Source organism: Croceitalea dokdonensis DOKDO 023, assembly GCF_001306415.1.
Taxonomy (GTDB): domain Bacteria; phylum Bacteroidota; class Bacteroidia; order Flavobacteriales; family Flavobacteriaceae; genus Croceitalea; species Croceitalea dokdonensis.
On record NZ_LDJX01000002.1, the window covers coordinates 1 to 115343 of the forward strand.

General features: G+C 42.1%; 106 protein-coding genes and 2 riboswitches (1 of these 108 running past the window's edge). Of the genes, 26 read left to right on the forward strand and 80 right to left on the reverse strand.

Annotation, left to right across the window (positions count from 1 at the left end; genetic code table 11):
* Positions 1 to 26: 26 nt before the first annotated feature.
* From I595_RS03505 to I595_RS03575, 15 genes are all read right to left on the reverse strand, one after another.
* A complete protein-coding gene (locus tag I595_RS03505; RefSeq protein ID WP_245628218.1) occupies positions 27 to 248 on the reverse strand; it encodes a GIY-YIG nuclease family protein in 222 nt (73 codons plus the stop codon).
* 103 nt (positions 249 to 351) lie between these two features.
* A complete protein-coding gene (locus I595_RS03510; RefSeq protein WP_054558039.1) occupies positions 352 to 804 on the reverse strand; it encodes a GatB/YqeY domain-containing protein in 453 nt (150 codons plus the stop codon).
* Between the two features lie 95 nt (positions 805 to 899).
* The gene (ftsZ, locus tag I595_RS03515; RefSeq protein WP_054558040.1) at positions 900 to 2843 is read right to left on the reverse strand and encodes a cell division protein FtsZ; all 1944 of its coding nucleotides are present in this window, start codon (positions 2841 to 2843) and stop codon (positions 900 to 902) included.
* Positions 2844 to 2867: 24 nt separating this feature from the next.
* On the reverse strand, positions 2868 to 4217 hold the full coding sequence (ftsA, locus tag I595_RS03520; protein ID WP_054558041.1) for a cell division protein FtsA: 1350 nt from the start codon (positions 4215 to 4217) through the stop codon (positions 2868 to 2870).
* 3 nt (positions 4218 to 4220) lie between these two features.
* On the reverse strand, positions 4221 to 4940 hold the full coding sequence (locus I595_RS03525) for a cell division protein FtsQ/DivIB (protein WP_054558042.1): 720 nt from the start codon (positions 4938 to 4940) through the stop codon (positions 4221 to 4223).
* Positions 4930 to 6282 (reverse strand): UDP-N-acetylmuramate--L-alanine ligase, encoded by a 1353-nt coding sequence (gene murC, locus I595_RS03530; protein ID WP_054558043.1) that lies wholly within the window; start codon positions 6280 to 6282, stop codon positions 4930 to 4932. Before murC ends, I595_RS03525 begins: the two co-directional genes overlap by 11 nt.
* A gap of 25 nt (positions 6283 to 6307) precedes the next feature.
* Entirely contained in the window at positions 6308 to 7414 is a 1107-nt protein-coding gene (gene murG, locus I595_RS03535; RefSeq protein WP_054558044.1) for an undecaprenyldiphospho-muramoylpentapeptide beta-N-acetylglucosaminyltransferase, read from the reverse strand.
* A complete protein-coding gene (locus I595_RS03540) occupies positions 7401 to 8603 on the reverse strand; it encodes an FtsW/RodA/SpoVE family cell cycle protein (RefSeq protein ID WP_054558045.1) in 1203 nt (400 codons plus the stop codon). Before I595_RS03540 ends, murG begins: the two co-directional genes overlap by 14 nt.
* A 3-nt stretch (positions 8604 to 8606) precedes the next feature.
* Positions 8607 to 10007, reverse strand: coding sequence for a UDP-N-acetylmuramoyl-L-alanine--D-glutamate ligase (murD, locus tag I595_RS03545; protein WP_083467486.1), 1401 nt, complete (start codon positions 10005 to 10007; stop codon positions 8607 to 8609).
* A gap of 44 nt (positions 10008 to 10051) precedes the next feature.
* Entirely contained in the window at positions 10052 to 11272 is a 1221-nt protein-coding gene (gene mraY / locus I595_RS03550) for a phospho-N-acetylmuramoyl-pentapeptide-transferase (RefSeq protein WP_054558046.1), read from the reverse strand.
* A gap of 114 nt (positions 11273 to 11386) precedes the next feature.
* Positions 11387 to 12841 (reverse strand): UDP-N-acetylmuramoyl-L-alanyl-D-glutamate--2,6-diaminopimelate ligase, encoded by a 1455-nt coding sequence (locus tag I595_RS03555; protein WP_054558047.1) that lies wholly within the window; start codon positions 12839 to 12841, stop codon positions 11387 to 11389.
* Positions 12838 to 14847, reverse strand: coding sequence for a penicillin-binding protein (locus I595_RS03560; protein ID WP_054558048.1), 2010 nt, complete (start codon positions 14845 to 14847; stop codon positions 12838 to 12840). The genes I595_RS03555 and I595_RS03560 overlap by 4 nt, the downstream gene beginning before the upstream one ends.
* Positions 14847 to 15164, reverse strand: coding sequence for an FtsL-like putative cell division protein (locus I595_RS03565; protein ID WP_054558646.1), 318 nt, complete (start codon positions 15162 to 15164; stop codon positions 14847 to 14849). The genes I595_RS03560 and I595_RS03565 overlap by 1 nt, the downstream gene beginning before the upstream one ends.
* A 73-nt stretch (positions 15165 to 15237) precedes the next feature.
* Complete coding sequence (rsmH, locus tag I595_RS03570) at positions 15238 to 16140, reverse strand: 16S rRNA (cytosine(1402)-N(4))-methyltransferase RsmH (protein WP_054558049.1); 903 nt, start codon at positions 16138 to 16140, stop codon at positions 15238 to 15240.
* Complete coding sequence (locus I595_RS03575) at positions 16133 to 16618, reverse strand: division/cell wall cluster transcriptional repressor MraZ (protein WP_054558050.1); 486 nt, start codon at positions 16616 to 16618, stop codon at positions 16133 to 16135. Before I595_RS03575 ends, rsmH begins: the two co-directional genes overlap by 8 nt.
* A gap of 264 nt (positions 16619 to 16882) precedes the next feature.
* Here I595_RS03575 and I595_RS03580 point away from each other — a divergent pair, with 264 nt between their 5' ends.
* Positions 16883 to 17647 carry an alpha/beta fold hydrolase gene (locus tag I595_RS03580; protein ID WP_054558647.1) on the forward strand — a complete coding sequence of 255 codons (765 nt, stop codon included), beginning with the start codon at positions 16883 to 16885 and terminating at the stop codon, positions 17645 to 17647.
* A gap of 296 nt (positions 17648 to 17943) precedes the next feature.
* Positions 17944 to 18561, forward strand: a complete 618-nt coding sequence (gene yihA, locus I595_RS03590) for a ribosome biogenesis GTP-binding protein YihA/YsxC (RefSeq protein WP_054558052.1) — start codon at positions 17944 to 17946, stop codon at positions 18559 to 18561.
* Positions 18562 to 18616: 55 nt separating this feature from the next.
* Here the strand turns inward: yihA and I595_RS03595 are convergent, their stop codons facing one another.
* A complete protein-coding gene (locus I595_RS03595) occupies positions 18617 to 18991 on the reverse strand; it encodes a hypothetical protein (protein ID WP_054558053.1) in 375 nt (124 codons plus the stop codon).
* A 706-nt stretch (positions 18992 to 19697) separates the two neighbouring features.
* Between I595_RS03595 and I595_RS17500 the strand changes: the two genes are divergently transcribed.
* From I595_RS17500 to I595_RS03615, 3 genes are read left to right on the forward strand one after another with little or no spacing between them, the layout of a single operon-like run.
* Positions 19698 to 19853, forward strand: a complete 156-nt coding sequence (locus I595_RS17500) for a hypothetical protein (RefSeq protein WP_172675906.1) — start codon at positions 19698 to 19700, stop codon at positions 19851 to 19853.
* Positions 19854 to 19884: 31 nt separating this feature from the next.
* The gene (locus I595_RS03610; RefSeq protein WP_054558056.1) at positions 19885 to 20343 is read left to right on the forward strand and encodes a hypothetical protein; all 459 of its coding nucleotides are present in this window, start codon (positions 19885 to 19887) and stop codon (positions 20341 to 20343) included.
* On the forward strand, positions 20340 to 20945 hold the full coding sequence (locus I595_RS03615) for a DUF1287 domain-containing protein (RefSeq protein WP_054558057.1): 606 nt from the start codon (positions 20340 to 20342) through the stop codon (positions 20943 to 20945). The genes I595_RS03610 and I595_RS03615 overlap by 4 nt, the downstream gene beginning before the upstream one ends.
* A gap of 90 nt (positions 20946 to 21035) precedes the next feature.
* Here I595_RS03615 and gldC read toward each other — a convergent pair whose 3' ends face one another.
* Together gldC and gldB are read right to left on the reverse strand one after the other, a co-directional pair.
* Positions 21036 to 21371 carry a gliding motility protein GldC gene (gldC, locus tag I595_RS03620; RefSeq protein ID WP_054558058.1) on the reverse strand — a complete coding sequence of 112 codons (336 nt, stop codon included), beginning with the start codon at positions 21369 to 21371 and terminating at the stop codon, positions 21036 to 21038.
* Positions 21371 to 22345 (reverse strand): gliding motility lipoprotein GldB, encoded by a 975-nt coding sequence (gene gldB / locus I595_RS03625; RefSeq protein WP_083467487.1) that lies wholly within the window; start codon positions 22343 to 22345, stop codon positions 21371 to 21373. Before gldB ends, gldC begins: the two co-directional genes overlap by 1 nt.
* Positions 22346 to 22516: 171 nt before the next feature.
* Between gldB and nadE the strand changes: the two genes are divergently transcribed.
* Both nadE and I595_RS03635 read left to right on the forward strand, forming a co-directional pair.
* A complete protein-coding gene (gene nadE / locus I595_RS03630; protein ID WP_054558649.1) occupies positions 22517 to 23314 on the forward strand; it encodes an NAD(+) synthase in 798 nt (265 codons plus the stop codon).
* A 163-nt stretch (positions 23315 to 23477) separates the two neighbouring features.
* Entirely contained in the window at positions 23478 to 24107 is a 630-nt protein-coding gene (locus tag I595_RS03635; protein ID WP_054558059.1) for a response regulator, read from the forward strand.
* A 48-nt stretch (positions 24108 to 24155) separates the two neighbouring features.
* On the opposite strand, the gene dnaG is transcribed toward I595_RS03635, so the two are convergent.
* Positions 24156 to 26126 (reverse strand): DNA primase, encoded by a 1971-nt coding sequence (dnaG, locus tag I595_RS03640; RefSeq protein ID WP_054558060.1) that lies wholly within the window; start codon positions 26124 to 26126, stop codon positions 24156 to 24158.
* 135 nt (positions 26127 to 26261) lie between these two features.
* Between dnaG and I595_RS03645 the strand changes: the two genes are divergently transcribed.
* Entirely contained in the window at positions 26262 to 26513 is a 252-nt protein-coding gene (locus I595_RS03645; RefSeq protein WP_054558061.1) for a zinc-ribbon domain-containing protein, read from the forward strand.
* A 3-nt stretch (positions 26514 to 26516) separates the two neighbouring features.
* On the opposite strand, the gene I595_RS03650 is transcribed toward I595_RS03645, so the two are convergent.
* The 12 genes from I595_RS03650 to rsgA form a co-directional block, all read right to left on the reverse strand.
* Complete coding sequence (locus tag I595_RS03650; RefSeq protein WP_054558062.1) at positions 26517 to 27599, reverse strand: coiled-coil domain-containing protein; 1083 nt, start codon at positions 27597 to 27599, stop codon at positions 26517 to 26519.
* Between the two features lie 105 nt (positions 27600 to 27704).
* Complete coding sequence (locus I595_RS03655; protein WP_054558063.1) at positions 27705 to 28436, reverse strand: hypothetical protein; 732 nt, start codon at positions 28434 to 28436, stop codon at positions 27705 to 27707.
* An 11-nt stretch (positions 28437 to 28447) separates the two neighbouring features.
* The gene (locus I595_RS03660) at positions 28448 to 29017 is read right to left on the reverse strand and encodes an RNA polymerase sigma factor (protein WP_054558064.1); all 570 of its coding nucleotides are present in this window, start codon (positions 29015 to 29017) and stop codon (positions 28448 to 28450) included.
* 183 nt (positions 29018 to 29200) lie between these two features.
* Positions 29201 to 30178, reverse strand: a complete 978-nt coding sequence (locus tag I595_RS03665) for a polyprenyl synthetase family protein (protein ID WP_054558650.1) — start codon at positions 30176 to 30178, stop codon at positions 29201 to 29203.
* Between the two features lie 180 nt (positions 30179 to 30358).
* A complete protein-coding gene (gene rlmN, locus I595_RS03670) occupies positions 30359 to 31399 on the reverse strand; it encodes a dual-specificity RNA methyltransferase RlmN (RefSeq protein WP_054558065.1) in 1041 nt (346 codons plus the stop codon).
* Between the two features lie 69 nt (positions 31400 to 31468).
* Complete coding sequence (queA, locus tag I595_RS03675) at positions 31469 to 32518, reverse strand: tRNA preQ1(34) S-adenosylmethionine ribosyltransferase-isomerase QueA (protein WP_054558066.1); 1050 nt, start codon at positions 32516 to 32518, stop codon at positions 31469 to 31471.
* A gap of 76 nt (positions 32519 to 32594) precedes the next feature.
* Positions 32595 to 33833 carry a 3-phosphoshikimate 1-carboxyvinyltransferase gene (locus tag I595_RS03680; protein ID WP_054558067.1) on the reverse strand — a complete coding sequence of 413 codons (1239 nt, stop codon included), beginning with the start codon at positions 33831 to 33833 and terminating at the stop codon, positions 32595 to 32597.
* Between the two features lie 42 nt (positions 33834 to 33875).
* On the reverse strand, positions 33876 to 34202 hold the full coding sequence (locus I595_RS03685) for a nucleotide pyrophosphohydrolase (RefSeq protein ID WP_054558068.1): 327 nt from the start codon (positions 34200 to 34202) through the stop codon (positions 33876 to 33878).
* A complete protein-coding gene (locus tag I595_RS03690) occupies positions 34168 to 36144 on the reverse strand; it encodes a DUF3857 domain-containing protein (RefSeq protein ID WP_083467488.1) in 1977 nt (658 codons plus the stop codon). The genes I595_RS03685 and I595_RS03690 overlap by 35 nt, the downstream gene beginning before the upstream one ends.
* Positions 36145 to 36146: 2 nt before the next feature.
* Positions 36147 to 38045: a DUF3857 domain-containing protein gene (locus I595_RS03695; protein ID WP_054558070.1), complete on the reverse strand. Its 1899-nt coding sequence runs from the start codon at positions 38043 to 38045 to the stop codon at positions 36147 to 36149.
* A 79-nt stretch (positions 38046 to 38124) separates the two neighbouring features.
* Positions 38125 to 38577: a D-aminoacyl-tRNA deacylase gene (gene dtd / locus I595_RS03700; RefSeq protein WP_054558071.1), complete on the reverse strand. Its 453-nt coding sequence runs from the start codon at positions 38575 to 38577 to the stop codon at positions 38125 to 38127.
* The gene (rsgA, locus tag I595_RS03705; protein ID WP_054558072.1) at positions 38574 to 39530 is read right to left on the reverse strand and encodes a ribosome small subunit-dependent GTPase A; all 957 of its coding nucleotides are present in this window, start codon (positions 39528 to 39530) and stop codon (positions 38574 to 38576) included. Before rsgA ends, dtd begins: the two co-directional genes overlap by 4 nt.
* A gap of 88 nt (positions 39531 to 39618) precedes the next feature.
* Between rsgA and I595_RS03710 the strand changes: the two genes are divergently transcribed.
* Entirely contained in the window at positions 39619 to 40059 is a 441-nt protein-coding gene (locus I595_RS03710; RefSeq protein WP_054558073.1) for a hypothetical protein, read from the forward strand.
* Positions 40060 to 40141: 82 nt separating this feature from the next.
* On the opposite strand, the gene I595_RS03715 is transcribed toward I595_RS03710, so the two are convergent.
* From I595_RS03715 to I595_RS03735, 5 genes are all read right to left on the reverse strand, one after another.
* Positions 40142 to 40816 (reverse strand): head GIN domain-containing protein, encoded by a 675-nt coding sequence (locus I595_RS03715; protein WP_054558074.1) that lies wholly within the window; start codon positions 40814 to 40816, stop codon positions 40142 to 40144.
* A 110-nt stretch (positions 40817 to 40926) separates the two neighbouring features.
* Positions 40927 to 42009, reverse strand: a complete 1083-nt coding sequence (locus tag I595_RS03720) for a bifunctional 3-deoxy-7-phosphoheptulonate synthase/chorismate mutase type II (protein WP_054558075.1) — start codon at positions 42007 to 42009, stop codon at positions 40927 to 40929.
* 203 nt (positions 42010 to 42212) lie between these two features.
* On the reverse strand, positions 42213 to 43079 hold the full coding sequence (locus I595_RS03725) for a prephenate dehydrogenase (protein WP_054558076.1): 867 nt from the start codon (positions 43077 to 43079) through the stop codon (positions 42213 to 42215).
* Positions 43080 to 43125: 46 nt separating this feature from the next.
* Positions 43126 to 44274: a pyridoxal phosphate-dependent aminotransferase gene (locus tag I595_RS03730; RefSeq protein ID WP_054558077.1), complete on the reverse strand. Its 1149-nt coding sequence runs from the start codon at positions 44272 to 44274 to the stop codon at positions 43126 to 43128.
* Complete coding sequence (locus I595_RS03735; protein ID WP_054558078.1) at positions 44271 to 45098, reverse strand: prephenate dehydratase; 828 nt, start codon at positions 45096 to 45098, stop codon at positions 44271 to 44273. The genes I595_RS03730 and I595_RS03735 overlap by 4 nt, the downstream gene beginning before the upstream one ends.
* A 353-nt stretch (positions 45099 to 45451) precedes the next feature.
* On the opposite strand from I595_RS03735, the gene gldA reads away from it, so the two are divergent.
* Positions 45452 to 46345: a gliding motility-associated ABC transporter ATP-binding subunit GldA gene (gene gldA, locus I595_RS03740; protein WP_054558079.1), complete on the forward strand. Its 894-nt coding sequence runs from the start codon at positions 45452 to 45454 to the stop codon at positions 46343 to 46345.
* Positions 46346 to 46867: 522 nt separating this feature from the next.
* Here the strand turns inward: gldA and I595_RS03745 are convergent.
* The 5 genes from I595_RS03745 to I595_RS03765 are packed head-to-tail and all read right to left on the reverse strand — an operon-like array spanning position 46868 to position 51048.
* Complete coding sequence (locus tag I595_RS03745; protein ID WP_054558080.1) at positions 46868 to 47527, reverse strand: metal-dependent hydrolase; 660 nt, start codon at positions 47525 to 47527, stop codon at positions 46868 to 46870.
* 2 nt (positions 47528 to 47529) lie between these two features.
* A complete protein-coding gene (locus tag I595_RS03750; protein ID WP_054558081.1) occupies positions 47530 to 47997 on the reverse strand; it encodes a hypothetical protein in 468 nt (155 codons plus the stop codon).
* Positions 47998 to 48030: 33 nt separating this feature from the next.
* Positions 48031 to 49101: a serine hydrolase domain-containing protein gene (locus tag I595_RS03755; RefSeq protein WP_054558082.1), complete on the reverse strand. Its 1071-nt coding sequence runs from the start codon at positions 49099 to 49101 to the stop codon at positions 48031 to 48033.
* A 16-nt stretch (positions 49102 to 49117) separates the two neighbouring features.
* A complete protein-coding gene (locus tag I595_RS03760; protein ID WP_245628220.1) occupies positions 49118 to 49936 on the reverse strand; it encodes a head GIN domain-containing protein in 819 nt (272 codons plus the stop codon).
* Between the two features lie 11 nt (positions 49937 to 49947).
* Positions 49948 to 51048, reverse strand: a complete 1101-nt coding sequence (locus I595_RS03765) for an acyloxyacyl hydrolase (protein ID WP_054558083.1) — start codon at positions 51046 to 51048, stop codon at positions 49948 to 49950.
* Between the two features lie 109 nt (positions 51049 to 51157).
* Here I595_RS03765 and I595_RS03770 point away from each other — a divergent pair, with 109 nt between their 5' ends.
* On the forward strand, positions 51158 to 52528 hold the full coding sequence (locus I595_RS03770; protein WP_054558084.1) for a DUF6055 domain-containing protein: 1371 nt from the start codon (positions 51158 to 51160) through the stop codon (positions 52526 to 52528).
* Positions 52529 to 52539: 11 nt separating this feature from the next.
* On the opposite strand, the gene metF is transcribed toward I595_RS03770, so the two are convergent.
* From metF to metK, 19 genes are all read right to left on the reverse strand, one after another.
* Complete coding sequence (gene metF, locus I595_RS03775; protein WP_054558085.1) at positions 52540 to 53493, reverse strand: methylenetetrahydrofolate reductase [NAD(P)H]; 954 nt, start codon at positions 53491 to 53493, stop codon at positions 52540 to 52542.
* A 341-nt stretch (positions 53494 to 53834) separates the two neighbouring features.
* On the reverse strand, positions 53835 to 56960 hold the full coding sequence (locus I595_RS03780) for a vitamin B12 dependent-methionine synthase activation domain-containing protein (RefSeq protein WP_054558086.1): 3126 nt from the start codon (positions 56958 to 56960) through the stop codon (positions 53835 to 53837).
* Positions 56960 to 57316: a four helix bundle protein gene (locus tag I595_RS03785; protein WP_054558087.1), complete on the reverse strand. Its 357-nt coding sequence runs from the start codon at positions 57314 to 57316 to the stop codon at positions 56960 to 56962. The genes I595_RS03780 and I595_RS03785 overlap by 1 nt, the downstream gene beginning before the upstream one ends.
* 24 nt (positions 57317 to 57340) lie before the next feature.
* The gene (locus I595_RS03790; RefSeq protein WP_054558088.1) at positions 57341 to 58342 is read right to left on the reverse strand and encodes a homocysteine S-methyltransferase family protein; all 1002 of its coding nucleotides are present in this window, start codon (positions 58340 to 58342) and stop codon (positions 57341 to 57343) included.
* Positions 58343 to 58414: 72 nt separating this feature from the next.
* Positions 58415 to 58562: riboswitch (SAM riboswitch) on the reverse strand.
* A 189-nt stretch (positions 58563 to 58751) separates the two neighbouring features.
* A complete protein-coding gene (locus I595_RS03795) occupies positions 58752 to 59813 on the reverse strand; it encodes an NAD(P)/FAD-dependent oxidoreductase (protein ID WP_054558089.1) in 1062 nt (353 codons plus the stop codon).
* 10 nt (positions 59814 to 59823) lie between these two features.
* Positions 59824 to 60402 (reverse strand): precorrin-2 dehydrogenase/sirohydrochlorin ferrochelatase family protein, encoded by a 579-nt coding sequence (locus I595_RS03800; protein WP_054558090.1) that lies wholly within the window; start codon positions 60400 to 60402, stop codon positions 59824 to 59826.
* Positions 60402 to 61169 carry a uroporphyrinogen-III C-methyltransferase gene (gene cobA, locus I595_RS03805; RefSeq protein ID WP_054558091.1) on the reverse strand — a complete coding sequence of 256 codons (768 nt, stop codon included), beginning with the start codon at positions 61167 to 61169 and terminating at the stop codon, positions 60402 to 60404. Before cobA ends, I595_RS03800 begins: the two co-directional genes overlap by 1 nt.
* On the reverse strand, positions 61162 to 63252 hold the full coding sequence (locus tag I595_RS03810; RefSeq protein ID WP_054558092.1) for a HEPN domain-containing protein: 2091 nt from the start codon (positions 63250 to 63252) through the stop codon (positions 61162 to 61164). The genes cobA and I595_RS03810 overlap by 8 nt, the downstream gene beginning before the upstream one ends.
* A 78-nt stretch (positions 63253 to 63330) precedes the next feature.
* The gene (locus I595_RS03815; RefSeq protein ID WP_054558093.1) at positions 63331 to 64578 is read right to left on the reverse strand and encodes a sulfate adenylyltransferase subunit 1; all 1248 of its coding nucleotides are present in this window, start codon (positions 64576 to 64578) and stop codon (positions 63331 to 63333) included.
* A 76-nt stretch (positions 64579 to 64654) separates the two neighbouring features.
* Positions 64655 to 65590: a sulfate adenylyltransferase subunit CysD gene (gene cysD, locus I595_RS03820; protein WP_054558652.1), complete on the reverse strand. Its 936-nt coding sequence runs from the start codon at positions 65588 to 65590 to the stop codon at positions 64655 to 64657.
* Between the two features lie 96 nt (positions 65591 to 65686).
* Positions 65687 to 66304, reverse strand: a complete 618-nt coding sequence (locus I595_RS03825) for a phosphoadenosine phosphosulfate reductase domain-containing protein (protein WP_054558094.1) — start codon at positions 66302 to 66304, stop codon at positions 65687 to 65689.
* A 6-nt stretch (positions 66305 to 66310) separates the two neighbouring features.
* Positions 66311 to 66574 (reverse strand): DUF2061 domain-containing protein, encoded by a 264-nt coding sequence (locus I595_RS03830; protein ID WP_054558095.1) that lies wholly within the window; start codon positions 66572 to 66574, stop codon positions 66311 to 66313.
* 159 nt (positions 66575 to 66733) lie between these two features.
* Positions 66734 to 67144, reverse strand: a complete 411-nt coding sequence (locus I595_RS03835; protein ID WP_054558096.1) for an RrF2 family transcriptional regulator — start codon at positions 67142 to 67144, stop codon at positions 66734 to 66736.
* A gap of 43 nt (positions 67145 to 67187) precedes the next feature.
* Complete coding sequence (locus I595_RS03840; RefSeq protein ID WP_054558097.1) at positions 67188 to 68363, reverse strand: trans-sulfuration enzyme family protein; 1176 nt, start codon at positions 68361 to 68363, stop codon at positions 67188 to 67190.
* Between the two features lie 115 nt (positions 68364 to 68478).
* Positions 68479 to 71865, reverse strand: coding sequence for a bifunctional aspartate kinase/homoserine dehydrogenase I (thrA, locus tag I595_RS03845; RefSeq protein WP_054558098.1), 3387 nt, complete (start codon positions 71863 to 71865; stop codon positions 68479 to 68481).
* A 134-nt stretch (positions 71866 to 71999) separates the two neighbouring features.
* Positions 72000 to 73292, reverse strand: a complete 1293-nt coding sequence (locus I595_RS03850) for an O-acetylhomoserine aminocarboxypropyltransferase/cysteine synthase family protein (protein ID WP_054558099.1) — start codon at positions 73290 to 73292, stop codon at positions 72000 to 72002.
* Positions 73293 to 73410: 118 nt separating this feature from the next.
* Positions 73411 to 73553: riboswitch (SAM riboswitch) on the reverse strand.
* A gap of 191 nt (positions 73554 to 73744) precedes the next feature.
* A complete protein-coding gene (locus tag I595_RS03855) occupies positions 73745 to 74101 on the reverse strand; it encodes a hypothetical protein (protein ID WP_054558100.1) in 357 nt (118 codons plus the stop codon).
* A gap of 115 nt (positions 74102 to 74216) precedes the next feature.
* The gene (locus tag I595_RS03860) at positions 74217 to 76151 is read right to left on the reverse strand and encodes a CocE/NonD family hydrolase (protein WP_172675907.1); all 1935 of its coding nucleotides are present in this window, start codon (positions 76149 to 76151) and stop codon (positions 74217 to 74219) included.
* A 361-nt stretch (positions 76152 to 76512) separates the two neighbouring features.
* Positions 76513 to 77766 carry a methionine adenosyltransferase gene (metK, locus tag I595_RS03865; RefSeq protein WP_054558654.1) on the reverse strand — a complete coding sequence of 418 codons (1254 nt, stop codon included), beginning with the start codon at positions 77764 to 77766 and terminating at the stop codon, positions 76513 to 76515.
* A 289-nt stretch (positions 77767 to 78055) separates the two neighbouring features.
* Between metK and I595_RS03870 the strand changes: the two genes are divergently transcribed.
* Complete coding sequence (locus I595_RS03870; RefSeq protein ID WP_054558101.1) at positions 78056 to 78670, forward strand: deoxynucleoside kinase; 615 nt, start codon at positions 78056 to 78058, stop codon at positions 78668 to 78670.
* 1 nt (position 78671) lies between these two features.
* Here I595_RS03870 and I595_RS03875 read toward each other — a convergent pair whose 3' ends face one another.
* The 6 genes from I595_RS03875 to I595_RS03900 all read right to left on the reverse strand — a co-directional run bounded on the left by I595_RS03875 (position 78672) and on the right by I595_RS03900 (position 87245).
* Positions 78672 to 79676, reverse strand: a complete 1005-nt coding sequence (locus tag I595_RS03875) for an App1 family protein (RefSeq protein ID WP_054558102.1) — start codon at positions 79674 to 79676, stop codon at positions 78672 to 78674.
* Positions 79677 to 79800: 124 nt separating this feature from the next.
* Positions 79801 to 80163 carry an SdpI family protein gene (locus tag I595_RS03880; protein WP_054558103.1) on the reverse strand — a complete coding sequence of 121 codons (363 nt, stop codon included), beginning with the start codon at positions 80161 to 80163 and terminating at the stop codon, positions 79801 to 79803.
* Positions 80164 to 80522: 359 nt separating this feature from the next.
* Complete coding sequence (locus I595_RS03885; RefSeq protein ID WP_054558104.1) at positions 80523 to 82904, reverse strand: sodium-translocating pyrophosphatase; 2382 nt, start codon at positions 82902 to 82904, stop codon at positions 80523 to 80525.
* Positions 82905 to 83022: 118 nt separating this feature from the next.
* The gene (locus I595_RS03890; RefSeq protein ID WP_054558105.1) at positions 83023 to 83550 is read right to left on the reverse strand and encodes an inorganic diphosphatase; all 528 of its coding nucleotides are present in this window, start codon (positions 83548 to 83550) and stop codon (positions 83023 to 83025) included.
* 97 nt (positions 83551 to 83647) lie between these two features.
* Positions 83648 to 86146, reverse strand: a complete 2499-nt coding sequence (locus I595_RS03895) for a DUF5686 family protein (protein WP_054558106.1) — start codon at positions 86144 to 86146, stop codon at positions 83648 to 83650.
* Between the two features lie 118 nt (positions 86147 to 86264).
* Entirely contained in the window at positions 86265 to 87245 is a 981-nt protein-coding gene (locus I595_RS03900; protein WP_054558107.1) for a pyruvate dehydrogenase complex E1 component subunit beta, read from the reverse strand.
* Positions 87246 to 87418: 173 nt separating this feature from the next.
* Here I595_RS03900 and I595_RS03905 point away from each other — a divergent pair, with 173 nt between their 5' ends.
* The 3 genes from I595_RS03905 (at position 87419) to I595_RS03915 (ending at position 89879) form a co-directional block, all read left to right on the forward strand.
* The gene (locus I595_RS03905) at positions 87419 to 88165 is read left to right on the forward strand and encodes an electron transfer flavoprotein subunit beta/FixA family protein (protein ID WP_054558108.1); all 747 of its coding nucleotides are present in this window, start codon (positions 87419 to 87421) and stop codon (positions 88163 to 88165) included.
* A gap of 30 nt (positions 88166 to 88195) precedes the next feature.
* Positions 88196 to 89164, forward strand: coding sequence for an electron transfer flavoprotein subunit alpha/FixB family protein (locus I595_RS03910; protein WP_054558109.1), 969 nt, complete (start codon positions 88196 to 88198; stop codon positions 89162 to 89164).
* 85 nt (positions 89165 to 89249) lie between these two features.
* Positions 89250 to 89879, forward strand: a complete 630-nt coding sequence (locus I595_RS03915) for a bifunctional nuclease family protein (protein WP_054558110.1) — start codon at positions 89250 to 89252, stop codon at positions 89877 to 89879.
* On the opposite strand, the gene I595_RS17620 is transcribed toward I595_RS03915, so the two are convergent.
* Positions 89876 to 90025 carry a hypothetical protein gene (locus I595_RS17620; protein WP_245628246.1) on the reverse strand — a complete coding sequence of 50 codons (150 nt, stop codon included), beginning with the start codon at positions 90023 to 90025 and terminating at the stop codon, positions 89876 to 89878. The two genes, I595_RS03915 and I595_RS17620, sit on opposite strands and share 4 nt — an antisense overlap.
* Between I595_RS17620 and I595_RS03920 the strand changes: the two genes are divergently transcribed.
* Complete coding sequence (locus I595_RS03920; RefSeq protein WP_417926336.1) at positions 90003 to 91340, forward strand: NupC/NupG family nucleoside CNT transporter; 1338 nt, start codon at positions 90003 to 90005, stop codon at positions 91338 to 91340. The genes I595_RS17620 and I595_RS03920 overlap by 23 nt on opposite strands.
* A gap of 141 nt (positions 91341 to 91481) precedes the next feature.
* On the forward strand, positions 91482 to 92306 hold the full coding sequence (locus tag I595_RS03925; RefSeq protein ID WP_054558112.1) for a thymidylate synthase: 825 nt from the start codon (positions 91482 to 91484) through the stop codon (positions 92304 to 92306).
* 110 nt (positions 92307 to 92416) lie between these two features.
* On the opposite strand, the gene I595_RS03930 is transcribed toward I595_RS03925, so the two are convergent.
* A complete protein-coding gene (locus tag I595_RS03930; protein WP_245628221.1) occupies positions 92417 to 94159 on the reverse strand; it encodes a hypothetical protein in 1743 nt (580 codons plus the stop codon).
* A gap of 224 nt (positions 94160 to 94383) precedes the next feature.
* On the opposite strand from I595_RS03930, the gene I595_RS03935 reads away from it, so the two are divergent.
* The 5 genes from I595_RS03935 (at position 94384) to I595_RS03955 (ending at position 99071) form a co-directional block, all read left to right on the forward strand.
* Positions 94384 to 95088, forward strand: a complete 705-nt coding sequence (locus I595_RS03935) for a response regulator transcription factor (RefSeq protein ID WP_054558113.1) — start codon at positions 94384 to 94386, stop codon at positions 95086 to 95088.
* Complete coding sequence (locus I595_RS03940; protein WP_054558114.1) at positions 95085 to 96578, forward strand: sensor histidine kinase; 1494 nt, start codon at positions 95085 to 95087, stop codon at positions 96576 to 96578. The genes I595_RS03935 and I595_RS03940 overlap by 4 nt, the downstream gene beginning before the upstream one ends.
* 66 nt (positions 96579 to 96644) lie before the next feature.
* Positions 96645 to 97805, forward strand: a complete 1161-nt coding sequence (gene egtB, locus I595_RS03945; RefSeq protein WP_054558115.1) for an ergothioneine biosynthesis protein EgtB — start codon at positions 96645 to 96647, stop codon at positions 97803 to 97805.
* A gap of 14 nt (positions 97806 to 97819) precedes the next feature.
* Positions 97820 to 98788, forward strand: a complete 969-nt coding sequence (locus I595_RS03950) for an L-histidine N(alpha)-methyltransferase (protein ID WP_054558656.1) — start codon at positions 97820 to 97822, stop codon at positions 98786 to 98788.
* 1 nt (position 98789) lies between these two features.
* Positions 98790 to 99071: a DUF427 domain-containing protein gene (locus tag I595_RS03955; protein WP_054558116.1), complete on the forward strand. Its 282-nt coding sequence runs from the start codon at positions 98790 to 98792 to the stop codon at positions 99069 to 99071.
* 25 nt (positions 99072 to 99096) lie between these two features.
* Here the strand turns inward: I595_RS03955 and I595_RS03960 are convergent, their stop codons facing one another.
* Positions 99097 to 99393, reverse strand: a complete 297-nt coding sequence (locus I595_RS03960; protein WP_054558117.1) for an isoamylase early set domain-containing protein — start codon at positions 99391 to 99393, stop codon at positions 99097 to 99099.
* 159 nt (positions 99394 to 99552) lie between these two features.
* Positions 99553 to 100632 (reverse strand): aminotransferase class V-fold PLP-dependent enzyme, encoded by a 1080-nt coding sequence (locus tag I595_RS03965; protein ID WP_054558118.1) that lies wholly within the window; start codon positions 100630 to 100632, stop codon positions 99553 to 99555.
* A 58-nt stretch (positions 100633 to 100690) separates the two neighbouring features.
* On the opposite strand from I595_RS03965, the gene I595_RS03970 reads away from it, so the two are divergent.
* Entirely contained in the window at positions 100691 to 101089 is a 399-nt protein-coding gene (locus I595_RS03970; RefSeq protein ID WP_054558119.1) for a 2TM domain-containing protein, read from the forward strand.
* Positions 101090 to 101100: 11 nt separating this feature from the next.
* Positions 101101 to 101595 carry a dihydrofolate reductase gene (locus I595_RS03975; protein WP_054558120.1) on the forward strand — a complete coding sequence of 165 codons (495 nt, stop codon included), beginning with the start codon at positions 101101 to 101103 and terminating at the stop codon, positions 101593 to 101595.
* Between the two features lie 173 nt (positions 101596 to 101768).
* Here I595_RS03975 and I595_RS03980 read toward each other — a convergent pair whose 3' ends face one another.
* The 10 genes from I595_RS03980 to I595_RS04030 form a co-directional block, all read right to left on the reverse strand.
* Positions 101769 to 103742 (reverse strand): thiol-activated cytolysin family protein, encoded by a 1974-nt coding sequence (locus I595_RS03980; protein WP_083467490.1) that lies wholly within the window; start codon positions 103740 to 103742, stop codon positions 101769 to 101771.
* Between the two features lie 223 nt (positions 103743 to 103965).
* The gene (locus I595_RS03990; protein WP_172675908.1) at positions 103966 to 105747 is read right to left on the reverse strand and encodes a tetratricopeptide repeat protein; all 1782 of its coding nucleotides are present in this window, start codon (positions 105745 to 105747) and stop codon (positions 103966 to 103968) included.
* A gap of 205 nt (positions 105748 to 105952) precedes the next feature.
* Positions 105953 to 106729, reverse strand: coding sequence for a glutamate racemase (murI, locus tag I595_RS03995; protein WP_054558124.1), 777 nt, complete (start codon positions 106727 to 106729; stop codon positions 105953 to 105955).
* 84 nt (positions 106730 to 106813) lie between these two features.
* A complete protein-coding gene (locus I595_RS04000) occupies positions 106814 to 107323 on the reverse strand; it encodes an OmpH/Skp family outer membrane protein (protein ID WP_054558125.1) in 510 nt (169 codons plus the stop codon).
* A gap of 28 nt (positions 107324 to 107351) precedes the next feature.
* Positions 107352 to 108185, reverse strand: coding sequence for an OmpH/Skp family outer membrane protein (locus tag I595_RS04005; RefSeq protein WP_054558657.1), 834 nt, complete (start codon positions 108183 to 108185; stop codon positions 107352 to 107354).
* 98 nt (positions 108186 to 108283) lie between these two features.
* On the reverse strand, positions 108284 to 110980 hold the full coding sequence (locus I595_RS04010) for a BamA/OMP85 family outer membrane protein (RefSeq protein WP_157449637.1): 2697 nt from the start codon (positions 110978 to 110980) through the stop codon (positions 108284 to 108286).
* Complete coding sequence (locus tag I595_RS04015) at positions 110916 to 111656, reverse strand: isoprenyl transferase (RefSeq protein WP_054558126.1); 741 nt, start codon at positions 111654 to 111656, stop codon at positions 110916 to 110918. The genes I595_RS04010 and I595_RS04015 overlap by 65 nt, the downstream gene beginning before the upstream one ends.
* Positions 111657 to 111658: 2 nt before the next feature.
* Positions 111659 to 112342: a type IX secretion system protein PorG gene (porG, locus tag I595_RS04020; protein WP_054558127.1), complete on the reverse strand. Its 684-nt coding sequence runs from the start codon at positions 112340 to 112342 to the stop codon at positions 111659 to 111661.
* A gap of 233 nt (positions 112343 to 112575) precedes the next feature.
* Positions 112576 to 113457: an NAD kinase gene (locus tag I595_RS04025; RefSeq protein WP_054558128.1), complete on the reverse strand. Its 882-nt coding sequence runs from the start codon at positions 113455 to 113457 to the stop codon at positions 112576 to 112578.
* 3 nt (positions 113458 to 113460) lie between these two features.
* Positions 113461 to 114117 carry a CBS domain-containing protein gene (locus tag I595_RS04030; protein ID WP_054558129.1) on the reverse strand — a complete coding sequence of 219 codons (657 nt, stop codon included), beginning with the start codon at positions 114115 to 114117 and terminating at the stop codon, positions 113461 to 113463.
* Positions 114118 to 114204: 87 nt separating this feature from the next.
* Between I595_RS04030 and I595_RS04035 the strand changes: the two genes are divergently transcribed.
* A complete protein-coding gene (locus I595_RS04035; protein WP_054558130.1) occupies positions 114205 to 114921 on the forward strand; it encodes a pyridoxine 5'-phosphate synthase in 717 nt (238 codons plus the stop codon).
* On the forward strand, positions 114918 to 115343 hold the 5' portion of the coding sequence (locus I595_RS04040; protein WP_054558131.1) for an alpha/beta fold hydrolase. 345 nt of this gene lie beyond the right edge of the window; the window shows 426 of its 771 coding nt (coding positions 1–426); the start codon lies at positions 114918 to 114920; its stop codon lies beyond the right edge, outside the window. Before I595_RS04035 ends, I595_RS04040 begins: the two co-directional genes overlap by 4 nt.

The following is a 115343-nucleotide window of genomic DNA, read 5'->3' on the forward strand; positions in this document are numbered from 1 at the left end:
GCCGTTATTGTATTAATTCCTTTAATTTATCCCTTCCTATTCCAGATTTGTAATATTTTTCCCTTTTCCTTGCTTTTTCTAAGCCTCCAACCTATTCTTGATACACCAAAAACCCACGGCCGATAGCCTTTGGTTGATTTGGTCTTCCCTTCATTATGCCATTTTAAACGTTGTGCTACGTCCTTGGAAATCCCCTTATATATTCGACCGTCAACCGTACTTTTTAGTGCATAAAAATAATAAATCATATCCCTTCTGTGCTCCCTGCCTGCCGGCAGTCAGGTATCCAGCTGAGCTACGTGGTGGAATTCCACTAATTCTTATCAGAATTTTCTAAATCCCCGCTCCTTCCTATTGAGAAAGCTTTGCCTTTACAATAGTGGATATGGTCTTACCATCTGCCTGGCCAGCCAATTCTTTGGAGACCATTCCCATAACTTTTCCCATATCCTGCATTCCCGACGCACCAATACTTTCAATTGTTTGTACGACTACTTTTTCAATTTCCTCTTCCGTTAACTGTTCAGGTAAAAACTTTTCGATAATCGCAACTTGAGCCAATTCTGGGGCTGCCAAATCCTCACGACCCTGCTCGGAAAAAATGGCGGCACTGTCTTTGCGTTGCTTTACCAATTTCTGCACCAGTTTCACCTCATCTTCCTCAGAAAGTCCATCTCCTCCACCTTTGTCTGTCTGAGCCAATAAAATGGCAGACTTTATGGCTCTTAACGATTCTAGTGCCACGGTGTCCTTGGCTTTCATAGCAGCTTTCATTTCTGTCATTACCTTTTCCTGCAAACTCATTTGTGCACTGTTTTGGCTTGCGAATATAAAAAATTAACCTGAAAGCAAACACTCACTTTCAGGTTAAAACAACGTACCTCTGGGTCTTTTTTCCGTTAGTCTACATTATCGTGAAGAAAAGAATTGTTGGAGCGTAACTGAATTTCATCATTACTGTCCTCGCCCAGGCTCATTCTGGAAACCTTCTGGTCTTTAACCTCATTATCCAGTTCCAAGCCTTGTCTTTTGTAGGCTGGTTCTTTTTCAATTTCATCAAGGCTGCTACCTCTATTGGAATTGAACTTGTAATTAAATGATTTAAACTTATTACGTCTTTGCTCTGCACGTTCCCGCAAGATTTCGCTAATAGGGCTGTTCATTGGGTCTGCTTCGGCCGAATGGCTGCTACCTTCAGATGCTGCGGCGGCTTTTATGGTTTTTTTCTCAAAAACGAGCTCATCTTCCACAATTTTTGGTTCATGGGTCTCCGCTACGGATTGTGCACCTGTGAGTTTTTTCTCCAGTTCCATATACTCCTCCAAATTATAACGGGTCTCATTCTCCTTATCATAATCCAATACTGGACTTACCTCTATATATTCGTTAACCGGTAATTCCTTGGTATCCTCCGTTAAATCAAAGGAGACCACATTTTCTTCCACAACCTCTTCTTTCAAGGGCATGTCAAACGTAAAAGCTATCTGCTCTTCTTCCGGTTTTTCAGGAAGGATTTCTTGGGCATCTACCACCTCAATATCATTGAGCACATTCTTAGCTTCAATGATAATAAAATCATCTTCCTTTGGGGTTGCAATACGTTCTTCTACTTGTTCTGGAAGCACCTCTTCATAGAACACGTTAAAGTTTTTGATATAACTCGTGGTTTTGATCAGTTCTGGGTTGGCAGTTGATCCTGGTTCCTCTATCTCTCCTAAATCATGCGTAATCTTTGTCGGGGCCACCTGAATATGCTGCACCTGGTTTGGATTGGCCTCTAATTGTTGTACCGCCTTTTGCTCATCCCCAAGGGTATGAATTATTTTCTTTGTTTCGGTATTACTTATTTCATCCTGTTGCTCCGTATTGAAACCTGTAGCTATGACCGTAACCGCTATGGCGTCCCCCAAGCTTTCATCTTCCCCGATACCCATGATAATATTGGCAGTCTGGCCTGCCTCCATTTGGATAAAATCATTGATTTCACCAATTTCATCAATGGTTATCTCCTGTCCTCCGGAAACAATAAGCAAAAGGACGTTTTTTGCCCCGGTAATTTTATTATCGTTCAATAGAGGGGAATCCAAGGCCTTGGTAATTGCCTCGTTCGCTCGCCCGGAACCTGCTGCGGCAGCACTCCCCATAATGGCAGTACCACTATCTGACAGTACGGTTTTTGCATCCCGTAAATCTATGTTTTGGGTATAATGATGGGTAATCACCTCTGCTATACCTTTTGCGGCCGTGGACAACACCTCATCCGCTTTTGAAAAGCCTGCTTTATAACCTAGGTTCCCATAGATATCCCTTAATTTGTTGTTATTGATGACAATCAAGGAATCTACATTATTTCGTAGTTTTTCGATTCCTGCCTGGGCCTGCTTGCATCTAGGGGCACCTTCAAACAAAAAAGGCGTGGTAACGATTCCTACGGTTAAAATTCCTAACTCCTTGGCAACACTGGCAATGATGGGTGCCGCACCTGTGCCCGTTCCACCGCCCATGCCTGCTGTTATAAATACCATTTTGGTAGTATGCTCAAGCATTGCCTTTATATCCTCCATGCTTTCCATGGCGGCTTGCTCTCCAACAGAAGGGTCCGCACCTGCACCCAAACCTTCGGTCAGAGAAACACCCAATTGAATTTTGTTGGGTATACTGCTATTTTCTAACGCTTGTGCATCAGTATTACAAATTACAAAGTCTACGCCATTGATTCCCGCTTGGAACATGTGGTTTATAGCGTTGCTACCACCACCACCAACGCCAATTACCTTAATTACGTTGCTCTTATTTTTGGGCAAATCAAATGCGATATTATCAAATTCGATGTTCTTACTCATGGTGCTTTATTTATTGTGGGTGTTTTATTCTGCGTTATCTAAAAAATCTTTCAACTTTTCTGACCATCGGTCAAAAATGGATTTCTTTTCCTTTACGGCCTTATGTGTGGCGGCAGTGGCCAAATTTTCTGGATCTCCTGCCATTACAGGTTGTTCTTGGCCTTCATTTTCAGTGGTTTGCTCCCTGTGATTGGCATTTAAGAGCAACTTCTCATCAGTCTTTAATGCGTTCATTAACAATCCAACAGCTGTTGCGTACAGCGGACTTGCAATGTCCTCATCAGAATCCCCGGCCAAATGCTCGTTGGGATAACCAATCCTGGTATCCATTCCCGTGATATATTCCACCAGCTGTTTTAAGTGCTTTAATTGGCTACCGCCGCCAGTAAGTACAATACCGGCAATTAATTTTTTCTTTTGCTCTTCATGCCCGTAATTCTTTATTTCTACGTAGACCTGTTCTACAATTTCAACAACTCTGGCATGTATAATTTTAGAAAGGTTCTTTAAGGTGATTTCCTTTGGTTCCCTTCCACGTAAACCGGGTATGGAAACAATTTCATTGTCCCTGTTCTCGCCAGGCCAGGCGGATCCAAATTTGATTTTTAGCAATTCTGCTTGCTTTTCAATGATGGAACAGCCTTCTTTAATGTCTTCCGTAATCACGTTACCCCCAAAAGGGATTACGGCCGTATGCCTTATGATACCATCTTTAAAAATGGCTAGGTCCGTAGTACCGCCACCGATATCGATTAGGGCAACTCCCGCCTCTTTTTCTTCTTGGCTCAAAACCGCCTCTGCGGACGCTAACGGTTCCAAGGTAATATTGGATAAATCCAGTCCAGCACTCTTAACACACCTGCCAATATTCTTAATGGAGTGTACCTGACCCACCACTACATGGAAATTGGCCTCTAGGCGACCACCGTACATTCCTATGGGCTCTTTTATTTCTGCCTGGCCATCTACCTTGTATTCCTGAGGAAGCACGTGGATAATTTCTTCACCGGGCAACATCACCAGTTTATATACTTGGTTGCACAACTTGTCCAAATCCTCATCATTGATCACTTCCTCTGCATTAGCCCTTGTGATGTAATCACTATGCTGTAAACTGCGGATGTGCTGACCGGCGATACCCACCACCACCGAAGCTATCTTAAGCCCGGAATTGACCTCCGCTTGCTCTACTGCTTGTTGTATGGAAGATATGGTTTGGGTGATATTGTTTACCACCCCCCGGTGTACACCTAAACTTTTTGAACGGCCAGAACCCAATATCTCAATTTTACCGAACTCATTTTTCCTGCCAATGATGGCCACTATTTTGGTAGTGCCAATATCTAATCCCACTGAATAATTACCCTGTTCCATACGTTATATTTTGGTGCAAACAACTTGATTTTCAAACTCTAAACTCACGGCTACATAATCATTTAAAGTATCATCCTTGGTAGCCTTAACATAAAAAGCCATGAAATTCTTGAACTTGCCTTCCAAGTTTTCTATCCCCCCAAGGTTGACCACAAAATTTTCCAACCTAAATTTTAATTGATACTTATCTTCATCCTCTATATGGATTCCAATGACGTTTTTTCTCAAAAAATCATCTCCCATCACAAAATTCAAAATAACATAAGCGTCCTCAAGGCTCTTGCCAGTTATCTTTCCTGTAATGATGGGTACGCGTGCCGAATGGTATTTAGACAATGGCATGCGTTTTCCCATATCATCCAAATAAAATTTGGAGATGCCTTCAATTCTACCAATTGGTTTTCGCTGAACTATTTTAGAAATAAGCTCCCCCTCCACAGAGAGATAGACCTGGGCATTTTTTACCATAGGACTGTTTGCAATAGTCATTTCTATGGTATCCAAAACTACCTGTTCTTTTGGGGTGTTTTTAAGGCTTCCGAATTTTTGTATCAACATTTTATTAACGGCTTCCTCCGTGAGGAACAGGTTATTCTCCCCTAGAAATTGGACGGAGATATTCTCAACGTTCTTAGTTTTGCTCCTATGGTCCGCAAAGCCGTACAAACCAACAATGGCCAACAAAAGAGACAACACTTTAAAAAGGTTCCAGTTAATTTTCATGATCAAAAGCATTTTTGATTTTATGTACCTCCAGACCAATGTCCCCAGCCCCCATGGTAATGATGACCTCTGGACTTTGGGCCCGTAATTCTTCTATAATTTTTTCTTTTGAAATCTTCTTTTTATTAGGATTTTCCACCATATCCAGTAGCCATTGGCTATGCACGCCCTCCATAGGTTTTTCCCTTGCTGGATATATCTCTAACAACAGAATAGCATCAAATTGCGATAGACTTTGGGCAAACTCTGGTCCAAAATCTTTAGTTCTTGAGAATAAATGGGGTTGGAACACTACCGCTGTTTTTTTATGGGGATGCATTTCCGTCACTGCTTGGTACACCGCATCTATTTCCGTGGGATGATGGGCATAATCATCTATAAAAATTAAATTGTCCTGTTTAATGTGATAGGTAAATCTTCGTTTTACCCCTTGAAAGGTTCCCAGGGCATCTGCCAATCCAGCCAAATCATCTACTTGTTGAGACGCCATGGCAAAAGCCGCCAGACCATTCAGCAGGTTATGTTTTCCCGGTCTTGAAAACCAAACATCCCTTACTATGGTTTCCGGTGTTTTGATACTAAAACGATACCCACCGTTTTCTAACCTTACCTCTTGAATGTCATAATCCGCATCCTCTTCCAACCCAAAAGTGAGCCCTTCCAGGGGCAGTCCTTTTTTCACAAGCATTGTTCCATCTGGTTGAAGCTTGGAAGCAAACTCACCAAAGGTCTTTTTAAGTTCAGTATCGGAACCGTAAATATCCAAATGGTCTGCATCCATTGAGGTAATACAGGCCACCGTTGGCGACAACTGTAAAAATGAGCGGTCATACTCATCGGCCTCAACCACAGAAGTGCTGGTTCCCGTCCATAAAAAATTACTGTTGAAATTTTCTGAAACACCGCCCAGAAAAGCAGTTAACGGAACCTTGAGCTCATGTAACAAATGGGCCAATATGCATGAGGTCGTGGTTTTTCCATGTGTACCGGCAACGGCATGGCAATAGGTCCCTTCGGTAATCAGACCCAATACCTCTGACCGTTTTTTAATGGAAAAATCTTGCGTTTGGAAAAATTGAAGCTCCTTGGATTCCTTGGGGATTGCCGGCGTATAGACCACCAAGGTGCTGTTGGGATTTCTAAACTCCCCGGTTATTTGCATAACATCATCCCTATAGTGAATAGCGATACCCAAATCTGTCAATTCCGCTGTCAACGGGCTGGAAACCTGGTCATAACCAGCCACATTTTTGTCCATAAATTTAAAGTAACGGGCAAGCGCAGACATCCCTATGCCTCCTATACCAATAAAATAGACGTTATGTATGCTGTTTAAATCCAAATCAAACGTGTTCTATGCTTTTCTACTAATGTGTTGCTGTTTTGCTTAACAATAATTTTTCAATCTCATCCACGATATGACTGGTTGCCTTGGGCAAGGCCAATCGCTTAATATTTTTTGATAGCTGATTTTGTCTCACTTCGGAACCCAACAAATTTTTAAAATGGTTTTGAAATTGTGCGTCCAGTTCCTTTTCCATAATCATGATGGCCGCGTCCTCATTCACCAAAGCCTTCGCGTTTTTGGTTTGATGATCTTCTGCCACATTGGGCGATGGAATAAAAATAGTTGGCTTCCCAACCAAACACAATTCTGATACGGACCCTGCTCCCGCCCGCGATATCACAAAATCCGCAGCGGCGTAGGAGTAATCCATTTGGTTTAAAAATGGCCTGACCCTCACATCTTCCGATTCATATTTTTGGTACTCCTCCCAATAAAACTTGCCACACTGCCACAGCAGCTGCAAACCAAGCGTTGCAAAAAAGGAAAGCTCCTTTTCTACCAACTGGTTTATGCGCCTCGCTCCAAGACTTCCGCCCAACACCAATAAAACGGGTTTCTTTGCATCAAACTTAAAACTAACTTTGGCTTGCTGTTGATCTATTGAAATCTCCACCAAATCCGAGCGTACCGGATTACCGGTCTTCACTATTTTCTCTTTTGGAAAAAAACGATGCATTCCATCATAGGCCACACAAATCTTATGGGCCTTTGCGGCCAGAAGTTTATTGGTAATACCTGCATAGGAGTTCTGTTCCTGTAAAACATAGGGCACCTTGGCACGTGCGGCCATCTTCAATAAAGGTCCGCTGGCAAACCCCCCCGTTCCAATGGCAACATCTGGCTGAAATTGTTTTACTATGTTCCTTGCTTTTACCAAACTACTGATCAATTTAATGGGAAACATTACATTCTTCAATGTAAGTTTCCGCTGTAATCCACTTATCCAAAGGCCTTTAATTGTGTACCCGGCCTGGGGTACTTTTTCCATCTCCATTTTATCCTTGGCGCCCACAAACAGAAATTCCGCATCCGCATACCGGCACTTCAATTCATTGGCTATCGCAATTGCCGGATAGATATGACCACCCGTACCACCACCGGACACTATGAACTTATAATTGCCCACTTAATACTTCTAAAGGGTTATGATCATCTATATCCACTGTTTTTGGTGCAACTTGATTTTTATCACTGGCACTGAGCACAATACCAATAGCCAAACAGGTCATCCATATGGCGGTACCCCCCATACTTATTAATGGAAGGGGTTGCCCAGTGGTAGGAAACAATTGCACTACCACACCCATATTGATAAAGGCCTGAAAAACAATGGGGAGACCTACCCCTATTACCAGTAGCTTGGCAAAAACGGTTTTTGCAGAATTGGCGACCACCACTATTCTAAACAATAACAAAAGATAAAAGAATAGTAGTCCCAAACCACCAACCAGGCCATACTCCTCTATGATAATGGCAAAAATGAAATCTGATGTGCTCTGGGACAAAATGTTCTTCATCACGCTTTTACCCGCACCTTTTCCAAACAACTCCCCCTCCGCAATAGCCATTTTCGCATAGTTTACCTGCCTAGAAGCATCCGCACTGGCAGCTTCTGGGTGAATAAATGTATCTATACGGGATTTCCAAGTACCTGCGCGATCCGGAAGCGCTTCCGGGGCTTTATAGAGCACTGCTAGGAACAAACCGGCCAATACTATTCCCGTGCCCACAATGATCCCTAGATATTTTAAAGGATAGCCTCCTAAAAAGCAAAGTACGATGACCAGAAACCCAACAATGGCCGCAGTAGAAAAATTTGCGGGCAATATGAGCCCAATAACCAAACAAACAGGCACCCATAAGGGCAATATGCTCTCTGAAAAAGAGATTTGCCTATCCCTAATCTTACTCAAATACCTTGCAATCCAAATCATTAAAACGATGGATGCGAGCGTTGAGGTCTGGAACTTCACCCCAATTACAGGGATGGGAATCCAACGATTTGCACTTACGCCACCGATATTGGTTTCCACGGTAAGGGTATACCCCAATAGCAAAAGCACTATGGGCAAACCAATCAAGGACAAGCCTTTAAAATAATGGGTAGGTATGCGGTGTACCGCATAAATAATCATGAACCCTAAAAACAACAGCACGCCATGCTTTACCAAATGTCCCACCGTTGTGCCGGTGTCCTTTACATAGACCAAGTTGGTACTTGCACTAAAAACCGGTAAAAATGAGAACAGTGCCAATAGTGCCACAATGGCCCAAATGGCTTTATCCCCCTTTAAGTTTTTAAACAATTGCAACACCTCTTATAATTTTTTTATAGCTTCCTTAAATTGGTTTCCGCGATCTTCATAGTTTTTAAATAGGTCAAAACTGGCACAGGCAGGGGACAATAACACGGCATCTCCGCGCTCCGCTATTTTGTAGGCAATCTTTACGGCCTCGCTCATGGCTACAGTCTCTACAATTGGCTCTACCACATTGCCAAAGGTTTCCATTAGCTTGGCATTATCAACTCCAAGACAAATGATGGCCTTTACCTTTTCCCGTACCAAAGGCATTAATTCATTGTAATCATTTCCTTTATCCACGCCGCCCACGATCCAGACAATAGGTTTTTGTATCCCGTCCAAAGCGTAATAGGTCGCATTGACATTGGTTGCCTTGGAATCATTAATATACTCTACGTGGTTAATTTTGAGCACTTTTTCCAATCTGTGCGGTGCACCTTGAAAATTCTCAATACTCTTTTGAATGGTTTCTTTACGCACTTTTACCAAAAGTGCGGCCATGGATGCTGCCATGGCATTCTTTAGGTTGTGCTGCCCATCAAGTGTTAAAAATTCTGTACTCATTTTCAAGTTATTTGGTTCTAATTCTATGTGTATTGTTCCGTCTTTGCACCACGCTCCCCATCGTTGCTCCTTTTCTAAAGAGAATGGCACCAATTTGGACTTGACGGGATGTTTTTTAAGCCAATCTGTTATCACCTTATCGTCTGCATCATAAATCAGATAATCATTGGCATCTTGGTTCATGGCTATCCTAAACTTGGAGGCTATATAATTTTCAAACGTATGATCATACCGGTCCAAGTGGTCTGGCGTAATGTTCAGTATCATAGCCACTTTTGGCTTAAAATCCTGAATTCCGTCCAGCTGAAAACTGCTGATTTCCAACACATAGCTCCCAAAGTCCCGTTCTGCCACCATTTTTGCGAAACTATCACCAATATTGCCGGCCATACCTGCATCTACATCGCCTCCTTTAAGAAGATGGTGCGTAAGCATGGTAGTGGTGGTCTTTCCATTACTGCCCGTAATGCCTATTATAGTGGCATCCGTAAACCTAGCGGCAAATTCAATCTCTGAGATTACCGGAATCCCTGCGGCCACCAATGCTTTAACCAATGGAACCCCATCTGGTATCCCGGGGCTTTTCATCACAACATCGGCTTTTTGCAACTCTTGCTGACTATGGCCATCTTCTTCCCATTCAATTCCAAGATGTTCTAGAACGTCTTTATATCCTTTCTGTATTTTTCCATTGTCCGAAACAAAAACCTTATATCCTTTTTGCTTCCCTAAAATGGCAGTACCTACCCCACTTTCTCCAGCACCCAAAATCACCAGGCAGCCTGCGTTTTCCCTCCTGAAAAGCGATTCCCCTACATCCTGCTTTCTATCTTTTTCATTTTCTCCAATCATCATACTTCCATTTTCCCACAGCCATGGCAACGACTAGGGACTGGCTATCTAATTTTCAAGGTCACAATACTAATAATGGCCAGTAAGATTCCAATAATCCAAAACCGGGTCACTATCTTACTTTCATGGTACATTTTCTTTTGATAATGGTGGTGAAGCGGTGCCATCAAAAAAATGCGTTTTCCTTGACCGTACTTCTTCTTGGAATGTTTAAAATAACCCACCTGTAGCATCACGGATAAGGACTCTGCAAAGAAGATTCCGCACAGGATGGGTATCAACAATTCTTTCCTCACAATAATGGCGATAACGGCAATGACCCCTCCAATGGTTAAACTACCAGTATCTCCCATAAAGACCTGCGCGGGATAGGCATTGTACCAAAGAAACCCCACCAAGCCCCCTACAAAGGCCGAAATGAACACCACCAGCTCACCTACCCTTGGGATATAAAAAATATCCAGATATCTAGAGAATTCTATATTGCCCGAAAGCCAAGCGAATATGGCCAGGGTAATCACGATGATAGCAGAGGATCCTGCGGCCAACCCGTCTATTCCATCGGTTAAGTTAGCCCCATTGGAGACTGCTGTAACAATTAGGATGACCACGGGAATAAAAACCAACCAAGCATATTCTTTTGCACCTTCACCGGCCCATGACAAAAAATCCGCATAGTCCAACTCATTGTTCTTAAAGAAAGGAACATTGGTACGAACCGATTTCTTTTCCTTTCCGATAACGCGCTCTACCGTAAGTCTTTCGGTAATCTGCGTAGCATCCTTTTCCTTCATGGTCACCTCCGGATGAAAATATAGCACCACCCCAACGATTAAACCGAGCCCTACTTGCCCCATCACCTTAAAGCGCCCCTTTAATCCTTTTTTATCTTTTTTAAAAATCTTGATATAATCATCTATAAAACCTATTATGCCCATCCAAATCATGGTCACAATTAAAAGAATGACGTAGATGTTTTTAAGATCACCGAACAACAATACCGGTATTAAGGTGGACATGATGATGATAAGGCCTCCCATGGTGGGTGTACCGGCCTTTTGTTTTTGACCTTCCAAGCCCAAATCCCTTACCGTTTCACCAATCTGTTTTGCCTGTAGGTATAGAATAATGCGTTTACCATAAACCATGGCAATCAACAACGACAACAAAACCGCCACAGCAGACCTGAAGGTCAAAAACTGAAACAGCGATGCCCCAGGAAACTGGTATTGTTGCTCTAAATATTCAAATAAATAGTATAGCATTACTATGGTTTCTGTTCTGTACTAAATTCCTTTTTCTTTGTTCTCTGTGCGCCCTGTTTTCTTTTCCATGTTCTATACAACCCTAGGTTCTGTCTTAAAGATGCCATGTTAAGCTTAACCCTTAAGTGCTGTCTTCACTTCTTTATAATCATCAAAATCTACGCGTAACCCATTGGTTTCTTGGTAGGTTTCATGTCCCTTACCAGCAATAAGGATGATATCATTAGGTACCGCCAGTTTACAGGCCGTCCTTATGGCTTGGCGCCTGTTTTCTATAGACAATACCTTTTTGGCATTCTGGGGCTCCACCCCTGCTTCCATTTCTTCTATAATGGCCGTAGGTGATTCCGATCGTGGGTTATCTGCTGTAAAAATGACCTGATTACTCATCTCGGAAGCGATATGACCCATAACCGGACGCTTAGACTTGTCACGATCACCACCACACCCCACTACGGTGATGACGTTTTCATTTCCAGTCCTCAATGTGTTAATGGTAGTCAACACATTTTTAAGCGCATCCGGTGTATGGGCATAATCAACTATTGCCGTAATTTTTTCTTTTGATATAAAATATTGGAACCTTCCATCCACATTCTCCAGTTCACTGATGAGCCTTAGAATCTCAAGTTTTTCCAATCCAAGTAAATCTGCCGCAGCGTAAATGGCCACCAAATTATAAGCATTAAAATCTCCGATGAGTTTGGACCACAGTTCATTCTCGTCAATCTTGAGCAACTGGCCGTTTATTTGGTTCTCCAATATTTGGGCCCTGTAATCCGCAAAGGACTTTAAGGCATAGGTTCGCTTTTTGGCCTTAGTGTTCTGTAGCATCACCATACCGTTCTTATCGTCCAAATTGGTCAAAGCAAAAGCTGATTTTGGCAAACCATCAAACAATTCCTTTTTACAGTCCCTGTAGGCGGCAAAGGTTTTATGATAGTCCAAATGATCATGGGATAGGTTGGTGAAAATTGCCCCTGTGAAAAACAAACCTTCTGCCCGTTTCTGATGTATCCCATGGGAACTGACCTCCATAAAACAGTACTCCACACCTACCTCTGTCATCTTGTGCAAGTATGTATTGATGGTCAAAGCATCCGGGGTGGTGTGGGTGGTTGGATATTCCGTGTCATCCACTAGAATTTTAATGGTAGAAATCAAACCAACTTTATACCCAGCCTTTTTAAACAGGCTGTACAATAGCGAAGTTACCGTGGTCTTTCCGTTGGTTCCGGTTACACCTACCAATTTTAGGTTTTTACTGGGAACTCCATAATAGTTGGATGCCATGATGGCCAATGCATGGTTGCCGTTAGAGACCTTAACATAGGTAACCCCATTGATAATCAGTTCTGGAAGTTCATCACAGACTATGGCAACGGCCCCCTGGTGAATGGCGTTTTGAATGTACTTGTGCCCATCCGTTACCAAACCCTTAATGGCTACGAACGCATCATCCATACCCACTTTTCTGGAATCAAAATGAACCTGGTTTACCAGCACATTGGTGTCCCCGTTCACCGCGGAAATACCTACACCATACAAAATGTCCTTTAACAATATCATGACAGCTCCAGAACTATTTTATCGATTTCACCTATGGTAACCCCTTCTTCAACAGATTGGCTCCTTACCTTCCCATTTCCCTTGACCTCTACTTGAATCCCAAGGTTTTCCAATATGGCAATGGCATCCATGCCGCTCATCCCAGTTACGTTGGGCACTTTTAAGTACTTTTTCTGGGCATGGGCATAATACTGCTGAAATGCCTTTTCTATTTGCGCTTCCTTTGGGTTTTCTGGTATCACTTCATCCGCAATGGGTGAGGTGATATAAATTTTTTCTGCCAAGGATTTAAATACCGGGCCTGATACATCTGCACCATAATACCCAACACTTTTATCTGGTTCATGAATAATGACAATACAGGAATACTTTGGGCTATCTGCTGGAAAATAACCCACAAAAGAGGAAATATAAGCCAACTTCTCTGGGTCCTTGGCCACATAATTTTTTTGGCAGGTCCCTGTTTTACCGGCCATGGAAAAGTCTTTGGAATAAAGCCCATGTCCCGTTCCATACTTTTTCTCCACTACGTCCTTTAGCAGTTGTTGTGCTATTTTCACCGTTTCCTTAGAACAAATGGACGGATTCAATACTTCTTTTTTAAAGGCCTTAAGCACCTTATTACCAACCCTAGCCTCTTTTACAAATCTTGGCCTAACCAATTCGCCATCATTGGCAATGGCATTGTAAAAGGTAAGGGTTTGTAGGGGGGTCATGGAAACTTCATAGCCATGGGACATCCATGCCAATGAAATTCCGGACCAGCCTTTATCACCAGGGTACCTTAAGACAGGTTGCCCTTCACCTACTATGGGAAGGCCTAAATCCTTATGCAGGCCCATATTCATTAACCTATCGACATAATCTGTCTGCCTATCCTTATAATTCTCGTGAATCATTTTGGCAAAGGCCGTATTTGATGACAGCGCAAAGGCTTTGGCCATGGAAATTTCACCATAGCCACCCCATTTAGAATCCCTAACGGTACGGTCATAAATACGCCATCTGCCTTTTTCCGTATCTACAACAGTGCCGGTATCTATCACTTTGTCCTCTAAGGCAGCTACCATTGACATTAACTTAAAGGTGGAGCCTGGCTCATGGGATTCGCCCACGGCATAATTCAGTTTCTCATAATACTTCCCTTCTTCCGTTCTTCCCAAATTGGAGATGGCCTTAATTTCCCCGGTTTTAGTCTCCATGACCACAACACATCCATGGTCTGCCTTATACTTTTCTAACTGCTTTAGTAGGGCATGATGGGCAATATCCTGAATATTGGTATTGATGGTGGTTACGATATCCCTCCCATCTTGAGGTTCAATAATATTATCAAAACCAACAGGTTTCCATTCACTACCGGCACTTTTTTGCTTTAGTCTTTTACCTTCGTTTCCGCGGAGGTATTTTTTACCAAAAGCACCGTCCAGGCCCACTCTGGTATAGTGTCCTGCCTCATCTACACGTTCATACCCAATACTCCTGGCAGCGATTTTACCCAATGGATAATCCCTGACTACCCTGTGCCTTTCGATAAAACCACCTTTATTGGGTCCAAGCCTGAACATTGGAAACTCACGCATACGCACATAATCAAGATATTCTACATTTCTTGCAATAAGCTTATAACCATTCTTATTCGCACGTGCCTTACGCAGCATTTGCCTGTAGTATGCCGATGGTTTATCAAACAATACCCCAAGCGAATCACAAAGGGGTGCTAGATACTTTTCCCAGTTGTCCTTACTTACCGTGTTGGCATCAAACCTAATTTCATACTTGGCTACGGAGGCTGCCAAAAGACTGCCATCATCCGCATAGATGTTACCCCGGTTAGGCTCAATGGTAAATACCTGTTCCGTTTTTTTGGCGGCCAGTTCCTTGTAAGCCTTACCCTTAACCATTTGTATATCCACCAATTTCACCACAACGGCAATAGCAAAAACAAAGAGAACCCCAGCGATGAGGTACAGTCTATTCATGATATTTCTTTCGGTTATTGGCACTAGTCAATCGTTTTAACAATGATTTTTTTTGGTGGTTTTTGTGAAGGTTTTAATCCTTTTTCCGCGACAACATGCTTTAAGGACGATTCCAACTTTAGCTGCTGCACATGCCTTCTAGTATCCACAAACTCACTTCTAAGGCCGCGCACCTCTTCAGTAAGCTGTGCTATTTCATGTACCTTTTTATCGGCTTGGTGGCTACTGGAAATCATCATAGCAGCCAAAAAGGAGGCATACAACAAAAAAAGCCAGTTCTTTGGGGCGTCACCGCTAACCAAAAACTTGCCCTTTAAGACATCCAACAAACCTTTTTTCACTTTCATTTTATACTACTGTTCTAAATGCTTCTTCCTAGGCTTTTAAACGGCTTTCCCATCCTAACCTATGGTATTATAATTTCTCGGCAATCCTTAGTTTGGCGCTTCTGGCGCGGTTGTTGTTTGCAATCTCATTGGCCGTGGGGACCACCAAACCACCCACTTTTTTTAAGGGAACATTGATGTTTCCATAAAAATCCTTTTCCGCCTCCCCTTCAAACCTGCCGTCCCTGATAAATCTTTTCACCAAACGATCCTCCAGGGAATGATAACTTATAAGACTTAACCTACCTGCCTCCTTTAACACTTGCGGCACTTGCAACAAAAATGATTTTAGGACTTCAAGCTCCTCATTTACCTCTATTCTTATGGCTTGGTACACCTGTGCCAAAATTTTATTCTCTTTCATTTTGGGCAAAAACCGCTGCAATACTTGTTTTAAATCTGCTGTGGTCTTTATGGGTCTTTCCGCTCTGGAAGCCACAATTGTCTTGGCCATAGCACGACCGTTCTTAAGATCACCATATTGAAAAAGAACATTGGCCAAATCTTCCTCAGGGTAGTGATTGACCACCTCAAAGGCAGACTTGTTGGTCTTTTTGCTCATCCTCATATCCAAAGTGGCTTCAAAACGGGTAGAAAAACCCCTGTCCGCTTTGTTGAACTGATGGGAAGACACCCCAAAATCACCTAGAATCCCATCAACTGTTGCGATGCCATAGAACTTTAAAAACTGCCTTAGAAACTTGAAATTTTGTTGGATGAGCACAAAGCGGTCATCATTAATCGCATTGATTGCTGCATCCTCATCCTGGTCAAAGGCAAACAATTTACCTTTTGACCCCAAACGTTTCAAAATTTCCTTGGAGTGTCCGCCACCACCAAAGGTGACATCCACATATACCCCATGGGGCTTTATATCCAATCCATCCACCGATTCTTTGAGCAATACCGGACTATGGTACACCTCACTCATCTTCCCCTACCTTCTTTGGTTCGGTATTTGGCTTGTTAAATATGCTCTCTGCAACATCCGGGTAAACGGCATCCCCTTCCTTTAGGACTTCCTCATACTGTTGTTTGTCCCAAATTTCGATACAACCATCACCGCAATGCAGCGAAACCTCTTTGGTAATACCTGCAAACTCTAAAAGGTCCTTAGGTATTTGAAAACGTCCGGTATCGGCATCTACGCGAACATCCGGTTTTACACCCGCCATATACTTTCTGTAAAAAAGATCATATTCCCTACTGATGCGTCTTTCCCTTTTTACTTCTGCCAATGCCTTTTGAAAGGTACTCTTTGGATATAACTCTAAACAGCGCTGAAAAATGGCTCGCTTAAGGATAAAATCATCGTTCAATACCGACATAAGCTGATTTTTCAATGCCGTAGGAAGTGTTACCCTCCCCTTGGCATCAGCTTTGCAATAGTGTTGACCGAATAAATCCATTAGGCGGTTTTGATTTGTTTATCCAAGGTCAAATATATAGATTTCTCCTCCACTTTATTCCACTTTTTGACACGATTGTTAATAAATACTATATTTTTAACTCTAAAACCCCACCATTTCGTATAAAAATTCCCCAGAATTCCACTTTTTCCCCTTTGCGCCATGAGCTGTTACTTTGGTAGACGCCAGAGCGGCGTACCTTTTCTTGCTATTTTCTTTGTGCTGAAAATGCCTATATTTGGCACTTTACACCAACTGACTTACATGAAGGAAGATATCATTCAAGAAGGCAAGTTTAAGTACCTTGAAATTGGGGAGGGAAAGCCAATCATCATTTTACATGGGTTAATGGGCGGTTTAAGTAATTTTAAGGGGGTTACCCACTTTTTTCCACCAAAGGGATATCAAGTTTTAGTACCGGAACTTCCCATTTATGATATGCCCATGTTAAAGACAACGGTAAAGAATTTTGCCGTTTTTCTTGCAGATTTTGTAAAGCATAAAAATTTAAAGGATGTGATTCTTTTAGGCAACTCATTGGGCGGCCATATTGGATTATTGCACACCAAAATGTTTCCTGACCTCGTAAAAGCCTTGGTCATAACCGGCAGCTCTGGATTGTATGAAAGTGCCATGGGCGACGGCTACCCAAAACGTGGGGATTATGAGTTCATTAAAAAAAAGGCCCAAGACGTGTTCTATGACCCAAATGTTGCCACGAAGGAAATTGTGGACGAAGTTTTTGAAACGGTGAACGACAGGATGAAGTTGGTAAAGACCTTGGCCATTGCAAAAAGTGCCATTAGGCACAATATGTCCAAAGACTTGCCCAATATGCCCACGCCTACTTGTATTATTTGGGGGGAAAACGATTCCGTTACCCCGCCCAACGTTGCCAAGGAGTTTCATGAACTTTTACCCGATTCCGAACTTTTTTGGATAAAAAAATGCGGGCATGCCCCAATGATGGAACATCCAAACGAATTTAACGCCATACTAGATGGCTGGCTCACAAAAAGAGGTTTTTAACAAACATAAGAAGGTTAAGGATTTTAGTTTTTTGGCCTTTATGGTGAGCTTCCATAACCTTGGGATTTCACCTGCTGTTTTTAATTTTTCTTCCCGTTTTTTAACACAACGGTTTAGGTTGTTCCGTATCCGGGATTCCGTTTACCCGAAAACAATCATCAAGCGATTTCTAAAATTTGATAAACATACCCCACGGCATTCCCAAAAGAAACTTGTGTTACCATCCTAAAGATAAAGTCATTTAAAAACAAAGCCTTAGTTTTGGTGCCAGTAGTCCAAAATTGAGCGTTGACCAAATGAAAATAACCTCTGCCGAATTTGTAATGAGCAACTCCGAGGTGGCCAAATGCCCAAAAGAGTCATTGCCGGAATATGCATTTATAGGAAGGTCCAACGTTGGGAAGTCCTCATTGATCAACATGCTTGTAGATCGGAAAAGCCTGGCCAAAACCTCTGGACGGCCTGGTAAAACACAGCTGATCAACCATTTTAAAATCAATAAGAATTGGTTTTTGGTAGATTTACCAGGATATGGATATGCCAGGGTTTCCAAAAAGGACAAAAAGACTTTTCAAAAATACATTACGGCATATTTTGAAAAACGAAAACAATTGGTCTGTGCCTTTGTTTTGGTGGATATTCGGCATGAACCACAGCCTATAGATTTAGAGTTTATGGAGTGGCTAGGCACGCATGGTGTACCCTTTGCCATTATTTTTACCAAAGCGGACAAATTAAAACCAAAGGCAATACAACGGCATGTAACTGATTATCTACAGGTTTTGCTAGACACTGTCTGGGAGGAGGCCCCAACCTATTTTGTAACCTCATCAACCAATAGAACTGGCAAGGAGGACTTGCTTTCCTTTATCAACGATATCAATCTACAAGTAGCGAAAAACCCAATTCCATAGGCGCAAAGTGCGCGGCGTTTAACCATTAGTGTTAAGTAAAGCCTTAAAACTATTTTTATCCCCGTTGCTTTAGCAAGCGGATCAAACCATGCGCAGTTTTTAAGGTATTCATTTCCACGGCTGAAACCAATACTTCCAAACCCTTATCACCTTCAGCCAATACAACAGGATAATCAAACTTATAGCCAAACTTACTGGCATATTTTTTAGCAAACTCGTCTTTATGCAAAAAGCTCATTTGATGGTTACTTTCTTGACGAAACTTCTTCCAAGTTCTATTTTCTGCAACCAACCCAAAAGTAAGATCACATAATTTACAATCGTAGGTTGATGGGCTAAACACCTTTTGCATACTGTCCAAAATAGCATTTCTCTTACCTGAGTTGGCATTATAAACAAAGATGAGTTTTTGTGATGCGTTCTTTTTCATAAGGTAAAAATACAGACCTTAATCCCTTTTTCACCAACACCCTAAGGTATTTACCTAGACAGGTGGTTTTAAATTAAAAACCGATGCAAACCAAAAAAAAGGTTCATCACTACACCATAAAATCACTCGAAGTGACAACGGCAATCAAAACAAACCACAACGTCAGTTCGAGTTTTTTCCCTGAAAGTGGAAAGAGTATCGAGAACTACTGCAGGGCAGCCAACACAATCTACTTCCAAACACCATTGCTTCTCGATAAAATTTTATGCCAAGTTATCGCTGCGCCATAAAATCACCAGAAGTGACAACGGCAATCAAAACAAACCCCCAATGTCAGTTCGAGTTTTTTCCCTGAAAGTGGAAAAAGTATCGAGAACCCTTGAAGGGCGACAAAAAAAAATGTCAGTTCGAGTTTTTTCCCTGAAAGTGGAAAAAGTATCGAGAACCCTCGAAGGGCGACAAAAAAAAATGTCAGTTCGAGTTTTTTCCCTGAAAGTGGAAAAAGTATCGAGAACCCTTGAAGGGCGACAAAAAAAATGTCAGTTCGAGTTTTTTCCCTGAAAGTGGAAAAAGTATCGAGAACTACTGCAGGGCAGCCAACACAATCTACTTCCAAACACCATTGCTTCTCTATAAAATTTTATGCCAAGTTATCGCTGCGCCATAAAATCACCAGAAGTGACAACGGCAATCAAAACAAACCCCAATGTCAGTTCGAGTTTTTTTCCAAAAAGTGGAAAAAGTGTCGAGAACCACTGCAGGGCAGCCAACACAATCTACTTCCAAACACCATTGCTTCTCTATAAAATTTTATGCCATGCTATCGCCAGGCCATAAAATCACCTACAGTGATATGGCCTAATTAAATACCGTATTTTTGGGTTAAAAACCATATGTCCACAAACCCAAATACATTTTTAAGGAGGCTAAAAACCATTCATTTAGTACTCTTGGCAAGCCCATTGCTCTTAGGGGTTTTCTATTTTCTAAATACAGCGATAGATACCAACGGTGGAGCAAATGATGTTTTTGTCTATGTCTTTCCCATGTTTGGGCTGGCCGGTTATTTTGCTAGTAAGGTCATATCTAGGAAACTCATACTCCCATTGAAGGACAAAAAATCCCTATCAGAAAAATTAATAGGTTTCCAAACGGCCTCCATCATACAATATACTTTGGTAGAAGGTCCTGCGCTTCTTAATATTCTATGGTTTGGGATGACTGGAAATCTGCTTTTTCTAACCATTGGAGGGGCTTTGGCTCTTTACTTGTTTTCCATTCGCCCTAAAAAAGAAAAAATCATTGAGGACCTAGCACTTTCCATGGAAGAAAAAAGAGCGTTAGATAGATGATAACCATTTACCCAACCATAAAAAGTTATCGATTATCGTTTTTAACCTTATATGTATTCTTGGGTGGCTTAATTGGCCATGCCCAATTTTATGAACAACTGGCGGATTCTGCACTTACACTAACCTATGACAGGGTATCCTATGACCCTGCCTATTTCTCCATTCCTTATCCCAACGGGGATGTACCAAAGAGCAAAGGAGTTTGTACGGACGTAATCATCAGGGCGTATAGAAAATTAGGTGTCGACCTCCAACAAGAAGTGCATGAGGACATGAAGGATAACTTTGGCAAATATCCCAAAATCTGGGGCTTAAGGGGTCCGGACAAAAATATTGACCATCGGCGGGTACCAAACCTTATGGTGTTTTTTGAGCGCCATGGAACCATACTCCCCATAACCAAAAAAGCGGAGCTTTATACCCCGGGCGATATTGTCTGCTGGAATTTGGGAGGGGCCGTAACCCATATTGGATTGGTATCCAATAAGAAAAATCCAGCGGGAACACGGTACTTAATTATTCACAATATTGGTGCGGGGCAGGTTACAGAAGACTTTCTGTTCAATTTTAAGGTCATTGGGCATTACCGCTATAAAAAATAAGGTACTACAGAAAAACCTTGGTTTTTACGTTGAAACATTCCCAATTGCCGGTAATTGGGAAGAATTGTAAACTGTACATCTAGTAAATATCTATTTTTTAAGCGCTAACTTTTCAGCAAAATAGTCACAGAAATCCCTCATGGTCGCCGTCATTTTCTCATCTTGGGTGGCCTTCATAAAGGTGTCCGCCATGGTGACCAAGGTCTGGTGAAAAAAGATTTTCATCTCATCTACTGGCATATCTTTGGTCCAAAGGTCAATTTTTAAAGATTCTTGGTTCTTGCTGTCCCAAACGGAGAGCATCATGGCCTTGGCCTCTTCATTGTCAATGCCGCCATCTTCTGCAGACCAATGCAATTCTTCTGGCACCCGGTTCTCATCTAGGCCTACTTTTAACTTAATTTCTGAGGTATGTGCTACTGGCATTATTTCTTTGGTTTATAATTAGATTTTTTAAAGAGCTCATCCGCAGGTAAATCCAATAACTCTACCAATGGGGTGTCAGGATTTTTCTCCATATAGCTCCTTACAATTTGCCAACCCATAAAACGTCCTATGCGTCCAGGGGATTCGTTATCTATTTCTTCTAGGCCAAACTTTGAAAATGGAGCTGGGTCCAAAAAACGTTTTTCCAATTTTGTCTCTGTACTGTAAAGCAATTCCCTTTCAATAAAATAACGCCAAATTTGGGATTCATTGGCAACGGCCCATGCGTATTCCTCTTCCGTAAAGTTAATACGTTGGTAAGTTTCCGTTTGCGGAAGAAGCAAGTCTTTGAGATAGAGTTCCTTTCCGTAATAGAGCATTTTGGAAAGAAAAGTCCTATTTTTTGGATAGGCGTTTACCGCTTTGGCAAAAGCACCTGCAATATCGGATGTAAGGTACCTCTTGTCTAGCTGCCGGGCAATGTAGGCCGAAAAACTCCGGTAAAACCTATGGTCCGCACCAAGATAATTGTCCAACCCAATCAAAAGCAAGGTATCAGTAAGGATGATGCGACTTTCATATTCCACATCAGATGTTAGGGTAACCACCTTGGGCACTTTAAAATTGGGAAAATAATAGGTGATATGTTTAAAGAGTGATGCGATATCCGCAGTTTCAGTCTTAAAATCACCAAAAACAACATGTACTTCGTTAAATAGCTCTTTCTGGATGGTATCGTTCTTTTTGGCCACCCAAAGACTATCTGGATATTGCTCCGGAAATAGATAGGGATAAGATCGTTTAAGCTGTGGAATGGCTTTGACATCTGCCTCGGCAAACTTTCTGTCAAATCGCTCTACCTCCAAATCTAGCGGTATGTTAGCAATCACGGACTCCAGTTTTGAAGCATCTTTACAACCAAAAAGACTAAAAAAACACACCGTTGCCAAAAAGAATATGGGCTTCACCTTCATTTTTCGAATTGCAGCATTTAAATTTACAAGGTGCAAAGGTAATTTTTTTTGGGTGTAATGGCCGCAGGGACAAAAAGACTTACAACAGAAGTCGACTTAAAAACCAATACCTGTATCCAAATTATGCTACCCGTTTAGTTACCGATTGTTATGAACGCAAAAAAAAACGCTATGCAAACACAAAAAGTCATTGACCATATTACCAACTGGTTAAAAACCTATGCCACAAACGCAAATTGTAAGGGATTTGTCATTGGAATTTCCGGAGGTATAGACTCTGCCGTGACCTCAACCTTATGTGCAAGGACGGGCTTGGACCTGCTTTGTCTTGAAATGCCCATTCACCAAGGAAAAAACCAAGTGACCAGAGCGGATAACCATATTGATTGGCTCATGAACAACTTTGGGAATGTTAAAAGGCAGAAGGTGGAGCTTACCCCAGTTTTTGACGCGTTGGTCAAAGCTTTTCCAGAGGTGGAACAGGAAGAGGACCGCTTTATGTCCCTAGCCAATACGCGAGCCCGCTTACGGATGACCTCTCTATATTATTTTGCCGCACTCAAAGGGTACCTTGTTGCGGGCACGGGTAACAAGGTAGAAGACTTTGGGGTGGGCTTTTATACAAAGTATGGAGATGGCGGGGTAGATTTAAGCCCGATTGCGGATTTGGTTAAGACGGAAGTTTGGGAACTTGGTCGCGTCCTTGGCGTAAACCAAGAAATCATAGATGCAGCGCCCACAGACGGGCTATGGGGGGACAGCAGAACCGATGAAGATCAGATTGGAGCAAGTTATCCAGAATTGGAATGGGCCATGCAGATGGACGATCAAGGAAAAAAAGTTGAAGACTTTTCTGACAGAAAAAAAGAGGTCTTTAAAATCTATAAAAGGTTCAATACCGCCAATAAACACAAAATGGTGCCTATACCAATTTGTGAAATACCTGATTCCCTAAAAGTTACCGATTGACCGTGAATAAAGTGATTAAGTCGAATAAAACCTTACATTTTCTGTGGTTTTCATCAAAATACCTCACATTTGTAACATAAAATTGTTACCTTGCCTTGCATCCTTTGTAAGGATTTAAGTACTAAACACAATTTTGAACCACTAATTAAGTAAAACTACAGACATGATCCATGTATTAATCGCTGACAGCCACCCCATTGTCAGACTAGGTATTAAACAAGTATTAAACAGCACATCCGAGCTTAAGGTAATCGGTGATGCCTCTACCACAACAGAACTTTTTGAAGCGTTGGACAAGGTTACCCCAGATGTGGTAATGTTGGAAATGGACATCCCGGAAATCAACGGAATTGCCACACTTCGTAAAATTAAACAGGAGTACCCAGATACCAAGGTACTCATGTACAGCGGACAATCCGAGGATGTTTACGCATTAAGTACCATACGCGCCGGTGCCTTTGGATACCTTTCCAAAACTGCGGACGTAGACTATATTATCTCTGCCATCAAAAAAGTGGCCGAAGGCAATATGTTTATCACCAATGAATTGGCCCAACGTTTGGCATTTGATGAGGGCACCCAAAAGCCAAGGCGTTTCTTTAGAAAACTATCTACCCGCGAGGTAGAGGTGTTAAAGCTTCTGGCCAGTGGCAAACGCAATAAAGAGGTGGCAGAGGGACTAAACCTCAATGAGAAAACAGTAAGCACTTACAAAGCCCGCTTAATGAGAAAGCTTAATGTAGACAACCTTGTAGATTTGCTACAGCAGGCAAAGGCATTGGAACTATATTAAAATAGTTTTAAAGTACACTTAAAATCCCCATTACAACTGGGGATTTTTTTATGCCAAAACCCGATTAAGTTTAGCGTTTAGGAGTTTATTTAATTGAAGGTAGTTCATGATTTCTTCCAGAATCTCCTTATTTTCCTGCTGGTCTACCGTTTCTTGTTGCAGCTGAAGGATTCTGCTTTTGATCAAGTGGCAACGAAGTGTTAAAATGGTTTCTCCAACCAACTGAGCCACCCCTACTTTTTTATCCTTTGGATAAATATCCTTTCTTTCCCAATTATGGAGCACATAACGTTCTTCCTCCATTAAAATACTGGAAACCTCTTGCGCCATACCATGCTCCATTTCCGTAAACATGGTCTGTACCGAAAACTCCTCCGAGGCATTAAGCCTTTCCATAAGTTGGTAATAGATTTGCCTAAATTGTTCATTTGAAAGCTCAATTTCATCTTCTTGAAGATCCAAATAAATCTTTTCATAGACCTTTGCCTCTACGATTTCTGGCTGCAATTCCAAATCCCCCTCTTCATTTTCCTTGAGTACCAAGTCTTCAAAACTTTCCTTTTGACTGCCATAGAGCAAGAGCAGTTCTATGATTTTGCGTTCTAATTGAAACTGGACGTCCACCTTTTCTATGACCTCTTGGTCTTTCACCACTTCAAAGGCCTTTTGCGCTTGTTGGTTCTTTTTGGTCGCTTCTTGAACTGTTTTTTTATCTATTTGCGCCAAGGTGTTGTACAATACCTCTTCTGAAATCTGCATAATCTTGGCACATTCCTGAATATAGATTTCCTTTTGTATCCTATCAGGGATTTTAGCTATGCTATGGACGATATCACGAACCGTATCCGCTCGTTTAATAGGATCATCCGCCGCTTCTTGCGCCAATAGTGACGTCTTAAACTGTATAAAATCCTTGGCGTTTTGTTCCAAGTAGTGCACCACATCTTCATAAGGGTTGTTCTTGGAGAAACTATCCGGGTCCTCACCTTCTGGAAAGGTGCAGACTTTAACGTTCATGCCCTGTTCCAATATCAAATCAATACCCCTGAGGGAGGCACGCAAGCCGGCGGCATCTCCATCAAAGAGTACCGTAATATTCTTGGTAAGCCTGTTGATGAGCCTTATCTGCTCTGGGGTAAGGGCAGTTCCGCTGGAAGCCACCACATTTTCAATGCCCTTTTGGTGCATCTGGATAACATCCGTATAACCCTCCACCAGATAACAGTTATCCTCTTTGGCAATGGCTTTTTTGGCATAATAAATACCATACAATACTTTGCTCTTGTGGTAAATATCACTTTCTGGGGAATTTAAGTATTTGGCCGCCTTTTTATCATTGGTAAGTATCCGGCCACCAAAGCCCAGCACCCGGCCACTCATGGAGTGTATGGGAAACATGACCCTTCCTTTGAATCGGTCAAAAGTGCGCGGAGGGCCACCTGGCTGTTCTTTTACTATAGTAAGCCCAGTTTTGGACAGATACTCCAATTGGTATTTGTCTTGGATAGCTGTTGCGGTAAAAGCATCCCATTGGTCTGGATTGTATCCTAATTGAAATTTTTTAATGGTATCATCCGAAAAGCCCCTTTCTTTAAAATAGGACAACCCTATAGCCTTTCCCAACTCACTCTCCCACAAAGTTTTAATGAAATAATTAGATGCATATTCGGATACCAAGTACATGCTCTCACGTTCATTGGCCTGCTCTTTTTCTTCGTCCGTACGCTCCGTTTCCTCAATCTCAATATTGTACTTTTTTGCCAAGTACCTAATGGCCTCCGGGTAACTAAAATGCTCATGTTCCATCAAAAACGCTACTGCGTTCCCACCTTTTCCGCTACTAAAATCCTTCCAAATCTGCTTCACGGGAGATACCATAAAGCTTGGGGTACGTTCATCACTGAACGGACTAAGCCCCTTATAGTTAGATCCTGATTTTTTTAATTGCACAAAATCACCGATGACCTCTTCCACGCGGGAAATTTCATACACTTGGTCTATGGTGTTTTTTGAAATCATATAGCTGTGATGGCCGTAGGCCAAAATAAGGTAAATGTTGCACTGGAACTTTCAAAAATATGGAAAATTAACCGCATCATTACGCCAACCAAAGAGAGACAAAGGATTATTTTTTATTTTTGAAAAAAGCGTGTTATGATTCTTTTCTTTGGCACAAGACCGGGAAAAAAAAGGACCACCCAACTACGGCATGTAAGCTGTAATTTTTGTGAACAAGTAGGCACGCTTACGGTAGTAGAGCAGGCCAATTACATCCACGTTTTCTGGTTACCTATTATAAAAATAGGAACATCCCGCTATGCGGCATGTTCCCATTGTAAAAAGCATTTTGATGCGGAAGATTTTGATGCCCCAATGCAACGTGCATTACATCAAAACCATCCTTAAGGTCTATAGGTCAAACCGAAGCCCAAGTGAAATGTTGCGCTGGTCTACCGCAGCATTTTCAAAGATGGGATTTAAATCGTATTTAACATACAGTTGGGTGCCACCAAAACCAGCGTAGGCACTAAGACCGTAAATTAATTCTGATGTATTGTAATCCCTTTTGATTTTTTCCTTGATACGTTCCCCATTGTCCTGATACTTTAGTTTTTGGCGCGTGCTCATATTAAAGCCTCCATAGCCCCCAATACCAAATCGGAAACTACGGTCTATGTTATACCTTATGGTTTTATCTGTTTCCTTGACCCTAGAAGGACCAAACTCAAAATGTATAGGGAAGACCAAATTATCCCTCCTAAATTTAGAACGATCCAATTCCAGTGGAAACACTTGCAGCTCCGTCTGGCCCCCATTTTCCACAAAAAATTGGTTGTCATTTGGTTTTAGGGCATTAAACTGAAAGGAAAAACCATAGTTTAGCCTCACAAAGTTGGTATTCTTGAACAATCTTGTACGCCATTGCCACCCCAATTCCACAAAGCGGCTACCCCCAATCTTGTAGGGTGAATCTCCCAAGGATGATCCTTGGATTATAGCATTATTAAGTCCAAACGCCAAAACGCCATCAGAGAAAGTTCTCTTATCATATTTTGGTGGTAATCTATTCTCATTATTTTTAAGAAGGATGCCAAAAGTCCTATCGCCGCTACCCTCCCTTGATCCAAATCCTATCTCTATTCTGCTCAAATAATCTAACGTGTCCAAATCCATTATTACTCCCTCGTTTCTTTCCAAAAGGGCAATACGGTTATTGATTATGGCAATACGATCCTCTATGTTTAACGCCCTCTTTTTTGCCGCTTCTTCCTTCAATATTTTTGCCTGTGCCTCGGTAAGGGTGCCCCTTTTGACTCGTTGATTAATTTTTTCCACTTCAGTTTTCAAGGCATCTTTCTCTTGGGCCGTGATACGCTCTTTTTGTTTCTTTAAAACTTCTACGCGCTGTTGGTACTCTTCTTCTTGGGCAGTGGCATGCTGCACAAACAAACTCAATAAAGCGATAACAATAAAAGTTGAAATTTTTTTCATGATGATGTTTGATTAATGTCCGGTCTGGCATACCCCAGCTAAAATAGCTGGGCCGTGCCAAATGAACGGTGATTGATGAATAAACTATATGATTGAAAATAATGACTACTTATTGCGTTCTGCCATAGCCAGCCTTACTTTAAAATAACTCTCCTTTAATTTCTCAAACAATTGCCCACGGACAGTCCTGTCCAACTCATCCTCTACTTCCATAAGCAGTGCCATGGCATCTACCCTACCATCTGTTTTCACTACGTTTTCCATAAGCAGCTCTCCTTGGGCCTTTAAAAGCAAGCTTTCTACTTCTGCATCCGTTACCTGAATGTTCTTTCCTTCCAAATCCATCACTTCTTTAACAATGGCATTTACCTTTTTCTGAATTACCGTTTCCGTTAATACAGCTTCCTCCGCTAGAGTACTATCAAAAGTTTCCGGATTGGGGCTGGGCTCTTCTAAATTGTCGGTAGCGGCAACCACCTCTTCATTAAAATCCTGCTCGGTTATCACTTCCAAACTTTTAACAAGATCCAACGGTGGTCTTTCAAAAGGGATTCCAGATGGCGTCTTGGTTTTATCAACATCCGGAGCTGCTGCTGGTTTGCCCTTAACAACTACGGGTTGATTGGGTTCCACATTTACTGTCTCTTTTTGGAAAAACAGTGTAGACACCATAAAAACGAGAACGGCGGCAGCGGCAGCAGACCACAAGAACCAAGCTTTATTTTCTTTCTTTTCCTCAGGTTCCAATTGTTCAGCAATCTTTTCCCAAGCCTTTGCGGAAGGGGCTATCCTTCTACCTTCCAGGGCCGTTTTAATATGTTTTTCAAACTTGTCCATAACAAGATGTCTTAATTTGTCTTTTGTTTTGTGTTCACCAGCTGTAAGGTTTTTAATTGCTCTTGGAGCATTTTCCTTGCCTTGAACAATTGGGACTTGGACGTCCCTTCGGTAATGTTTAACATGTCCGCAATTTCATGATGCTTATATCCCTCTACCGCATATAGCACAAACACCATCTTATAGCCTTCTGGAAGTCTATCAATCACGCCCTGTACCCTATCAACATCCACCTCGGTTTCCGTTTGCATTAGCGGTGACTGATGGTTGTCCAAAACCTCATCGTCAAAAACAACAAATTGTTTTTTTCTTATGTAGGAAATACTTTCCCTGACCATGATTTTCCTGATCCATCCTTCTAAACTTCCACGTTCTTCAAAACTGTGCAGATAGGTAAACACCTTTACAAAACCGTTGACCATAACGTCCTCCGCAAAATGTACATCTTTGATATATTGCCTGCACACACTCAGCATTTTAGGCGCATACGTTTCATACAACAGCTGTTGCGCTTGCCGGTTATTAGCTTTTGCCTTCTTTAGCAGTTGCTTTTCATTTTTATAAAATGAAACTATTTTCAACGGAGTTTTTTATTTGGTTTCTATAAGTAAAGACGCAAATCCATCCAAAAGGGTTGCCCAGCATCTACTATTTCTTCATAAAATTGAAAAAATAATTTTAACTAATTGATTCCCATTTATTTAAAAAAAAGTAAAAATGGATGGTCTTGACCAAGCTTTTAAGGGCATGCCACGGAATAATGGTTATTTTTCCCGGTCTACCACATAATTCACCATAAGAATAAGGGAATCCTTATATGGGGAATCTGGATATTCCCCCAAGATGTCCAAGGCCTCATCTTTAAAAGAGAGCATTTTTTCCACAGCGTAATCCAGACCTTTGGCCTGTTTTACATACGCAATGACCTCTTTTACCCTTTTCTTATCGGTATTATGATTTTTTATGGAATTGATCAACCAGCGCTTTTTCTCCTGGGGACTGTTGTTAAGTGCATAGATCAATGGGAGCGTCATCTTTTGTTCTTTGATATCGATACCTGTTGGTTTTCCGATACGCTGATTTCCGTAGTCAAAGAGGTCGTCCTTTATCTGAAAGGCCATTCCGCAGAGTTCCCCAAATTTTCTGAATTTCTCTACTTCCTCAGAATTTGGTTTTACCGAGGCGGCACCCATACTGCAGCAAGAAGCAATTAAACGTGCTGTTTTTTGGCGAATGATCTCATAATAAATTTCCTCTGTGATGTCCAACTTCCTGGCCTTCTCTATCTGCAGCAATTCTCCTTCGCTCATGGCCCTTACGGATTCTGAGATAATATGTAATAGGTCGTAATCCTTTTTATCCAAGGCTGTCAACAATCCTTTGGAGAACAAAAAATCCCCAACTAAAACGGCAATCTTATTCTTCCATAGGGCATTAACAGAGAAGAAACCCCGTCTTTTATAGCTATCGTCCACTACATCATCATGGACCAGACTTGCCGTATGAATCAATTCTATAATGGATGCTCCGGTGTAGGTGCGCTCATTTACCTCTCCGTTGTTAAGCAATTTTGCCGTTAAAAACACAAACATAGGCCGCATTTGCTTGCCTTTTCGGTTGACAATGTAGTACGTGATACGGTTAAAAAGTGCCACTTTGGAAGACATGGACTCACGAAATTTTGCCTCAAAAAGCTCCATTTCCCTTTCTATAGGTTCCCGTATTTGTGCCGTTATTTTCAATAGACTTCGCTTCATTTTTTAAGCCTTTCAAAAGTAGCTAAAAAGGGCTATTTAAAAGGGATACTTGGACAGTTTTAGGATAATTGGCCAAATACCCAGACCAAGGGTATAGGGCTACGTCCAATTTTAAAGGGTGGGCATTGGACACCAAGCAAGATGGTCTCCATCCAAAGGGTTGGTCTAAGCCTTATTGGCCAATTGCCCGCACGCCGCATCAATATCCTTTCCGCGGGAACGACGGACGGTTACCGTGATACCGTTGGATTCCAATACGTTTTTATACAAATCTATGGCATCACTGTCTGCTTGCTGAAACGCTCCGTCATCAATGGGGTTGTACTCTATGATATTCACCTTGGAGGGCGCAAAACGGCAAAATTTCACTAAGGCATCCACATCTTTTCTAGTGTCGTTGATACCCTGCCAGACCACATATTCATAGGTGATGCGATTTTTGGTCCTATCATACCAATACTGCAGTGCCTCCCTTAAATCCTGTAGCGGAAAATGGGCATTAAAGGGCATTATAGAAGTTCTAATATCATCTATAGCGGAGTGTAAGGACACCGCTAGGTTAAACTTTACGTTCCCATCTGCCATTTTCTTTATCATTTTTGGCACCCCGGAGGTTGAAACCGTAATGCGCTTGGCAGACATGCCCAAACCTTCCGGAGAAGTGATTTTTTCAATGGCCTTTAAAACATTGTTATAATTCATCAAAGGTTCTCCCATGCCCATAAAAACAATGTTGCTCAAGGGCCTATCAAAATATAGCCTACTTTCATTATCAATGGCGACCACCTGATCGTATATTTCATCGGGATTTAAATTGCGCATCCGTTTTAACCTTGAGGTGGCACAGAATTTACAGTCCAAACTACACCCTACCTGGCTGGAGACACAGGCGGTAGTCCTGGTTGCCGTGGGTATCAATACGGATTCCACCACCAACCCATCATGCAAACGAACGGCGTTTTTAATAGTACCGTCCTTGCTACGTTGCATTTGGTCTACCTTTATATGGTTAATGACAAAGTTGTCTTCCAGCATTCGCCGGACCTCTTTGGACAAATTGGTCATCCCTTCAAAAGAGTGTGCACTTTTTTGCCACAACCACTCATATACCTGATTGCCCCGGAAGGCCTTTTCCCCTTTTTCCTCAAAAAAAGTTCTGAGCTGTTCTTTGGTAAAAGCCCTTATATCCCGTTTACTGACCCCCATAGTTACAAAGGTAAGGCATAAAAAAATCCCGATATAGCACCGGGATTTTCTTTAATTCCAAGTTTTTTCCTACAAAATCAGCATTGCATCGCCATAAGAATAAAAACGATATTGTTCTAGAATGGCTTGTTTGTAGGCTTTTTTCATTAAATCATGGCCCATGAACGCCGATATCATCATCAACAAGGTTGATTTTGGCAAGTGAAAGTTGGTGACCATGCAATTGGCAATACTAAAGTCATAAGGAGGGAAAATAAACTTGTTGGTCCACCCCTCAAACGTATTCAATTGATGGTCAGAGGATACTGCACTTTCCAAGCCACGCATTACCGTAGTCCCTACGGCACAAATGCGTTTTTTGTTCTTTTTGGCGTTATTGACAATTTCGGTTGCCTTCTCCTCAATGGTAAGCTCCTCACTATCCATTTTATGCTTGGATAGGTCTTCCACTTCCACCGGATTAAAGGTGCCAAGTCCAATATGGAGGGTTACCTCGGCAAAGTCAATCCCCTTGATCTCTAATCTTTTTAGGAGGTGTTTGGAAAAATGTAGACCCGCGGTTGGCGCCGCTACTGCACCTTCATGTTTGGCATAAATGGTCTGGTAGCGTTCCTCATCCTCTGGCATCACCTCCCTTTTTATGTATTTTGGAAGAGGGGTTTCTCCCAACTGACGTAATTTTCTGCGAAAGTCCGTATAAGAACCATCGTACAGAAATCTGAGCGTCCTACCTCTAGATGTAGTATTGTCTATAACTTCTGCCACTAAATCTTCATCATCCCCAAAATAGAGCTTGTTCCCTATTCTAATTTTTCTGGCAGGGTCTACCAAAACGTCCCAAAGACGTTGTTCCTCATTTAACTCCCGCAAAAGGAACACCTCTATACGGGCACCTGTTTTCTCTTTGTTTCCAAACAGACGTGCCGGAAAAACCTTGGTATTGTTGAGTACCATGACATCACCCTCATCAAAATAATTAATCAAATCCTTGAACATTTTATGCTCAATCTTACCGGTTTCTCGGTGAATGACCATTAATTTGGATTCATCCCTATTTTCTGCAGGATACTCCGCTAACAACTCCTTTGGAAGCTCAAAATTAAAATTGGATAATTTCATGAGGAAGTTTTTGGTTTTTTATCAAAGGTGGCAAATATACAATCTGGGGATAGGGGTTGTCAAGTAAAAGACCAATTTAATTCTCCCCTTCGTGTTTAATGACCAAACCTACCTTTTTCAAATCCTCCCAAAAGTCAGGGTAGGATTTGGAGACCACCCCTGCATCGTTTATAGACAGATTGGTTTTTAAGCAAAGCGGGGCAAAGGCCATGGCCATTCTATGATCATTATAGGTATCAATAGTAGCTCCACCAATGACCTGACCGCCCTTTGCCAAGCTTAAGTTATCTGGTCCAATAGCTACGGAGGCACCTACCTTTTCCAGTTCGGTTTTCATGGCCGCTAAACGGTCTGTTTCTTTAATGGGCAAGGTATGAAGCCCCGTTAAATGACAGCCCAACCCTAGACCAAAGCAGGTTACCGCTATGGTCTGTGCAATATCCGGGGCATTGGCCAAATCTAGATTTAGCTGGTCCATTAGCTGATTTTGGACTTTTTTTAAGATGATGGCATGCGCGGCAAATTCCGTTGATACCCCAAAATTCTTATAAATTTCCACTAAGGCACTATCCCCTTGTAGCGAATCCTTTTTATAGGAAGTTAGCGTAATTGCACTCCCTTTTTCTGCCATCGCCACCAAACTATAAAAATAGCTTGCAGCACTCCAGTCAGATTCTACCACGATAGTGGCGTCCACTGCGTTGGTTAAAGGTTGGATGTGAATGGTGTTCTCCTTAAAATTGGTTGCCACCCCAATTTGGTTCAGGAGGCCCAACGTCATTTCAATGTAAGGTACGGAGGTGATCTTACCCAGTAGTTTTATCGTCAGTCCATTTTCCAAACTTGGAGCAATGAGCATAAGCGATGAAATATACTGACTACTAATGTTTGCGGGTAGCTCTACTTCTGAGGCCGTTAATTTTCTACCGCTGATTTTTAAGGGGGGAAATCCTTGGTTTTCCAGATAAGAAATATGGGCGCCCAAACTATTTAGAGCGTCTACCAAAATTTTTATGGGCCGTTCTTTCATTCTTGCGGAACCTGTTAACACCACTTCCTTCCCATCAGAAGCTGCAAAATAGGAGGTTAAAAAACGCATGGCGGTACCCGCATGGTGTATATCCACCTCTCCATTGGAAACCATCAATCCTTTCTTCATGACCTCCGCGTCATCAGAGTTGGAAAGGTTTTTAAGTTTGATGTTGGCAAATAGTGCCTGCAACAACAATAACCGGTTGGTCTCACTTTTAGAACCCGTTATAGCAATAACGGCAGAAATAAGGTTGGTTGTAGGCTTGGATAAATGGAGCTTCAAAATAACGGATTTAAGGTTGGTTAAAAGCCTTCAAAGATAACCCTATTTTAATTTGTCATTGTTGTGATGGCGGTCATGGTCCCGTTCCGTTTTAATGGCCAGTTTTTTATTGAACGACTCTTGTAAATCCACCCCAGTTTGGTTGGCGAGACAGAGCACCACAAACAACACATCTGCCAGCTCCTCCCCAAGATCTTTGTCCTTGTCAGAAGGTTTTTCACTTTGCTCACCATATCTTCTGGCAACAATGCGGGCTACTTCGCCCACCTCCTCGGTAAGCTGCGCCATGTTGGTGAGCTCGTTAAAATAGCGAACCCCATGTTCCTTTATCCAATCATCTACCGCCTGTTGTGCTTTGTGAATTCCCATTGGTGATTTTTGACAAAACTAAAGGTTCTGCCTCTTTGGTTATGATCTGTTTGTAAAATTCTTTTAAAAAATCATAATTTTCTGGATACACTATGGATTGGTTTATTTCATAGTTTACCAAAATATTTAATTTGGAAGCTGTTACCTTTACCATATAGGTGAATGTACCCAAATCCCCGGGGATTTTCATCCTTAAACCCTCCGGAACAGACTCCACTGTATAGCCTTCTGGCAGCGTATAATTCACCATAAAGCTATTTTTAAAAGGAAATCCAAAATCTACGGGATACTGTCTTTTTTCCGTTTTAAATGGATTTTCTTCCATGGTAAGGAATTCCAAAGGTTTTAGAAAAAGTTTACCATTCATCATCTCAGCCCCTTCTTCATCATAGAACTTAAACTCTTCCGTAACACCTCCCTTAAAATCTTTTAGTTTTTGGACGCTATGTTCGGAAATTTCAATATTACCGTATTTTACCTCAAGATCGGCGACGTATTCCTCTTCGTCCAAATTTTTAAATTCTTCCCTAAAATTCATGGCAAAATGGTTGGAGAGCCTAGCCTTTACCGTACCATCCGTAGTGCCATCATCATGTACAATGGCATCGAGAACAAACATTTTAACCGCTTTTTTGGGTTGCTTAAGATCTACTATTCTCCATACCTTATCTGGATTGTTAATGAGGATACCCCTCCAATTATAATCCCGTATAGGCAATATATTTACATCACTAAATTCATGGGTGGCATCCAGGAAATAATCCGTACCATCCAGTTTCACATAGGCAATAACATAGTTTAACCCATCTACCGTAGGAAAATAAGGAACCCTATTGTCCTTGGTACTTATAAGCACTGGGTTGGCGTTTAACCCGGCGTAACGCAACATGGCCACCAATGAGAGGTTGATATCCGCGGCGTTTCCCTTTTTCTCTTTCCACGTTTTTTTTAGACCGTTAAAAAAGTACTTCCCATCCATTTCATTCCAAGTGAGCTGGTCCTTAACGTACTTAAAAATCCCGTCCATTTTATCTTTTTTGGATGGCAAACCACTGAGAACGGCGTCCAATTCGTCATCAAAAGCACGGGTCTTGTCCAACTCGTTTTTGTAATCGTCCGTATTCCCGATGGTTTTGGCAACATCTGCCCAGCTTTGGGAGTAACTTCTAAAATAGCCTGGCAAGTCCACCGAAACAAGCTCAAAAAGGACGCCAGATCTATAATTATCAATATTGTCCACGTATTTTTCCTCCTTTAATGCCGGGACGTTGTTTAAGTGATAGGCCGTTTTAACTACGTCCATCCCAATCCTATGGTCAGTGGCGGTGCTCACCTTTGGATACACAAAAAATTCACCCTTGGGAGTTTTCTTAAAATTAAATCCTTTTGGAGTCCTAATTTCCGCAACCAGTTGTTTTACAGGTATTTCATATTGAAAAACAAAGGAATCTATATTCCAGATAAAAGGTGAGTTAAGACGATATGTAATGTCCAGTATACTTCCTTCTTGGACGTTGGGCATGGTAAAGTTTACTTTATTGTAATAATAACTAGCCTCTGTTTTGAAAATATTCTCTTTGTCCAACTCGGTTTCAACGGCCTTACCATCTATTAAATTAAAGGTTAGGGCCTTTAGTTTACTTACGGTTTCCTCCGAGCTTCTGTTTTTATAAAGGGAAATTTCCTTTGTGGCATGCTCAAAACCGTCTTTGTTAAATATCTTTATTCTTTCGTGTACCTCGGTGACCAAACGGCTATTTCCCCCGTTGGTAATAAAATAAGAATTTACCTTCTTGTAGAGAATTACGGCATTGGCCTCGGTATCATTTATATATTCCGTAGCGTTTAAATCTTCCAAATTGATTTCTCCAAATTTAACTTCCTGTGCCCCTAAGGCCAATGAGCATACGCCCATTATGGTAATAAAAAAACGATGTAACATACTTATTGGTCTGTGGTTATTATAATTTTGGTGTTGTCCGTCTTGGCAACCTGCCTTCTAAATTTCCTGTAATTTTCATATTCCTCTGGAGGATAATATCCTTGCTTTAACAAGAACTTTCTTTTTAAACGCAATCCTCCTTGAGTAGCTTCATAAGTCATTTGGTATTCACCAAAGTTACTTTGGATATGCACAGGTTGGGGCAAGTTCTCCACGTTGTAGCCCTCAGGATAGCTAATGAGATAATTATCCTCGTCTAGGTAGCCCCGCTGTACCTCAAACGGCAATTTTCTATGGCGATACCGTTTGGGAACATAGCCAGAATTGTTGAAAACATTTGGGGCAAAAATAATTTGGTCATTGGTTTTGGCAGCATAGTCCAAAGCGGATACCTGGAGCGTTTCCTGGAACAGCACACTATCTTTTTGGTTTTGAAAAGCAAACTTCTCCACCCGTAAACTACCAATGGAACCCCAATAGTTTTTATAAAATCTTTCTATGTTTTCCTTGGTTTCATTTTCTATAAAGAAACGTCGATCATACTGGATACCGGTGGTTTTTATGTTAAGCTGTGCATCCATGGAACCGTCTTTAAACAGCTTAACTTCAGCATTGGTAAGCTGGAGGTTGTCCTCGTTAAGATAAGCCTCCGTTTTCATTAATTCGCCACCTTCCGGTTTTACCACCAAGACTTGCCTGTCATCCGTAAAATCGCCTATAAAACCAAAAGGGTGCACTTGGGAAGTACAATCTATCCAATAGTATTTTCCGTTGTACGGAATGGTTAAAATCACATGATTGCCCTGACCCAAATCTGCAAAATCGTCATAAAAATCAACCTTGTCCCTGCCGGCTTGTACCACCACATAATAGGAATTTACCCCAACCGCTTTAAGCAAAGCCATGGTATAATTGGTAAGCCCCTTACAGTCGCCATATTTTACGCGATCTACCTCAATGGCACTAATGGGCTGTAAACCTCCAATACCTACCTGCACGCTAATGTATCTTGTATTTTCTTGTACGTAGGCATGTATCAACTTTGCCTTTTCCAGGGTATCCTTGGCATTGGTCACTAATTGCTTAGCAGTGGAAATGGTCTCTGGAGAGAGCTCATCCTGACCTTCCAAAAGCCCATTCATCCAAAGGCCAACGTCTTTCCAAGTATATATGGAGCCAGGTACGCTTTTGTAGTTAAAATTGGGCATATGCACCATTAGTTGGGGAGCTGTCTTGGCAAAAGACGGACTTAAACTTTCATATTTCATAGCTTTTAAACCCTGGGCTTGGTACGCAAAACTGCCTTCTGTTTCCCTTTTTTTAAGAATGAACGAACCCAAATTTCTTTCAACAATAGTAGGTCTAAGTTTGTTATTGGGATATTTTACCGTATACCTGCTTTGCTCCACACTGGCATTATACCCGGGCATAAAAACCCATGAAGGTATAACACCGGTGTCCTTGGTATCAATCTCATAATCAAATACAATGGTAACCGGGTAGTCTTGTATTAAATACTGATACGCCAAGACCCGGTTATCTGTGTACAGGGACATACCATCAACGGCAGAGAAATCCTTAAAATCATTTTTTTTGATTTGGTCTATTTCCTCACCTTGTTCATTCAATATTTTAGCGGAGACCGACCTTATTTTAAGGTCATTGTCATACCCCACGGAGAGGGTTCCGTAAGAGTCACCATCTTCATTTAAAATGGTGACCACGCGGTGAACCGTTATTTTCATTTTATCCAAAGCAAACACCTCAACGTCCATAAAATCCTCGCGGACAACAATATCTGCATCATTTAAAAGGGAATCTGGAATCTTGCTTACTGGGTAAATCTGGCTTTGGGCCACAACAAACAGTGGACAAATTAAAAAGTAAAGAAAAAAACGCATGCGTGTTGGTTAGGTCAATATCACAACGTAAAAATGCAAATATTATTAAATAATATTGACCAGAACATGACAAAAATCATTACTCCCTATTTTTGGAATCTATTAAAATAGTGACCGGGCCTTCATTTAAAAGAGACACTTTCATGTCTGCCCCAAAGACCCCTTTCCCCACTTTTTTACCCAATACCTGTTCCAGTTGGTGTACAAATTCCACATATAAAGGTTGGGAAATATCTGGCTTGGCAGCCTTGATGTAAGATGGCCTATTGCCTTTTTTGGTGCTTGCATGCAAGGTAAACTGACTCACCACAATAGCCTCCCCTTTTGTGGTTAAGAGCGATAGGTTCATGACCCCTTTATCATCATTAAAAATCCGTAGATTGGCTATCTTATGCACCAACCAGGCAATGTCCTCTGCAGTGTCAGAAGTTTCAATCCCCAATAAGAGCAAAACTCCAGCTCCTATGTTTGCCACCTGTTTCCCTTCGACGGTTACAGTGGCTTTGGATACCCGTTGCGCTACCACCCTCATACGCCATGGTCTTTATGGATATCCACCCGATAATTCTCATCCTCGCCCAAGGCCATTTGGGCATAACTTCGGTACCTGCTCCAAGAAACCCCATCATCATCCAGCGCTTTTTTTACGGCACATTTTGGCTCATCCAAATGCAGGCAATTGTTGAATTTACAAGCTGTTTTTAAAGCGAAAAACTCCGGAAAATAGTCCCCTAACTCTTCTTTTTCAATATCCACGACCCCAAAGCCCCTAATTCCTGGGGTGTCTATAATTCTTGCATCAAAACTTAGATCATACATTTCGGCAAAAGTAGTGGTATGCTGCCCTTGCAAGTGTTGGTCCGAAATTTCAGCGGTTTTAAGGTCCAGCCCATTTTCAATAGCATTGACCAAGGTAGATTTCCCAACACCGGAATTACCGGAGAACATACTGGTCTTGCCTTGCATTAGCGTCTTTACCTCTGCTATATTCTTTCCTGTTTTGGCGGAGATTTGAATACAGGTATATCCTATTTTCTGATATAAGTCTGACAAATAATGTACCTCTGAGCGTTCTTCCAATGTATAGCTATCCAACTTGTTGAACAACAAAATGGCCGGTATGTCATAGGCCTCTGCGGTAACCAGAAAACGGTCTATAAAACTGGTATACGTGGTTGGATTGTTTAAGGTAACCACCAAGAATACCAGGTCTAGGTTAGCTGCTATAATGTGGGTTTGTTTGGAAAGGTTAACAGACTTTCTGATGATGTAATTCCTACGGTCATGGATTTTAGAGATGATTCCTACCTCTTCATCACCAATCTTCTCCAGTTGAAAATCCACCCGATCACCCACAGCAATGGGATTGGTGCTTTTTATACCCTTTATCCGGAACTTTCCCTTAATACGGCACTGATAAAATGCACCTGCATCGGATTTAACGGTGTACCAACTTCCGGTAGATTTATAAACAGTTCCCAGCACGTGATTGAATTAATGGTAACAAAGAAACAATATTTGCCTTTTTTAAACGTACTAACAGACTAACATCTGAAATTAATCGACCTTAATTATGAAAAAAGTATTGTTTATTGCCATTTTGGCCGTTGTCGGATTTACTGAAATCAACGCACAGCAATTTAAAGTGATCACCAGTGTAGAATCCATTGTACCCAACGGTCTTGGTCGTTCCAGAATCGTCAATGCCTTGGAAGACAAAGATTATAGGGAATATACCAGCGTACAGACGGAGGAGGACAACACCAGAAACAAATCCAAACGTGGGGACATCAGGGTGAAGAATTTTGAGGAAACCAAATTGTTGAACTTTTATAATATTGCGGGCATCCGTTTTCAGAACATTGCCGCCAACGATGCCTTGTTAACCTCCATGATCAATGATATGGTCGCCAATGGATGGGAACTGGCCTTTGTAACCAGTGCTGTTGAAGGTGATAGTGGCAAAGGGGATGGTAATGGTATTTTTATTACCCGATATATTTTCAAGAAATAACCCCTATTATTTTTGACACCAAAAAAAGGCCCAGGCATAATGTTTGGGCCTTTTTAGGTTTGCTACATTATTGTAAGACTTCCTAGTCCATTATGGTGATGTTCCCTCCTACCAAGGTCTTTTTATGCAGTTCTGCGGGATTGCCGTAGACATAAACCTCACCGCCGGCCTTAATATTGATATCCGCCCTTTCCGAAGCAAATATTTCTACTTCTCCCCCGGCAGAAACCTTAACATCGGATATTTGTGATTTAAGTTCCCTACCTTCAAAAATCCCGCCGGTATTCACCACTATTTCTTGATTTTTGGCAAGGCCGGATGCTTCCACAATGCCCCCGGTGACAGCTCTGATTTCCGCAACGGAAACATCCATTCCTATTTTTATTCTTGCCCCCTCTTGTGCCCTAAGCTCTATTTTATTCTGCTGAACAAGCTCGCTACAAGTTATTTGGGCACCTTCATTAGCGTCTATTACATCGGTATCCGTATAGAACACCTCAATAAGGGTATCCTCACCGGTAAATTTCTTGTCTAACTGCATCCTTAATCTTAAAACACCGGCTTTGTTGGACCATATGATATCTTCCGTATTCCAACCTTTTATGACAATTCTATTGTCATCTGACGGAATCAGGTTAACCGCTATCAAGTCAAAAACCTTTATTTCATTGAACTCCCCTACATTTTTATCAATAATTTCCTGGGCAAAGCCCCCCATAAAAAATAAGCAAAAGACAAAAGTTGGTATCGCTTTCATATCTCTGTGTTTTTCTAATGACTAGGCAAAACTGCGTTTGTTACACTTTTGAACAAAAAAAGCCATTTCTAATGAAACGGCTTTTTATCTGTAGCAAACCCCAAGATGGGTTAAGCCTTTAAGATTTTTTCTTGATGGTTGATGGATTCTTGGTGAATGGCCTTAAACATTTTTAGGACAAACTCCTCACTAAGTCCTTTGGATTCCCCTTCCAAAATCATCTTACCTAAAATTGAGTTCCAACGATTGGTTTGTAACACGGCCACATTTTTTTGCTTTTTGAGCGCTCCAATGCTGTCTGCCACCTTCATCCGTTTCCCCAAAGTCTCGATCAACTGCTGATCAATAACATCAATCTGTGCACGTAAGTTACTCAGTTCCGCATTATAGGCGGCTTCTTGATCATCTTCTTTTCTAATCTTTAAATCCCTCATAATCTGTACCAAGGTTTGTGGGGTTACCTGCTGTGCAGCGTCACTCCAAGCATTATCGGGATCGGTATGTGTCTCTATCATCAAACCGTCAAAATTCAAATCCAAAGCAGTTTGCGAAACATCAAAAATCATATCCCGCTTCCCGGTAATATGGGAAGGGTCGTTGATCAAGGGTAAATCTGGAAAACGGTTCTGGAACTCAATGGCCAGTTGCCATTCCGGAATATTACGATATTTGGACTTTTCATAGGTGGAAAACCCTCTATGGATAGCTCCTAGTTTTTTGATGCCAGCGGTATGCAGCCGCTCTATGCCCCCAAGCCACAAGGCTAGATCTGGATTTACCGGGTTTTTGACCAAGACAATCTTATCCGTCCCTTCCAAGGCATCTGCCAAATCTTGCATGATAAATGGACTTACCGTTGATCTAGCACCTATCCACAATAGATCAACGTCATGCTCCAAAGCCAGTTCCACATGGGCCTTATTGGCAACTTCAGTGGCGGTTTTCAATCCGGTTTCTGCTTTTACCTTTTGTAACCACTTTAGACCAATGGCGCCAACGCCCTCAAAATTACCTGGTCTAGTCCTTGGTTTCCAAATACCCGCTCGGTAATAGTTTACATCGGTATCCTTAAGCTCATGGGCTATTTTTAAAACTTGTTCTTCCGTTTCTGCACTGCAAGGGCCTGCAATGACCAAAGGATGAGGCAGCGCCATATCATCCAACCACGTTCTCATCTCTTTTGAATTTTCCATAGGTATATGTGTTGTTCGTTTTTCGTTTTTCGTTGTTCGTTGTTGGTTGTTGGTTGTTGGTTGTTCGTTGTTCGTTGTTGGTTGTTGGTTGTTCGTTGTTGGTTGTTGGTTGTTGGTTGTTTGTTGTTCGTTGTTGGTTGTTGGTTTTTTGTTGTTCGTTGTTGGTTGTTTGCTAGCAGCTGCGGCTTATGGCCCAATGCAGACTAATCAACATTCCCATTCATTGGTATTCCGTTTAATATCTGTTTTATCTTGTTGGTATTGTTCATTTCTTCATAAACTCCTTTAAAATCATCTTCTAGCAACATCTGTTTAAACTGCTCCAAGTTTTGGATATATTCCTGCAAGGTCTCTACAACGTTGGCTTTGTTCTGTTTAAAAATTGGGGTCCACATGGCAGGTGAGCTTTTGGCCAAACGCACGGTACTTTCAAATCCACTCCCAGCCATATCAAAGATATCGCGTTCGTTTTTCTCTTTTTCAATTACTGTTTTTCCCAACATAAAAGAGCTAATGTGTGATAGGTGGGATACATAGGCAATATGCTTGTCATGTGCATCTGCATTCATGTAGCGGATACGCATTCCCATTTCCTGAAAGAGTTGTAGCGCTTTTTCTTGCAGCTTAAACGCTGTTTTTTCCACTTCACAGATGATATTGGTCTTGCCTTTGTACAACTGTGCCATAGCTGCATCCGGCCCTGAAAATTCCGTTCCAGCGATGGGGTGGCACGCAAGAAAGTTCCGCCGTTTTGGGTGGTTTTCAATCGTGGCGCAAATCATCGCCTTTGTGGAACCTGCATCAAAAACAACAGTTTCTTCACCTACGGCGTCTAAAATTTTTGGGAGCTCCTGCACTAACACATCTACAGGTACGGCCACTAAGACCATAGTGGCATCCGTAAGGTCCTTATAGGCCGCTTCAGCATCGATCAAACCAAGTTCCAACGCCCTTTGCAGATGGTCTTCATTGGCATCAATTCCCCATAAGGTTGCCTCTGGATAGAGTTTACGTATATCCTTGGCAAAAGAACCTCCTATTAACCCAATACCTATTATTGCTACTTTCATAAACCCTTCCCAAATCCCCTCAAAAGGAGGAATTATGCACTGTTTTTTAATTGAACCTTTCTACTGCTTCCCGAATTTTTTCTTCTTCCACGCAAAGCGAAAACCTAATATATCCTTCTCCGTTACTTCCAAAAATTGTGCCCGGTGCGATGAAGATATCTTTATCATACAGCAATTCATCTATAAAATCTTCGGAAGTTTTGGAACCTGCGGGTAATTTTGCCCATACGAACATACCGGCTGCATCCCTGTCATAGGTGGCACCTATTTTATCCACAAGGGCATACATGCATTGACGCCTCTTACGATACACCTCATCCAATCCATGGAACCAACTAGCACCACTTTGCAAGGCGGTAACAGCCCCTTTTTGGATACCATAAAACATCCCGGAATCCATATTGCTCTTTATCTTAAGGACGGCCGTAATATGCGCCGCACTTCCCAAAACCATACCTACCCGCCAACCGGCCATGTTAAATGTTTTACTGAGGGAATTAAGTTCAAGCGCAACATCTTTGGCCCCTTTCACCTGTAGAATACTTGTTGGCTCATTATTGAGAACAAAGCTATAGGGGTTGTCGTTGACAATTAAAATATCATTGGCCTTGGCAAAATCTACCAGGGCCATCATGCGCTCCATATCTATACGGGCGCCGGTGGGCATATTTGGGTAACTGATCCACATTAATTTTACCTTGCCCAAATCCAGTTTTTTCAAAGCCTCTAAATCTGGCAACCAACCATTGGCCTCCGTTAAATCATACAATTGCGCTTTGGCACCCAGTAATTTGGTGACCGAGCTGTAGGTAGGGTAACCCGGGTTGGGAATCAACACGGTATCACCCACATTTAAAAATGCCATACTAATGTGCATGATGCCCTCTTTAGACCCCATTAAGGGCAATAATTCGGTATCGGCATCAACGATTACCCCAAATTTTGAGGCGTAAAAATTTGCCATGGCCCCGCGCAGTTCTGGCAAACCTTGATAGCTTTGGTATTGGTGCGCTTTGCTATCTTGTAATACGGTTTGCAAGGTGTGCACCGTTTCATCCGAAGGTGGCAGATCTGGGCTACCGATACCCATGTTGATGATGGGACGACCTTGAGCCATGAGTCCCCTGACCTCCCTTAATTTCTTGGAAAAGTAATATTCCTGAACCGATGCCAGCCTATCCGAAGTTACGATCATTTTAATGCATTTTTATATTCGCCCAAGACCCTAAAATCCTCGGACATGATTTGTAATAGGGATTTTGCCTTTTTAAAATCGTCATACGCATCAAAAGTAATATCGACAAAAAAGGCGTATTTCCATGGGGTTTCTATCACCGGTAGTGACTGTATTTTAGTCAAATTTAAACTGCAATCGCTCATTACGTTCAGCACGGTGGCCAAACTGCCCCGCTTATGATCGGTAATAAAACGTACAGAAGCTTTATTGATCTCCTCCTCAGGCAAAAGCTTGTTCTGCTTTTTAAGAATGATAAATCGGGTGGCATTGTTTTTTATGGTCTGTATGTCCGATGCAATAATCTCCAAGCCATATAATTCTGCCGCTACTTTAGGCGCTATGGCAGCGGTGGTCCTAAGCCCGTTCTCGCTTATCCGTTTGGCAGTTTCGGCGGTATCTACGTCTTCCATCAATCTTATTTCCGGATATTCCTTAAAAAACTGTTTGCACTGCAGCAATGCCATGGGATGCGAGCTTACCTCCTTGATATCTTTTAGCAATACGCCCTTTTGTACCATAAGGTGATGGTGTATGGTGAGATAGCTTTCCCCTACAATGTGTATGTTGTTATGGTAAATAAGATTATAGTTGGGGATGATGGAACCTGCAATGGAATTTTCTATGGCCATTACTGCCTGGTCTGCGGTCCCTGCAATCAGATGGGCTATCAGTTGATCAAAGGAAAGGCATTGTACCAGACTTACGTCCCCGCCAAAATAGTTGATGGCGACCTGGTGGTGATTGCTCCCTTTAATTCCTTGTATGGCTACTTTTAAACCCATATTCTACTTACGCTAACCATTTAAATTTCCGGCAATAAAAAAGTCCCGATGTTACATCGGGACTTTAAGTGATTTTATACTTGATATATACTAGCACAGTCCCGTATCTCTCTTAAAAAAGAAATAGAAATAAAAACCGTTCCAGAAATATGTTTTGCTCATTGTTCTTTTCTTACGGTGCTAATATTCGATAATCCATTGAGAAATCAAAGTGAGTTCTTAGATTTTTTTGGATTTTTTTAAGAAAACAGCCATTCACTGAAAATAAAGACTTCAAAAATTACATTTCTTACGAATATGAAAACCATATTCTCAACTGAGAATACCTATTTTTGAATAGAAAACTTGTATTCATGTCCATTACCGTCACAAACATCACCAAAACCTTTGGAGCCCAAAAAGCCATAAACAATATTTCCTTTTCCGTGGACAAGGGCGAAATTGTAGGGTTTTTAGGTCCTAATGGGGCGGGTAAATCCACCATGATGCGGCTATTGACTACCTATTACACTGCTGATTCCGGCAAGGCCATAGTCAATGGATTTGATGTTCAAAAGGATAATAAGGCGGTAAAAAAAAGTATCGGTTATCTACCGGAACACAACCCACTGTACCTAGAAATGTACGTAAGGGAATATTTAAATTTCCATGCAAATCTTCATCATGCCCCCAAAGACAGGGTAAGGAATGTGGTTGAGCTCACAGGCCTAGTCCCGGAGGCACATAAAAAAATTGGGCAACTTTCCAAGGGATATAGGCAAAGGGTGGGCCTAGCGGCGGCGCTATTACATGACCCGGAGGTGCTTATCCTAGATGAACCTACTACCGGATTGGACCCCAACCAATTGATAGAAATCAGAAAACTTATCCGGGAGATTGGCAAGGAAAAAACCATTTTGTTATCTACCCACATCATGAAAGAGGTAGAAGCGGTCTGTGACAGGGTCATCATCATCAATAAGGGAGAGGTGGTAGCCGATAAAAAACTGGTAGAACTAAGGAAAGCAGAAGAACAGGTCATAGAGGTAGAGTTTGATTATCGGGTAGAAGAAGTGTTGCTGCAACAGCTACCGCATGTAAAGACGGTAAAAAATACTGGTGGTTTTGTGTACGATATTGTTTTTAACACAGAAATAGATATGCGCCCCGCCGTGTTTGATTTTGCACATGACAACGAACTAAAGACCCTACAATTAAGTAGGAAAAACAAAAATTTGGAAAGCTTGTTTACGGAACTAACAAGTTAATCGGCCCCGCTAAACCATATCCATTTCAATCGGTCGAGTGGTATGAACACTTGGGCTACTGTGAAATCATGTTAGTCCAGCATTTTCTTTGAAGAGGGTTACTTGGTCCATTTTAAATCACATCAGGCACTTACTTTTACCCTGTAAAAACAAAACCCGTTCGGGCCAAATCCACTATCAACTTTAGAGAGGATGGGATGCCATGAAACAATTGAGTTCTTAGTACGATTGATGCGGTTTTGGAGCACCACAGGACATAACATCAAAAGGGGGCTGTTTGGTTCGCCATTCCGGAAGTAATGGATACTTTATTACAAAAGAAGTCCAGATGAGCCAAGCAACGTTAGCGATGTTTTACGGTTTATTGTGGATAAGGTCATGACAAATGGCACGTTTTATGACGTGCGAGAACGTTTTCCTTTGTGCCAAGTAGTGCCTCGATTGTGGTGGATCAACACAAAAACACAACCTAGGGATGTGCTGGATGTACTTACACTTGTGAAAAATTGCCCAAGCTATTTCCTAAGCCCTTTTCCTGTCTACCCAGAAAGCCATTCCTGCCAGCAATAAAAAGGAAAGTAAGGCAGACCCTGTTAAACTGGCCAAATCATTGTTTGGAGGCAACACATAGTAATTCAGATAATTCACCAAAATTAAAAATAGCACCAAACCCATGGCAGCATACTTTCCCAGTTTGTTTTGTCTCTTGGTACGTTTAAGATAATATCCCAAGGCCAACAACAGTAGTACCGCTTCCAACAAAAACGTGGCCAATTTATTTTCCCATAGCCCTAATCCTAATTTAGGCTCCCCTTTGATCAACGGTAGATCGGGCGTATGCACCAAAAAATCTGAAAACCAATGGGACAGTACTCCCAGTCCCAATATCCATGCTACCCTTTTGGCGTTTTGGTATTTTTTAGCGATGATTAGGTAGTAAATGAGCGCAAAAAGTACAGCCCAAATAGCGGTACCCAACAAACTATGGGTCAGCGGAAACTCCATTTTAAAATCATTGGTCTCCGTAAAGCCGGGTACAAAATCCATAGTTTCCAAACCCCATAAAGCGAAAGGAAAGAATAAAAAATCCACAAATTGGACGGCGATAAAAAGCCAACCCAAAGAAGCATTTTTTTCTTTTCCCTTTAAGGCAAATGCGGCTGCATAATGACCTACGAACATGGCTAAAACTTTAAGGCAAGGCCCAATCCATTGGTGTTTCCTACCGGAACCAACCTAAACGTAGTGGTTCTATTATCAAATTGTGCATTATAGGTGAGAATGGCCTTTTTTGCATTTTTTCCGGTATTGTTCAAAAAAATGGCGCTTAGCACCAATGTTCCCAATAATCCCGCTGGCGCGGCAGCATTGCCATTGTTCCCATCATTGGACAATTCGTTTATCGTCCAAATGGTAAAGCCCAACTGGGCCACCGTAGAAACATAAAACAAGGTTTCATTGGTTATTTTTTTCTTCCAAAACTGCTCGGAAGGTTGATAGGACAAAAGCAGTGACTTTGCTTCTTGCTTGCTTATTTTAACATCATCTTGGTAATACTCCGGTGCCCAAAATCCAGAAAAAACACTGAGTTCCTGCGCAAAAGAATGGAAGGTAAGGACAAAAAACAGGGATATGGTTAAGGTACATTTCATAACTTCAGGTTTAGAAATCTAAAATAGGCTTTTTTAACTTAAGGCTTCATGTTCCAGCAGTGCATTAATGGCTTCATCAAAATAAGATTGTAGCTTAGGGTCTGTGCAATTGACCAATATGGAAATTACCATGCGCTCATTGGGATATACAAAAAGATTGGAATAGGCCCCCACACTGCTGCCCACATGCCCATAGAAAAGCCTACCCTTTGCATCCTCACTCACCTGAAAACCAAGTCCATAATAGGTATTCTTGCCTTTGACCCTCTGTGCCTGCAATAATTGCCCATAGGTTTTGGGACACAACAGTTGTTGGAGCAAAACCGCTTCGCCTAGTTTGGCAATATCGGTTGCCGTGGATATGTAGCCCCCACCGGCCAGTTTATAAAAATTATCCACGTTGACGGCCTTCTTAAACCCAGAGGTTCTTGGCGTATAAAAACGGGCCAATTGGTCTTTTGGGACGGCATCCCTAGGGGTAAATGTCTGGTACATGTCCAATGGGTGCAGCACTTTTTCCCGCACGTACGCCTCAAAAGGTATACCACAAGCTTCTTGCATGGCCAGGGACAGCAAGACAAAATCAAAACTATTGTATAGATAGCCTTGGCCCGGTTCAAAAAGTAGCGGGTCATTTTTAAATACAGCCAAGCTTTCCTTAATGGAGTATGGCATATCCAAAGCATACTCCTTACCCCTGTAGCCGCGTATTCCAGCCGTATGGCTGGCCAATTGCCTTAAGGTAAAGTCATATTTTTTTGGGGGAAAATAGGGTACATGATCATAGAAGGAATCATCCCAATCCAACAGGCCTTCTTCCACCATTTTCCCCAAGGCCAGTCCAGTGATACATTTAGAAATGCTGGCGATACGGAACAGGGTTTTGGAAGGGTTTATGGGGCGTTGATTCTCCAAATTGCTGCATCCATAACCTTTTTGAAGGAGAATTTCGCCTTGCCTTGTTGCGGTTACGGACAGCCCGGGAACTTTCTGCCCAATAATCGCATTGTAAAACAAAACATCGGCAAGGGCCGCTCCTTGCAGACCTACGATCGATTTTGGCGTTGGGCTGGTTCCCAACAATTTTTTAATAAAAGAAAACATGGTTTACATGAATAGGTTATAAATCATCCCTAAAAATTAACCTACCATTAAAGGTTTCTTCCACCTCAACCTCGGCGGGGCGGTTTACACTGATCACATTACCATAGCCACGTATAATACCTGATAGTCGCAGCTCCGGATGTACAAAAATATCATTGGAACCCCTGTGGTTTACTGTCACATTTTGGGCAATTAGCGTTTGGGCCTCAATCCTAGAATCACCAGCGGGAACATTCACGGAGAAATTATCCGTTTGCCCCCTAAGTTTCACAAATGCAATCCCGTTAACGAGTACGGCAATGCTATTGGCCGCTACCTGCAGATCAAAAGCACCATCCGTGGTAGCTGCCTCAGGTTCTGCAAAACTCTCCGATATTAAGCGCAAACTGGGATACCCAAGGATACCCTCACTGGAAATAAGCCCTCCGGTACTGCTACGTACTTCAGAGATATTGGGTGCCGTAACGTAGATTGTGGTAATGCCATAATCGCGCACATAATTGCAGGCATTTTCATTGCGTAGGACAAGGCGGTCCCCCACAAGGGTTGCGGAGATATCATTCAATAGAAACTCCCCAATTTCAATTTCAACCCTATACACATCCCCTTGTTTAATGACCAAGTTTAAATTTTCATAAACCGTAATTGAGGTAAACTCCCCTAGGTCCGCGTTAACCCGAATCAAATCGCCGGCGTTCTGAAAACAATCCGGGGCATTTTCCGAATTACAGGAGAATAAGAATACTGATAGAAGAAAAATAGAAGAAAGAAAACAGACCATGGAAGGGCCCTCCTTGTTACGGCCAAATTTCCTGTAGTTGTTTTTACTGTTCATAGTTTAATCATCTATAGCCTAATACCTATGCCCCATTCCACCGCCTCTGCGGCGGCGGCATGGGCCTTTAAGGCAACACTGCCAAATATGTTATTCCCAAAATAGCGCTTTAGACCAATACGGTTATACACCCTACCCTCAAAATCAAAAGGATAGTACACGTAGTACCCCAACTGGGTAACAATACTCATTTTATTTATAAAAAGCTCATGGCCCATAAACACACCCACCCTTTTAAAATCGGTATCTGCCGCTACCTCCATTTCAGGAAACGAGGTAGCCTGGAAACGTATCAACTCTTTTAAAAAGTTGGAAAAAAACACATCCGTTCCCAATTGCAGGGCACTTTTACGGCCTAATCTTTTATCCGCATAGGCAGAAAAAATAGCAAAGCCATATTGCCCTGAGCCAATAACGTCACTTTCATTTAAACCACTTCTAAACACCAAATTATACCGTATTGGTTCTTTTATTTTTTCTTGGGGCTGTTTGGGCATGTATTCATAACGTTCACCGCCATCCAAATCATAGGTGATCCCTAAATTCCACGCGGCGGTATTGGTAGATGTATTGGGCGCCTTAAAATTGGCATTGGAATAATGAATCAGGGAAAGCCCCGCCTTAAAACCAAGGCCGGCAATGATATTTTCCCTATGATAATTTAACATGAGCATGGTAGAACTCAACAGATGGGAACCATAGGCATTGTTCCTAAAATTGGTGTTTCTATCATATGGATTGGTGTTGTAGGCCAGTCCTTGACCTACCCGTAACTGCAAATTTCGTTTAAAGAAATAGAAATTGTAGTGCGCATACAGGCCGTAATTTTCACCCAAGGTGGCATTTCTCATATTCTGATAGGTGAAGGTGAAACCGGTATCCGGATACCCATAGTCTGCCTCCCAAGCTTCTTCGCCAAAACGTTTTCTGTTCCAGCCCAGGATAAAACCCCGGGGATGCTCAGAAATCAAGTGTGAAATATCTGGGTTGTGCAACAATACCACGCCGGAAAAACTGGAAAAATCCACTACAAATTTGTTATTTCCTCCAGCAGATTGCGCATGGGTAAAACAACTCCATAATAGAGAGAATAAAAAAATAAATTTTTTCATCCGCACAAATGTAACCTATAATTCAATGATCACTTAAAAACCTTTACTTTTAAAATAGTTGCAATTAGGGTAAATCCGTTCTGAACTGTTATAATAGAAACCATTAATTATGAGAACTCAAAAAATAACCGTGAAAATTGGTATCAAACTTAGTTATGTATTATTCGGTTATATTTTTTTCGCTTTCCTGTTAAACGCTTGCAGTAAGGAAAGTAAGCATAGTATTGACCCTACGGCAACTTTGGAAGAAGAACAGGAAACAGACCTATCCAACAATCCGCTTCAATTAACTTTAGAGTCAGAATTTGCCAACGAACAAGATTATATTGTCGTTACTGATGATGTGTTCGCCATCTGGTGGGACAAGCGTTTTGACCATGAAGATGATATTGAATTCATGTTCGAAACCTTTAAGACCTTAAGACAAGACTGTTTGACCAATCTAGGAATGCAAGACCCTCCAAATGTTGCTGCCGGGGTTTTCTTCAATATCTATATTCACCATGGAGAACAGGACAATTTACCTGATGGTTGGGCAAATGGAGTGGGCACAAACCGCTTTGACCTTCCTTATATGACTTTACCAGAAGGAGCTCATTTAGACTATAATAATTTGCTACATGAAGGTTTTCATGTTTTTCAGTACTCTAGCAATAGTCCTGGTTTTAAATATAGCGGTGACACTGCTTGGTATACGGAGTCTAGCGCTCAATGGTATGCGGTGAGCAGAAATCCTGAAGCAGTAGATACCTTTATAGAAATTGAAACACTGACCTCCAACCCCCATTTAGCGCTATGGCACAGCTTTGACAATGAAGCTGTTGGTGACCCAACAGATTGGTTGTACCAGGTCAGACAATATGCGATGCAGGCTTGGTTATATTATATGACCAGTCAAGAAGGAGTGGGAGAAAATTTAATCACGGATGGTTTTTATTCTAAAACTGATTTAAGTCCCCAAAATTATCATTTTGAAAATATTGGGGGAGAACGACTGAGAAATATTTTTGCTAATTGGGCAGCCAGAAACACCTTAGACTTTGACTACCTTACCAGACCACAGGTAGCCCGTGCCAAAGAAGAATTAAATAACGTAGCGGATTTATCCAATAGAAAACCTTACGCTATCTCTTTAATTCCGGAAAACTTTTTAGGAACCCATATTCCTCCAGCAGAATTGAAACCCAGAGGTTGGGGTTATAATGTTATTAAATTGGAAAACATTCCCAATGGCACTTACAACATTTCTTTCAACGGAAATGAGGAAGGCTCAGAAGGGGCTTTGAGTCACTTTGAAGCTAGGTTTGTTACAAAAGGGCAATCCGAAGTACAGACCATTACCATGAACAATAACATAAGTGGAAGCTTTAACCTAAACCTTGAAAATAATCTGGTGGAAGGCTATTTAATTATCGTAGCTGTTCCAGAACATTTTACCTCCACACAAAATTATGGTTATAGCATTACCATTTCTGAATAGCTAAAACAGTGCTAAAAAACCTCCTTGGCTATCTTTTTAATATTGTCAGATTTTCCCATGGAATAGTAATGAAGAACAGGAACGCCCGCCGTTTTTAATTCTTTGGATTGTTGAATGCACCACTCCACCCCTACTTGCCGTACTTCTTTGTTGGAGTTGCATTTTTCCACGGCATCTACCAAATCCTGGGGGATGTCAATGCTAAACACTTGCGGCAACAACTGCAAATGTTTTTTTATGGCAATAGGTTTGATGCCCGGAATAATGGGCACTTGTATCCCTGCACCGCGGGCGGCATCCACAAACTCAAAATATTTGGCATTATCAAAGAACATTTGGGTCACCACATAATCTGCTCCTAAATCCACTTTTTCCTTAAGGCGTTTTAAGTCCGATTGTAAGGATGGTGCTTCCATGTGTTTTTCAGGATATCCGGCAACACCTATACAGAAATCCGCACAATCATCCGTCTCGATCACCTCATGTAGGTAATTCCCACAATTCAGTTCTTGAATCTGTTTCACCAAGCTTGCCGCATAGGGATGTCCTCCCTCGGTAGCCTTAAAATACTTTTCCTCACGCATGGCATCCCCCCGTAGGGCCATCACGTTATCTATGCCCAAATAATGACAGTCCACCAACAGGTATTCCGTTTCTTCCTTGGTAAAGCCACCACAAAGCACATGTGGAATAGCGTCTACGTTGTACTTGTGCTTAATAGATGCGCAAATACCCAACGTCCCTGGGCGCATGCGGGTTAATTTTTTGTCCAACAGGCCATCACGGTCAATGTAGACATACTCTTCCCTGGACGTGGTAACGTCAATAAAAGGAGGGTTAAACTCCATTAAGGGATCAATATTATCATAAAGCTCCTGTATGTTCTTTCCCTTTACCGGAGGAATAATCTCAAAACTAAAAAGGGTCTCTCCCTTAGCCTTTTCTATATGTTTGGTTACTTTCATTACACTGTAGTTGATTGTCTTTGGTTCATGGTTAATGGCTACTTTTATGACTACTAATTACTAAAACCCTTTTACAACTGCTTACAAACTTTAATTTGATTTAGCACTCATTCAAATGTTGGGTAATCCAAGTGTTTCGCATAATAGGATAAATAAAGCCCAGTTTTCAAATCATATAGTGCGCCTTTAGCATATGATTGGTTGGCCCAAAACTTCTTCTTTCCGAAAAGGTTTTGTTGTCTCGTAAATCATTTTTACCCATTTTCTAAATTCACTCCAAACATCTGCATCCGTTTATTCCATGGTGATACTTTTAACTATAAATAAACAACCATCAGCGATTAATCATCCACCAAATTGGGCGCCAACCATTTCCTTGCCATTTCCAAGTCCATTCCTTTTCTATGGGCATAATCTTTTAACTGGTCTTCTTTAATTTTACCCAACCCAAAATATTTGGCTTCAGGATGTGCAAAATAATAGCCGCTGACACTGGCCGCCGGCCACATAGCCAAACTTTCCGTTAGCTCTACCCCAATATTTTCCTTTACTCGCAACAGTTCCCAAATGGTCAGTTTTTCTAAATGGTCCGGGCAGGCAGGATAACCTGGCGCAGGACGGATTCCCCTATATTTCTCATCTATTAAAGCTACATTGTCCAAATCCTCATCAGAAGCGTATCCCCAGTTTTTGGTTCTGACCTCCTTGTGTAGGTATTCTGCAAAAGCTTCGGCCAACCTGTCTGCCAAGGCTTTTACCATTATGGCATTATAATCATCGTGCTTCCTCTCAAATTCATTTGCCAGTTCCTTGGTCCCAAATCCGGCCGATACGCAAAAACACCCGATATAGTCTTGAATACTACTTTCTTTTGGGGCGATGAAATCTGCCAATGCGATATTGGGCACACCTTCCCGTTTTTTGAGCTGTTGACGGAGAGTGCGAAAAACAGCCGCCTCTAAATCTCCCCCCAAGGGGGAGACTTCAATATCATCATCATTTACCTGATTTGCCGGGAACAACCCAAAAACGGCCTTGCCCATTAACAATTTTTCACTCAAAACTTTTTTCAGTAAGGCCTGGGCATCATCAAATAATTCTGTGGCTTGTGCACCAACGATAGCATCCTTTAGGATTTCAGGATATCTGCCATGCAAATCCCAAGAACGGAAAAAAGGGGTCCAATCTATATAATCGGTTAGCTGGGATAGGTCAAAATCGTTCCATATTTGTACGCCAAGTTCCTTGGGTTTTTTGATATCCTCTTCTTTAAAATCAATACTGTGCTTATTCGCTCTTGCCTGCGACAAGGTCAGGTATTCTTTTTGTTTGGTTCGGTTCAGGAACTTCTCACGAAAGCTGTCATAATCTAATTTAATGTTCTCTTTATAGGTATCCGAGGTTTCTTTTTGTAACAAATCCCCAACCACGGTCACCGCTCTTGAGGCATCGTTCACATGCACTACGGCCTGACTATAGGCCGGGGCTATCTTTACGGCCGTATGCGCCTTGCTGGTGGTCGCACCCCCAATCAGCAGGGGAACTTTAAAGTCTTGGCGTTCCATCTCCTTGGCCAAAAAGACCATTTCGTCAAGGGAGGGCGTAATCAATCCGCTCAAGCCAATGATATCCACTTTTTCTTCAATGGCCTTATTGATGATCTTTTCTGGGGGCACCATCACGCCCAAATCCACAATCTCATAATTGTTACATGCTAAAACGACGGAAACAATATTCTTTCCAATATCATGGACATCTCCCTTTACCGTGGCCATTAGAATTTTACCGGCAGAAGCCCCCCCCGCCCCCAAAGGGGGAGCTTGAAGCTCTTTGAGGATTACATCAAAAACTCCTTCAAGATTGCCCAAAACTTCATCATTCGTGAATCTAATTACCCGATACCCTTGTTGCTCAAGCCATTGTGTTCGCTCAGCATCGCTTTTTTTATTATCAGGTAGTTGGTGAATGCTTCCATCCACCTCAATGATCAAATTTTTCTTCAGGCATATAAAATCAGCAATAAACTCACCGATGATATGCTGACGACGAAATTTATATCCATCCAAATTTTTGACGCTAAGGGCACTCCAAAGTAGTTGTTCAGCCTTTGTGGGTTGGCTTCGCATCTTTCTCGCGTGCTCTTTCAATAATCCGTATAACACCGGATTTGCAGTCTCCCAGTATTGCTCCCCTTTTGGGGGCTGGGGGGCTTTTTTCGCTTCCTCAATGAAGGGCTCCAAGTAGGCGACAGCCTTTTTCATCACGCGGGCAGATTTCACTACTTGCGGCAAAAACATTTTTCCACTCCCGAACAAATCTCCCACCACGTTCATTCCGATCATGAGGTTGCCCTCAATCACTTCAATGGGTTGCTTTGCCGCCAATCTCGCCTCCTCAACGTCTTGGATAATGTACTGGTCTATCCCTTTGACCAAGGCCCTGGTTATTCTGTTTTGTAAAGGTTCCACTCGCCAAGAGAGGTCAATGGTGCTTTCCCTGGCCTTGCCCTGAAAGGTCTCGGCAAATTCCAGCAGCCGTTCCGTAGCATCATCCCTTCGGTTTAAAATCACGTCTTCCACATGTTCCAGGAGATCTTTGGGAATGTCATCATAGACCTCCAACAATGTTGGATTCACAATACCCATGTTCATGCCAACTTTAATGGCATGGTATAGAAAAACGGAATGCATGGCCTCACGAACCGGGTTATTGCCCCTAAAGGAAAAAGACACATTGCTTACGCCCCCACTTACACTGCAATACGGCAGGTTCTCACGCACCCATTTGGTGCCCTCAATAAAATCCAGCGCATTGCGCTTGTGCTCGTCCATTCCCGTTGCCACCGGGAAAATATTAAGGTCAAAAATGATGTCCTCTGGGGGGAATTTTACGATATCCACCAATATACGGTAAGACCGGGTTGCAATTTCCTTTCTACGCTCTAGGTTATCTGCCTGCCCCACCTCATCAAAGGCCATCACAATCATGGCTGCCCCATAGCGCTTAATGAGTTTGGCCTGACGGATAAATTCTGCCTCCCCTTCTTTTAGGCTAATGGAATTTACCACACATTTGCCCTGAACCACCTGTAGGCCCGCCTCTATGATTTCCCATTTTGAGGAATCTATCATAATGGGTACCCTAGAAATATCGGGCTCTGCCACAATCAAATTCAAGAACTTGACCATGGCTTCCTTACCGTCTATCAACCCATCGTCCATATTGATGTCGATGATTTGGGCGCCATTCTCCACCTGTTCCCGCGCTACGGACAAAGCCTCCTCAAACCTTTCTTCCTTAATCAAACGAAGGAATTTTTTGGAACCCGCCACATTGGTGCGCTCACCAACATTGACGAAATTGCTCTCCGGAGTGATGACCAATGGTTCTAGTCCACTTAACTTTAAGTATCTAAATGTTTGTTGTCGGTTGTTGTTTGCCGGTATATGTGAATTGCCTTGAGTCATCAATTATTCTTTTTGTAATATTTGATGAATCCGTTAATGAGTTTTTTACATTTTAATATCTGTTTGAATTGCTTATCAAAATCTTCCTTTTTCAGGTATCCTTGATCTAAAGCAATGAACAATTGGGTTTCCAATTCATACAAAGACCCACGAGAAATATGCAAAAACCGGATGGTATCGGCAGAGGTTCTTCTACCACAGCCTTCGGCAATATTAGATGGAATAGAAACAGCACATCTACATATCTGACTCGTCAATCCATACATTTCTTCCTTTGGGAAAGCTTTTGATATCTGATAAACATCATTTACCAAAACTCTAGCCTCTTTCCAAACCTCCAACTCAGTATATTCCATTTATTTATAATTTAATGACAACTATCAACCGAAAACTGTCAACTCCCTCGGGTTATATTGCTTTACCAAGTTGGCAATCGCTTTGATATGCTCTGGGGTAGTACCACAGCAACCACCTATAATATTTACCAATCCTTTTTCTAGATATTCTTTAATCTGGGAAGCCATTTGCTCTGGTGTTTCATCGTATTCGCCAAAGGCATTTGGCAACCCCGCATTGGGATGGGCAGATGTAAAAAAATGGGATTTTGCCGAAATCACCTCTAAATGGGGAGTCAACTGCTTTGCACCCAGGGCACAATTAAATCCCACAGAAAGTATAGGTATATGGGAGACTGAAATTAAAAAAGCCTCAGCGGTCTGCCCTGACAAAGTTCTACCCGAGGCATCGGTTATCGTACCGCTTACCATGATAGGCACTTCTATATCACGTTCCTCCTTAACCTCTTCGATGGCAAAAAGGGCCGCCTTTGCATTTAAAGTATCGAAAATGGTCTCTACCAACAAAATGTCTGCACCACCATCCAACAAGGCCTCTACCTGCTGTTTATAGGCCACACGCAGCTCATCGAAGGAAATTGCACGAAATCCAGGGTCGTTAACATCAGGGGACATACTTGCAGTTTTGTTGGTAGGACCAATACTACCTGCCACAAAACGCGGTTTTTGGGGTTCCTTATCCGTAAACGACTGGGCTACTTGCTTGGCAATTCGGGCGGACTCATAATTCAACTCATAGACCAAATCCTCCATATGGTAATCTGCCATGGCAACGGTCGTTCCCGAAAAAGTATTCGTCTCCACGATATCAGCCCCTGCTGCAAAATATTTTCGGTGTACCTCAGCTATGGCTTCGGGCTGGGTCAACGACAACAAATCGTTGTTGCCCTGCAGTGGCGAAGGCCAGTCTTTAAAACGTTCGCCCCGAAAGTCCTCCTCGGTGAACTTGTAGCGCTGCAGCATAGTGCCCATGGCACCGTCCAATACTAAAATCCGTTCTTGCAGTATTTCCTCAATTTTTGTCATACACTTATCTTTCCCTTATAGGGTTTATAAACAGGAGCTATCAAGTAAAGTGAAAAAGAGGTCTATTCTTTTTTGTTATCCTTCCCAAATAAAGGTTCGCTAGAACCGTTGGTTCCCCAAAGTTGTTTTGGAGTGGGTAGAATGTAGCACCTTCTCTGTATGGAACAGCAGGTTGCTAAGGCTTCAAAGGGTCTAATCCCTCCACCTTTCTTGATAACTTCAATTTTTAAAAGAACTAGAACAAAGAAAGTACACCGTGATGTTTAAAACAAATTATCCCTTGTTTTTTTACAACGTCCAAGAAAGTAAAACCCCCTGACCTCTAACAATCAAGGGATTTAGAGCTAACTAAAATAAATCTACTTCTAACAAGCTTTATGGCCCATTACGGTTTAACGTACCTTAACACTCATAAAATACTTTGCACCACTTCTTTCTTGGCCTCCTTCCTAGTACCGTCAAAACCCTGCACTCCCCCAACTGTGGTATACTTCATTAGGTAACGCTTATTGGGATGGATGATTTTATATGCGTATTGGCACATCACCGCTGCCTCATGAAATCCAGATAATATCAGTTTTAGTTTTCCTTCGTAGGTATTGACATCGCCTATGGCAAATACCCCTGGAATGTTGGTTTGGTAATCTTTGGCATTATTTACCTTAATAGCATTTTTCTCAATGTCTAGCCCCCAATTCCCAATTGGCCCCAGTTTTGGCGAAAGGCCAAATAAGGGGATAAAGGCATCTACTTCTAGGTAGGTATCCTCTTTTTCCCTGTCGTTGTGCTGCACTACCACCCCACTTAGGATATCATGGCCATGGAGTGCCGTTATCTGGGCTTGGGTGAGTAATTTAATCTTGCCCAGTTTGGCCAATTCAGCAGCTTTCTCTACAGAATCCAAGGCTCCCCTAAACTCATCTCTACGATGTACCAGTGTTACCTCACTAGCCACATCGGCCAGAAATATTGCCCAGTCAAGAGCGGAATCCCCACCGCCGGCGATGACTACTTTTTTATTCCGATAGGCTTCTGGGTCCTTGATGATGTAGGCTACTCCCTTGTCTTCATAATCCCTAATATTTACAATGGCTGGTTTCCGGGGCTCAAAAGAGCCAAGACCGCCAGCGATGACCACGACTTTGGCATGATGGGCAGTGCCGTGATTGGTAGTCACGATAAAAGAACCGTCTGCCTGTTTCTCCAATGTTTCAGCCCGTTCCCCCAGCGTGTAACCTGCTTCGAAGGGTTTTATCTGTTCCAAAAGACGCGCTACCAAGTCACCTGCCAGTATTTCGGGATATGCTGGTATATCATAAATCGGCTTCTTTGGATAAATCTCAGAACATTGCCCGCCAGCTTGTGGAAGCGCGTCAATCAAATGGCATTTTAGTTTCAACAAGCCCGCTTCGAATACGGTAAATAATCCTGTTGGGCCTGCCCCAATAATCAAAATATCCGTTGTAATCATGCTTTCTTTGTTAATTGCTATTTACCAAGTTTTCTGTTATTTCGTTCATTTTATCCACTTTTTGTTCAAAATCCCCCTTAATCGTTTTTCTATAGGAATTCAGGTTAAGCACCATTTTGTTGATATCATCTGGGATTACCTCCTCAAAGAACTGACGAAGCCTTTTTGCCGTAGTTGGGGATTTTCCATTGGTGGAGATCGCAACTTTTACATTCCCCTTGGTGACGATACCTCCCATGTAAAAATCGCATAACGGTGGGTTATCTGCCACATTTACCAGTTTATGCTTTTTTCTACAATCACGATAAACAGTTTCATTTACGGCCGGAACATCCGTGGTGGCAATCACCAACTGTTTTCCCTTTAAATACTTTCTTCGGTATTTCTTTAATTTCACTTTGGCCCCAATCCTTTTGGCCACCTCCAAGGTTGATTTCCTTATCATTGGCGTTACAATGGTGACGCTAGCATCTGGACTGGATTTAGCGAGAAAGCGCAACTTCTCTTCTGCAACATAACCTCCGCCAACGAGCAAAACCTCCAATTGAACGGTTTTTAAAAAAATGGGATATAGATTGTTTCTTTCCATTAGGCCGTAACTTTTGCGCGTTGGTACTTTTGCTGAATATTGCTTAATTGGTTCCTGTGCCGTACAACCTCACCTATAACAATAATGGCCGGGTTGGTCAATTGCTTTTTCCTTACTACCTCCCCTAAGGTGGCTATGGTGCCCACACCTATTTTTTCCCTTTCCGTAGTACCCTCTTGGATGATGGCCACTGGCATATCTGCTTTGTCCTGCTCTTTAAAGAGCCCAACGATTTCTGCCAGTTTGGACATCCCCATTAGAATAACCACCGTTGCATTTGATTTTGCAGCTAGGGCGATATCCTTTGACAACGTATGGCTCTTTGTGGTTCCGGTAATTACCCAGAAACTCTCTGCGGAACCTCTCTTTGTCACTGGTATATTTTGGGAAGCCGGAACGGCCAATGAGGAGGAAATTCCCGGCACCATAGCTACCGCTATCCCAAATGATGCAGCATATTCCATCTCCTCCGCACCCCTTCCAAAAACAAAGGCATCCCCCCCTTTTAACCGAATCACATTTTTGCCCTGCAAGGCTTTAAGAACGATTAATTCATTTATCTGATCCTGCTGGTACGTACAGCAACCTTTCCGTTTTCCGACAAAAATGAGCTCTGCATTTTTGGCAAAACACAATAATTCCTTGTTCACCAAGGCATCATACAACACCACCTCCGCAGCTTGTAAGGCCCTTACCCCTTTGATGGTTATCAATTCTGCATCGCCAGGTCCTGCCCCAACTACCGTAAATTTTCCGCTATTATACATGGGCCAACTCTGATTGTCTGAAAGATTGCAACTGCTCAAGAACCATTTTGGCATCGTCTACATAGGTTTTGGCAAAATCTTTGGAAGGTCTGCTTTTATTTAACTGTAGGACGATGTCCGAAAGGGAGCCGGTAAACTGAATCCTTCCACTATCAACAAATAGACGATCAAAATCCTTTAGGATACTGGCGTGCGTATTGGTCTTAGTGTGCTCCGCAGTAAGTAATGCCTTGGCAGAGTTCACCATGGACTGGTAGGCATAATAGATACTTGCCGCCCATTTTTCTTCCTGTAAAGCCTCTTGGGCATGCCCAATCTTTTCTTGGCTCTCCAAAAATAAGGTCGCAATTAGATCTACCATGACACCAGCACATTCACCTATACCAATTTCCTTCTTGTATTTTTCAGAATTTCCCCAATCAATAAAGTCGTCTTGGACAAGATTATCCGTGATCGTTAGCGGCTTTAAAAAGTTATAGAAATACTGCTCTCCCTTTGCTTGGTAATAGGCCTCAAAAAGCAGTCCGTTGCCATTGACTTCATAGTCATCCAATATCAACCTAAGGGCTTGTGGACCTCGTTTGCTTGGAATCTTTACGACTTTATCCGCAAAACGTGCTTTTCCATTACCAAAATTACCTCCCCCTAAAAGTACTTGTAGCGCAGGAGCCACCAATTTTTCCTTTGTCCTGATGCTCATGCCTTGAAATCCGATATGAGCCATATTGTGTTGGCCGCAAGCATTCATACAACCACTTATTTTTATGACCACATCTGGATTGTTAACATACTGTGGGTATTCTGCCTTAATCACCCGTTCCAGTTCCTTGGCAATACCAGTACTGCTCGCAATTCCTAAATTACAAGTATCCGTTCCTGGACATGCCGTAATATCCAAGGCCTTGTTATAACCAGCTTCGGCAAACCCCAATTTGGAAAGTTCTTGGTAGAAAAACGGCACCAACCCAACTCTTACATGCGGAATTAGAATATTCTGACGTAGGGAAAGACGGATTTCTGCTGCGGCATACTTTTGGACCAAATTGGCCAACAACCGTGCTTTATCCGTATAAAAGTCTCCCAGCAATACTTTAATGCCAATAGCAACAAAACCATCTTGTTTTTGTGCCACCAGATTGGTGGACTTCCATTGATTAAAGGCGGCCGGATCGTTAATCTTAACTACAGGAATAGGGATTTGGGCTATTTTAGGTTTAGGATAAGATTGGTAATCAATAGGATACACAAACTGCTCTAGGGCATGTTCTTCTTCTTTTAAAAGCGCTTTGAAACCGTCTACGCCCAAATCCTTTACCAAAAACTTTAACCTTGCCTTTGCCCTGCTCTTGCGTTCCCCGTAGCGATCAAAAACCCGGATGACGCCTTCCATTAGCGGAATGATCTTATCGGTTGGAAGAAAGGTATACAATACATCTGCATGCCTTGGCTGTGATCCCAATCCGCCGGCAAGCATCACCTTAAAACCACGTTTCCCATTTTCCATTTTGGCAATAAAACCCAGATCGTGCATGTACGAAAGACCAGTATCGGCAGCCGTAGCTGAAAATGAAACCTTGAATTTTCTCCCCATTTCTTGCCCTATAGGATTGCGCAAAAAATACTCGAATACAGCTTGGGCATATGGGGACACATCGAAAGGTTCGTTGGGGTCAATTCCGGCCGTTTCAGAAGCAGTAACGTTTCGAACTGTGTTTCCGCAGGCCTCTCTGAGGGTGACTTCATCTTTCTCTAACTGCGCCCAAAGTTCTGGGGTTCTTTCCAGGTCGACATAATGAATCTGAATATCTTGACGAGTGGTAATATGAAGTCGCCCTGTTGAATATTCATCGGCCACATCTGCGATTCGAAGCAATTGCTTTGAAGTGACCTTGCCATAAGGAAGCTTTATCCGAATCATTTGAACCCCCTGCTGTCGTTGACCATAAACTCCCCTTGCCAAACGAAGACTTCTGAATTTCTCGTCGTCAATAGTACCATTCTTGAACTTCTGAATTTTTTGTTCCAATTCAAGGATGTCTTTCTCAACTACTGGATTCTCTATTTCCGTTCTAAAACTTTTCATTATTCTATTTATCCTATCTTTTTAGTAGATTTTATTGCAACAAAATGTTCCTCATAAGACCCATTTTGATTCTGCTATTTATTTGATAAATCCTACTCCCGCGGTGGTATTGGTCTGCTCATCAATTAAAATGAAAGCACCGTTGGATTTGTTGTCATTGTAAGCATCTGTAAAAACCGGTTTGCTCAACTTTATTTTTACTTCTCCAATTTCGTTAAGCCTCAACGAACCTGAGGATTCACTTTCGCCTGAAAAATCTGTTTCCACCACATTTCCAACTTCAGCAATTTTTGATACCACCTGGTTGGTATTGTGCTGAACGATATATCTAGATCCGGCGGAAAGTTGCTTGCTATCCATCCAGCAAACGGTAGCTGTAATTTCTTTTTCAACTTTTGGCAGTTCGTTGGTCTTAACCAGCATATCCCCACGAGTAACATTAATTTCATCTTCTAGTGTGATGGTCACGGAACTACCTGCTTTGGCCAATTCATAGGGCGTATCGTAAAAATAGATGGACTTTACTTTGGACGTGGTCATCGAGGGCAAAACCGTTATTGCATCGCCTATCTTTACATCACCTCCCTTAATTTTTCCGGCAAAGCCCCTAAAATCATGAAACTCATCGGTCTTAGGCCGAATGACCATCTGTACGGGGAATCGGAAATTACCATCTTCCTGCACATCTGTACCTTTAAGGTTTTCCAAATGTTCCAATACTGTATGTCCTTTGTACCATGGCATTTCATTAGAACTTTTGACCACGTTATCCCCTTTCAACGCACTTACGGGAATATAGGTTGCATTTTGTTCTATATATGTACTGTTGGCATTGAGCTTTTCAAAGTTTTGCTTTATATCTTCAAAAACACTTTGGTCGTACCCCACAAGGTCCATTTTATTAATTGCGACGATAACATCTTTTATACGTAAAAGATTATTGATGAAGAAGTGGCGATAGGTTTGCTCTATGACCCCTTTTCGAGCATCAATCAAAATGATGGCGACCTGTGAAGTGGAAGCACCGGTGACCATATTACGAGTATATTCCACATGGCCCGGTGTATCAGCAATGATGTAACTTTTACGTGCTGTTGAAAAGTAGATATGCGCTACATCTATGGTAATACCCTGTTCACGTTCAGCAACCAAGCCATCTGTGGCCATAGAAAAATCTAGATAATCATACCCCTTTTTCTCGCTGCTGTTGCGGATAGCTTCAATTTTATCGTCAGTCAATGATTTGGTATCATATAGTAACCTGCCTATTAAGGTGCTTTTACCATCATCAACACTACCCGCTGTTGCTATTTTCAATACTTCCATTTGTTCTATTTATAGTTGATGGCTCCTAGCTGTTAGTATGTGCACCAACACTAAAAACAAACAACCGATAACGATTTTAAAAATACCCTTGTTGTTTTCTTTTTTCCATTGCCGCTTCTGACCGCTTGTCATCTATACGTGCCCCTCTTTCGGAAATTTTGGAGTCCCGTATTTCTGCCACTACCTTTTGAATCGTATCCGCAGTGGATTCCACGGCTGCCGTACAGGACATATCTCCAACAGTTCTAAATCTTACAGTTCTCTCTTCTACCTTTTCATCTTCTGAACGAAAAACCACATCATCTTGAGCAGACCATATGAGCCCATCTCGCAGAAACGTATGTCGCCGATGTGCAAAGTAAATTGCAGGTATTTCTATTTGCTCTTCTTGTATGTAACTCCAAACATCCAACTCTGTCCAATTGCTTATGGGAAATACCCTAACGTTCTGCCCGTGCTCAATGTTTCCGTTCAACATATCAAACAATTCCGGACGCTGATTCTTTTCATCCCACTGGCCAAAATCATCACGGACGGAAAAAATACGTTCTTTGGCCCTGGCCTTTTCCTCATCCCTTCTGGCCCCACCAATGCAAGCATCAAACCTAAATTCTTCAATGGCATCTAATAGTGTTGTGGTTTGTAGGCTGTTTCGGCTGGCATACTTACCAGTTTCCTCCATGACCTTTCCATCATCAATAGCATCCTGCACATTTCTGACAATAAGCTTTACACCAAGCTCTTGTACCAACTTGTCCCGGAATGCTATAGTCTCAGGAAAATTATGGCCCGTATCTATATGCATCAGCGGAAATGGGATTTTGGCTGGCCAAAATGCCTTCTGTGCCAAGCGGACCAAGGTAATGGAATCCTTGCCTCCAGAAAATAACAACACTGGCTTTTCAAACTGTGCCACTACCTCCCTAAAAATATAAATGGCCTCACTTTCCAAGGCGTTAACCCGTAGTACGTTTTTTTGGCCTGTGACATCTGGTCGTTTGGTGTCTTGTATGGTAGTACTCAAATTTCTTAAATTTTTGGCTTTTCTTTCTCCCTTTCTCCGCATCTTAATTTACCTAGGGATAAAGTACCGTGTTATACGCTCCTTTTATATGTGCAAACCGCACTCCCGGTTTTCCAAGACCTTTGTGGGGTCAAAATAATTGTGTTCATTGGGCAAATTGTAGGCGGCCAAATAAGCGTCCAATTGGGCATTGTCCCAATAATAAAAAGGACTTACTTTTAATACCCCGTCCCTTCCCAGGCTTAGAATATCCAAAGCATCCCTATGCGCAGTCTGTCCCTGGCGCAAATTGGTAAACCAAACATCTGGACGATGCTCCTCCATGGCCCTTGCAAAAGGCTCCAGTTTTACCTGCTCCGTAAAAAGTTTGTGCAAAGGGTCTTCCACGGATGGAATACCCATAACCACATTCCTGTGGGCCGATGTTTGTTTGGGAACGTAAAGTTTGATGTTCAGTCCCAGTTGCACAATTAGCTGTTCCGCATGCTTATAAGTCTGTGGGGTGTTGTACCCCGTGTCGCACCAGATTACGGGAATCTCCTTATCCACATCCGTGACAGCGTGTAAAATGGCAACCTCATAAGGTCTAAAATTGGTAGTAACCACGGGTGTGTGGCCATGCTGAATGGCCCATGCAATTATTTCTTGTGGCGGTATTCCCTTAAGCTGTGCATTCCAAACAGCCAACTGATGTTCTGACATAACTACTTATTTTCCCCAACTAATGGTATTCCAGATTCTTTCATGAAAAAAGTAAAGCATCATCTTGGTCACTAACTCTATAAAGCCAATTGAAAATGCCAAACTTAGGGTACCTGTTACAATCCAGGATATGATAATGGTATCCAAAGTGCCTATTACCCGCCAACTAATGGACTTGGCAATACTACGTTTGGGACTTTCTGATGCCTTGTCCTTGCTGTAGGTTGTTTTCCCTCTTTCTGATGTCACTATTAACTGTTCCGTAACCATAATTTATTACCCTATAGATTTAATAGGTAATACAAACATAAGACTATATTTATATTGAAGAAGCTAAAACCAAAATATTTTTATAATTACCCTATAGTTTTAATAGATTAATAGTATTACCAGCTAAATAGTGAGAAAAATATGATGTACAAACACATGTTAAGATAGTAAATCTGCCAAGGTAGTATTGCGGTACACCTCAAGATTGGCATCCCGGACCTTCAACATTAGTTTATGGACGGAGCACTGCCCTTCTTCCGGACAATCATCGCATTTTTCGTAGAAATTTAAACTCACACAGGGTACCATGGCAATAGGTCCCTCCAATACCCGCATGACCGTGGTCATTTGAATGTCCTTAGGTTCCTTGATCAGATAATAACCGCCGCCCTTCCCCTTTTTGGAACCCAAAAAACCGTTTCTCCTTAGCGTGAGCAAGATACTTTCCAAAAACTTTTGTGAAATATTTTTCTCTTTTGCTATCTCTGCGATTTGAACTGGTTCCCGTGTAGGTTGCGAACCTAAAAAGGTGAGCGCCTTTAAACCATATTTTGTTTTCTTGGAAAGCATGGGACTAAGATAGGGAAAACTTGGTTTCAGAATTGACCTATCCCTAGCCCAAAGCTTGGTTGATATCTGCAATAATATCATCTACATGCTCCAAACCAACGGAAACCCTGACCATGCCATCCGTAATACCAGATACCAAACGTTCTTCCTTGGTGAGTTTACTATGGGTGGTAGAGGCAGGGTGCGTGACAATACTTCGGGAATCCCCTAAATTTGCGGAAAGTGACAAAAGCCTGATGGCATCAAAAAACGTTTGTCCGGCCTTTATCCCCCCTTTGACCTCAAAGGCTACCACGCAACCTCCTGCCTTCATTTGTTTTTTGGCCACTTGATACTGAGGATGTGATTTTAAGAAAGGATATTTTACCCAGTTCACCTTTGCATGCCCCTCTAAAAACTGGGCCAACCGTAGGGCATTCTCACAATGCCTGTCCACGCGTAGGGCCAAAGTCTCCAAACTTTTGGAAAGCACCCACGCATTAAAGGGCGAAAGTGCGGGCCCCGTAATCCGTGCAAAGCGATATACCTTGTCTATGAGTGCAGCATGCCCCACGGTGATTCCGGCCAAGACCCGTCCTTGGCCGTCCATTAACTTGGTGCCAGAATGGATGACCAAATCTGCCCCAAATTGTATAGGCTGCTGCAAATAGGGCGAAGCAAAGCAGTTATCTATAATCAGAATTAGTTGATGTTTTTTTGCTATGGCCCCCAAAGCTTCCAAATCCACAATATCCACACCAGGATTGGTGGGCGACTCTGCATAGATTACTTTGGTGTTTGGGGTTATTAACCTTTCTACGGAATCCAAATCATCTATGGGAAAATAACTATGGCCAATGTTCCATTTAGGAAAGAAATTTTGGAATAAGGTATGGGTGGAACCAAAAATATTGCCCGCAGATATAATATGGTCACCGCTTTCCAACAGAGCGGCCAAGGTGGAGAATACCGCCGCCATTCCGGATGCAAATGCAAAACCAGCCTCGGCACCTTCCATTTGGCAGACTTTTTCCACAAACTCATTGGAATTTGGGTTGGAATAACGCGAATAAATGTTCCTGTCCTTCTCTTCCGCAAAAGAAGCCCGCATATCCTCCGCATCCTCAAAAACAAAACTAGACGTGAGGTACATGGGGGTGGAATGTTCTAAAAACTGTGTACGTTCCGTTTGTATCCTTACAGCTTGGGTTTCAAATTTTTTACTGCTTTTACCTTTCATTCCGCAATTTCATTGGATAGCCCTTAGGACCATCAAATTTTAAGTTTGGAAAAGTCACCAACTCGCTTTAAGCATGCAACACCTCATCCATGGTTTTTAGGCTTAAGAAAACCTATCAGCCTTTTCCCGCTATTCGCAAAATATCACCAAAAACACCCCTTGCCGTAACGGCCGCCCCTGCTCCTGCACCCTGTATGACAATGGGATGATCACCATAAGATTCCGTAAAAATCTCTACAATGGAGTCCGCTCCAGATACCTGGCCCAACGCGCTGGATTTAGGAACCGATATCAGTTTGGCTTCCAAAATACCTTTGTTTTGTTGTAAATTACCGTACAAATCTCCAATATAACGCAATACATGGTTTGGTTTTTGTGCCTTTTTAATAGCGTTGAATTTAGCATCCAACACATCTGGGCTGGCTAAAAAGGCGGCAACGCTCACCTCTTGCAATTCTTGGGGAATAAGGTTGTCAATGGAGATATCTGCAAACTCATTTTCCAAATCCAGCTCACGTGCCAAAATCAGTAATTTTCTTGCCACATCGTTTCCGGAAAGGTCTTCCCTAGGGTCTGGCTCTGTATAACCATTTTGCATAGCGGTCTGCAATACTGCTGAAAATGGCTGGTCACTCTCAGAAAAGGTATTGAAAACATAACTTAAAGAACCGGAAAAGACCCCTTTTATCTGGGTAATGTTCTCACCGGAAAGGTGTAGGAGCTTTATGGTATCTATCAATGGTAAGCCCGCCCCCACATTAGTTTCATACAAATACTGTTTTTGGTGCTCCTCTAATTTATCCCGGACCATTTGATAGTAATCAAAATCTAAGGTATTCGCTATTTTATTGGAGGAAACCAAATCAAAACCAGCAGAAATCAACTCAAAGTATTGACTTACAAAATCCGTGCTTGCCGTGTTGTCAATAGCGATAAGGTTTTCTAAATGGTATTCTTGTGCAAAGTGTATGATATCTTGTAAGGCGTATCCCGGAGCCGTAGACGCCAATTGCTCCTCCCAATCTTCACCCACTCCTCTGGGGTTCAAGAGTACCTTTTTAGAATTGGCAACTGCAAATATCCTAAGGTCTATTCCTTTTCTTTGGTTGATTTTATCATGTGAGTGTAAAATTTGACGAATTAACGTACCCCCTACCGTTCCATGTCCAAATACCGCAATGTTGACGCGTTTGCTCACACCAAAAATCTGCCCGTGCATCACATTGACCGCTTTTTTCAACATCTTTTTCTCCACAACCAAACTAATGTTCTTCCCGGATATGGTATTATTGAATAACAGCGGGACGATACCATTTTTAATCAATGCGTTGTACGGATGGTGAAATGTGCTTAAATCCTGCCCCACAACGGAAATCACCGCAATATCATTTTTAATGGTAATGGTATTAACGTCCTTATCAGAATAATCCGTGGCAAACTCCTCATCCAAAGCAACCTTGGCGGCGGTTGCCCTATTAGCATCTACGACCAACCCAATTCCCCGTTCTGATGAACCTTGGGAGATGATGCTAACGCTAATATCATGTTTTCCCAAAGTGTTAAAAATACGTGCATCAATACCTACCTTGCCCAAAAGCCCACGACCTTCCAGGTTGATCAAGGCCACATTTTCAATGACGGATAGCGAGCGTATGCCTTCTTTTTTAACTTTAGAACTGATTAAAGTACCCTTGGAATTTTCATTAAAGGTATTTAAAATCCGAAAGGGAATATTCTTTTCGATTAACGGGATTATAGTTTTGGCATGCAGGACGGTAGCCCCAAAATTGGCCAGTTCATTCGCCTCTTCGTAAGACATTTGTTCAATAATTTTGGCCTCGGGCACATCATTGGGATCAGCGGTAAAAATACCATCCACATGGGTATAGTTCAACACCACGCCCGCATCCAAATAATTTGCCAAAAGTGCTGCGGTATAATTGCTGCCATTTCTGCCCAAAGTGGTGGTTTCCCCCTTTTCATTGGCGGCAATAAATCCCGTGATAATGGGTACGGCGTCATTGGGCAAGCCCGAAAAATAACGCAATACGTTGGCTTTTGAAAGCCTTTCCTTGATTCTAGCATTGCCAAAGGAATCGTCTGTTGCCAGCAATTTTCGGGTGTCCACCAAAACGGCTGGAACCCCACGTTCTCGCAAAAGGTTCACCACCAACTTACATGATAGAAGTTCCCCAAAGGAAAGCACCTCATCCTTGGTTTTTAGGCTATAGTCACCAAGTAGGGAGACCCCTTTCAACCTTTTGGTCAGTTGCGCCATTTCTGGAGTGATGTCCACGGTAATGTCAACATTGGTTTGATAGCGTTCAAAATGGGCCAAAGCCTTTTCATCTATTTTCCCGTTTGCGGCAGATTCCAAAAGTTTTTCCAAGGTATCCGTAGCCTTTTCACGCGCAGAGAGCACCACTCCAATGGCCTCTCCTCCTTGATATTTTTTGGTAATGATATCCAATACACGTTGTAAACCTTCCCCATTGCTAAGCGACTTTCCACCAAACTTTAAGATTTTTAAGCCCTGCTGGGATTTCTTGCCGTTAAAAACAGGTTCCAAGAGCCGTTGTAATTGCTGAAATTCTATGAGAAATGCATCATGCCCATGAACGGATTCTACCTCACCATAGGTGACATTGGCCTTGGCCTGAGCCAATTGCTTAAAAGTCTCCTTATTCTCCTCTGCCGTAAAAAACAAATCTGAATTAACACCAATAATATGGATATTGGCTGCACTGCTTTCTATGGCCTCAAATGCCTGTTGGCCACCTTTGGTAATATCAATGGTTTTTAACAACTGGTTCATTAACCGATAGGCCGAAACCTGAAAACGCTCCTGTAATTTTTCCCCATGGTGCATTAACCAACTTTCAACGTTAAAAATCTTTAACGCTTCATTGGTGCTACGTTGGAAGCGTTTTTTGAAAGATTCCGGTGTTCTATAACACAACATAGCGTGCATACGGGCATCATGGACGGGCTGACTGGAATTTTTTAAAATCTGCTCTTGTATCTGGCAATTGGCAATAAGCCAATCTGTGGACTTCCAGTCTGATGCCACGGGTATTAAATGTTGCGTAATATTTGGTTGTAAAGCCACCATTTCCCATGCTATTCCGCCTCCCAAAGACCCCCCTATCAATCCAAACAGTTTATCTATGCCTAGTTGCTGTAATCCTGCCAAAAAAATACGGGCTACATCGGAGGCAATGAAATCCTTATAATTTTCAATAATGAATCCATCATATCCATTTCCAGGAATGTTAAAGGCCAATACGGTAAATTTTCGGGTATCTATACACTTACCATCGCCAATAATGGCATTCCACCACCCATGCTCCCCTGCAACATTGGAGTTTCCGGTCAACGCATGGTTCACCAAGACCACCGGAGCACTGTGCAGCGGTTGGCCAAAAAGTTCAAAAGACAAGGGAACATGTTGCTGGTGTCCGCTATGGGTCGTAAAATTCTGTATTTCAATTTTTTGTAGCATGGGGTAACACTAAAATAAACGGTAACGGTAACATTTAAAACAAGCCTATCCGCCAGCTAGGGTGCAGCCAAAACCCACAAGCTTTTACTGCTGAGGCATTTTCACTGCACCCAATATGACATGGCAATCCTTATTTAGGCCAAAACTGAATTACCTACGGCCGCAAATGCCGCTTCAAGGTCTGCCTTTAAATCCTCAACATCCTCAAGTCCAACGGATAAGCGAATTAAATCTTGGGTGACACCGGCACTTCTTTGCTGCTCTTCACTTAATTGCTGATGCGTGGTACTTGCCGGGTGTATGATCAAGGATTTAGTATCCCCAATATTGGCCAGCAAGGAGAATACTTTGGTGGCATCCGTAAGTTTTTTGGCCGCTTCAAAACCACCCTTAACACCAAAGGTCACTAGGCCGCTTTGTCCTTTTGGAAGGTATTCCTGGGCAAGCTCATAATATTTATTGCCTTTTAAACCGGGATAATTTACCCAAGCCACTTCTTCCCTATCCTGTAACCATTCTGCTAATTCCAATGCGTTGGCACTATGTTGTTTGATGCGGACCGGTAAGGTTTCCAAGCCTTGTATGATCTGAAAAGCATTAAACGGACTAATGGCCCCACCAAAGTCACGCAGCCCTTCTAAAATTAGTTTGAACGTAAATGCGGCGGCACCCAAGGCTTCGCTGTACACCAAACCATGGTATCCCGCAGAGGGTTCTGTAAACTCAGGAAACTTTCCATTGGTCCAATCAAATGTTCCTGCATCAATAATGGCGCCGCCAAGGGCCGTGCCGTTTCCGTTAATGTATTTGGTCAAGGAATGAATGACCAAATTTGCCCCATGCTCAATGGGATTTAAAAGCCCGGGGGTTGCCACGGTATTGTCCACGATAAAGGGAACTTTGGCCGCTTTGGCCTCTTTGGAGATGGCCTTTAAATCCAACACATCTAATTTTGGATTTCCAAGGGACTCCACAAATATGGCCCTAGTATTTTCCTGAACCGCTTTTCCAAAATTGGTGGCATCTTCTGGATCTACAAAGGTGGCGGTGATCCCTAATCTTGGCAGTGTCACGTTTAAGAGGTTAAAGGTACCGCCATAAAGACTGCTAGATGCCACGATATGATCGCCAGCTTTTAACAAGGTTAGCAATCCCGTTGAAATGGCAGCGGTCCCGGAGGCAAACACTACAGCACCAACTCCGCCCTCAATGGCCGCCAAGCGTTCCTGCAAGATTTGATTGGTGGGATTGTTTAACCTAGTGTAGATAAAACCCAATTCTGCCAATGAAAATAAATTGGCGGCATGGTCCGTGTCGTTAAAGACATAAGATGTGGACTGGTAAATGGGCACGGCCCTAGTGCCAGCGGTTTGGGTGGTGTCATGCCCGGCATGTAATGCATTTGTTGCTAATTTTTTTGTACTCATGATTTTGTTTTTTAAAAATTAAAATGATTAAAAAAAGCCAAACCTTAAGCCGCCGACCTTGCGGTTAAGTAAAATCAAAAAGTTATAAGAAAGTGTTTCGAAAGAATATTTCGATGACTGTTATCCTTCCCACCATGCCGGCTCATACCGTCAAGGAATCCCAAAACATTGGGCTGGGTAGAATTTAGCACCTTCTTTGCAAGGGGCAAAGGGTTGCTAAGGCTTCAAAGGGTCTAATCCCTCCACCTTTCTTGATAACTATTCAATACGTGTTTGAACTTCTGTTGGACAAATATAACGTCAGAAAAATTTAAAATCCTAATGAAAGTTGATAATTTAACAAAAGTCTAGTGGTTTAGTGGGGTATTTAATCAGATATTCTTTTGTAGTTAAGCATCGAAAACTACAGCATTCATTGACAAAATAATGATACTCTTCTAAAAACTTTCCCATTATTCCAACAAAATACGATACACATGCTTTGCCAAATCTTGTTCAAATTGAGCATTCCTAATCTCATTGGCGTTATACTCCGTAAAATTACAGCAGTCTTCCGTTTTCCGAACCGCATCAACAAAAAGTTCAAAGACTTCTTCGCCATCCAATGCAACGCTGAGGGTCACAGTTTGGGTTTGAAATCCAATGGAAAAGATTACTATAATATTTCTAGCATTTTCTGAAATGAAGTCGAAGTCATAGGCAGAATCGTCTTCGCTATCCATTACACTAATGGCACTTTCCGTAAAGGTCCCATTGGTGAAAACATGCTCACCCATTGTTGCATCAATAATATCAAACTGAAAAGCCATTGGTGGCGTAAAGCAGGCGATATCATCACATTCGTCACAAGAGTAACAAAACAGTAATAAGAAAATCGGAATAAGCAATTCCAGTTTTTCGTGGTATGTTAATACAAAAGTTCCTTTACCTCAACACCGTAAACTCCAGACTAGAATCCGTAAATACGGTGTGCGTCTGTGTTTTAAAGTCTTCCTCATTGGCCTTAAAGATATTATCCACATAGGTCTGCGGATTTAAATCTATCAAAGGAAACCAGGTACTCTGTACCTGTACTTGGAGTTTATGGCCCTTTTTAATCGTATGGAAAACGTCTTGAAGCTTAATGGAAACCGCAGTTTTCTGGTTGGGCACAAAGGGCTCTGGATGGGAAAAACTATTTCTAAATCTCCCGCGCATGACCTCGCTCCGGACCATTAAATGGTAGTTGCTCATTTTTAAATGATCTTGCATTTCTTCATTGGTTTCAGCCTCCGCTGGGTGAACATCTATCACTTTAACGATCCAATCTGCCGCATCTCCAGTGGTGGCCACCTTTAAATTTGCCATAATATCCCCGGCCAAGGTGAGGTCTTCTTCCATTACCTCGGTCTCAAACACCAAAACATCGGAACGGCGGGCCGCAAAACGTTGGTCATCCGTCATATATTTTCTGGGAGTAAAAACAGATTTGATGTCCTCTGAATAAGGAACCGGTTTTTTAATGTCACTGATAAACTGTATCCCCTTTATGTCTTTCTGTTGGCTGGTAAGTTGTTGGTTATCCGATAAAAACATAAGCTGTTTCTCCACTCCTTTTGGTGGCCAAGCATCGTACTGTTTCCATTCTTTTTTACCAGAATCGTACACATAGGCTTCTGGAAGCCCTGTATTTCCATCGGCTTTGCCTTTTAAAAAGTGATTAAAAAATTTGGTCTCAATCTCATCCTGATAAAAGTTGGAAATGGAGTCCCCAAAATAGTAATTGCCCACTAGGTTACGTTCGCTCCTTCTTGCCCAACGCCCATGATCCCATGGCCCAAAGACCATGGTATTGTAACCACTACTATATTTTTCTATATTTTTATAAGTCTCCAATGGACCATATAAGTCTTCGGCATCAAACCACCCGCCAACGATCATTGTTGCCACATGGGATTTAGATTTGTCCAAATGCTGGATCAACCCACGACGTTGCCATAATTCATCATAATTGGGATGCTCCTTAAGTTCGTTCCAAAAGAAATCATCCGTCATATCATCAGGTGCCATGGAGACCTTATCGTTAAGACCATACTCAAAAAAGGAGTTTAAATTTTTAAGCGGGCCCTTATCCAAAAAGAATTGGTACTGGTCTTCCGTACCCAAATCTGGTAAAGTGTACCAAGCGGTGTCTATAGGCTGGTCCCCATTGGGGCGTGGTGTTCCAAAAAGGGAGGTGGCCCTGAAATAACTTAACAGATAGGCCCCATTGTGATGGAAATCGTCAAAGAAAAAGTCACCGATACAAGCCTGTGGTGAAGAAGCCTTTAAAGCCGGATGCGCATCAATGGTGGCATAGGTGGCGTACATTCCGGGATATGAAATTCCCCAAACCCCAACATTCCCATTGTTGTTCTCTACGTTATTGACCAACCATTCTATGGTATCATAGGTGTCCGTGCTCTCATCTACTTGGGTACTGTCCGTTTTGTTGGGGATGTAAGCGCGCATGTTTTCATAGTGGCCCTGGCTCAACCAACGCCCGCGTACATCTTGGTAGACAAAAATATTGCCTTCCTTCATCAAATTTACGTTGGGTCCGATCTGTTTTTTAAAATTCCCCTCCCCATATGGTCTTGAGCTGTATGGGGTGCGCTGCATTAAAATTGGGTATTTTATGGAGGTATCCTTTGGGGCATAGATGGTGGTGTGGAGTGTAATTCCGTCCCTCATTTTGATATCCACTTCCTTTTTGGTGTAATGATCTTGGACATAGGTGTCCATCACTTCTGCTGTGTCCTTCTTTTGGTTGGTTTTGGCACATGAGCCCATGAACACCGCAACGGCAAAAAGGACAATAAAATTGAGTATAACTTTCATAGCGATCGGTTTCTGTTTATCCGTTCTAAAACTACAAAGATTTATCCCGTAAAACCAAGTTTCCTACCAGGCAGAAAATAGGCCAAAACCATAATATAGGTGCAGAAGTAAGGTATTAGCCCGGCAACTACGTGTAAGCGTTGTATATTTTGAACAATTTTGTGGATTGGGCAGAATTATCCTGTAGCAAGAAGTACCAGCTTCACCCTGTTGGCGGCAGGCGGACCTTACATTAAAATTTAAGCAGGAAGGCCCCTTCTCGATACTGCAGTTGGTCACTAAAAATCACGCGCCCAAACCTTTTATGGTTTCCGCTTATAAACATGCACAACAGCTTACGTTTAGCGCAATCTGTTACACATCAAAGTCCAAAGGCGGCTTTAACATCCTCCACCCTATCCAACTTCTCCCAAGTAAAGAGTTCTACTTCCTTTTCTATCCTACCGTTATAGGGCGACTCAAAAACCTTGGTCACCAACTCTGGCCTTTTGCCCATATGGCCATAGGCAGCGGTCTCCAAATAGATGGGATTACGCAGTTTTAATCGTTCTTCTATGGCAAAGGGGCGCATATCAAACAAAGCTGCCACTTTTTTGGCGATTTGCCCATCTGATAGCCCAACGTTTGCAGTGCCATAGGTATCTACAAAAATAGAAGTGGGCTCCACCACCCCAATGGCGTAACTTACCTGCACCAAAATTTCATTGGCGACACCCGCAGCAACAAGATTTTTTGCGGCATGCCTGGCCGCATAGGCAGCACTGCGGTCTACCTTACTGGGATCTTTACCACTAAAGGCACCGCCACCGTGTGCGCCTTTGCCACCGTAGGTATCCACAATAATTTTACGGCCGGTTAAACCGGTATCCCCGTGTGGACCACCGATGACAAACTTACCCGTGGGGTTTACGTGATACGTGATTTTATTGGTGAACAGCCTTTGGACCCGTTCCGGAAATTGGGCGATGACCCTAGGCATTAAAATGGAAATGATGTCCGATTTTATCTTTGACAACATTTTTTCGTCCTCATCAAAATTGTCATGTTGCGTGGAAACCACAATAGTATCTATCCTTTGGGGAACATTATCATCTGAATACTCTATGGTGACCTGGGCCTTGGCATCTGGCCGTAAATAAGGAATTTCAGTACCATCCCTACGCAGGTCGGCCAATACCTGAAGTATTTTGTGCGAAATATCCAGCGCCAAGGGCATGTAATTTTCGGTTTCCTTGGTAGCATACCCAAACATCATTCCTTGATCCCCTGCACCTTGTTCCTCTTTGCTGCCGCGATCTACGCCTTGGTTAATATCCTGTGACTGCTCGTGAATCAAAGAAATCACGCCACAAGAATCCCCACTGAACTGATATTCCCCTTTGGTGTACCCAATCTTATTGATCACGTCCCGTGCAATGGTCTGCACATCCAAATACGTATCACTTTTTACCTCGCCAGCAAGCACTACTTGTCCCGTGGTAACCAAGGTTTCACAGGCTACTTTACTCTGGGCATCAAACGCCAAAAAATTATCTAAAAGTGCATCACTGATCTGATCGGAAACTTTATCTGGGTGTCCTTCACTCACAGATTCTGAAGTAAATAAATAAGGCATGTCTATGTTTTTTTGAAGGCTCTGACGGAATGCATGGAAGTAGTTTACAAAACTGTAGAACTGCTTTAGCATTTTTACATAACCGCATACGGGTCATTGAGGTTGCAATCAGTCAAATCCTTCCTCATGTAATGGATGCCAAAAGTACATATTTGAAGCTTAATTCAAAATTTTGAAATCAAAATAAAACCTTAATGTATTTCAGCCCATTTTTTTCATCATGCTGGATATACTTCGTATATTGTTGCCCCTCTAAGTTATTACAATAATCAGCTAGAAATACCAGACCATGCACATTGCAGTAGCCGGAAACATTGGCGCAGGAAAAACCACCTTAACCACCCTCTTAGCCAAACACTACAAATGGGAGCCCCATTTTGAGGATGTGGTGGACAATCCGTATTTGGATGATTTTTACACGCAAATGGAACGTTGGAGCTTTAACCTTCAAATCTACTTCTTAAATAGCAGGTACCGTCAAATTTTAAAGATTAGGGAGGGCAACAAAAAAGTGATTCAGGATAGGACCATCTACGAGGACGCCCACATTTTTGCCCCCAACCTGCATGCAATGGGCCTGATGACCAATAGGGACTTTGAAAATTACAAAGGACTTTTTGAGCTTATGGAAAGTTTGGTGCAACCACCAGACCTTTTAATTTACCTAAGAAGTTCCATACCCAACTTAGTGAACCAAATCCACAAGCGCGGCCGTGATTATGAAAATAGCATTTCCATAGACTATCTGAGCCGTTTAAATGAGCGTTATGAAGCCTGGGTAAATACCTACGAAAAAGGCAAGCTGTTGGTGGTAGATGTTGATGCCCTAAATTTTGTGGACAACCCAGAGGATTTAGGTGAGGTCATCAATAAAATAGATGCTGAGATTCACGGGCTGTTTTAGTTCATTGCACAAAACCATGTGTTTTGGCATGCTTATAAGCTTCCTCAGTTTTGTTGACCAGTAAGAAGGGTACGTCGGTATATTCTTTGAACAGATTTTCAATGCGTTTTATTCGCTTGCTATCGTTCACACTGCGAAGGTAGATGGCCTTAATTCGATTCGGGAATTTTTTTGACACCTCAATGTAAATATCCCCATCTTTTTCTCCACTGTCCCCAATCAAAATAAACGGAAGTTCAGGATAGGTTTTCAAGACATTCACAATCTCATGGTATTTGTGGGGCCACTCTCCTGGCTTCTTCCTGGCACGAAAGCTGGCCATTCGCCGTAGCAAAATTGGTCCTTTTGGAAAATTATTGGTTTTCAGAAATAGTTCCAGATAGCGGTAGAGATTCCATGGGCTATGGCTTACGTAAAATATGGGATTGGCTGCCTTTCCAGATTTCCCCAAATGCAATTGGTGGTAAAATTCGGCTGTGCCTTCAAGGGCTCTTCTCTTGGTCGCACTTTTAAAAAAGGTATTGAGTATCAACTTCCATTTCAGGGACGAAACCACGCCAGTATGTAAAATGGTATCATCAATATCACTGATGACCCCAAACGCTGAGGTGGTATGTGGAATCAGCATTTCTATCGGAAATCGATTCTGGTGCACTACTTCGCGATGCAAGTGCATGTTGGAAAACGAGGCTTCGGCCAACAACCAGCCTTCTTGGTTTATTAATCCTGACAAGCCGTCGACCTTTTCATTCAACAAAAAATAGCCATGATCATCCGTGGTCGTGGTCAGACTTTCTCCGTTCGTCAATTTGACGATAAGGTCTGCATGCTTGATTTCATCGGTTTCAAAACGTTTCCAAGAATTGCGGATAAGATTGAAAAGTCCTTTCTGATTCAAATCAATTTCTTCATCCTCAAGGGCTCGTCCGCGAAGGTACAATCGCGAAGTAGTACCATAGCTTTGAAAGCCTATGACCTGAAGTTTGTCTTTTTTGAACAGCCCCATAAAAACAAAGATAACAGGCTTTTGAAGTGTGTTTTGTGCTTTCGGTTCCTTTTATGTTGCTATTGTAAATAAGAACGGAAGATATCTTTTAACCAGGGTAAAAGATTCGAGTGTTGTTACTATCCTAAGACTTATTATTACTATTATATTTTTTTTTTAGTTCTTTCTCAATTAAATAAATCAAAACAATGCAGCCAAATAAGAAATAGCTAACAAAAATTATTAAGCTCATTCTAATTTCTATATCAAAGATTAATCCAAGCAGGGACATGAAAAAAATTATAATCCCAAAACGAATTAATTGCCTCCCTGCATATTGTTGGGAGTAATCCCAAATTTCTTTGGATTTCATTGAAGTTTTTGTCCTATAACCATAAAAATGATTAATCTTTTTTGGTGGCTTTTTCACCAAAATATATCCGCTAATACTTAACAAGGGTCCTAAGAAAAATGGGGCTATAAATAAAATATTATTAGTCTCAATCATAATTTATTTTTTAAATGCCAAAGGTGTGGTTTAGATTGTTTAGAAAAAATATTTTATATTGTAGGATTCAAATATATCTTAACTTTTAATCAGTTTAGTTTTTATTGATAAGAACTTCTTCAATCGTGAAAACTCAAACTCTCTTTCCAGAGGTTGCAAATACATTATTAGAAGTGCAGTCATTGCAAAGAAAAAACTGAACAAACCATGGACCCATACTAAAGAAAAAAAACGCCTTTTAGGGTAAGTATGGAGCGTACCTTGACACTTTTTCCTAAAACAAAAAAACCTGCAAAGCGAACTTTGCAGGTTTTAGTTGATTCAATGACGTTCCGATACATTTGGAAGGTCTAACCTCCTTATTCCACGCGTATGGCACTATTGTATGCCTCAACTTGGGCCTTAACCTCTTCCTTGGTAGCTCCGGTAAACTCTTTTACCGTTTCTTCTACCACGTCCCCATTGGATACGGTGGATGCGATAACCGTGGCTTTATAGGAACCATCTTCCAAACTGTTCATTTCCACAGCTATTTTTTGCTCCACCTGTTTTTGAACCATTTCCGTAGCTATTTTTTCTTCATTGTAAGCCATCATGGTATCTGCACTAATGGCAATACTTGGTGCAATCACCAAGGCTACAACGGACATTAATTTTAGTAAGATGTTCAAAGAAGGTCCAGAGGTATCCTTAAAAGGATCACCAACGGTATCACCAACTACGGCGGCCTTATGCGCCTCCGTACCCTTTCTACCTTGTTCTTCAATCATTTTTTTGGCGTTGTCCCATGCGCCACCAGCATTGGACTGAAAAATAGCCATTAGAACCCCACAAGTGGTTACACCGGCCAAAAGACCACCTAACATTTCTGCACCACCCAAGAAACCAACGGCAACTGGGACGGCAATGGCCAGTAAACCTGGCAACACCATTTCCTTAATGGAAGCCTGGGTAGAAATCGCCACGCACTTATCATATTCCGCAACCCCATCCGCAGCATCAAATGTTGCTCTCTGCTCTGGTGTGGCTTTGGACATATCAGAATCAACAGCTCTCATTACTTCCAGGGCCGCTTTTAGTTGTGGAATGTCCCTAAACTGTCTACGAACTTCTTCAATCATCGCCATGGCTGCCCTACCTACTGCATTCATGGAAAGTGCAGAGAATACAAATGGCAACATCCCGCCTACCAATAGACCGGCCATAACTGTGGGTTTGGACACATCAATGGCAGCAACATTGGCCGTTTGCATAAAGGCAGCAAACAACGCCAAGGCCGTTAAGGCAGCAGAAGCAATTGCAAAACCTTTACCAATGGCAGCCGTTGTATTACCTACAGCATCCAATTTATCCGTACGCTCCCTTACCTCCGGCTCTAATTCTGCCATTTCGGCAATACCACCGGCATTGTCAGAAATTGGTCCGTAAGCATCAACAGCTAATTGAATTCCCGTGTTTGCCAACATCCCTACTGCCGCGATGGCAATACCGTACAAGCCTGCAAAATGGTGGGAAACCAAAATCGCAATGGCGATAAAAATAATCGGGAACATGGTGGACATCATCCCAACACCTAATCCTGCAATAATAGTGGTTGCAGCGCCCGTTTCTGACTGACGCACAATGGAGTTCACCGGTTTTGTACCCGTGCCCGTATAATATTCGGTAATTTTTCCAACAGCAAGACCAGCAACAAGACCGGCTACAACAGCCATAAATACCCCAAATGAACCATATTCAACCCCGCCAAAAATCCAGCTTTCCGGCAACATATTATCGATGATGAAATAGGAGGCCACCAGCATTAAGGCAGCAGAACCAAATTCACCAATATTAAGCGCTGTCTGTGGGTTACCACCGTCTTTAACCTTTACAAAGAAAGTACCTATGATAGACATGATAATACCTATCGCGGCCAATACCAAGGGAAGGTAAACCGCACCTAAACCGTCAAAAGCACCAGCAAAAGCAGGGATTTGGGTAAAAGCAGCACCCAATACCATGGTTCCTATAATGGAGCCCACATAAGACTCAAACAAATCCGCACCCATACCAGCTACGTCACCTACATTGTCTCCAACGTTGTCTGCAATGGTTGCAGGGTTTAAAGGGTGGTCTTCTGGGATACCAGCCTCTACCTTACCTACCAAATCCGCGCCAACATCTGCCGCTTTGGTATAAATACCACCGCCCACACGGGCAAAAAGTGCAATAGAAGAAGCACCAAGGGAAAAACCGGAAAGTACATTAAGCACTTCACCAAGTTCCCAACCTTGTCCACTATAAATCATGAACAAACCGCTTAGCCCCAAAACACCGAGACCTACAACACCAAGACCCATGACGGCCCCTCCGGCAAAAGCAACTTCCAAGGCCTTGCCCAAAGAGGTTCTGGCTGCATTGGTGGTACGAACGTTTGCTTTAGTGGCAACTTTCATCCCTATAAAACCCGCTAAGGCAGAACAGATGGCACCTACGATAAACGAAACGGCAACCATTCCATTGGAGCCAACCTCATTGCTTCCTTTAAAAAATAAAAGGATAGCGACAGCGGCAACAAAAACAGAAAGAATTTTGTACTCCGCTTTCAAGAAAGACATTGCCCCATCCGCGATATTTTTGGCGATACGGGCCATTTTAGCATCACCAACCTCTTGTTTGGATACCCAGCCGCTTTTAATAAAAACGTACACTAGTGCCAAAATGCCAAAGGCAGGCAAAAACTTTACGATTAATTCCATAATTATTAGTTATTTATAGTTTTTAGAGTGGCGCAAATGTAGTAAAACACCCAGTAATAAAAAAAGCATCCCACGAAGTGTGGAATGCTTTAAAAATCCTTATAGGTTTACGGGTCAATTAAATCACAAAAGTGCGCTTCTTTTTGTGCTCGCTATCCTCATAACGCTTAACGCACTCTATGTATATTTTTTTGGCTTCCTCTGCATCTCCCCATCCACCGGTATCCACCTTTTTCTTTTCCAAATCTTTATAGACTTGGAAGAAATGCTCTATTTCCTTAAGCCTATGGGGGTTTAAATCGGCAATATCATTTCTTTTATTCCAAATGGGATCGGAGACCGGCACACAGATAATTTTTTCATCGGGTCCTTTTTCATCGGTCATATGAAAAACCCCTATGGGTTTCACCTCCATGACCACCATGGGATAGGTAGGCTCCGTGCCCATGACCAGCACATCTAGCGGATCTTTATCCAATGCCAAAGTTTCTGGAATAAAACCGTAGTCCCCTGGATACATCATAGAGGAGAAGAGGGTTCTATCGAACCTGATTTTGTTTAGGGTAAAATCATATTCGTACTTATTTCTACTTCCTTTTGGAATTTCTATCAACACATCAAACGACGTCACTTCTTCAATACTCATACACTAATTTTTATTACTACGTACAAAATTACGTTTAGCTAACGGAATGAGCGTGAAGATAGTATTAAGAATGTAAGGTATTACTGTAATCCCTAGCCTAAAAGCTAAACCCAAAGGAGCCGGTGACCCCAAAAGGTCTTGCGTTAGGGGCATCCAAATAATTTCCCCTAAAGTTAAAATCTATCCTAAATACCTTAAAAATATTGCCTACCCCAAAAGAATATTCATAGTAGGGCGCTGCATCTGGAGCCAATAGCGGTATGTTGGTGGGGGAACTTAGTGCGATATTAGCTTGGGAAATAGTGCCCCAAGCCGCCCTAAAACCCATAATTTCCCTGAGGTTAAGTTTGCGCAATAACGGAATCCGGGAAAACAGACGGCCGTTAAAATTATGCTCTAGGTGCATAGTGGCGTAGGTATCGGTGACAAACTCATAAAAATCTAGGTTCGGAAAGGTATTGTAAATGGTGAACAAGGTCTGGTTGCCCGGTATTACGCTTAACAGACCTAAGGGCACCTCCCCAAAGGTCTTGCCCAATTCCACGGTACTGGTCAACCTTCCCAATCCGCCCAGCTGCCACGGTTGTGTGTAGGAAAACTGTAAACGGCTGTAATCAAAATCACTTTCCAAAAACCCTTGCAGCCCTGCGGTATAATTTAACAACAACGTACTGTAATTACTGTTCACGTCATAACGTTCCACCCCATAGCCAATAGTCTTTTTTCCGGGAGTGTACACCAAGGTGGTATTAATGTCAAACTGTTTAATTTCCGATGCTATTCCCGTTGGTGAAGTTGGATCTATAAAATCCAAACTAAAGTCTTCTGGCAAGGCAGACCTAAGATTTCTGAAGGATGCCCCTACCGAAACCCTGAAATTTTGGACCGGTTCCATCTCAATATTGGCCACTGCTAAATTAATGTTGGTCAAACGGTTATTGTTACCCACGGTCACCAAAGCGGAGGAGGCAATACTCCTGCCCAAAACATCCGTGGTACTGGTTAGGGTGATGCCTAACTGTTCCACATCCCTGCGATGCCCCCCTGACAAAATAAGGCGGCTCTTGCGGTCCAGCATAAATTTACCGGACAACCCATGCTTAAACCGTCTATCCATGAAACCATAGGCGCCATAACCTTCCAAACGCCATTGATCGTTTTGACTAAAAAAGGTTCTTGCCCCGGCCCTTAAACGCACCCCTTCCGCATCGTTAAATCCAAAAGTGCTGTAAAGGTCACCAATATCAAGGTTCCATTTATCAATTTCTACATACCCAGATGCCAAAATACTGGCCATATTATAGAAGGTATTGAACTTAGGCACCGTCTTTAAGGTATCCAACAGTTTAAAAATCCCAGACTCATCCTCATTTAATTGTTCCAATCTTGCATTGCCCCAAAAGGTACTATCCCGCTGAAATACCCTAGGGTCATAAGGGTCAGAAACGGTTTTGTAGAACTTTTCCGGCAGGTCTGTATTAAAATTATAATGATCGTAGACCGTTGTCCTTTTTCCATAGACCCCCTTGGATTCCTCCTTTTTGGATAGCGCAAAATCACTGAGCATATAATCCCGTTTCAGAAGAAAAACAGAATCGCTCACCACCTCAAAATCCTGTTCTATATACACTTCTTTTATCCAATTGATATTGGCGCTTTTGGTCACCTCTAGGTTTATTTTTTTTATGGCGAAGGTGGTATCATTTACCCAAAAATCACCTTTAAACGTAAGCTCATTGTTTCGTCTTGGATAATAAATGATATTATAGCACCACTTGTGGTCTATATACGCACTATCGGACAAGACGTAATTGTAAGTATCTATACCTGTTTTGGAAAGTGGACTCGTAAAACTCTTACTAAAAAACTTTAGATAATTGTCATAAATGTTATAATCCGTGTACAAATCTTCTATAAAAGCGGTGATGGCTTGGTTGCCCCCAAAACCTGAACTTTTATTGCCTTGAACTTCCACTTTTTCCAAATTATACCGGTTATCCCCATACACTTTGGAGGCCACCTCGTTCAAAAAAATCGGCAGATAAGTCTTGCCGGTGATTCTAGAGGTATCCAAATCTTGGAACACAAACTCCAGCCCTTTAAAAACCTTACTTTTTATAAGCGCACTATCAATGGTATTAAGATCAAACTCAATTTTTTCATATTTATCATAGGCGTAACTTTGGTATTTCTTAAGGCCATTTTCCCTTTTCTTGGCCCATATTTTTCTAAGAATGGCTATGGCAGGGTTATTTTTCTTGGATTGTTTCCCGGTATAGACCACTACTTCACCAAGGGCTTGGGCCGCATCTACAAGTACTATGGCAAGATCATAGTTCACTTTTTTCACTAACGGGATTTCCCTAGTCTCATAGCCAATAAAGGAAACCACCAAGGTATCATAGGTTTGCTCAGACTCCAAATAAAAGCGGCCGTTATCATTACTAATGGTGCCTTCAGAAGAATTCTTAAAAACAATATTTGCAAAAGCGACAGGTTCCCCAGACCCGTCCGTCACCAAACCGCTTACTTTGCTTTGGCCAAAACCAAAAACATGGCAACATAGGATGATAAGGATAACCAAGGGTTGTTTCATGTCAATTTTACTCCCGAACACGATGAAATAGATGCTTTACATTAAGTGGAACCATTTATCAAAAACAAAGCCCCGCCAACATTTGTCGGCGAGGCTATTATAACTTACGTAGTACATTTTAGCTTTTGTACATCACCTTCTTCACGCCTTTGATGACATCCCCACTATTGGGCAACCATTCTTCCAACAAAACTGGGGAATAGGGTGCTGGGGTATCTGCCGTGTTGATTTTAACCACTGGGGCATCCAGATAGTCAAACGCCTTATCTTGGACATGGTAGATGATTTCGGTGGCCACATTACCAAAGGGCCAAGCTTCTTCTAGGATGACCAAACGATTGGTTTTCTTCACGGAATTAATGATACAATCAATATCCATGGGCCTCACGGTGCGCAAATCAATGATTTCGCAGCTAATTCCTTCTTTTTCCAATTCATCGGCAGCTTTGTAGGCCTCTTTAATGATTTTTCCAAAGGAAACGATGGTAACATCGGTGCCAGCCCTTTTAATATCGGCTACGCCCAATGGAATGGTATACTCGCCTTCCGGAACTTCCCCTTTATCCCCATACATTTGTTCAGACTCCATAAAAATTACGGGGTCGTCATCGCGTATAGATGCTTTTAACAATCCTTTGGCATCGGCGGGGTTGGAAGGAACCACCACCTTTAGGCCTGGGCAGTTGGCATACCAACTTTCAAAAGCCTGCGAGTGGGTTGCGGCCAATTGCCCAGCAGACGCTGTAGGACCCCTAAATACAATGGGACAAGCAAATTGGCCACCAGACATTTGCCGTATCTTGGCGGCGTTGTTTATAATTTGGTCAATACCTACCAAGGAAAAATTGAAGGTCATAAATTCTATGATGGGCCTATTGCCCAACATGGCAGAACCAACGCCTATGCCGGCAAAACCAAGCTCGGAAATGGGGGTGTCCACTACCCTTTCCGGACCAAACTCATCCAACATTCCTTTGGAAGCCTTGTAGGCACCATTATACTCAGCGACTTCCTCGCCCATTAAATAAATGGTATCGTCCAAACGCATTTCTTCTGACATCGCCTCGCAAATGGCTTCCCTAAATTGTAGTGTCTTCATAAATTTCCTCTCCTAGATTAAGATTCTGTCGCTTTAAAAACGCAAGCAAAAATAGGAAATATTACAGCAAACTATACGGCATACTTTTTAAAAAAACTTGAAAAATTTACTATGCATGCATAGTAAATTTAGGATTGTTTCAGTATCTTTGACAGAGAAAAATTGAAATCATTATGAAGATTCTTGTTTGCATAAGTAATGTACCGGACACTACTTCAAAAATAAACTTTACCGAAGGAGATACTAAATTTGATACCAATGGGGTACAATTTGTCATTAATCCGAACGATGAATTTGGTCTAACACGGGCCATGTGGTTCAAAGAAAAGCAGGGTGCTACCGTGCATGTTGCCACGGTTGGCGGAGCGCAAACGGAACCTACCATAAGAAAGGCACTGGCCATTGGTGCAGATGAGGCCATCCGCATCAACGCAGAACCTACAGACGGTTTTTTTGTGGCCAGGCAATTAGCAGAAGTAGCCAAAAATGGGGGTTACGATTTAATTATTGCCGGACGTGAATCCATAGATTACAACGGGGGCATGGTACCGGGCATTATTGCCACCCTTTTGGACATGAATTTTGTGAACACCTGTGTTTCCCTAGAAATTGAGGGTACGGATGCCAAAGCCGTGAGGGAAATAGATGGGGGGAATGAAACCATCGCAACTTCCCTGCCCTTGGTTATTGGTGGACAAAAAGGACTGGTGGAAGAAAGTGATTTACGCATCCCTAATATGAGGGGAATCATGATGGCAAGAAAAAAAGCCTTACATGTTGTGGAGGCCACAGATGCACCAACAATGACAGCCGATGTAAAATTTGAAAAACCAGCGGCCAAAGGACCCGTGAAATTGGTTGATGCAGGGAATATTGATGAATTGATCAGCTTATTGCACAATGAAGCCAAAGCTATTTAAAAGGCCACGTTTAACGATAAAAGAAAAGATATGTCAGTTTTAGTTTATACCGAGTCAGACAAAGGAAATTTTAAAAAGAACGCATTTGAAGCGGTTTCCTACGCATATGAAGTAGCCCAACAATTAGGTGATACCGTTACCGCTCTTGCCATCAATGCCTCTGATTGCTCTGTTCTGGGCCAATATGGCGCAAACAAGGTCAAACATGTTTCAAATGAGCAGCTAACCAACTTCAATGCCAAAGCTTACGCCAATGCCATTGCGGAGGCCGCTATTAGTGAAAATGCAAAAACCATCATTATTAGTTCCAGTGCGGACAGTAAATTTTTGAGTGGCATCCTAGCCGCAAAATTAAATGCCGGTTATGTCCCAAACGTTGTTGCCGCCCCGGTAAGCACATCACCCCTAGTAGTTAAAAGAACGGCTTTTAGCAACAAAGGTTTTGCCCATACTGAAATTACCTCGGAAACCAGAATCATTGGTGTCTCCAACAACTCCTTTGGGGTGGTGGAACATGGGGTCCAAGTCGATGTTGAAGACTTTGCCGTGCAAGTAAATGATAAAGATTTTGGAGCCAAGTCCGTTGAGGTAGACAAGGTGGTGGGCAAAGCCACGATTGCGGATGCCGATGTGGTGGTTTCCGCCGGCAGGGGACTTAAAGGGCCGGAAAACTGGGGAATGATAGAGGAACTCGCAGACGTTTTAGGTGCGGCCACCGCCTGCTCCAAACCGGTCTCCGACCTGGGTTGGAGACCACACGGAGAGCACGTTGGCCAAACGGGAAAACCAGTTGCCAGCAATCTTTACATAGCTATTGGAATCTCTGGGGCCATACAACACCTGGCGGGGGTAAGTGCCTCAAAAACAAAAGTGGTCATTAATACAGACCCGGAGGCCCCTTTCTTTAAGGCGGCAGATTATGGGGTGGTAGGTGACGCTTTTGAAGTTGTGCCGCAGCTGATTGAAAAATTAAAGGAATTTAAAGCCCAAAACGCTTAATTTTTGTTACTTTGCTTCTTTGAAGCGGCTGTTCAAATAATTGTCATTGCCACTTATTTGAGCAGCTTTTTTTGTTTTATCAGGTATGAGCTTAGTACGGTTAAAAATAAAGGGGATTTCTTACAGCCAAACACAAAATGGGGCCTATGCCCTTATTTTAAATGAAGTGGAAGGGGATCGAAAGTTGCCCATTGTCATTGGAGCTTTTGAAGCACAGTCCATTGCCATTGCATTGGAAAAGGAGATTCAACCTCCGCGACCGTTGACGCATGACCTTTTTAAAAGTTTTTCTGACCGTTTTGGCATTACCGTGAAGCAGGTGATTATCCACAAACTGGTAGATGGTGTTTTTTATTCCAGTATTATCTGTGAGCGGGAAGGTGTAGAAGAAATTATCGATGCTAGAACGAGCGATGCCATTGCCTTGGCACTGAGGTTCAACGCCCCGATTTTTACCTATAAGACCATTCTGGACAAAGCAGGTATCTTTCTTAAGTTTTCTTCCAAGGAAACAGAAGACGGGAATAACGACGAAAGCATTGTAGTGGATGAAATCCTACAAGAAAGTGAAACCGTTGAGATTGAAAGCGGCGGTAATACGGGCTACAGGGAACTCACGTTGGATGAACTCCATAAAGAATTAGAGAAGGCCGTTGCAGACGAGGATTATGAAAAAGCGGCCAAATTACGGGACGAAATCTCCAAACGTAATTAATCCACACGGTCTATGCTATCCTTACGGTGCTGGTTTTTTCTAGGGTTTCTATTGCTGGGCTTATCTACTTCAGCAGCTACCCTATCACCAAACTCCATCATTCTTTCATTAAGTGCCTCGGACATGGTTTCTTCCCCGGAAAACATGGTTCCCAACCAAGGTTTTAGCCTCAACACACTTCTTAGGGGAGCTTTGGGAATGGGGGTGTTAATTTTAATAGCTTTTTTATTTAGCGCCAATAGACGCGCCATTAACTGGAAAACGGTTGGCATTGGTCTTGGCATACAAATTATAATAGCGATAGGAGTACTTAAAGTACCCTTTGTACAAACCATTTTTGAGGCCGTTGGCCAAGTCTTTGTCAACATACTGGATTTTACCCGAGCAGGAAGCCAATTTTTATTTGAGGGACTAGTCGTTGACATGGATACTTTTGGATATATTTTTGCCTTTCAGGTATTGCCCACCATCATTTTTTTTTCTGCACTTACCTCCGTTCTTTTTTACTTGGGCGTCATTCAAAAAATAGTAAAATGGCTTGCCTGGTTATTGACCAAATCCTTAGGGATTTCCGGCGCTGAGAGTTTGTCCATTGCCGGAAATATTTTCTTGGGCCAGACAGAGGCCCCGTTGCTCATCAAAGCCTATTTGGAAAAAATGAACAAATCTGAAATCCTTTTGGTCATGATTGGTGGTATGGCCACGGTGGCTGGGGCCGTTTTGGCAGCCTACATTGGCTTTCTAGGTGGTGAGGACCCCGTACTCCGTTTGGTATTTGCCAAGCATTTATTGGCTGCATCCGTTATGGCTGCGCCCGGGGCCATTATTATTTCCAAAATACTATACCCACAAACGGAGCACATCAATACGGATGTACAAGTATCTCAAGAGCGTATTGGAGCCAACCTGTTGGATGCCATTGCAAACGGGACTACGGAAGGACTAAAATTGGCCGTTAACGTAGGGGCCATGCTATTGGTATTTGTTGCTTTTATAGCTATGATCAATGGGGTTTTGGGAGGTGTTGGGGACTGGACGTCCTTTAACGGCTGGATTGCCGCCAATTCCCCTTACGAAAAGTTTTCTTTGGAAGCTATATTAGGTACCATTTTTGCCCCGCTCATGTGGCTTATTGGCGTTGCCAATGAAGACGTAATGCTCATGGGGCAATTACTGGGGATAAAACTGGCGGCAAGTGAATTTGTGGGGTATATACAATTGGCAGAATTAAAGAATTTGGCAAGCTCTGCCCATCTTACCTATAACAAATCCGTCATAATGGCGACGTATATGCTTTGTGGCTTTGCAAATTTTGCTTCTATCGGCATCCAAATTGGTGGCATTGGATCTTTAGCTCCAAGCCAACGCAAAACCCTATCACAATTTGGGATGAAGGCGGTTCTTGGGGGGTCCTTGGCATCCTTGCTTTCCGCTACCATTGCTGGGATGATTTTGGGATAGTAGCCCTTTGCCAAAAAAAAACAAACTCAAGTGGTTGATAATTATTGATAAGTGTCCTAATGTTTTACGCATTGCGGATATTCTATTTCCTTATTTTTAATCTAATTTTTACACATCCTGCAAATCAGGATACAAATGCCTATGAAACAATATCACGAGTTACTGGAGCATGTATTGGAACACGGCAATCAAAAAGGAGACCGGACCGGAACAGGGACCAAAAGCGTTTTTGGATACCAGATGCGGTTTGATCTTTCTGAAGGTTTCCCCATGGTGACCACCAAAAAACTACACCTTAAATCCATTATCCATGAGCTGTTGTGGTTTTTAAAGGGCGATACCAATATTGGCTATCTTAAGGAAAACGGTGTGCGCATTTGGAACGAGTGGGCAGACGAAAATGGTGATTTGGGTCCCGTATACGGCCATCAATGGCGCAATTGGAACAGCGAGGAAATAGACCAAATCCAAGAGGTCATCCACACCTTAAAAACCAATCCCAATAGCAGGCGGATGTTGGTCTCTGCCTGGAACCCAAGCGTGCTGCCAGATACTTCCATTTCTTTTGCGGACAACGTGGCCAACGGCAAGGCGGCCCTGCCTCCCTGCCATGCCTTTTTTCAATTCTATGTGGCCGATGGCAAGTTGAGCTGCCAATTGTACCAACGCAGTGCGGATATTTTTTTGGGGGTACCCTTTAACATTGCTTCCTATGCATTGTTTACCATGATGATGGCACAGGTCTGCGGATATAAAGCGGGTGATTTTATCCACACTTTTGGTGATGCGCACATCTACAACAACCATATGGAACAGGTGCAATTACAACTATCCCGGGATATTAGGCCGCTACCCAAGATGCTATTGAACCCCAACGTAAAGGATATCTTGGGATTCACCTTCGATGATTTTACCCTAGTGGACTATCATCCACATCCACATATTAAGGCAATGGTGGCCATTTAAAAGCAAACTGGGGAATAGCGTTTAGCTACACTACAAAATAAAAAAAGCCCAAGCATTCACTTGGGCTTTTAAACAATTAATCAAACACTTGAATCCTCTTTTTCAAAAATTTAATTTCTTGTAACCGTTATAAAATTGGAGAGGTCAAAAAATCCATTGAGATTGCTTGTATTTTCTCCCATGGCCAATCCAGTTAAACCATCCTCATAAGTAAGATGCCAGATGTAGCAGACTCCTGTACCGGCACCATCAAAATCAACACCTTCCACTGCCATTAGCGTAGGTGGCAGTCCTAGGATATTGCCTGCTGCATCCGTGATAACATAGGTTTGCAGTGAACCGTTTAGCCCGCTATCATCCAAGGTAATGCCACTGACCATATCTGGGGTTCCGTCTACACTAAAGGTAAAGGGGCCTCCGTTTAGGGTTCCTGCATTCAATGGGTTTCTTGTTACGGTAATGGAGTTGGACAAGGCAAAGAAACCGTCTAGGTTAGCGGCATTTGCACCAGCCTCCAAACCTACGATACCATCTTCGTAGGTAATGTGCCAAATTAAACAAACCCCCGCACCTGCACCATCAAAGTCCACCCCACGGGCAGCCTCCAAGGTTGGCGGCAAGCCTAAAATATTCAACTGGTCGTCCGTGATCACAAAACCTTGATTGGAGCCAGTAATGCCGCTAGCGTCCAAATCTAGACCGTTGGCCATATCTGGCGTCCCATCCACCACAAATTCATAGGGGCCACCAGAAAGGATACCAGGGTTTAGTCCATTCCTGTTCACCGTAATGGAGTTAGACAGTGCAAAGAAACCGTCCAAATTGGCTGCGTTTCCGCCAGCTTCCAATCCTACAATACCATCCTCATAGGTGATGTGCCATATAAGGCAAACGCCCACTCCTGCCCCATCAAAATCCACACCCTGTGCGGCCTCCAAAGTAGGTGGCAAGCCCAAAATGTTTAAATCCGCATCGGTAATCACAAACCCTTGGTTGGTTCCAGTAATTCCGCTGTTATCCAGTGCCAAGTCTGTGGCCATATCGGGCATGCCATCAACGGTAAAGTCATAAGGACCGCCAGAAAGGATACCGGGGGTAAGACCATTACGCGCCACCTCTATAAAATTGGATAAACTGAAGTTTCCGGCCAAATCATCCAAATTTTCCCCAGCTTCCAATCCTGAAAGGGTTCCAGAAAAGGTAAGGTGATAAATATAACAAGACCCTATGCCCGCGGCATCAAAATTAACCCCCTCTACCGCCTCTAGGGTTGGTGGGAGCCCTAAAATATTACGCTGGTCGTCAGTGATGACATAGTTTTGTGTTTCGCCATTTAACTCGGTATTATCCAGTGTTATGCCAGAAACCATATCAGGCATTCCATCAACAAGAAAGGAAAACGGCCCTCCGGAAAGTACGCCGGCGTTGAGGGCATTTCTGTTGACAATAACAAAATTGGAAAGGTCAAAATCACCAGACAACGCATCAAGGTTAGCACCGGTTTCCAAACCGGTTAGCCCCGGCTCGTAGGTGATATGGTAAATGTAGCAGGCTCCAACCCCTGCGGCATCAAAATCCACCCCTTCTACAGCCTCCAAGGTAGGGGGCAGACCTAAAATATTTTTTTCATCGTCCGTGATGACATAGTTTTGGATGCTTCCTGTGAGATTGGCCGCATTAAGGGTGATGCCGTTGACCATATCCGGAACGCCGTCTACCGCAAAGGTAAAAGGACCTCCATTTAAGGTTCCTGCATCCAAGGTAACAACGGCCTCAATACCATCATCATCCTCACAACTTGTCATAAACGCCACAAAAGCGCATAGTACCAATAGTGTTTTAAAATTGTTCATTTTTTATGTGTTTTAAATTTGAAACAAAGGAACCCGGAAGCTGTAACAGAAGTATCACAAGAAAATCAAATTTTATTACCAATTGATAATCAATGTCTTAAGCAAAAGTTTTTGCGGATGATGCAAGAAATAGGCGGCTTTTACGACCAAATGGGCCAAGCGAGGCCGTAAATTCACAACCCTTGTGAAGGTTTCGTGATAGTTTAGCTTTTATTTCGCCCTTAATGAAACATGTATTGCTTATTGAAGATGATGCAGAAATCATCCGCCTGTTGGAAATTCACTTGAAAGACCTTAACTGTAGCATCCTAACGGCCAACCGAGGTGATGACGGTCTCCGATTGGCCATTGAAACCGTGCCAGACTTGATTGTATTGGATGTAATGCTGCCGGAAATGGACGGTATTGAGGTTTGTCAAAAAATCAGGGCAAACCAAATTCAAACCCCTATTTTAATGTTGACGGCGAAATCTGAGGAAATAGACAAGGTTTTGGGATTGGAAGTTGGGGCCGATGATTACCTGACAAAACCCTTTAGCGTAAGGGAATTTATTGCTCGGGTAAAAGCAATATTTAGGAGACAAAAAATGGCGATGAACCAACAGCTAGGCACAAATACCGGGCAGTTGCTCCAATTTGGTTCACTTTCCATTGACATTGAAATGCGAAAAGTGGTTCTTGACAAGCAACGTATAGAACTTTCACCAAAGGAATTTGAACTGTTGGTCCTACTGGCATCCAATCCTGGCAAGAGCTATGACCGCACCAAACTTTTGAACCTGATTTGGGGATACGATTTTCAAGGCTACGAACATACCGTAAATTCCCATATAAATAGGCTAAGGGCCAAAATTGAAAAAGACATGAGCAATCCTAATTATATCCTGACCACTTGGGGGGTTGGGTATAAATTCAACGAAGAACTATGAAACAGACCATCCTCTCCAACAGATTGATCCGTAAGTTGGTATTGGCTTTTATGGCAATTCTAGTATTGGCAGGCATCGGTTATACAGCAGCGACCATCTACCTATCCAATAATTATTTTAACGAAACAACCCAGCGGTTGCATGCCAATTTAGCCCAAGATCTTATAGATGAGAAATTTGTGAACCAAAGCCCTATCGATAGTTCCGGAACCGTAAACAAGGCCCTCTTTGGAGATATCATGCATGATATGATGGCGGTGAACCGGGCGATAGAAGTGTATTTGTTAGATACCCAAGGTTATGTACAATACTCCGTGGTACTAGATCATGACGCTCCAGAGACCCATAAGAAAAGAATAGACCTAGCTCCTGTTAAGGCCTTTATTGCCGCAAACGGAGTGGGTTACTTTTTGGGGGACGACCCCAAAAACCCGGATAAACAACAAGTGTTTTCGGCGGCAAAATTCAAAAAAGGAAATACAGAAGGCTATATCTATATTGTATTGGCCGGAGCGGATTTTGCCAATACCCGGGAATTATTGTTTGGCAGTTACGTCTTAAAGCTTGGGGTGGGAACCTTATTGGTCACATTGCTCTTTGCTGCCCTTTTGGGCTTTCTTTCTGTTTGGTACCTTACAAAAACACTTAGGGAGCTGGTTTTTGCCGCAAACAGATTCCAGCAAGGCGATTTAAATTACAGAATTGCAAATGCCGAAAAAAACGACCTAGCTGGGGTAACCACTACGTACAACCGCATGGCAGATACCATTCTTAGGGACATGGAGCGTATTACATCCTTGGAAACCATGAGGAGGGAACTTATCGCCAATATTTCTCATGACCTGCGCACGCCACTTGCCATTATCCAAGGCTACATAGAAACCCTGCAAATGAAGGACGGCAGCCTAACGGCAGAGCAACGTAAAACGTATCTGGACACCATTAACTCCAGTAGCGGACGCCTGGCCAAATTAATTTCACAGCTTTTTGAATATTCCAAGTTGGAAGCCAACCAAATTGAACCCAAACCAGAACCCTTTTTAATCAGCGAACTGGCCAATGACATACACCGTAATTACCAAGGTTTGGCCCAAAAAAAACTCATAGACCTCCAATTAGAGATGGACCATGACATACCGTTGGTCTTTGGCGATATTTCATTGGTGGAACGGGCTATACAAAACTTAATGGACAATGCGCTAAAATTCACCCCCAACGGCGGTAAGGTTACGGTAAGCATAGAGGCGCTACAAAAGGATGTTGCCATTACGATCAAAGACTCCGGGCCAGGAATACTCAGCGAGCACCAAGCCTTGATCTTTGAACGCTACAGGCAAACAAAAAGTGGTAAACAAAATGAAGGCTCCGGACTTGGTCTGGCCATCGTAAAAAAGATCATGGAACTGCACAACTCCAACATTCACGTTTTTAGCAAACCAAATGAAGGTACGGCGTTTACCTTTAACCTTCCGCTGCACCAAATAGCATAAAAAACGAACAAAAAATGCAATCCAAAAGGCGGGATAATTGGTTATCTTTAAAGGAAAATTGTTTTTATGATGCTTACCGATACGTTGTTGGATTTCTTTGTGGAAACCAGACAACATACCGAAACTATCTGTCAACCTCTTGAAATAGAAGATTATGTGGTACAGCCCGTTGTTGATGTGAGCCCGCCCAAATGGCACCTGGGGCATACCACATGGTTTTTTGAGGAGTTTTTGCTTAAACCCTATGCTAAAGACTACCGTTTGTTCGATGAACACTTTGCCTTTGTCTTTAACAGTTATTACGAATCTGTTGGAAAGCGGGTGGTGCGCACGGACCGGGGAAATATGAGCAGACCTTCGGTAAAAAAGGTATACGCCTATAGGTCATATGTAAATGAAGCTATACGGGCACTCTTCTCAGCGGTACAAGCAAAAGAACTGCACCAAATACTGGAAATAGGCATTCACCATGAAAAGCAGCACCAAGAGCTACTTCTTACGGACATTAAATATATTTTGGGCAACAATCCTTTACTTCCCGCATACACGCCAGATTTTCTGGAACACCCTACCGAAAGTCATGAACAGTTATGGATTTCCATGGAAGAAGGACTTTATGGGGTAGGTTATTTAGGCGATGGTTTTTGTTATGACAATGAACTTGGAAGGCATCAGGTTTACCTCAACGGGTATTCCATTTCCAACAAACTGGTGACCAATGGGGAATTTATGGCGTTTATTGAAAATGGTGGGTATACAACCCACGGGTATTGGCATGCGGAAGGTTGGGACTGGGTACGGCAAAACCAAATCAGTGCCCCTATGTACTGGCATTCCATTGATGGGGAATGGTTCCACTATACCGCCCTGGGATTACAAAAAATAGACCCTAACACCCCTGTTGCGCATATTTCTTATTTTGAGGCCTTTGCCTACGCCCAATCCAAAGGTTTGCGCTTGCCCACAGAGTTTGAATGGGAGGCCGCCCAATCGCATTTTCCTTGGGGCAACCGCTGGGAATGGACAGAAAGTGCCTACCTGCCCTATCCAAATTACAGAAAAGCGGACGGTGCCCTAGGCGAGTATAATGGGAAGTTCATGGTGAACCAAAAGGTGTTGAGAGGTGGCTCCGTAGCCACGTCTTCACAACACACTAGACCAACGTACCGTAATTTTTTCCAAACCCATTTAAGATGGCAATTTACCGGCTTACGGCTGGCCAAGTAAGTTGCACGAAACCTATGCAAAAAGATACAAGCACACAAAAATCCACTTTTGGCAAAGAAGTCCATGAAGGACTAACGGCATATCCAAAATATCTTTCCTCAAAATATTTTTATGATGAGACTGGCGATCAATTGTTCCAGGATATTATGGCAATGCCCGAGTATTACCTCACTAATGCGGAATATGCCATTTTAGATGAACACAAGGAAAGCTTGGCATCTTACTTTGGTGATGCCAAAAATCCCTTTAGCTTATACGAGCTGGGGGCTGGGGATGGAAAAAAAACAAAAATACTTTTAAGGTATTTTTCTGAAAAACCCATGGATTTTGACTACCGCCCTATTGACATAAGCCAAAATGCATTGGAAAGTCTGGAGCAATCCATACACCATGAGTTACCCAAGGTTGTTATAAATCCAATACAAGGCACATATTTTGAGACCCTAACTACCATTGGCCAAGAAACCGCCCGTAAAAAAGTGATTCTCTTTTTGGGTTCCAATATTGGGAATCTATTACATCCACAGGCCATAGAGTTTCTAAAAAAACTGAAAGCGGTACTACGGGAAGGGGATTTAATTTTCATGGGGTTTGACCAAAAAAAACATCCGCAGACCATTTTAAATGCCTATAATGACGCAGCAGGTATCACGGAAGCGTTCAATAAGAACATACTGACCAGGATCAACCGCGAATTAGAAGGGGATTTTAAGTTAGATAAATTCCTGCATTGGGAAGTGTACGACCCAGAAACCGGAACGGCCAAAAGCTTTTTGGTGGCCAAAGAACCCCAACAAGTGTCTATTGCTGGGTTAAATCTTAAAATTACCTTTGACGCCTGGGAGACTATTCACACGGAAATCTCCCAAAAATATGATGATAGGGTGGTGCATTGGATGGCCAAGGAGGCTGGGCTGCAAGTTTTGGACCAGTTTAGCGACCAAAACAAGACCTACCAAAACTATTTATTTAAAAGAAAATAAGATGAAAGCTATTTGGAACAATACAGTTATAGCAGAGAGTGATAAGACGGTTGTTATTGAAAACAACCATTACTTTCCTCCGGAGAGCATTAAAAAAGAGTTCTATCAGCCTAGTGACACCCATACCAATTGCCCTTGGAAAGGTGTGGCTTCTTACTACAACGTACACGTTGATGGAAAAGAAAATAAAGATGCCGCGTGGTATTATCCTGAAACTAGTGAGCTGGCCCGCAGTATCAAGGGCCACATTGCGTTTTGGAAAGGGGTAACCATTGAGGAATAGGAATTCCCCAATGGTTATCCATTGTTTATACTTCTAGCACGGCATTCTCCGCACCGGCATAATCATTCCATTGAAAACGGTCTGCTTCCGCATCGTTTACATAGGTGCTATCCACCAAATAACGAAATTCATAGGAATTTTCTTTTGGTAGTTCAAACGTACCTTTGAAAGTTCCGTTCTTTAGTTTTTTAAGGGTACTGCCTTTGGGGTTCCAATTATTGAAATCACCAACAACGGCTACTTTTTCTGCTTCTTCAGCCGGCACGGTAAAAGTTACCTTGCAAACTGGTTTTGTTTTTAGATACTGTTTTTTAATCGCCATGGCAAACTATTTTTAAGTTGAAATTCATAGCAAAACAATACATAAAAGCATTAATAATCAATACATTAAGAACGATTTACGATTTTCATAAATTTTAAAGGACAACAACGTTACTTTCTTAAGAATTTGAAATAAAACTGTCCAATGTTCAAAAGCCGCTTATTTTTTTAAAATATCTGCAATCCTATCTATTTCGTTTACCGTGTTGTAATAATGAAAACTCAACCGGATACCGTCTCCCCGCTGCGAGCATACTATATTTTCTTGCGTTAACAACCCAAATGTGGCTTCGCCCCCCTTAATATTAAAAATGCTGCTGTGTAAAGGTCTTTTAACCACAACAGATGACAATAGACCAAGATTGGTAAAGACTTCTTTGGCATGGTAAGATAAGGTATCAATTTTACCGCCAATGGAGTCCATACCTATGTTCTTAAGGCGTGAAAGGGCAAATCCTAAACTTCCAAAATTCAAGGTATCCAAATGTCCCGGTTCCATACGTTTGGCAAAAGTGCGTTGGTGCATGGTGTCATTTTGATTTCGGCCAGAACCGTAACCGTTAGACCGAATTTTAAAGCGTTCTTGAGCGGCCTCGCTAACCAATAAAATCCCGTTTCCAAAACCGGACAGCAACCATTTGTAGGCACTGGCCCCAATGACATCGATAGCTGATTCTTGGAAGTCAAAATTGGAGGTTCCCAAAAACTGCGTGCCATCGGCAAGAATCAGTAAACTGGGGAAATCTTTTTTAAGTTGATGTAAAAAACCAAGGTCTATTTTTATGCCATCTAACCACTGTACCACACTTAAGGCGAGCACCGTAATTTTTTTAGTCTGTACCGCTTCATAAATAGCCTCTTCCAACCTATCCGTAATGTTAATATATTCCTTTTTAAAATCCCGACTTTCAAACGGGCGGTTTAAAGAGGGATAATCCCCCTTAAGCAACAGTACCTTTTCCTTTGGCGATAAACCTTCCAACAATACGTTTAAACCAAGGGTAAAGCTGGGCACCAAAATAATCTCCTCGCTGGATGCATTGAAAAAATGGCCAACCGTTTTTCTCACATCCGCCAACATGGCATTGGCATGCATTTTCATCATGCTGCCACCCACCAAATAGTCCAGGTCATGCTCTTGTCTCCATTCCAACAAATTTGCACCAAGTAGGCCCGTAGCAGCGGTATTTGCGTAGATGTATTGATGGAGTATGGGAAATTCTTTATGGTCTGTATTCATTATTGACTGTTAAGGGCAATCCATTATCTTTGTTCCTCATTGATAAAGATAACGACAAATGTTTTCTAAGCGTAAGGGTAAAACTGAAGTTGACCTAGAACAGCATGAGCTGCTCGAAAATGCCCAAAAGCGTATCAAGCAAAAGAAGAGACTATTCTCTCATTTTGTTATTTTTTTAATCGGTAGCGTTTTCCTGATTCTTATCAATAAAATCCTAAAGGTACAAGCCGAATATAACTGGTTTGCATGGGCCATTACCGCTTGGGCCTTTTTATTTATGATTCACGCTTTTAACGTTTTTGTTACCCATAAATTCATGGGAAAAGAATGGGAGCGTTCACAACGGGAAAAACTGGTCGCCAAACAGAAAAATCGCATAGCAGCCCTACAAAAGGAGATTGAGACCGATTTTCCAATTTCCAATATCAACAAAAAAAAAGATCTACCGGATCATTAAGGAAAGTGAAAATGAGCGAACTGATCATCATTGCCGCTGCTGCGGAAAACAACGCCCTAGGCATCAACAACGATTTACCTTGGCACCTCCCGGACGATTTTAAACGTTTTAAAAGCCTTACCACCGGTCATAAAATCATCATGGGACGCAAAACCTTGGAAAGTTTTCCGAGACCCCTGCCCAATAGAGAACATGTTGTGGTTAGTAGGGACGCTAACTATAAGCCCAAGTTCCCTTGCACGCTCTTTCATTCATTGGAAGACGCCATTGCTTACGTTAAGGAAGACCCTGTAGCTTTTATCATCGGGGGCGGACAAATTTATAAACAAGGGATGGATTTCGCCACTAAAATTGAACTGACCCGAGTGCACGCTTCCGTTGATGCAGACACGTTTTTTCCGGAAATTGATTTGAATCAGTGGAAACTTATCCATGAGGAATACCATCCTAAAGATGAACGGCATGCGTTTGATTTTAGTTTTATGACCTATCAGCAAAAATCATAAAACCAACTTGAAAAAATCCACTAAATAAAAAAGATAGGCCTTACGACCTATCTTTTTGGCTAAAACAAATTTCATGGGTTACCCGCCAAAATTGGCAGTCTACGTATTGTATTTCAATTTATCAATCCAATTACATCTCAACTTAAATGGGGTTTCCCCCAGGTAACAAATTATCAATTAATTACCCATGGCCCGTCCACTATGTTTGGGCTATTCTGCTCTAGTTTTAATTCATCACCATCGATGTTTACACTTAGATATTGAAGGGTTGTACCTCCACCAAAAGAAACATAACATGCAGCTCCTACTTTTTCGAACAAAGTACTAGCTGAAGTTGCGGTCCATCTACCGGAACTGGGTAAATAGTACGCAATTAAACTTCCTCCATCTCCATAAAAACCGTGTGTAACCGCAGTGACACTAAATGATAAGGCCGCTGTAAAGTCGCCACCCGTAAATGGATAGGCATCTTGGTCGCCATATATATCTACCGTAGAATAGGTGATACCATCAAAATTACCAATGGGTGAGGTAGGTGCATCAATATCGCCCGACCAATTTTCAATCTCATAACGCAAGACTGCCGTTATGCTCCCGGTTTCGCTAAAAAAATATAGACCTCGGATATTCCCCTGAATGGCAGCACCAACTTTGTCAAGTGGTACGACACCAAGGGGTGAATTTGGTTCGGCAATGCTAAAAACACCTTTTATATCGCCGGTGCTCGCATGAAACCAAGCGTATTTATCACCCATTTTATTGAAAACAAGAATGTTACTTGCAGATACATTTACCATGGCCCCAATACCACCACCATCAGCATCATCTTCAAAAAGGTCTACCAAAGCTTGCAATCTAGCAGGGGGAAGTACGCCTTTAAGTTCACAATCCACCATGTCATATTCCGTGGCAAGCTCAGTACCTACAATCAGGTCGGGGCGTTTAACACTGCGCACTACATAAGACAATGGTAAACCAGCTCTGACATCAGTGCTTTCTGCGATCTTATTGGCAATTTCTGAAATACTGCTTTCACCGGCCAATTGAAACGTACCTGCGGCATCACCGCCATACGCAATTACTTTTATTCTTAGATTGTCAAGACTATCTAGAAAGTTCGTTTCCAATTCACCCTCAACCGATGCGACAAGACCGTCGTATGCAAAATCGATATTGGCCTCCATCTCGGTTCTGCTCGAGGTAGATTCGATGAGCATATAAAAAATTCGACCATAGGTTACCGATGAAATAAAAGTTGCGGGATTATCGGCCTGTACAAAAGTAGCTAAGTCTTGAGGGGTCACGCTTGCGTCGAAAATCTCCTCAGGGCTGGTAGGAAGGTCAAAACTCATGGTATAGTAGGACTGCTGTAGTTTTACCAAGGTTCTATTGTAGGATAGATCTTGACTGAATGACATATCGCTTGATACTTTGGTGGTAAAGGTTTCCACATCAATCCCCATCTCTAAGGCCATCTGACTTTCAGATTCTATCTGAACAATGTCCAATTGAAAATTCGCGGGTACGACTTCTCCAGAGTTAGCAATGATACTGTTCATAGCATCTTGAATACTGCTCTTGCGCACCTCTTCAACGGTAAAACTTGAATTAAGATTACCATTATTAAGGTTATAAGAAATTGTTCCGCCCGCCCGTTTGACCACAATTGGGGCTGGAGTTGCATTGACCAAGCTTTTCCCTTGAAGTAGGTTTCCAGGATAAATGACATCTGCATTGCTATCAAAAAGGGGAAACTGTCCATTACCATCAAGTACACTTACTCTTTTAGTGGTGCATATGAATCGCTCAGTAACGGGGTCACCATCTTCATCCAAAGTTGGATAATCTTCACTCACAGGCTCAGATTCAGTGATTACTTCTTCCGTCCGAGACATGGGAAATGTTTCGGGATCTGCCCCTAAATTGATTACTTCATCAAAAGTTAAACCCGCTTCCGTAGTTGGACAGCCTTGATTACTACTGGGCCCAATTTGTGCAGGGCAATCATCATTGGCATCAATTACCCCATCACCGTCCGTATCTATGGCCTGTATATCACCGCCATCTTCTGAACTGCAGGAAATGGCCAATGTGAGACAGCCGATAACAAGTAATATAATCCAGTAACTGTAATTCTTTGTTTTCATCTTTCTAATTTTTTTTGTGGTTAAACTTGGATGTTGTTTTAAGTGGCCTGAACGGTGAAGGTCTGCAGCCCTATACCGAGCAGGAAACCACAAAAAACGGTTGTTGTTTTTGGCAACACCACAAACCTAGCATGATGGCTTTAGGAAATAAAAAAAAGAGGGGAGACAAATGGTATACTACCCAAAAAAAACATTGGGAGGCCTTGTATTTATTGGGCTGAAACTAGATGCTCAAAATAGCGTTCTCCAATGAATCACTCGTTGAAAGGTTCATTTTTTTACGCAAACGCTGCCGTGCTTTTTTGATTCCTGGGATGGAAATGTTTAAAATATTGGCAATTTCCTTGGAAGAAAGGTTCATTTTTAACAAGGCCATTAGACGAAGTTCATTTGAGGTAACCTCAGGGTATTTTTTAGTGACCTTGCTATTAAAATCTTTGTGGACCTCTTCAAAATAGCGTGCAAAATTTTCCCAATTATTATCGTCCTGCAGGTCAAAATTAATAGAGGTAATCAATTGTTGGTACCCATTATTGGAAGCTTCTTTTTCCTTGAGCTCTTTTGCTTTTTGCTTAAGGTTTTCAAGCGTTTCATTCTTTTTGGCCAAATGAAGGGCCTGTGTGGTCAATTCTTTTTTCTTGAAAGCCAGTTCGGCAGCTACTTTTTCGCGCTCTACTTTATTACGTTTCATTTTTTGGCGGATACCGTAAAAACCAAACCCAAAAACCAATAGCGACAGCCCTAGACCAGAGCCCAACAACCACTTTTGGAGAGAACTTACCTTTTTTTGCTCTTCCAATAGTGCAATTTCTGTTTCTTGTTGGGCAATCTGTTGTTCTTTTCTTTCAGTATCGAAGATGGCTCGCATTTCTTCAATTTGTTCTGTTTTCGCAAGATTAATCAGTGAATCATTTATCACATTGAAATTTCGAAGGTCAATCAATGCATTTTTGAATTTATTCTGGGCTTCGTAGCTTTTTGAACGATAGCCAAAAATTTTGGCAAGATTTGGGAGTAGGTTTGCTTCTTGTGCGATGACTTCTGCTTCATTAAAGCATATAATTGCCTTCTCATAGTCTTTTTTATCATGATATGCTAGGCCGAGATTCATTATGGCATGTGAGATGTGTAGTGTACGTCCCGTTTTTTGGAATAAATCAATCGACTTTTTGAGAAATGCGATACCTTCATCAAAATCTTTGCCCTCAACTAATAAACCGCCTAGGTTGCTATACGCTTTTGCCTCCATATAAACTGAGCCTATTTTTTTGGCGAGGTTACGATGTTTTTCAAAATACATTCTAGCTGCATCCCTTTTTTCCAACTCTACAGATAAAATTCCTAAGGTTTCATAAGCTCGTCCTAGTAATTGCTTGCTGTCTAAAAAATCATAAATCTCAGCAGCTTGTTCCGTGTAGAGAAGGGCGCTGGAGTTATTTTTCATGAGCATTTCCAAGTACCCAATATCGTCCAGAGCAGTTGCATATTTTATACTATTCCTATTAGTGCTATAAAATTTTTCAACTTTCAGAAAATCTTCTAAAGCAAGTGCTCTATTTCCCATTGCTTGATAAATGTTTCCCCGTATTCTATATGTATCTCCCACTACTACCGAGTCGATGTCTATTGAATCTGTCAACTTAAGACTTCTATTAATCAATTCAATGGCGTAATCGTTTTTTCCAAGTCCATATTGAGATTTGCTAAAACCATTATTTGCTAGAATAAGCTTGGATAAGTTTTTGGTCTTTTCCCAATATTCCTTCGACTTTAAATAGTATGTGTTTGCAGAATCTAAGATTCCCTTATTAAAATAATATGCAGCGTAGTTTTGAATGGCATCATAATAACCTTCTTCGTTGTCCAATTCTTTTGAAAGTGAAAGCTGTTCTTTGACAAACGGAAGCGACTCGTCAATATTTATACCTAGTTGTAGCTGAAAAATGGCATTCAGCGTGGATAGTTTTGAAATACCACTTTTTTGATTCCTATATAAAACTAACAAGCTGTCGAGCTCAGAATTCTCTTGGCAAAATAGCTGCTGGGAGAAAAAAAAAATATAGCAAGTTGAGATAAGATATCGGTATTGAATTTTCATAGCAGCTTGGTTTCCCTTTAAAAGTAAGGAAATAATCCAAAGCTTTGGTAATTAGGACAATAAATGACTTTTGAAGTCAAAAGTATGATAAAGCAAAAGCCGCCTTTTGGTACTAAAAATCCAAATATTGGGTTTGAACATTTGAACCCACAAATGGGTTGAGTAAACCTACATCTTTATTGGTGTAAAAAGAATGGTTACTATTGAAGTTTTCTGCGCGCAACTGCCGATTTTCTTTTAAAACGTTCTTGGTTTGCATGGCCACCGCATAACCAGAATCTATGATTTGAATAGTTTTAGGAAGGATTTTCTTTAAGGTAGGAATCAAATAAGGATAATGGGTACAGCCCAAGACCAAACAGTCAATTCCTGCATTGAGCATTGGTTTCACATATTCCAAGAGTAATCGTTTGGTTTCTTTGGAATCTTGATTTCCTGCCTCAATGAGCTCTACCAAACCTTTTCCTTCTTGCTCGTAGACTTCAATTCCCCCAGCATGAATTCTAGAGGTGCTATGAAACAAACTACTGGATAATGTGCCCTTGGTGGCCAAAATCCCCACTTTCCCGGTCTTTGTGTGGAGAGCCGCGGGCTTTATTGCCGGCTCAATGCCTATAAAAGGGATTGGGTACTTTTTTCTAAGGTGGTCTATGGCGTTGGTGGTGGCGGTATTACAGGCCACCACAATGAGCTTACAATTTTCCTGCAGTAAGAATTCTGTATTTTTTATGGATAATTGGAGGATTTCCTCTTTTGACTTGCTACCATAAGGTGCATTGGCACTATCTGCCAGATAAATGGTGTTCTCGTTGGGCAGCACACGCTTAATTTCCTTCCAAATGGAAGTGCCCCCAACGCCAGAATCAAAAATGCCAATAGGATTATCCATTTCTAAAAATAAAAAACCGCCCGGCTCCAGTTAATATGGCCAGACGGTTTACGGTATCTATTTGGTATAACTAATTGGAATATCTTAGAACCCCAGCTCTACTTTAACCAGTGGCAACAGGTCCTTACCTTTAGCAACGATCAACCCACCTCCTTGTGAAGCATCAATCACATAGTCATAACCCTGGGCAGCAGCTACCTTCTCAATGGCCGCTTTGGCTTTTTCCGAAATTGGTGCAAAAAGCTCTCCTTGTTTTTGCTGCATTTCTTGCATGGCAGCTTGCTCCGCACCTTCAATATTTTTTTGGATTTCCTGAAGTTCCAATGCCCTTTTTTCATTCTCCTCACGACTCTTGGTCTGTGATTCATTCTGATATTGGGTAGCCTTATTTTGAAATTCTGTCATTGAACCTTGCAAATCTGCCCTGTACGTTTCCTGTAACTTTTTAAGCTCTGCTTGCGCGGCAACCATTTCTGGCATTTGCTGCAAAAGTTCGGTAACATTAATATGGGCTACTTTACTTTGTGCGTTTACAAAACTTGTAGCGGCTGCAAATAAAGCTATGGCAACAAAAATTTTCTTTACATTTTTCATAATTCTAATTAACTTTAATTTTGAGTGTTTAATTCTTAGATTCTTCTGTATTCCCTGATTCTTTTTCTCGTTCTTCTGACTTTGCCTTTCTTTTGGCCTCCCGTTCTTCCAACAATTTCTTTCTGCGTTCTTCGTAGGCCTTTTTACGTTCCTCCCGCAATTTTAGCTGCTCTGCCTTTTTAGCTTCGGCCGCTTTTAAGCGGGATTCTTTGTCCGCACTAGATTTTTCCTGACGCGCCTTTAGGGCCTCACTGACCTCTTTTTCCAACTCTGCTTCTTGTGCTTGAAAATCTTTTAACTTACTTTCCTGCTTTTCCTTCTTTTTAGATTTACTTACTTTTCTGGTCCTTGCTATTTCCCTTAATATCAGGTCACTTACGTCATGCCTTTTTTCGGCATACAACATTACGACATCTGCCGATCTATCAAAAATAAAATCATACTTTTTATTCTGTCCTATTTTCTGGACCTCTGCAAATACTTGGTCCTGTATGGGCTGTATCAACAATCGTTTTTGCAGTACCAAATCTCCCTGCGGACCAAAACGGTCTTGTTGGTACGTAAGCACCTCTGTTTCCAAAATTTGAATCTCTTCTTGGCGCTCCTCTATCAACTCATCCGTGAGCAACACTTTTTCTGCCATTAGGTCCTTCTTCATCTGCTCTACCGTGCTCAGCTTTAGCTCTATCTCTTTCTTCCACTTCTCTGCCTTAGTATTTAATTGCTCCGTTGCATCACGGTATTCTTCTACGTTCTCCAGAATATACTCCATATCTACATAACCGATCCTTACTCCCCTTTGGGAATATGTGGATATACCGATTAAAAGGACTAGGAAAACCAAAAACTGCCTTGTCTTCATTTTAATAGCTGATGATTGTATAGAAAATATCGTGCCAAAATACATAAAAACCTAAAAATGAAAATCTTAAGCAATACAAAAAGACATATTTTCTATGGTTAAAACTGCTGACCAATAATGAAGTGGGTCTGCCATCCGCTTGGGCCAATAGAATTTGGTCTTAAATCCGAATCAAAACCATATCCAAAATCAATACCCAATAGACCGAATGCAGGCATAAATATCCGAAGTCCCGCCCCAGCTGATCTCTTTAACTGAAACGGATTAAATTCATTAAAATTGCTAAAAGCGTTACCGCCCTCTAGAAAAGTAAGTGCATAAATGGATGCTGATGGCTTTAAGGTAAGCGGATATCTTAGTTCCATGGAAAATTTATTGTAAATAACACCGCCCGCAGGTGTTCCATTGGCTGCCAATGGGGTAACGGACTGGTTTTCATACCCTCTTAACTGAATGATTTCCCTGCCATCTAATTGAAAGTTTCCAAGACCATCACCACCTACAAAGAAACGTTCAAAGGGAACATTGCCTATATCATTGTTGTAATTGCCCAAAAACCCAAACTCTGCATTGGTCCGGAGCACCAGCTTGTCCACAATTCTGGTATACCAGTCTCCGCGGAAATTTACCTTATAATACTCCAACCATTTAAAACGCTCTTCCTCCAAGAGTTCCACCTGCCCTTGCAGGCGTGTTATTTCGGCCTGGTCTTCCAAGCTAGGTGCCTGCTGATTGCCCAAGGTTAAAATCTGGTTGTTTAAAACATCCAGCTCATCCGTTATGGCACCAAAATCCTTTCCGCTGATCAAGGAATATGGAGGGGTGAATTTTGCGGTTATTTCAAAATTGGACCCAGATAATGGAAATATTCTGTTAGGACCCTGTGAACTTCTGGAGATGCCCAAAGTGTAGGTAAATGAATTAGAGGTTCCGTTTCCAAAATTAAAAAGGCCCAGATTGCTAAAGTCGTTAAATTCATACCTCTGATACCCTAATGCATGGGAAATGGTAAAGAAATCATCTGGCCATTGTACCCTTTTTGCAAGTCCGGCAGATACTCCAGTGATGGAAAAACCCCTGCTCTTATCTGCCTCAATTTGTCTTCGCTCGTTAAAATTGGTGGCAAACTGCTGGGTTCTGGAAAAAGAAAGGTTAAACCTTACCGGTTTTTTGCCTCCCAACCAAGGTTCCGCAAAATTTAAACTGTACACCCTAAAGGCTTGGCTGGCCTGTAAGCGTAGGGCAAAGGTTTGGCCATCTCCCATGGGAACCGGTTTATACGCCTCTCCATTAAAAATGTTCTGTAAGGAGAAATTATTAAAAGAAAGTCCCAAGGTTCCAATAAATCCTCCTCCACCATATCCGCCTTGGAGCTCAATTTGGCTAGAGCCTGCCTCCACCAAGCTATACTGGATATCTACGGTACCCTCATTGGGGTTAGGGTTCTGTATATCTGGGGCAATCTGTTCTGCATCAAAAAAGCCCAGCTGTCCCAACTCCCTGATAGTTCTTACAATGTTGTCCTTACTGTATTTTTGTCCCGGTCTTGTGCGTAGCTCCCTAAAAATCACATGGTCATTGGTTTTGTCATTCCCCACCACCTGAACATGGTCTAGAAAGGTTTCCTTACCCTCTATGATCCTAATCTCAAAGTCTATGGTATCATTTACCGCTGAGACCTCAACAGGATTGATATTGGAAAAAAGGTAGCCATTGTTCTGGTACAGGTTGGTAATATCCTCACCATCTGGCTTGCTGTCATCCGCGATGCGTTTTTTTAGTAAGACCCCATTGTAGACATTTCCCTTTTTAATGCCAAGCACTTGTGCCAATTGCCGATCTGTGTACACAGAATTGCCCACAAAATTGATATCCCCAAAGTAGTATCGGTTTCCCTCCTCTACCTCAATTTTTAATTTGATGTTGTTTTCATCTACTTTAATAAAGGTGTCTGATAGTACCCTTGCATCCCTATACCCCTTTTCTGCATAGGCATCTACCAAACTTGCAAGGTCTTCCCGGTAGTCATCATTAATATATTTTGATTTCTTCCAAAACCTGTAAAATTTCTTTTGCTTGGTTTTCTTTAAGGCCTTCCTAAGTCTCTTATCGGTGAGTTTTTCGTTGCCTTCAAAAGCGATCTCACTAATCTTTACCTTATCCCCTTTTTTAATGTTGATCACCATACTCTCACTATTGACCCCAACCGTATCTTTTTTGGTGGCAATGGTGGCCTTTGCGTTGAGGAAACCCTGTTTTCTGTACTTATTTTCCAGATAGGATTTGGTATTGGCGATTAAGCTTTCGGTAATTTTTTTTCCCTTTTTAAGGTCGGTATCATTGATGATATCCTCCACTTTTTTCTTTTTTACCCCATAAACCGTGACATTGGTAAGGGTGGGCCTTTCCAGAATATTGAGCTCTAAAAAGATTTTATCCCCCTCAATCCTAGTTTGGTACATTTCCACATTGGTAAAGAGCTCCAGTCCCCATAGTTTTTTTATTACGGAACTTATTTCCTCTCCCGGTACGGTAATGGGTTGGCCAATTCTTAAGCCTGTGTATGTTTTAACCGTTTGTTCGTTATAACTCTGTAAGCCGGTGACCTCTATACCGCCCAAGATGTACTTTTTCCCGTCCTCCAATGCGGTTTGCTGCGCAGATGCGGACCACAACATAAAAAAGAAAAGAAATAAAAAGTAGGTGTAGGTAGGAATTTGTGTAAACCCTTTAACTGAGTTGTTCGCTAGTTTTTCCAAATCGTCGTTCTCTGTTCTGGTAATTGATAATTGCATCCACTAAATGCTGCTCCTTAAAATCGGGCCAAAATACGTCAATAAAATATAACTCCGCATATGCAATTTGCCACAATAAAAAATTGCTGATTCTGTGCTCTCCACTAGTGCGAATCAGCAAGTCTACATCTGGCATATCATGCGTGTAAAGATGGGTATTTATAATGGCATCATCAATATTCTCTATTGAAATTATATTATTTTTAACTTTGGAACTTATCTGTTTTATAGCTGTTTTTAGCTCATCACGGGAACCATAGCTCAAAGCCAGGGTCAACGTCATTCCTGTGTTCTGGGCGGTTTTGGAAATTACCTCCAATAACTCCCGTTTTGCTTTTCCTGGAAGGGATTCTATGTTCCCTATGGCATTTAACTTTATGTTGTTGTCCGTAAATGTTGGCAGTTCTTTGCGTAGGGAGGAGACCAGTATGCGCATTAGGGTCTGCACTTCAATTTTGGGTCGGTTCCAGTTTTCCGTGGAAAATGCATAGAGCGTTAAAAAGTCTATGCCAAGGTTAGCGCAATTTTCTACCGTGCGCCTAACCGCCTCTACTCCATGTTCATGACCAAAAACCCGTAACTTACCCCTTTCCTTGGCCCAACGGCCGTTACCGTCCATAATAATGGCGATGTGGCGCGGTAAGCGCTCTTTATCAATGGTTAAAAGGTTGTTCATGGCTATTCAAAACAATCTTGGCATGGTTTACGCCCAAACGTATAGGTTAGGGTTATTCCAGAAAACACATACCAATCATCACTAAATACATTGCCAAACCTAAATTGTTCAAAATTGGAACCCTCAGGATTGCTGGCATCCAAATTATCCGTTAAGGTATACCTAGCTCCGATTTCGGCCCCTAAAATAAGAAACTGACTTAATCGATACTTGGCCCCAACCGTCATTGGAATGGCGAAACTACCATCTTTTTGGTTAATATCCTGAACTTGAAGTGCATCAATATAGTTAAAATCGTATCTAAAGTAGGTTACCCCTGTATATAAATAAGGGGTAAAAGCGGGACCAAGTTTGTGGAGGTTATATTCCACAAAATGAAATTCCATACCCAAAGAGTACTCCACCACTGAATTTTCTACGCGAAAGCCGCGCTGCACTCTGGAAGACAAGTTGCTCCTGGCATCGTCATTTACAACATTGCCTTTTATAATGCTTGCCCGGTACGCATATCTTTTGGATTTGTTCCATTTAAAAACACCGCCATATGCAGGCCCAGTAGGCAAAAGGTAATTGGTACGGCCAACATCACCAATAACATTAGCGCCTCCTGCAAAGAGTCCAACCTCATAGGTTTGGGCATGTACCGTACCTATGACCAATAAAAACATCAAAATAATTGTTCTCATTTAATATGGGATATGACTAAGGCTTTTAGTTATGTTTCAGCTAAAAATGCCATATAATGTTCAGCTTAATAAACAGTTTTTATCGCTAATTATTGCATGGTGCAAAGGCATACCAACCTAAACACGGGAAATTCTTTGGAACTGGTTTTTATATCAAAAAGCAGATAATTGAGCGTAGCTTGGGAAAATGCGCGTCGGTAGGAAACCATGGATATTTAAACGGATAAAACCTACTAATTTCTTCGGTCGTGACCCCATAACAATTTTTTTCTGAGGGTTTTTAAAAAACTTTCGGATTTATATACGATCATCTTTACCGTAAAATCTGCCTTTTGAATAGTAATTTCCTGAGCATTGGGCATTGATGCGATACGGGAGTCCAAAGAAACCAAGTGGTTCTCTTCCCTGCCCAGCACCTTAATCCTTATTTTAGTATCATCCGAAATGACCAAGGGCCTTGCATTAAGGTTATGTGGGGCAATAGGGGTCAACACCAAAGATTTGGCAGTAGGGGCTATCACGGGACCCCCGCAACTTAGGGAATATCCAGTAGAGCCCGTTGGGGTTGAAATGATTAATCCGTCTGCCCAATAGGACGTTAAATACTCATCGTTTAAAAAGGTTTCCACAGTAATCATGGAGGTGGTATCCTTACGGCTAACCGTAATTTCGTTAAGGGCAAAGTTCAGTGATCCAAACTCCTGAAAACCGCTGTCCAAACAGATTTCAACCAAAGTGCGTTCCTCAATATGGTAGGTTCCGGCAAGAAATTCCGTCACTACCTTCCTAACATCTTCTTTTTTGAAAGTGGACAAAAATCCCAATCTGCCCGTGTTTACGCCCACTATGGGGATACCCAAATCCTTGACATACGTAGCAGCCCTTAACATGGTGCCATCCCCACCAAAACTAACGAACATGTCAAAACTTCTGTCCAGACCCGTATTCGCATTAAAGGTGCGGGTATGCTTTACGGGGCCAGCTTCTTGTATCAAAGGCAAAAATTGATGCTCAAAATGGACCTTTGCGCTTATTTTTTTGAGCTCGTCCAGTAACTCAAAGACACAGCCCACGTCATGGCCTTGGAAAGACTGTCCGTAAATAGCGACCTTCATAAGCTACACATTAAGGTATTTATCCAAATAATCCGAACGTTCCTTTAAGTCTTCCAAAAATTGGTCGTCATTGTTTCCAAACTCTATGGTATAGCTGTACCTTCTGAACGTTTGGAAGATTTCATTGAGATGGGTCGCATTGGTCTTAAGGGTAACTTGCACCATATCATTGGCTGTTTCAGTAATAAATGCACCCAACAATTTACTGTTGTTGGTTTCTACAATTTGGGCTATTTCACTAAAGGAATAGTCTTTGATTCCTTTAGAGACCACTATAATCCCACCTGGTTCCGTAAAAAAAGGCGTCCCGATAAAAACGGAGACCACATCATTTAAATCATAATAGCCCAATACCCTTTTAGAAGCATCAAGCACGGGTAATAGGTTAGCTTCATTTCTCGCAAATTGCTCTAGCAAATCTAGCCAAGAGGTCTGGTCCGTACCATGGAAGGATTCCAAATCATACCTAAACGTATCAATGCTCTTATCAGGTTCAAAACAAGCTAAATCATTCTCTGAAAGCAAACCAACGAACACCCCTTCCTCTTTAATGGCGACATGGGAATAGGTAGTTTCTTCAAAAAACGAAATGGCTTTGTCCAAAGTATCCGTTACATCAAAGACGGGAACGGTAGATAAGATATGTTCTTGAATATGCATAGTCTAGGTTTCAAGTGCAAAATACAACTTTAACAAGCGCAAAAGGCATGCCTTATTTGTATTTTTGCCCGATAAAGTTCGTGTTACATGACAAAATTAAGTGTAAATATCAATAAACTGGCAACCCTAAGAAATGCCAGGGGTGGCAATGTGCCAAATCTTGTAAAAGCCGTGAAGGACATTGAATCCTTTGGAGCCGAGGGAATTACCGTACATCCCAGGCCGGACCAAAGACACATTCGCTATCAAGATATACACGATTTAAAAGATGTGGTTGGCACAGAATTTAATATTGAAGGCAACCCTATCCCAAAATTCATAGACTTGGTGCTCTCTGCCAAACCGGCGCAGGTTACCCTAGTACCGGATGCAGAGGAGGCCATAACCTCCAACGCTGGCTGGGATACCATAAAACATAAGGACTTTTTAAAGGACGTAATTGCCACTTTTAAGGAGCATGGTATCCGTACCTCCATTTTTGTGGACCCAGAGGTTTCCATGGTAGAAGGAGCTGCCAAGGTTGGTACGGATAGGATAGAACTGTATACGGAAAGTTACGCAATAGGCTATCCAAAGAACCCAGAAAAGGCACTACAACCTTTTATTAAAGCCGCGGTTGTTGCCAAGGAACTTGCCTTGGGATTAAATGCTGGCCATGACCTTAACTTGGACAATATCGCTTATTTTAAAAAGCATGTCCCCCATTTACTGGAGGTTTCCATAGGCCATGCCTTAATATGTGAGTCCATTTACCTAGGGTTGGACAATGTTATTAATATGTATAAAAACCGATTGAGGGAATGAGCTTGTTACATTCAAAAATTATAGGAAAAGGAAAGCCGTTGTTAATTTTACATGGTTTTTTAGGTATGTCGGACAATTGGAAAACCTTGGGCAATAGGTACGCTGCAGAAGGCATGGAAGTTCATTTAATAGACCAGCGAAACCATGGCAAAAGTTTTCATTCCTCTGATTTTGACTATACATTCCTTGCTAACGACCTTGCCAATTACATAAGGCACCATGCCATTGAAACTCCCCTACTTTTAGGACACTCCATGGGTGGCAAAACGGTGATGCAATATGCGGTGGACCATGGAGACAATATTGCCAAAATCATTATTGCAGATATAGCCCCAAAATATTACCCACCCCACCACCAAGACATTATGAACGCCTTGGACTCCTTGGATTTTGGGACCATCACCAATAGAAAGGAAGCGGAC

What these genes read in the sequence shown, in the direction of transcription:
- I595_RS03505 (WP_245628218.1), bottom strand. Translation starts at nt 248, where the DNA reads ATGATTTATTATTTTTATGCACTAAAAAGTACGGTTGACGGTCGAATA.
- I595_RS03510 (WP_054558039.1), bottom strand. Translation starts at nt 804, where the DNA reads ATGAGTTTGCAGGAAAAGGTAATGACAGAAATGAAAGCTGCTATGAAA.
- ftsZ (WP_054558040.1), bottom strand. Translation starts at nt 2,843, where the DNA reads ATGAGTAAGAACATCGAATTTGATAATATCGCATTTGATTTGCCCAAA.
- ftsA (WP_054558041.1), bottom strand. Translation starts at nt 4,217, where the DNA reads ATGGAACAGGGTAATTATTCAGTGGGATTAGATATTGGCACTACCAAA.
- I595_RS03525 (WP_054558042.1), bottom strand. Translation starts at nt 4,940, where the DNA reads ATGAAAATTAACTGGAACCTTTTTAAAGTGTTGTCTCTTTTGTTGGCC.
- murD (WP_083467486.1), bottom strand. Translation starts at nt 10,007, where the DNA reads ATGATTGGAGAAAATGAAAAAGATAGAAAGCAGGATGTAGGGGAATCG.
- mraY (WP_054558046.1), bottom strand. Translation starts at nt 11,272, where the DNA reads ATGCTATACTATTTATTTGAATATTTAGAGCAACAATACCAGTTTCCT.
- I595_RS03555 (WP_054558047.1), bottom strand. Translation starts at nt 12,841, where the DNA reads ATGATATTGTTAAAGGACATTTTGTATGGTGTAGGTATTTCCGCGGTG.
- rsmH (WP_054558049.1), bottom strand. Translation starts at nt 16,140, where the DNA reads ATGAGTGAGGTGTACCATAGTCCGGTATTGCTCAAAGAATCGGTGGAT.
- I595_RS03575 (WP_054558050.1), bottom strand. Translation starts at nt 16,618, where the DNA reads ATGGATTTATTCGGTCAACACTATTGCAAAGCTGATGCCAAGGGGAGG.
- I595_RS03580 (WP_054558647.1), top strand. Translation starts at nt 16,883, where the DNA reads ATGAAGGAAGATATCATTCAAGAAGGCAAGTTTAAGTACCTTGAAATT.
- yihA (WP_054558052.1), top strand. Translation starts at nt 17,944, where the DNA reads ATGAAAATAACCTCTGCCGAATTTGTAATGAGCAACTCCGAGGTGGCC.
- I595_RS03595 (WP_054558053.1), bottom strand. Translation starts at nt 18,991, where the DNA reads ATGAAAAAGAACGCATCACAAAAACTCATCTTTGTTTATAATGCCAAC.
- I595_RS17500 (WP_172675906.1), top strand. Translation starts at nt 19,698, where the DNA reads ATGTCAGTTCGAGTTTTTTTCCAAAAAGTGGAAAAAGTGTCGAGAACC.
- I595_RS03610 (WP_054558056.1), top strand. Translation starts at nt 19,885, where the DNA reads ATGTCCACAAACCCAAATACATTTTTAAGGAGGCTAAAAACCATTCAT.
- I595_RS03615 (WP_054558057.1), top strand. Translation starts at nt 20,340, where the DNA reads ATGATAACCATTTACCCAACCATAAAAAGTTATCGATTATCGTTTTTA.
- gldC (WP_054558058.1), bottom strand. Translation starts at nt 21,371, where the DNA reads ATGCCAGTAGCACATACCTCAGAAATTAAGTTAAAAGTAGGCCTAGAT.
- gldB (WP_083467487.1), bottom strand. Translation starts at nt 22,345, where the DNA reads ATGAAGGTGAAGCCCATATTCTTTTTGGCAACGGTGTGTTTTTTTAGT.
- nadE (WP_054558649.1), top strand. Translation starts at nt 22,517, where the DNA reads ATGCAAACACAAAAAGTCATTGACCATATTACCAACTGGTTAAAAACC.
- I595_RS03635 (WP_054558059.1), top strand. Translation starts at nt 23,478, where the DNA reads ATGATCCATGTATTAATCGCTGACAGCCACCCCATTGTCAGACTAGGT.
- dnaG (WP_054558060.1), bottom strand. Translation starts at nt 26,126, where the DNA reads ATGATTTCAAAAAACACCATAGACCAAGTGTATGAAATTTCCCGCGTG.
- I595_RS03645 (WP_054558061.1), top strand. Translation starts at nt 26,262, where the DNA reads ATGATTCTTTTCTTTGGCACAAGACCGGGAAAAAAAAGGACCACCCAA.
- I595_RS03650 (WP_054558062.1), bottom strand. Translation starts at nt 27,599, where the DNA reads ATGAAAAAAATTTCAACTTTTATTGTTATCGCTTTATTGAGTTTGTTT.
- I595_RS03655 (WP_054558063.1), bottom strand. Translation starts at nt 28,436, where the DNA reads ATGGACAAGTTTGAAAAACATATTAAAACGGCCCTGGAAGGTAGAAGG.
- rlmN (WP_054558065.1), bottom strand. Translation starts at nt 31,399, where the DNA reads ATGGGGGTCAGTAAACGGGATATAAGGGCTTTTACCAAAGAACAGCTC.
- queA (WP_054558066.1), bottom strand. Translation starts at nt 32,518, where the DNA reads ATGAAATTATCCAATTTTAATTTTGAGCTTCCAAAGGAGTTGTTAGCG.
- I595_RS03685 (WP_054558068.1), bottom strand. Translation starts at nt 34,202, where the DNA reads ATGGGAATTCACAAAGCACAACAGGCGGTAGATGATTGGATAAAGGAA.
- I595_RS03690 (WP_083467488.1), bottom strand. Translation starts at nt 36,144, where the DNA reads ATGTTACATCGTTTTTTTATTACCATAATGGGCGTATGCTCATTGGCC.
- I595_RS03695 (WP_054558070.1), bottom strand. Translation starts at nt 38,045, where the DNA reads ATGCGTTTTTTTCTTTACTTTTTAATTTGTCCACTGTTTGTTGTGGCC.
- dtd (WP_054558071.1), bottom strand. Translation starts at nt 38,577, where the DNA reads ATGAGGGTGGTAGCGCAACGGGTATCCAAAGCCACTGTAACCGTCGAA.
- I595_RS03710 (WP_054558073.1), top strand. Translation starts at nt 39,619, where the DNA reads ATGAAAAAAGTATTGTTTATTGCCATTTTGGCCGTTGTCGGATTTACT.
- I595_RS03715 (WP_054558074.1), bottom strand. Translation starts at nt 40,816, where the DNA reads ATGAAAGCGATACCAACTTTTGTCTTTTGCTTATTTTTTATGGGGGGC.
- I595_RS03720 (WP_054558075.1), bottom strand. Translation starts at nt 42,009, where the DNA reads ATGGAAAATTCAAAAGAGATGAGAACGTGGTTGGATGATATGGCGCTG.
- I595_RS03725 (WP_054558076.1), bottom strand. Translation starts at nt 43,079, where the DNA reads ATGAAAGTAGCAATAATAGGTATTGGGTTAATAGGAGGTTCTTTTGCC.
- I595_RS03730 (WP_054558077.1), bottom strand. Translation starts at nt 44,274, where the DNA reads ATGATCGTAACTTCGGATAGGCTGGCATCGGTTCAGGAATATTACTTT.
- I595_RS03735 (WP_054558078.1), bottom strand. Translation starts at nt 45,098, where the DNA reads ATGGGTTTAAAAGTAGCCATACAAGGAATTAAAGGGAGCAATCACCAC.
- gldA (WP_054558079.1), top strand. Translation starts at nt 45,452, where the DNA reads ATGTCCATTACCGTCACAAACATCACCAAAACCTTTGGAGCCCAAAAA.
- I595_RS03745 (WP_054558080.1), bottom strand. Translation starts at nt 47,527, where the DNA reads ATGTTCGTAGGTCATTATGCAGCCGCATTTGCCTTAAAGGGAAAAGAA.
- I595_RS03750 (WP_054558081.1), bottom strand. Translation starts at nt 47,997, where the DNA reads ATGAAATGTACCTTAACCATATCCCTGTTTTTTGTCCTTACCTTCCAT.
- I595_RS03755 (WP_054558082.1), bottom strand. Translation starts at nt 49,101, where the DNA reads ATGTTTTCTTTTATTAAAAAATTGTTGGGAACCAGCCCAACGCCAAAA.
- I595_RS03760 (WP_245628220.1), bottom strand. Translation starts at nt 49,936, where the DNA reads ATGAACAGTAAAAACAACTACAGGAAATTTGGCCGTAACAAGGAGGGC.
- I595_RS03765 (WP_054558083.1), bottom strand. Translation starts at nt 51,048, where the DNA reads ATGAAAAAATTTATTTTTTTATTCTCTCTATTATGGAGTTGTTTTACC.
- I595_RS03770 (WP_054558084.1), top strand. Translation starts at nt 51,158, where the DNA reads ATGAGAACTCAAAAAATAACCGTGAAAATTGGTATCAAACTTAGTTAT.
- metF (WP_054558085.1), bottom strand. Translation starts at nt 53,493, where the DNA reads ATGAAAGTAACCAAACATATAGAAAAGGCTAAGGGAGAGACCCTTTTT.
- I595_RS03780 (WP_054558086.1), bottom strand. Translation starts at nt 56,960, where the DNA reads ATGACTCAAGGCAATTCACATATACCGGCAAACAACAACCGACAACAA.
- I595_RS03785 (WP_054558087.1), bottom strand. Translation starts at nt 57,316, where the DNA reads ATGGAATATACTGAGTTGGAGGTTTGGAAAGAGGCTAGAGTTTTGGTA.
- I595_RS03790 (WP_054558088.1), bottom strand. Translation starts at nt 58,342, where the DNA reads ATGACAAAAATTGAGGAAATACTGCAAGAACGGATTTTAGTATTGGAC.
- I595_RS03795 (WP_054558089.1), bottom strand. Translation starts at nt 59,813, where the DNA reads ATGATTACAACGGATATTTTGATTATTGGGGCAGGCCCAACAGGATTA.
- I595_RS03800 (WP_054558090.1), bottom strand. Translation starts at nt 60,402, where the DNA reads ATGGAAAGAAACAATCTATATCCCATTTTTTTAAAAACCGTTCAATTG.
- cobA (WP_054558091.1), bottom strand. Translation starts at nt 61,169, where the DNA reads ATGTATAATAGCGGAAAATTTACGGTAGTTGGGGCAGGACCTGGCGAT.
- I595_RS03810 (WP_054558092.1), bottom strand. Translation starts at nt 63,252, where the DNA reads ATGAAAAGTTTTAGAACGGAAATAGAGAATCCAGTAGTTGAGAAAGAC.
- I595_RS03815 (WP_054558093.1), bottom strand. Translation starts at nt 64,578, where the DNA reads ATGGAAGTATTGAAAATAGCAACAGCGGGTAGTGTTGATGATGGTAAA.
- I595_RS03825 (WP_054558094.1), bottom strand. Translation starts at nt 66,304, where the DNA reads ATGTCAGAACATCAGTTGGCTGTTTGGAATGCACAGCTTAAGGGAATA.
- I595_RS03830 (WP_054558095.1), bottom strand. Translation starts at nt 66,574, where the DNA reads ATGGTTACGGAACAGTTAATAGTGACATCAGAAAGAGGGAAAACAACC.
- I595_RS03835 (WP_054558096.1), bottom strand. Translation starts at nt 67,144, where the DNA reads ATGCTTTCCAAGAAAACAAAATATGGTTTAAAGGCGCTCACCTTTTTA.
- I595_RS03840 (WP_054558097.1), bottom strand. Translation starts at nt 68,363, where the DNA reads ATGAAAGGTAAAAGCAGTAAAAAATTTGAAACCCAAGCTGTAAGGATA.
- thrA (WP_054558098.1), bottom strand. Translation starts at nt 71,865, where the DNA reads ATGCTACAAAAAATTGAAATACAGAATTTTACGACCCATAGCGGACAC.
- I595_RS03850 (WP_054558099.1), bottom strand. Translation starts at nt 73,292, where the DNA reads ATGAGTACAAAAAAATTAGCAACAAATGCATTACATGCCGGGCATGAC.
- I595_RS03855 (WP_054558100.1), bottom strand. Translation starts at nt 74,101, where the DNA reads ATGGCTTTTCAGTTTGATATTATTGATGCAACAATGGGTGAGCATGTT.
- I595_RS03860 (WP_172675907.1), bottom strand. Translation starts at nt 76,151, where the DNA reads ATGAAAGTTATACTCAATTTTATTGTCCTTTTTGCCGTTGCGGTGTTC.
- metK (WP_054558654.1), bottom strand. Translation starts at nt 77,766, where the DNA reads ATGCCTTATTTATTTACTTCAGAATCTGTGAGTGAAGGACACCCAGAT.
- I595_RS03870 (WP_054558101.1), top strand. Translation starts at nt 78,056, where the DNA reads ATGCACATTGCAGTAGCCGGAAACATTGGCGCAGGAAAAACCACCTTA.
- I595_RS03875 (WP_054558102.1), bottom strand. Translation starts at nt 79,676, where the DNA reads ATGGGGCTGTTCAAAAAAGACAAACTTCAGGTCATAGGCTTTCAAAGC.
- I595_RS03880 (WP_054558103.1), bottom strand. Translation starts at nt 80,163, where the DNA reads ATGATTGAGACTAATAATATTTTATTTATAGCCCCATTTTTCTTAGGA.
- I595_RS03885 (WP_054558104.1), bottom strand. Translation starts at nt 82,904, where the DNA reads ATGGAATTAATCGTAAAGTTTTTGCCTGCCTTTGGCATTTTGGCACTA.
- I595_RS03890 (WP_054558105.1), bottom strand. Translation starts at nt 83,550, where the DNA reads ATGAGTATTGAAGAAGTGACGTCGTTTGATGTGTTGATAGAAATTCCA.
- I595_RS03895 (WP_054558106.1), bottom strand. Translation starts at nt 86,146, where the DNA reads ATGAAACAACCCTTGGTTATCCTTATCATCCTATGTTGCCATGTTTTT.
- I595_RS03900 (WP_054558107.1), bottom strand. Translation starts at nt 87,245, where the DNA reads ATGAAGACACTACAATTTAGGGAAGCCATTTGCGAGGCGATGTCAGAA.
- I595_RS03905 (WP_054558108.1), top strand. Translation starts at nt 87,419, where the DNA reads ATGAAGATTCTTGTTTGCATAAGTAATGTACCGGACACTACTTCAAAA.
- I595_RS03910 (WP_054558109.1), top strand. Translation starts at nt 88,196, where the DNA reads ATGTCAGTTTTAGTTTATACCGAGTCAGACAAAGGAAATTTTAAAAAG.
- I595_RS03915 (WP_054558110.1), top strand. Translation starts at nt 89,250, where the DNA reads ATGAGCTTAGTACGGTTAAAAATAAAGGGGATTTCTTACAGCCAAACA.
- I595_RS03920 (WP_417926336.1), top strand. Translation starts at nt 90,003, where the DNA reads ATGGTTTCTTCCCCGGAAAACATGGTTCCCAACCAAGGTTTTAGCCTC.
- I595_RS17620 (WP_245628246.1), bottom strand. Translation starts at nt 90,025, where the DNA reads ATGTTTTCCGGGGAAGAAACCATGTCCGAGGCACTTAATGAAAGAATG.
- I595_RS03925 (WP_054558112.1), top strand. Translation starts at nt 91,482, where the DNA reads ATGAAACAATATCACGAGTTACTGGAGCATGTATTGGAACACGGCAAT.
- I595_RS03930 (WP_245628221.1), bottom strand. Translation starts at nt 94,159, where the DNA reads ATGAACAATTTTAAAACACTATTGGTACTATGCGCTTTTGTGGCGTTT.
- I595_RS03935 (WP_054558113.1), top strand. Translation starts at nt 94,384, where the DNA reads ATGAAACATGTATTGCTTATTGAAGATGATGCAGAAATCATCCGCCTG.
- I595_RS03940 (WP_054558114.1), top strand. Translation starts at nt 95,085, where the DNA reads ATGAAACAGACCATCCTCTCCAACAGATTGATCCGTAAGTTGGTATTG.
- egtB (WP_054558115.1), top strand. Translation starts at nt 96,645, where the DNA reads ATGATGCTTACCGATACGTTGTTGGATTTCTTTGTGGAAACCAGACAA.
- I595_RS03950 (WP_054558656.1), top strand. Translation starts at nt 97,820, where the DNA reads ATGCAAAAAGATACAAGCACACAAAAATCCACTTTTGGCAAAGAAGTC.
- I595_RS03955 (WP_054558116.1), top strand. Translation starts at nt 98,790, where the DNA reads ATGAAAGCTATTTGGAACAATACAGTTATAGCAGAGAGTGATAAGACG.
- I595_RS03960 (WP_054558117.1), bottom strand. Translation starts at nt 99,393, where the DNA reads ATGGCGATTAAAAAACAGTATCTAAAAACAAAACCAGTTTGCAAGGTA.
- I595_RS03965 (WP_054558118.1), bottom strand. Translation starts at nt 100,632, where the DNA reads ATGAATACAGACCATAAAGAATTTCCCATACTCCATCAATACATCTAC.
- I595_RS03970 (WP_054558119.1), top strand. Translation starts at nt 100,691, where the DNA reads ATGTTTTCTAAGCGTAAGGGTAAAACTGAAGTTGACCTAGAACAGCAT.
- I595_RS03975 (WP_054558120.1), top strand. Translation starts at nt 101,101, where the DNA reads ATGAGCGAACTGATCATCATTGCCGCTGCTGCGGAAAACAACGCCCTA.
- I595_RS03980 (WP_083467490.1), bottom strand. Translation starts at nt 103,742, where the DNA reads ATGAAAACAAAGAATTACAGTTACTGGATTATATTACTTGTTATCGGC.
- murI (WP_054558124.1), bottom strand. Translation starts at nt 106,729, where the DNA reads ATGGATAATCCTATTGGCATTTTTGATTCTGGCGTTGGGGGCACTTCC.
- I595_RS04000 (WP_054558125.1), bottom strand. Translation starts at nt 107,323, where the DNA reads ATGAAAAATGTAAAGAAAATTTTTGTTGCCATAGCTTTATTTGCAGCC.
- I595_RS04005 (WP_054558657.1), bottom strand. Translation starts at nt 108,185, where the DNA reads ATGAAGACAAGGCAGTTTTTGGTTTTCCTAGTCCTTTTAATCGGTATA.
- I595_RS04010 (WP_157449637.1), bottom strand. Translation starts at nt 110,980, where the DNA reads ATGCAATTATCAATTACCAGAACAGAGAACGACGATTTGGAAAAACTA.
- I595_RS04015 (WP_054558126.1), bottom strand. Translation starts at nt 111,656, where the DNA reads ATGAACAACCTTTTAACCATTGATAAAGAGCGCTTACCGCGCCACATC.
- porG (WP_054558127.1), bottom strand. Translation starts at nt 112,342, where the DNA reads ATGAGAACAATTATTTTGATGTTTTTATTGGTCATAGGTACGGTACAT.
- I595_RS04025 (WP_054558128.1), bottom strand. Translation starts at nt 113,457, where the DNA reads ATGAAGGTCGCTATTTACGGACAGTCTTTCCAAGGCCATGACGTGGGC.
- I595_RS04030 (WP_054558129.1), bottom strand. Translation starts at nt 114,117, where the DNA reads ATGCATATTCAAGAACATATCTTATCTACCGTTCCCGTCTTTGATGTA.
- I595_RS04035 (WP_054558130.1), top strand. Translation starts at nt 114,205, where the DNA reads ATGACAAAATTAAGTGTAAATATCAATAAACTGGCAACCCTAAGAAAT.